This window comes from Nocardia crassostreae, from assembly GCF_001613405.1.
Lineage (GTDB): Bacteria > Actinomycetota > Actinomycetes > Mycobacteriales > Mycobacteriaceae > Nocardia > Nocardia crassostreae.
In genome coordinates this window covers 1-111,799 of the sequence record NZ_BDCH01000030.1, presented here as the reverse complement: position 1 = coordinate 111,799, position 111,799 = coordinate 1, and the positions used below count along the sequence as shown (strand labels likewise).

The window sequence follows — 111,799 nt, the reverse complement described above, 5'->3', positions numbered from 1 at the left end:
GCTGCTGTCCTTGCTGGCCAAGGACCGTCGTGTGCCGACCCTGTTCGCCATGCGCTCGGAACGCCCCGTCTTCCGCTACGGCGTGGCGGCCGTCGCGGTGGTGGCAGGACTGGTCCTGGTGGCGGTCGACGCCGACACCCACCGCATCCTGCCGGTCTTCGCCATCGGCGTCTTCATCGGCTTCACCATCAGCCAGGTCGACCTGGTCCGGCACTGGCAGCGCCAGCGCGGCCCGGGCTGGCGATACCGGCTGGCGCTCAATGGTTTCGGCGCCCTCCTGACCGCGGTCGCGGGTGTGGTGCTACTGGTCGAGAAGTTCACCGAGGGCGCCTGGCTGCTGCTGATCATCATCCCGCTGCTGGTGGTGCTGTTCGCCCGCACCGAGAACTACTACAAGGAGGTGGCCGCCGAACTCGGCTTCGGCCGCGTCCCCGCGCCGGGAGAGACGCTGCCCGATCCCGGCCGCCCTCTGATCGTGGTGCCGGTGGTCGCGGTCAGCAAGGTCACCGCCCGCGCCCTGTGCGCGGCCGCCGACATGGGCGGCGAAATCATCGCGGTAGCAGCGGAAATCGATCCGGCCTCCACCAAACACCTGAGCGCACAGTGGAAACGCTGGAATCCCGGCATCCCCCTCATCGTGCTCCCCGCTCCGCACCGCAGCCTGGTCGCCACCCTCGTCGGCTACGTCCGCAAGCAATCCCACGAGGGCAGGCGCGTCATCGTCGTCCTCTCCCAACTCGAACCCCGCCGCCCCTGGCATCGCCTGCTGCACAATCCGCGCGGTCCGGTGTTGGCCGCGACCCTGCGCGCCCGCACCGACGCCGTCGTCGCCACCGTGACCGTCCGAATCGACTAGACCGGATTCCCCGCGAACCGCGCGGCGAAAGCGGATCGGTTGGCCGACACAGGATTCCGGTCCCAGACCGCGAACACGATCCGGTCGAACGCCGCCCCGTGCCGCCGCAGGGCGAGATCGAACGCCTCGGCCACCTCGACCGGATCATTGCGGAACACCCCGCATCCCCACGCGCCGAGCACCAACTCGCGCACCCCGTGGCGCGCCGCGACCGCCAGCACCCGTTCCGCCCGCTCGGCCAGCACCGCCCGCACCGAGATCGGCCCATCCGAACGCAGCGCCAACTGCCCGGCATTGGGCGCGGGCGAGGTCAGGAACGACACCGGAATCGGCTGCGCGACAAGCTCACCGCGCTCATCCCGGATCACCGGCACGCCGGGCGAGAAGATCACCCGATGGCTGTAGCGCAGATCCGCCGACGCGCGATGCGCCGCATAATAATCCGGCGCTTCCAGCAGACAGCGATACAACAGCGCACTGCGACACAGATCTTCCTCCTGCGCCCGCGCGCCACGCAGATACCCGCCACCCGGATTACGGGCCGACGCGAAATTCAGTACGGCGACGGACGTCCCGCCGGAGTCGTGCAACCGCAGCGCCGCGGTCACGCTGCCCTCGGCGGTCACCTCCACGGTGCCGGTGAACGGTCCGAGCGGCCCGCCGGTGACATCGTCGGTGGGGGAGTAGGAGACGGTCCCGGCACACGCGGCATTCAAGGCCGTGCGGATATCGACGTGCACTCCGGCGCGGGTCCGATAGCTCCCATTGTCGGCGATCTTCTCGTTCTCGGCGGCGATCTGCCTTGGGCTGGTACTCATTCCCGTGACACTACGGTCCGGTGCACCGCTGGTCACGGGCGAAGCGTTGGGAGCATGGAGCGAAATAGCCGGTTGCACAACAACTATTGACGGTAGCGCCGTCGGCATGCCTTCCGTGCGGCCTGTGGCTGAACAATTTCCGCTGCGGATCTGCGTTCAGAGCCGGGAGTGCAGTGCGGCCTTGCTGGAGCGTTTGGCGGGGGCGGTGCTGTTGCCGGAGCGGCCGATCGGCGCGGCGATCGTTGCCGCGCTGCACCGGACGGGTGGATCGGTCGTCTGTATTACGGCGCCCGCGATGGTGGACATGGAGGACCAGGTCGAGTACTTCCTTTGACTGGGCATGGCCACCACCACCGAGAAGATCGCCGGACCTGTCCGGGAGCGGGTGACCATGCTGCCGATCGAGGATCGATCCTCGCGCTGGCTCAGCGAGAAGCTGGTCGACGCCGATAACCCCGATGCCGCTATTGCCCGAAAACAGCTGCGGGACATGGTGGAAGGTGAGCGTCGCGCCGGGCGCACAGCCATGCTCGCTTCCTTCGAGCCATCCCGGATCCTGGAGGAGTTCGCGGACCGGCTGGGCGTCGTCACCGATCAGGCCCCGTCACGGGCCATCCACTGGGGAACCAAGGCCGCGGGCCGGGAGCTGCTTCGATCGCTGGATATACCGGTCGCGGCGGCGAGCGCGCTCGCGTCGAGTATCGACGAATTGGCGGTTGCCCTTGCTCCCATGGTGCGGTCGGGGCATCGCCGGTTCGTCCTGAAACTCGACAGCACCGAGTTCGCGGGCGCGGGCTTGGGTAACGCGCTGTTCGAGGTCGACGAACACACCGCCGCGGCGACGGACCTGCCAGCGGCTATCGCGGCGAGCCTGCCGCGGGCCGAGTTGGTCGACCCCTTACTCGGCTGGCCGGGATTCACCGCCGCCCTGACGAAATCGGATGTGCTCGCCGAGGAACTCATCACCGGCGACGAATTCCGCAGCCCCAGTTTCCAAGGTCGGCTCACACCCGACGGACCGCAGGCCGTCTCCACCCACGAACAGCTACTCGCCGCCAATGGACAAACCTATCTCGGCTGCACCTTCCCCGCGGCCGAACCGTATCGGGCGCTACTGGTCGATTATGGACTTCGCGTCGGGGAGGCGCTGTGCGCCAAGGGAATCGAGCGTGGCGACTACGGCGTCGACTTCATCGCGGTTGCCCGCGGCGGCCGCTGGGTCGTCTACGGCTGCGAATTGAACATGCGCGCCACCGGCACCCGCCACGGCTTCGATCTCGCCACCACGTTGCTCGGCGCCATCCCCGACGCCGACGGCGAACTCCGTGTCGATGGTGAACGCCGCGTCTACCTGACCGCCGACAGCATCGTCTCCGAGCGCTACCGCATGCTGCGTCCGCGCGAGCTGATCGCCGCCGTCGAGCACTCCCCACTGCACTACGACCCGATCCGAAAACAGGGAGTCGTGCTGCACCTGCTCAGCGCGCTGCCCACGTTCGGGAAGTTCGGCGCAGTGTGTGTCGCCGATTCGACCGAGGCCGCGCAACGGCTGCTGGACGATCTGCGGACCCTCGCCGACAAGGCCTGTGGGGCAGCGGAATCGGAGGTTCCCGAGATCGGCACCGCCGACGGCGACCAGTTGCCATGATGGACGCGGCTCCGTTCCCGTCGAGGTGGAGTATATGCAGCTCAATGAGCATCAGATAAACCGTTACCGCACAGACGGTTTCCTTGTCTTGGAAAGTCTCTTCAGCATGACCGAGGTGGAGGACCTACGCGCAGGCTACGAATCCGACGCCGCGAACCCGGCGCCGCATCGCTTCCTCGAGCCGGATTCCGATCAGGTCGCCACCCTGTTCGCCTTACACGATCGACTGCCCGAGTTCGCCGCACTGGCCCGCTCACCGCGCCTGCTCGAACCCGCACGCCAACTGGTCGCCGAACAGCTCTACCTCTACCAGATGAAGGTCAACACCAAATCGGCGTTCGGCGGTAAAACACAAGGCTGGCACCAGGATTACATCGCCTGGCGGCTCGCCGACCAGCTCTCCGCACCCCGCATGGTCACCATGGGGCTGCTGCTCGACGACTCGACCGAATTCAACGCTCCACTGATCTTCATACCCGGCTCGCACACCACCGGACTGCTCCGCGACGACCGCGCCGCGGGCAGCGAACCCGACGACTTCGTCGACTCCAACGACGTCTCGCTCAGCCCGGAGATTCTCGCCGAACTGGTCGAGCGCCACGGCATGCGCAGCGTCCGAGCCCCCGCGGGCTCGGTCGTGATCTTCCACCCCGAGGTCGTGCACGGATCGGCGCCCAATATGTAACCCCGCCCACGCCGGCTATTGATCATGACCTACAACGACGCCCACAACCTGCCCCGGAACCCGACCCCGCGCCCGGAGTACCTGGTCAACCGAGACACCACACCGCTTACGGTGGCGGGATGACCAGCCAGCGCCTGCGCATCGTTCCCTCGCAGTTCGTGGTGGAGCACCTGCCGAACTCCACCTTCCCCGAGGACGACGAATGGATCGCGTTGGTGCGAGCGCCCGAGGGGCTCACCGTGGTTCGCGAGGCCCCGCCGTGGGCCGATGGCGAGCGGTGGAAGGGGTTCTACGGAGACGACTCGCACGGACTCGACCAGCCGGGCATGCTGGCGGCTCTGGTCGGGCCGCTGGCCGAGGCGAGGATTTCGGTGTTCGTGGCCTCCACCTACCATGCCGATCTGGTGCTGGTGCCCGAGCATCGGCTCGATGCGGCGGCGGACGCGCTGCGCGAGGCGGGCCACCGCATCGCCGAGTAGCCGCCGGTCAGCTCCGGTAGGAGACGACGGCCATCATGCCGGATTCGCCGTGATAGATATTGTGGCAGTGCATCAACCACTGCCCCGGATTGTCGGCGTCGAAATCCACCTCGACCGTCTGCATGGGCAGCACGATGGATGTGTCCTTGCGGGGGCCGTTTCCGGCGGCATTGACGACCTGGAAAGTGTGCCCGTGCAGGTGCATCGGGTGCGACATCATCGACTTGTTGACGAAGCGCAGCCGGACGCGCTGCCCCTCGTCGATATCGAGCGGCGCCTGCTCGGGAAATGCCTTCCCGTTGATGGTCCAGATGTACTTGGTCATATCGGATCCGAGTGAGACGTCGAGGGTCCGGTCCGGCGTGCGCTGCGCGAAACGCACGGATTCGGCTGCTACGAGCCGATCTCCGGTGATGGGCGCGACCGCCAGCTCGGCCGGTCGCACATCGGCCGCCGGTGCGGCGCCGCCGCCGGTGCGCAGCAGCGCGAAGCCCTGGCCGTTCTTGCCTTCGGCCGCGGCGACGAGTGGAAAGACGCCGTCGCCCAGTTCGACGACCACGTCGTACCGCTCGCCCATGCCGATGAGCAGGCTCGAGGCGGTCAGCGGCTGCACGGGAAAACCGTCGCTGTGCGTAATCCGCATGGTGTGCCCGCCGACCGCGACGCGGAAGGTGGTGTCGGAGGCGGCATTCACGATCCGCAAACGGATGCGCTGCCCGGGCCGGGCGGTGACGGTGACCGGATCGGCGCCGATGCGGCCGTTGATCAGATAGTGGGGATAGGTGACATCCCCGGCGTCCTCGCCGAGCGGATTGTTCGGGTCGACGGGCATGGCCATCCCGGAGCCGTTCATGCCGCCCATATCCATCCCGGCCATGCCCTGCTCCCGCAATTGCCGCAGCTGCTGGTCGGGATCGCGGCCGTCCACGCCGTCGAGCCAATCATCGAGCACCACAACCGCTTCCAAGTCGTAGTCGCGCCCGTCCTCGGGATCCTCCACGATGAGCGGCGCGTACAGCCCGCGATCGAGCTGCACCCCGACATGCGGGTGGAAGAAGTAGGTCCCCGCATCGGGCGCGGTGAACTCGTATCGGAAGGACCCGCCCGGATCGATCTCCGGCTGGGTGACATCCGGGACGCCGTCCATATCGTTGCGCAGGGCGATCCCGTGCCAGTGCACGGTCGTCGGCGCGGGCAGCCCATTGCTCAGCTCGGCCCGCAGCACCTCGCCCTTGCGAATGCGGATCTCCCGGCCCGGCAGCTGCCCGCCGTACGTCCAGGTCCGCACCTGCACCCCGCCCAGATCCACCGTCGACGGCTCGGCCCGCAAGGCCACCTCGCGCACCGGCGCGTTCGCCGCCCGCCGCGCGGCCTCGGCCCTGCGCACCGCCTCCGAATCCGGCTGGACGGGGCCGCCGCCGGTGTTCTTCGCGCACGCGCCGAGCGTCACGGCCGCCGCCGCACCGGCCCCGAGGGCGAGGAATCCGCGCCGGGTGAGTGCCGAGGGGAAATTCCGGGCCGACATGATGCTCCCTTCCGGTTGCGCGAATCGCGCCCCCGATGGACGATACTACTGTCTACGTACGTAGAACGTAGACGGTCGGTCGAGGTTCCCGGCTCGGGCGCGTCGGCTTGAGCCGACACGGGCGCCGTCCTACGATCGGGTACTACGCACCGGGGCAGTAGTCCGTACGCGGGTGCGGATCGGCCGTGTCGTGAGGTGAGGAGACGTCAACGTGGCTGCGCGAGGCTTCGGCGAGCTGGAAGCGGTCGTGATCGAACGGATCTGGGACCGCGCCGAGAAGACGGCGGTCCGTGAGGTCTTCACCGAACTCGCCGCCGAACGCGATATCGCCTACATCACCGTCATGTCCACCATGGACAACCTGCACCGCAAGGGCTGGCTGCAACGCGAGCGCGTGGGCAAGGCCTACCGGTATTGGCCGTCGCTGACCCGTGAGGAGTACAGCGCGCAGTTGATGCGTGAGGCGCTGGGCAGCGACGGTCGCTCGGAACTGGTGCTCGCGCATTTCGTGGAGCAGATGAGCCCCGAGGAATCCGACGGCCTGCGTGCCGCGCTGCGCAAACTGTCGCGGTCCAAGCCGAAGTAGTGGTGCTCCGGCTCACACCCTCGCGGCAAAGTACGTACTTGGATAGTAGATTGGTGCGAGGCCGCCGATCACGCGGCACCGAATAGGTTCGTTCGCCCGAAAACAATGCTCGGCCAAACGGATTCGAGGCAGGAGGTGGCGTCGGTGGGAGCAGCGCTCCGGAACCGCCGACGGCCCGCCGTCGCCGCCGGGGGCGTCGTGGCACTGCTGGTGGTCCTGCTGGCGGACTGCACCCTGTTCCGGGCGGAGGGGCACGAGCACGCCGCCGCGCCCGCCGCTCTCGTCGCGGTCGGCTACGCCGCCGACGGGACCACGGATGTGATCGGTGAGATCGAGGACTGCGCGCCGCATCTGGAACATTGCGTGAAAACCGCGGTTCCCGGTGAGAACGGGAGCGCGGCGTCGCTGCACCTGCTGCTGTCATTGCTCGCGCTCGCCTTGTTCGCCGTCGCGGCCCAGTCGCCCGGCCCGCCCGGTGTGCGTGGTCCGCCGGGCCGCGTTGTTCCCGTCGTCAGCGGCCGAATGCTGTTGACGCGCCTCTGTATCGCCCGACGCTGATCGGTCAGCGCCAGGTCGGCGTGGGCAAACCGCCGACCGGTGTCCGCTGCCCGCACACGTCCGGCCCGTCCCCGCGCGGACGGTCCGATACAGAAAGCGACACCCATGGACAAGGTCCTGCTCGACAAATTCGCCTCGCTCGCCGATGAATCGGTGGTGGTCGCGCCCGGCGCGGCCCGGCAACCGCGCGCCCTGGTCGGCAATACCCCGGTGCTGTGGGTCGGCGAGCCGCTCGCCGCGCCCGGCCGTGGCTTCTGGGCCAAGCTCGAGGGCTTCAACCCCGGCGGTATGAAGGATCGGCCCGCCCTGCACATGGTGCGCTGCGCCGAACTGCGCGGCGAGCTCGCGCCCGGCGCCCGCATCGTCGAATCCAGCAGCGGCACAATGGGATTGGGGCTTGCGCTGGCAGGTCTGGTCTATCGGCACCCGGTGACGGTGGTGACCGATCCCGGCCTGGAGCCGATCGTGGCGCGCATGCTCGCCGCCTACGGGGCGCGCGTGGATCTCGTCGCCGAACCGCATCCGGTGGGCGGCTGGCAGCAGGCGCGCCGCGATCGGGTCGCCGAACTGCTCGCCGCCGAGCCCGATGCGTGGTGCCCGGACCAGTACGGCAATCCCGACAATGTGGCCGGATACGAATCCCTGGCGCTCGAACTCGTCGATCAGCTGGGCCGCGTCGATGTGCTGGTGTGCGCCGTCGGCACCGGCGGCCACTCGGCCGGAGTCGCCCGGGTGCTGCGCCGCTTCAACCCGGATCTGAAACTCGTCGGCGTGGATACGGTGGCCTCCACCATCTTCGGCCAGGCCGCCGGGCCGCGGCTCATGCGCGGCCTGGGATCCAGCATTCACCCGCGCAATGTGGACTACGAGGCGTTCGCCGAAATCCATTGGGTCGCACCGGCAGAGGCGGTGTGGGCCTGCCGCACCCTGGCGTCGAACTACCATGCCAGCGGCGGCTGGAGCGTCGGCGCGGTCGCACTGGTGGCGGGCTGGGTGGCGAGTACCCACACCCCCGATACCCGGATCGCGGCGGTCTTCCCGGACGGCCCGCACCGGTACTTCGACACCGTCTACAACGACGCCTACTGCACCGAGCACGGACTGCTCACCGCCGCACCGCCCGTCGAGCCCGATGTCATCGACCATCCCACGCAGAAGCAGGTCAGCACCTGGACCCGCTGCACCACCGTCATAGCTCCCACCCCATTCGCGGCCGGTGCCCGCGCCCAGGAGCACGCATCGTGACGGTCCTCGCGCGATTCCGCGCCTTCGACACCGCCGCCCGCCTGCTCATGATCAACCAGTTCGGCATCAACCTGGGCTTCTACATGCTCATGCCGTATCTGGCCGGATACCTCGCGGGCCCACTCGGTTTGGCGGCGTGGGCCGTCGGCCTGGTGCTCGGCGTGCGCAACTTCTCCCAGCAGGGCATGTTCCTGCTCGGCGGCACCCTCGCCGACCGTCTCGGCTACAAGCCGCTCATCGTGGCCGGATGCTTCTTGCGCACCGCCGGTTTCGCCTTGCTGGTGTTCGCCGACTCCCTGCCCGGATTGCTGATCGCCTCGGCGGCAACGGGATTCGCGGGCGCACTGTTCAATCCGGCGGTGCGCGCCTACCTGGCGGCCGAGGCAGGGGACCGGCGCGTGGAGGCGTTCGCGATCTTCAATATGTTCTACCAGGCGGGCATCCTCGCGGGCCCGCTGGTGGGACTCGCCTTGATGGCCTTGGAGTTCCGTGTCACCGCCGCCGCGGCCGCCGTCGTCTTCGCGGCGCTGACGGTCGCGCAATTGTTCGCCCTGCCGACCCGCCGCGCGGCCGAGCCGGAGTCGCGGACCTCGGTCCTGGAGGACTGGCGCACCATTGTCGCCAACCGGCGTTTCGTGGCGTTCTCCGTGGCGATGATCGGTTCGTACGTATTGTCCTTCCAGGTCTACCTGGCCCTGCCACTGCAAGCCGAGCACCTCGCCCCGGACCACGCGCAAGCGGTCACCTCAGCCGTATTCGTCATCTCCGGTGTGGTGGCGGTCGCGGGCCAGCTCCGCATCACCGCCTGGCTGCGCTCCCGCTGGGGCAGTGGACGCAGCCTGGTAGCCGGTATGGCCGTGCTCGCGGCATCCTTCCTGCCGCTGGCAATAGTTTCCGGCCCAACACCTTTCGGCACTCCCGCCGCGATCGCCGCACTCATGCTCTCGGCGGCCCTCCTGGCCGTCGGCACCGCGGCGGTCTTCCCCTTCGAGATGGACACCGTTGTCGCCCTATCGGGAAACCGCCTGGTCGCCACCCACTACGGCTTCTACAACACCATCGTCGGCGTCGGCATCCTCATCGGAAACCTCGCCACCGGTGCGGTCGTCGGCGCGGCGCGTACCGTCCACGCCGACTGGGCGGTATGGACAGGTCTGATCATTATCGGCGCCCTCGCCACCTTGGCCCTCCACCTGCTCGACCGCATGACTTCCACCGCCGGGCAACGCACTCCGGCTTCGTCACCCGACGAATTCGTCACCGAACCCGTGCCCGTCCTCGCGGGCAGGGGCCGCCACCGCCGACCCACCCCGAGCGGCCGCCATCGCATGCCGGTCGGTCGCCTGCCCGACTATCGGACCGAGCCGATCAGAAGGCCCGGCCGTTGAGGTATCCAGGTTCTGCCGCGATTCCCGGCTGCGCGGTGCGCTCAGCCGGGAATCGGTGTGCAGAGGGCGATTCCGACGGCGACGAGCAAGGAGGCCAGCGGAGCCAGAGTGGCGGTGGCCGCCGCGGCCGTGAGGGTGAGGCGGGCTCGGGTGCGGGAGGCCGGGGCCGTCGGCGCGGACAGGCGCTGGACCCGGGTGGCCAGCGCGACTTCGGCCGCGCCGAGGGCGCCCGCGGGGCCCGCTTTCATACCGGAGAGGGTGAGCAGGGCGCGCAGCACGGTGCCGCGGCCGTGAATCCGGGCCGCGGCATCGTCGGCGAGCATCTCGAGCAGCCGCGCCACCTCCCTGGCGCCGATCGTGAAGAGGGTGAGGCCCGGCAGCACCGTGGCCAAGCCGCGCGTTGCGGCGAGCAGGAGATGGTGGCGCCCGCTGAGATGGGCGCGCTCGTGGCTGAGCACCGCGTCGAGATGGTCGTCGGGCAGCGCGGTGAGAACGGCGCGGCTGACCACGACCGTATGAGGTTTGCCCGCAACGCAATACGCGGCCGGTTCGTCCACCTCGAGAACTACCGCATCCAGATCCGGGTGATGACGACCCGCCATACGGGTCAACTGCGCGTGCTCGAAGGTGGTGCGCCGAGCGCGCAGCAGCGACGTCGCGAGACGCACGGCCAGCACTCCGGCGGCCAGGCTGACAGCACCTGCCAATAGCAACAGCGCGACCTGGACCGGCGTGCCGTACCGGCCGACGGTGGCATCGTGCAGATGTGTCAGACAGGTATCGAGGATCCGCTTGGGCGCACTGGAAACCCCATGGGACACAAGGTCGACGACCAGCATCACCAGCGCCGCCGACCACGCCAGCACCGTCGACGCCATCGAGGCCAGCCAGGCGATCAGCGCCACCCGCGGCGCCGCCCCCGCCTGGCCCACCCGTCGCAACAGTCGCGGCGCGAGCACGGCGACGGCGAATCCGTAGAACAGCAGACATGCGGCGACGCTCATCGAACCACCTGCCGTGTCATCGGGTGCATCAGTGCTCCTCGGGTCGACCGCGCACGAGTGTAGGGAGCAAAGCTGAGGGAATCCTTACCGTTGCGGTGTGGCGGCCGTGCGCAGGCGGTCGGCGAGTTCGAGGCTGCGGTCGCGGAAGTCGGCGGGCTCCTCGATATGGAAGTCGACACCGAGGAAGGCGATGGTGAGGACCATCCATTCGAAGGAATCCACCCGGACGGTGACCCGGCAGCGGGTGGGGGAGAGCGGCTCGATATCGCAGTCCTGGAATTTCAAGGCGTCGGCGACAGCGGAGGCACTGGTTTCGACGGTGACCACGGCCCGATGCCGACCGGCGGTGAGGCCCTCGCGCAGGTAGTCGGCGGCCGAGCGGGCCGGGAGCGGGCGCGGTGTGAAAGGTGCTGCGGTGCTGGTGATTCCGGTGACCCGATCAAGCCGGAAGGTGCGCCAGTCGCCGCGTTCGATATCCCATGCGAGCAGGTACCAGCGCAGGTGCATGTGGACTTGCCGGTACGGCTCGACGCGCCGGGGCGTGGTGCGGCCGCTGCGGCCCGTGTAATCGAAGGTCACCACTTCGTGGCGGGCGGCCGCCACGCCGAGAGCGGTCAGGGCTTCCGGATCGACGGCGGGTGCGGCCAGCGGGGCCGCTTCCACGGTCGCGCGGAGCGCGCCGACCTGCGGGCGCAGGCGTTTGGGCAGGAATTGGTCGATCTTGCCGAAGGCGCGGTCGGCGGCCGTGCCCATATCGGCGTGGCCCTCGGGCTCGGCCGGTGCGGTCGCACCCAGCAGGTCGAGACCGACGAGCGTGGCGACCGCCTCCTCGTCGTCGAGCACCAGCGGCGGCAGGGTGCGGCCCGCCGCGAGCCGGTAGAAACCGCTCGGGCCGGGCTGGGTCGTCACCGGATAGCTGTACTCGCGCAGCCGCTCCACATCCCGGCGCAGCGTGCGCGGGCTGATATCGAGGCGGCCCGCGAGCTCTCGACCGCTGAAGCGGCGGCCGGTCTGCAACTGGGCCAGCAGTTCGAGCATGCGGCGCGTGACATCGGGCATGACTCCATCATGGCTCGAATCGCGGTCGGAATCCGGCCGCAACTGTTCGTACGGTCGGGATATGACCACGACACAGGCCGTAGACCAGCACCTTCGCCGCGCCATCCGGATTCGGGCGGCACGCACCAACAACCTGCGCGGCATCGATATCGATGTGCCGCGCAACAGCCTGGTGGTATTCGTCGGCGTCTCCGGGTCGGGCGAATCCTCGCTCGTGTTCGACACCATTGCCGCCGAGGCGGGCTATCAGGTCAACGAGACCTATCCGCCGTTCGTGCGCAATCGCCTGCCGCGCTGGAGCCGCCCCGAGGTGGATGCCATCGACGGGCTCTCCCCGGTGGTGGTGATCGACCAGAAACGCCTGGGCGGCAATGCGAGATCGACCGTCGGCACCATCACCGACGCCTACAGCTATCTGCGACTGCTGTTTTCGCGGGTGAGTGAACCGTATGTCGGTGAGTCGAACCATTTCTCGTTCAACGACCCCGCCGGAATGTGCCCGACCTGTTCGGGCCTGGGGGAGACCGTCGTGACCGATGCGGATCGCGTACTGGACCTGGACAAGTCGCTGGGCGAGGGCGCGATCCTGTTGCCCGGCTTCGGGAACGGCCAGTTCTGGTATCGCCAGTACGCCGATATCGGCTCCTTCGACGCCTCGACCCCGCTGCGCGACTGGTCCGCCGACGAACGGCACGCGTTGCTCTACGGCGGCGAGGCCGCCGCCCGGCTCGGCACCCGGCCGCCGAAGGACTACGAAGGGGTGATCGAGCGGTTCGAACGCGTCTACCTGCACACCGCCGACAATCCCTCCGAACGCAAACAGGCTGTGGTGGAACGCTTCACGCATTCACGGACCTGCCCGGACTGCCGCGGTGAGCGACTCGACGAGGCGGCGCGCACAGCCCGCGTCCTCGGCCACACCATTGTCGAGATGAGCCGTATGGAGATCGGGGAACTGGCCGCTCTGATCACCGGTGTGACGGCCGTGCGGGTTGCCCCAGTGCTGACGGCCCTGCACGACCGGCTCACCGCGCTCGCCGATATCGGGCTCGGCTACCTGTCTCTCGCCCGGCCCACGACCACCCTGTCCGGCGGCGAATCCCAGCGCATCAAGACGGTCAAACACCTGGGCAGCAGCCTCACCGAAATGCTGTACGTCTTCGACGAACCCACCGTCGGCCTGCACCCGCACGATGTGCGCTCGATGTCCGATCTGCTGAAGCGGCTGCGGGACAAGGGGAATACCGTGCTGGTGGTCGAACACGATCCGGACGTCATGCGCATCGCCGATCGGATCGTCGAAGTAGGCCCCGGTGCGGGCGCGGCGGGCGGTGAGATCGTCTTCCAGGGCCGATACGACGAGCTGTGCACCGCCGACACCCTGACCGGTCGCGCCCTGCGTCAGCGCCGCGTCGTGGGTACGCCCCGGCCCGCGACCGGCAAGATCCGCATCGAGAACGCCACCCGCAACAACCTCGAGGGCCTCGGCGTCGACCTCGCCACCGGCGTGCTCACCGTCATCACCGGCGTCGCGGGCGCGGGCAAATCCAGTCTCGTCGCCGAACTGGTGGACCAGCACCCGGCCACCATCGTCGATCAGCGCGCGGTCTCCACCAATCGCCGCTCCACTCCCATCACCTACACCGGCATCGCCCCGGCCGTGCGGAAACTCTTCGCGGCCCGGAACAAGGTGAGCCCCACCCTGTTCAGCGCCAACTCCGCAGGCGCCTGCCCGGCCTGTGACGGCCTCGGCGTCGTCTACACCGACCTCGCCTTCATGGACGGTCAGGAGGTCGTCTGCGAAACCTGCGGCGGCCGCCGCTTCACCCCCGAGGTCCTCGCCTACACCCTCGACGGCCTCAGCATCGCCGATGTGGACGATCTCACCATCGCCGAAGCCGCCCAGCGCTTTCCGGACCCGGCCATCACCCGGGCGCTGCGCCACGTCGCGGAAGTAGGTCTCGGCTACCTGCGCCTCGGCCAGTCCCTCGCCACGCTCTCCGGCGGCGAATGCCAGCGCCTGAAGATCGCCAAGGAACTCGCGAAACGCGACGGCCACACCATCTATGTCCTCGACGAGCCCACCACCGGCCTGCACCTCTCCGATATCGACACCCTCCTGGACGTCCTCGGCGGCCTCGTCGACAAGGGCAACACCCTCGTCGTCATCGAGCACAATCTCGATGTCATCCGCCGCGCCGACCGGGTGATCGACCTCGGCCCCGGTCCGGGCCGCTACGGCGGCCGCATCCTCTACGAGGGCGAACCGGAGGGCCTGCTCGCACACGAAGAGTCGAAAACGGCGCTGGCCCTGCGCGCGTGACGGCTCCGATCAGCGCGGCTTGCCAAGTCGCCCCGCCATCCGGTAATATTATCTACGTACGTACTACGTAGATAAAGCCTGGCGCCGCCCCCTCATCGGCGCCGGGGCGTCGATCGGACCGGCGCCAGACGACGCACCGGGATACCGCACCCCATCATAGCGGCGATCCCGGTGCGTTGTCACCCATTCACGGTGCGGCTATGAGCTTTTCGGCCGCCGCCTCGATGCGATCTTCGTCCAGCAGTACGGTGTTCGCGGCCGGGCCCAACGGGACGAAACTGTCCTCGCTCGTCACCCGGGCAATGGGGCCGTCGAATCCCGCATCCAGCAGCGCCGCGCACACCGCCTCGGAAATGCCGCCGCTGCGGCGGGTTTCGTCGGCGATGAGCACCCGCCCGGTGGCACGGGCATTGTCGAGCAGTTCATCCACCGGCAGCGGCGCGAGCCACCGCAGATCGAGCACCCGGGCGTGGATGCCGCGGGCGGCCAGCCGCCGCGCCACCCGCAGGCTCATGGGCACGCCATTGGCGAAACTCACGATGGTGAGATGGGTTCCGGTGCCGTGCACCCGCGCCGAACCGATCTCGGCGTGTCGTACCCCGGAAATCGGCGCCGCCCAGCCGCCGTCACCCGGCCGATGCAGATCGCGGGTGTGATACAGCGCGATCGGCTCGAGGAAGACGCACACCCGCCCGTCCACCCGGGCCGCCGACACGCAGGTGCGCAGCATGGCCGCGGCATCATCGGCGCGCGATGGCGAGGCGATCACCACGCCGGGGATATCCCGCAGTGCCGCAATGGAATTGTCATTGTGGAAGTGCCCGCCGAACCCCTTCTGATAGGCATAGCCCGCGATCCGCACCACCAGCGGATTCCGGTACTGCCCACTGGAGAAGAACGCCAGCGTCGCGGCCTCGCCGCGCAGCTGATCCTCGGCATTGTGCACATAGGTGAGGTACTGGATCTCCGGAATCGGCACGAATCCCGCCAGCGCCGTCCCCAGCGCGGTCCCCAGCACGCTCTGCTCGTCGAGCAGGGTATCGAAGACCCGCCGCACCCCGTAGGTCTGCTGCAAACCCTTGGTGACGCCGTAAACCCCGCCCTTGCGGCCGACATCCTCGCCGAAGACCAGCACATCGGGATCGCGCGCCAGCAATTGCCCGAGCGTGTGATTGATGGCCTGCGCCAAGGTCATCGGATCGCCGGTGGCGACCGGCGCGGGCGCCGGGGGAGTGGTGACCCGCGCGGACTCCGCCGCGGCGGCCGAGCGAATGACATCGGTGCGCACGACCGTCGGGCGGGCGTGCGCCAGGCTCGCCACGACCGCACCCGCGGTCTCCAGTTTCGTTTCCCCCGAAACCTTTTCGGCCATCTCGCTGACTCGGGCCGCAATATCGTCATAGCGCCGCAGGACTTCACCGGGCGTCGCGACGCCCGCGGTGACCAGCAGCTCCCCGGTCCGGGTCACCGGATCCCGGCGCAGATCGGCCGCCAGTTCGGCGGGCCGCCGGTAGGCCGCCTCCACATCCGAGCCCGCATGGCCCAGCAGACGCACGGTCCGCAATCGCAGGAAGGCCGGTTTCCGGTGCGCGCGAACATAATCCGCGGCCTCCCGCGCCACGGTCAGCGCATCGACGATATCCGCGCCGTCGGCGTCGAAATAGCGCAGCCCGGGCCTGGCGCCGTAGGCGTGCTCGATCCAGGTCCGCGGCGTCGGCACGCTGATGCCGATACCGTTGTCCTCACACACGAACAGCACCGGCATGGGCACGCCCAGATGCGCGGTGTGCACGGCGGTATTGATGGCCCCGGCGGCCGTCGAATGATTGGCCGAGGCATCGCCGAAGCTGCACACCACCACGGCGTCGCCGGGCAATTCGCAGGCGACTCCCAGATTCGCGGCCCGGTCGATGGCGAAGGCCAGCCCAACCGCCCGCGGCAGATGCGAGGCGATGGTCGAGGTCTGCGGTATGACATGGGCGGGCTTACTGCCGAAAACCTTGTGCCGCCCACCGGAAATCGGGTCCGCCGCCGCCGCGACCACCCCGAGCAGCACATCGCGGATGGGGTCGAGTCCGGGCACCTGCCGGGTGCGCTGGACGAAGAATCCGGCCGAGCGATAGTGCAGCAGCGCCGGATCGGTCGGGCGCAGGGCCGCGGCCACCGCCGCATTCCCCTCGTGCCCGGAGGAACCGATGCTGTAGTACCCCCGCCCGTCCCGGGTGAGCTGCCGCGCCGCGAAGTCGAGATGGCGGGCGGTGGCCTGGGCGTCGAACAGCGCCAGGGCCTGGGCGCCGGTCAGCGGGGCGCCGGGAGACAGCGATTCCTGTTGTGGCCGAGCGGGTCCCGGTTTCGTGGCGGCGATTTCGGCACGAAACCATTGGTCCAGCTCCGCTTCGCGCTCGTTGATGCGATCACCTCTCCGATATGTCCCATATGTCGTGTGCGCCAGGGCTCAGCGTATTTGTGAAACGGGCTTTCCCGCCGCAACTCCACGCCGAAATCGCCGCTGTGGCACGCTCCCCCTCATCGTGGCCAAGGACGGCCGGTCATGTGCTCGATATCGGTATTGAATCGGCGCAAATATCCGGCAAATGCGGCGACGTCGTCCGCGGACCAATCGGCCATGCTGACTTCCAGGGCCTTCACGTTCTCGGTGCGCTCGTTGTCGAGCTGCCGTACGCCCTCGGGCGTGACCTGGAAGCGGCGGGCCATGCCGCCGTCCGGATCCGGAATGCGCTCGATGAGCCCGTCGCGCATCATGGCCGCGGTCTGTCGCCGCAGGGTGGACGCCTCCAGGCCGAGCGCCTCGCTGAGCTGGCCGATGGACATGGACTCCTGATCGCGCAACCGGCTGAGCAGGGTGTAGGCGCTGCGATCCAGGGACCGGCTGGTGCGGGTCACGAGGGTGTACCGCCCCAGCAGCATTGTCTCGAACTCCACCAGATCCAAGGGCTTGTCCATCGCCATCCTCGCTGCTCGGCTTTGGTTTTCAGGGCAGGTATAGCACGGTGTTCCGTGTATCGGCCATGTCTCGTGCATTAAACACGTTGCGTGTATTCAGCACGGTGTGTGTATCCTACCTGCTGCGTGTATCATACACGACGTTGTTGTTCGTCAGATAAGGAAGAAGCTCATGAACGCCCCCGCACCCGCGGTTCGACCCAACGGCGTGCTCGCCGTGCTGGCCGCGGCTGGCATTCTCGCCGCGTTGATGCAGACGCTGGTCGTCCCCTTGATCGGTGATCTGCCCCGGCTGCTGCACACCAGCGCCGCCGACGCCTCCTGGGCGATCACCGCGACGCTGCTCTCGGCCGCCGTGGCCACGCCGATTGCCGGACGGCTCGGCGATATGTACGGCAAGCGGCGCATGCTGCTGGCGTCGACCGTGCCGCTCATTGCCGGTTCGGTGCTGTGCGCGGTGGCCGGATCGGTGACGCCGATGATCATCGGACGCGGGTTGCAGGGCTTGGGCATGGGCATTGTGCCGCTGGGCATCAGCGCCATGCGGGATCTGCTGCCGCCGGAGCGGCTCGGCTCGGCCATCGCGGTCATGAGCGCGTCGATGGGCATCGGCGGGGCCCTGGGCCTGCCGCTGGCCGCGGCGGTCGCACAGCACACCAACTGGCATGTGCTCTTCTGGGGTGCGGCCGTGGTGTGTGCGCTCATTGCCGGACTGATCTGGGTATTCATTCCCACCACCGGGAATGCCTCGCCCACAGCGCGTTTCGATGTGCCGGGCGCGCTGGGGCTGGGCGCCGGACTGGTCTGCCTGCTGCTGGCCATGACCAAGGGCGCGGGCTGGGGCTGGACCGGCGCCATGACGCTGGGGCTGTTCGCGGCCGCGGTCGTGCTGTTGATCGCCTGGGTGCGGTGGGAGCTGTACACCACCGATCCGCTGGTGGATCTGCGCGTCACCGCGCGCCCGCAGGTGCTGCTGACCAATGTGGTCGGGCTGGTGCTCGGCTTCGCGGTCTACGCGCAGTCCCTGCTGGTGCCGCAGCTGCTGCAGTTGCCGGAGGCCACGGGATACGGTCTGGGGCAATCGATGCTGGGCATGGGTCTGTGGATGGCGCCGTCGGGTCTGGTCATGATGGCGGTGTCGCCGCTGGGCGCACGCCTGTCGGCCGCGCGCGGTCCGAGGACCACGCTGATCATCGGCTCGCTCGTCATTGCCGCCGGATACGCCTCCGGTCTGCTGCTGATGGGTTCGGCCTGGGGGCTGCTGGTGCTGACCTGCGTCTGCGCCGCGGGCATCGGCCTGGCCTACGGCACGCTACCGGCGCTCATCATGGGCGCGGTGCCGCTGTCGGAGACCGCCGCTGCCAATAGTTTCAACACGCTCATGCGGTCGATCGGTTCGTCGATCGCGGCAGCGGTTGTCGGCGTGGTGCTTTCGCAGCTGACCATCCAGTTCGGTTCCTACGCACTGCCGTCCGAGACCGGATTCCGCGTCGGCCTGCTGATCGGCTGTGCCGCGGCCGTACTGGCCGCGGCCGTCACGGTCGCCATCCCGGCCCGGGCCGCCACTACACGAGACAAGACCACGAAGGAGCTCCAACCATCATGAAGCCCATTACCGAACGCGATATCCGATCGTCGTTCGTCAACTGTTCCAAGGGCGATGCCAAACGCCTGCCCGTCCCGCGGGATCTGGACTCCCGTCCCTGGGAGGATCTGGATTTCCTGGGCTTGACCGACCCGTCCTATCCGGGCCGCGCCTATCTCGTTGTCCCGCAGGATGGTCGCCTGGTCGGCGTCACCATGCGCTACGAGACCGGGGGCTCCGGCAAGACCCAGATGTGCGTGATCTGCTCCACCACGCACACCGCCCACGGCGTCTCCCTGATGACCGCCCCGAAAGCCGGTGACTCCGGCCGCAAGGGCAATACCGTCGGCACCTACATGTGCACCGACCTGGCGTGCTCGCTCTACGCGCGCAACAAGCGCCAGCCCGCACTGGGCCGCCGGTATCGCGAGGACCTCATCTCCGCCGAGGAGAAGGTCGAGCGGGTCGTCGAGAATATGAACGCCTTCCTGTCCCGGCTCTACAGCTGATCGGCCGTGGCGCCGGGCCAGGCCCGCTGCTTCATCATCTCTATGACGAGGGCGGCGATATTCCACGCGTCATCGCCGCCCCGGTGATGGGTGCCCTCCAGCGGTAACTCCGAAATAGCCAGGGCGCCCGCCATCCCGTAACGGCGATGCGTGCCACGGGATTCGGAGAAGGCGAGCTTGGCGTTGGTGTGGCGCGACCCGAAGGGATAGGCGACTCCGGTTGCGCCACACTGGCGTTCGAACTGCTTGCGGTCGTAATCGCCCCAGCTGGCCCAGGGCCGCGAATCGGCCCGGAATTCGGTGCGCAGCAGCTCGCACGCTTCGGCGAAGGAAATACCGCCCGCGACCTGCTCGGGCGTGAGAGTGGTGAGCCGCGTACAGAATTCGCTCACCGTGGACCGCTCGGGCCGCACCAGAATGCTGTGCTTGCTCACCCGTTCCAGGCTGTGGGTATCGAGCACGCACAGCCGATCTCGATGATCTCGTTCGGCATGCCGGGCGGATTGGCCTTCTCCCAGCAGGTGGCCTCCACATCCACCACATTCAGATAGCGTTCGTTCATGTCGCCGGACGGTACCGGCCGGATACCGCCCGGCGACAACGGTTTTTTACTCCGCGTTCAGGTCCAGGCCGGTGTTGTTGGCGGGGTTGCGGATGGACAGCTTGTCGGAATCGATGGTGACGGTGGTCTTTCCGTCGAGTGCCGCCAGGACCTGCTGTTCCACCTCCATGACCTCGGGGGCGCACAGCATCTTGGTGGTGCCGATCTTGAAAGTGACGTCGGTGCCCGCGATCTCGGCGGTGCCGATCATCTGATTGAAGCCCGCGCTGCCCGAGACCGCGCCGTCCTGGGCGATGGTGAGGGTCGGGCGGACCTCGTCGAGCGTCACCGAGCGGGTCACGGCATCAGCGCTCACCAGGGCGGTCACGATCCAGGTCGTGCCGGTGAGGGGCTTGTCGGGGTGGGCGACCTTGCGGTCCAGCAGGGTGACGGTGCTGCCATTGCCGGAGATGGTGAGATTCGGGCCGTCCAGTTTCCAGGTGGGCTTGGATTCCAGCAGACCGGTCATCCAGCCGTCGGCGCCAGCGGTCTCGTCGGGGCAGCCCATCAAGGTCATGGCCAGTTGGTCGGTTTCGAGGACGTTCCCGGTCAGGGAGACGGGACCGGACGCGGAATTGCAGCCCGCGCTGGCATGCACCCGACTGTCCTCGAACCCCAGGTTCAAAGGCCCGCCACCGGGAATCGGCAGGCCCTCGACCTTGGTGGAGACGTAATCCTTACCCATGGGCGTCGCCTCGGGCTGCGGATCGGTGTCATCGCTGCCGGAGGAGCAGCCCGCCGCGGCCAGGGTCACGGCGAGCAGGACGCCACACACTCGAGTAGCTGACATAGGGCCGATCGTACGGACTACACCGGCATACCCAGCGCCGACGCTAGGGTCTGCCCGATCGTATCGGCGAAGGCGGCGAGGGCGCCCGGATCCAGCAGCGAGGTGATGACGTCGCGGTTGTTGCAGCCGGTCGGGACGGTCACGCCGGTGAGGCGGTCATTGAGCCAGAGGGCCGCGCTCGCGGTGCCGGAGACGGCCGCGATGCCGTGCTCGCTGAGCAGGTCTCGGGTGTAGAAGACGCGGGCTCCCGGGTCCTCGCAGTAAGTGTCGTAGAGGTTGTTGACCGCATTGATCGGCATCACCTCGTCGAAGGGCGATTCGTAGATGTAGAGCGGGGTCGGGGGCGTGCCGCGACGGCCCAGGGTGAGTTCGTCCAGGACCGGCTGCATTTCCGGCGCTCTCATGGGATCGCCCGGATAGTCGAACAGCCCCTTGATGTTCACGAACGGGAAGGCCGCGAATTGCAATGCCACGCACTGGCCTTCGTGCACCACCCGGATCGCCTTGCCGAGCGGGTTCATGTACCGCTCGATGAACTGGTTCACCTCGGGATATTCGCGCGCCACCCCGAACAGTCCGCCCATGACCGCGCCGCCGAAGGTGGAGGTGCCGTTGTTGTAGTCGATGGCCATGCGGATATCGGCCATGAGGCCGCCCGACGCCGTGCCGACGAGATTCAGCTCCGGCGCGTACTCGGGCTGGAGTTCGGCGGCGTGCGCGGTGGGGATCGCGCCGCCGGAGTAGCCCCACAGCCCGACGCGGGTATCCGCGCCCGGCAGCCCGGCGGGTTCGAAATTCTCCGCGGCGCGAATGCCGTCGAGGGTGATGCGCCCGCCCAGCGGGCCGACCGCGTACGCGGCATTCGGGCCCTGATGATCGGGGACCACCACCGCGTGCCCGAGCTGCAGCATGGCTTGCACCTCGATGAATTCCGCGCCGATGACCGGGTTGAGCGGGTTGGGCAGCGAACCCATCTGCAAGCTGTAGGACGGCGCGCAATTGATGGACAGCGAATCCTCGGCCATCTGGAACGACAGCAGTGAGCGCTCCCCGGTCGGCGCGGGGCGGTGCGGCACGGTGACGGTGGCGACCGCGGCGATCGGCTCCCCGCGAGTATTGCTCGACCGGTATGACAGTTGCCAGGCCTTCACATTCAGTGGGATCAGCCAGAAATTGGCCAGGTTCACCTGCCGCGCCGCCAGAATCTCGCCCGGCTGTGCCGCCGCCACCTTCGCCGGATCCGGTTGATAGAACGCGGTATCCAGATACGGCGGTGCGGGCGGCACCGGGAACGGCAGCGCCGGTTGCACCGGAACAGGTTGTGCCGCAGCCGTATTCGCAACCACCGGGCATGCGGCGAGAGCCAGCCCCGCCGCCACCCCCAGGCACGTCCTGGCAATCGCAGCCCGAGTCCCCACTGCCATATCGAACTCCTCCCCGCCGCCCCGCGGTCGAGCGTCCACCCTCGATAAGATAGAGAGTGTTTGTTTTCTATATTGCGGCGCAAAGACTACGGCCGCCGCGCGGAATGTGTCAACGGTCACGTCGGCCCGACTGTTCGCACCACCGCGCCGACACGGCAGGATGTGCGAGGTGAGCGAAGTTCCCCGCCCGCGCCGCACCCAGTCCGAACGCCGGGCGGCCACCGTCGCCAAGCTGGTCGACGCCACCATTGCCGCCATCGGCGAGGTCGGCTATCAGCGCGCCACCGTCCAGGAGATCTGCGGCCGGGCCGGTCTCTCGGCCGGGGCCATGTTCCGCCAGTTCGACACCCGCCTCGACCTCATCGTGCGCACCGCCGAAGAAGCCTTCACCCGCCAGCTCGAGGCCTACCGCGCCACCATGGATCACCTTGGCGCCCAAGACAATGCCATCGACACCGCACTCCGCTTCCTGCGCATGGCCCAGCAGTCCAACCTCATCCACGCCCTGCGCGAGATCTACCTCGCCGCCCGCTCCGACGCCGAACTCCGCGACCGCATCGCCCCCATAGCCGAAACCTACTACCGCGAAATCGTGGCAACCCTCGAACGCAGCGGCATCCTCGACACCTACCCCTCTGCCGTGCGCGAGCCCCTGTTCTTCATGCTCCTGCACCTGTTCTCGGGTGAAGCGGTCGTCCGCGGCGTCTACCAGCGCCCCGACCTCGACACCGCCGTCCTCGACCTGGTCGAGGACATGCTCTCCGCCTACGCCGCCCGCGTCGCAGACCCGAGCGGGCGGTAACCGCCGCACCTCGCGTGGGCTGGAGCGTGGGAGTTGGAGCTGCGCATATGCTTCGACTGGTGACCGATGTTCGTGTGCAACCCACTCCCGTCTCGGCCTGGGCGCCCCTGGCCTCGAAGGTCTACCGGGCGCTGTGGGTCGCACAGCTGGCATCGAATCTGGGCACCTGGATGCAGACCGTGGGTGCGCAGTGGCTGTTGGTCGACGAGCCGAATGCGGCGCTGCTGGTGTCGCTGGTGCAGACCGCTACCACGCTGCCGGTGGTGTTGCTGGTCATTCCGTCGGGGGTCCTCGCGGATCTCATCGATCGGCGGCGATTGCTGATCGGGGCGCAATCGGCCATGGCGGTGATCGCATTGACGTTGGCCGTGCTGACCGCCGCGGGGCATACGACACCGCCGGTGCTGTTGAGCCTGTTGTTCCTGATGGGGTGCGGGTCGGCGCTGACCATGCCCACCTGGCAGTCGATTCAGCCGGAACTGGTTCCGCGTGAACAGATTCCGGCGGCGTCGGCCTTGAACGGGTTGAGCGTCAACAGCGCTCGCGCGGTGGGGCCCGCGATTGCCGGTGTGCTGGTCGCGGTGGCGGGACCGGCGTTCGTATTCGGGTTGAACGCGGTGTCGTTCATCGGCATTGTGGCCGTGCTGATCTGGTGGCGGCGGCCGGTGCGGGAGACGACGCTGCCGCAGGAGCGGCCGTTCACGGCATTGCAGGCCGGTATGCGGTTCGTGCGATCCGGGCCCGCCATCCGGCGGGTGCTGTTGCGGGCGGTGCTGTTCATCGTGCCCGCGAGCGCGGTGTGGGCGCTGCTGCCGGTGGTGGCGCGGGATCGGCTGGGGCTCTCGTCCTCCGGCTACGGTCTCATGCTCGGGGCGCTCGGCGTCGGCGCGGTCCTGGGCGGCGTCTCCTTCGCTCGCCTGCGCGCTCGCCTGACGGCGACGCACATGCTGACCTTGTCGGCCGTATTGTTCGGCGGCGCAACGCTTGTCCTGGCCCTCGTGGATGTACTGCCGGTGGTTCTTCCGGCCCTGCTGATCGCGGGCATCGGCTGGCCGCTGGCCATGTCGACGCTGAATTCGACCATGCTGCTGATGCTTCCGTCGTGGGTGCGCGCCCGCGGCATGTCCGTCTACACCCTCGTCTTCATGGGCGGGCAAGCCGCGGGCTCCCTCCTGTGGGGTGCGGTCGGCAATGCCCTCGGCATCCAATCGGCCCTGCTGATCGCCGCCGCCCTGCTCGGAATCTGCGCGGTGAGCGTCCTGTGGTGGCCCGTCCGCCAAGACGCCACCGGTTTCTGCCTCACGCCCATGGCCTTCTGGCCGGAACCGGACATCGTGTGCGAGCCCGATCCGGCCGACGGGCCGGTCCTGGCACTGCGCCGCTACCACGTGCCCGCGGAGGTCACCGAGGAATTCGTCGCGGCGATGGCGCGGGTGGGCCGCTCCCGCCAGCGCACCGGGGCCATGGAGTGGCGTCTCTATCGCGATGTCGGGGTGGCCGACCAGTACGTCGAAGCCTTCGTGGTCCGGTCCTGGGCTGAGCACATGCATCAGCACGAGGTTCGCCTCACCGCCCAGGATCTGCGCGGTGAGCAGGAGGTCGCGAAGTACACCGTGGGCGAGGACGAGATCACTCATCTCATCGCCGTCGAGGATGCCCGCTAGCCGAGGTCCGGCCCCTATTGCGTATGTGCATACATGTACTTATAGTGCGTACGTATACATCTACTTATGCATGGCAATGAGGTGGGGGCCGTTCGATGGCGACTCAGCAAGCTCCAGCTATCCAGGTCCAAGGCCTGGAGAAGTCCTACAAAGACCTGCATGTGCTGCGCGGCGTGGATTTCGAGGTGGCGCGCGGCAGCATCTTCGCCCTGCTCGGCTCCAATGGTGCGGGTAAGACCGCGGTCGTGCGGATCCTGTGCACGCTGCTCGCGGCCGATGCGGGGGAGGCGAGCGTCAACGGTTTCGACGTCGCCGCGCAACCGGCGCGCGTGCGGGAATCCTTCAGTCTCACCGGGCAATTCGCCGCGGTCGACGAAATCCTCAGCGGGCGTGAGAATCTCGTGCTCATCGCGCATCTGCGGCGGATCCCGAACGCGGGCGCGGTCGCGGACGAGCTGCTCGAGCGCTTCTCCCTGACCGAGGCCGGTACGCGACGGGTGTCGACCTACTCCGGTGGCATGCGCCGCCGCCTCGACATCGCCATGAGCCTGCTCGGGGATCCGCCGGTCATCTTCCTGGACGAGCCGACCACCGGGCTCGACCCGCAGGCGCGCATCGAGGTGTGGAAGGCCGTCAAGAAACTCGCGGAGGGCGGCACCACCGTACTGCTCACCACCCAGTATCTGGAGGAGGACGAACAACTCGCCGACCGGATCGCGATCCTGCACCAGGGCCGGATCATCGTGAACGGCACCTTCGGCGAACTGAAGGCGCTCCTCCCGCCCGCCAAGATCGAATACGTCGAGAAGCAGCCCACGCTGGAGGACGTCTTCCTCGCCCTCGTCGGTGACGAGTAAGGATCAGCGATGACCACCCAATTCTTCGGTGACACCGGCTATCTGCTGGGCCGGTCCCTGCGCCATATCGCACGCAGCCCCGACACCATCATTACGACCACGATCATGCCGATCGCGTTTCTGCTGCTCTTCCGCTACGTGTTCGGCGGCGCGATTCAGACCGGCTCGGACGACTATGTGAACTACCTCCTGCCCGGCATCCTGCTGATCACCATCGCCTCGGGCATCGCCTACACCGCATTCCGCCTCTTCATGGACATGTCCAACGGCATCGTCGAGCGCTTCCAGTCCATGCCCATCGCACGCTCGTCCATCCTGTGGGCGCACGTGCTGACCTCGCTGGTCGCCAACCTGCTCTCCATCGTGCTTGTCGTGCTCGTCGCCCTGGTCATGGGTTTCCGCTCCAGCGCGGGCATTCTGCCCTGGCTGGGCGTCGCCGGGATCCTCCTCCTCGTCACCATCGCCCTGACCTGGCTGGCCGTCATCCCCGGCCTCACCGCGAAGACCGTCGACGGCGCGGGCGGCTTCTCCTACCCCCTGATCTTCCTGCCCTTCGTCAGCTCGGCCTTCGTCCCCACCGACTCCATGCCCGGCCCCGTCCGCGCCTTCGCCGAGAACCAGCCCACCACCTCCATCGTCAACGCCATCCGCAACCTCCTCGACCAGCAGCCGGTCGGCGCCGACATCTGGGTGTCCCTCGCCTGGTGCGTCGGCCTCCTCGTCATCTCCTATGCGGTGGCCATGTTCATCTACCGCCGCAAGATCGCCTGACCGCCCGCCTGAAAATGGCTTGCGGCCCTCCGCCCGCCCTGCGAATGTTGCTGTACCGCAAACTCCCCGGAGCAGCGGACATTCAGGAAGACAAACCGGCCAGGGAGCCGGAACCCGTTGCTAGCGGTGTTGAGCCTCCGGGCTTGGGATTCGAGTTCTCTGTCTTCCGCGCCACACCACGATCCGTAGCCCAATTGGTCAAAGCACCGCCCTGTCACGGCGGGAGATGCGGGTTCGAATCCCGTCGGGTCGACAATGCCCGACTCCGGTCGTGTTCCGATTCGTACAAGCGATCATCGCCTGTCGGCCGCAAAGATCATCAGATGATCGAACGCATCCACCCCTATATCGCCGTCGACGATCCGGAGGCTTCCGCGGAGTTCTACTCCAGCGTCTTCGGACTGGAGATCGCCATGCGAAACCCCGTCCTCGGGCTACGCGCCCCCGGCAACCCGGCAGCCCAAGTCATCGTGCTCCCACCCCGAACCGAAACCCCCACACCGCGATTCGGCATCGACCTCGGCGATCCGCCCCTCGTAGACGCGGCATACACCGAAGCAGTGCGCCGCGGCGCGAAGATCGTCTACCCCCTCACCGACGAACTCTGGGGAGTGCGGCGCTTCTTCGTCGAGGACCCCGACGGCACCGTGGTCAACGTGCTGGCCCACAAGCACTGACCCCACCTACCGTATGGTCGGTAGCGTCATGCTGACCTTACTAGTGGCACTCGCAGGATTCGCTTTCCTCGATTCCCTACACGTCCTGAACATAGGGATCACCGCCGCGGTGGTCGTCGACAGCCGCCTAGGCCGTCGCTCGCCAGTCCCCGGCGCATTGAGCTTCATCACAGGAATCTTCGCTGTCACAACCGCTTTCGGCATATGCACCGTACTCGGCCTGAGCTTCTTGACAGACCTGGTCCACTTCGACCTCACACCAACCGTTCGCTATTGGGCCGAACTCGCCGTCGGCGCAGTCCTGCTGATCCTCGGCAGCGTCCGGCTACCAGCAAAATCGGGAACAACACCACCCTGGGCAATCGAAGCCCGCCGACGACCATGGATGCTCGGACTAATCGGAGCAGGCATCGGCCTAGGCCAAGCACCAACCGCAGTCCCATACCTGGCCGCCCTCGCAATGCTCACAGTGCGAGAACCACGTCCAACCCTCTGGCCACTACTCATAGTCGTCTACTGCCTGATCGCCCTGCTACCGCCCATCCTGGTCCTATTCACCGCAACCCGCCGTTCAGCCCGCGCCCAACGTTTCTATCGCACCGTCGTCCGCACCCTGAACCGTTACGGCCCCCTATCGGTCCGCATCCTCTTCGTGGTTTTCGGAGCCGCACTCGTCGTCGATGCGCTCCGAAACTACTCGTCCCTGTAGCTGCAGGTCTCACGAGCTGCGGCATGATCGGCGAATGGAGTTCCGCGCCCGGCCTCACGATCCGTCTTGCTGACAGTGCGAGAGGCGTTCCTGAGCTTGGTCACAGCTGGTTACAGTCTTCGTCCGGTCGTATGCTCGGGAGTTCTCTACGATCACCGATGGTGAGTCCTGCTGCGCGGACGGCGAGCTCGGCCAAGCCACACCACGCCTCGGGCGAGACTGGATAATCTGCTCCGATCGTTTTCGGCGACTCGTCGATCAGGAGCCACCACGAGTCCGAATCGCTGCGGAGAAGGGTCAGTTTCGCTGTCGGAATCAACCGGCCACGACCGGAGCGAGTGCCCAAGATCGTACCGATCGGGTCGGTCGCCGCCCCGATTCCATCCAGACCCAGGGCATTACGCAATGTGTCCAGCTGTGGGTGGTCGAGTTGCCCGTTCAAGGTGAACAGGATCCGTCTCATTACATTCCTCGTGCTGGTATGCCCAAAAGGGGCAGATCGATAGTGCGCTCGTTCGCATCGAGATCCCAGGCATCGTAGGCCAATGTTGATGCACTCGAGATGCGGTGGAAGTCACGAAGCCCTGTGACGATCATTGTCGCCAATTGCCGACAGATCAGATCCGATACCGGCCATGGCAACTCGATCCACCAGAGAGTTCCGTGGTCGGGATTTCCTGACGGTTGCCAGCCCACAGCCGACATCAGCTCGGAGTCGGAATCGAGAGGGCCCGAAGCACCGACTCGTGGCAGATCTTTGACGGTCGCCCACAGGCTGTCGCTGAGCCGTACCAGTTGCGCCAAAACGGGGGGTGTCGGCCATCGGAAGCAATCGATGTCCACAACCACGTTCTCGGGGAGCGTGGCCACCTGGTCAGTGAGTCGGTCGGTGAACCTACACCAGTCGGTCATCACCACCCCCGCCCGCGAATCACGGTCAACTCCTGTATCTCATTCCTACCGTACGCATTTGGTTCGACACTCGCGCACCTCCGCAGTCGATCCGCCCTAGCGGAGCAGCTACTAACGCCGCGCCTTTCCGGACGGCCGGATCGCACGTTGGAGCGCAGCTTCATCCGGCTCGCAGAAGGGCCGTTTCCTGTCGGGTGATCGGCGCTTCCGCCCGTTGGTCAGTGGCGTGCGGCGACAGCAGATCAGTTTCCGTCCGGGCGGCAAGGAGATCAGCTGAAACAGCCATCGGTTGGCCGCGCAGACCGCGCGGGAAGCGGCATGAGTGCTTTCGGCACAGGCATGAACTCATCCAGCAGGTAAGGATGGTCGTATGCGTGACCCACTCAAACTGCTCGTTGGTGACCACTACGATTCGGGTATTCAGCGTTGGCCCGGATCGGAGCTTATCCTTACCACGGATGGGGGGCTGTTCCTCATGAGTGTCAACGCTCCGACATCTGCACAGATCGCGGAGTTCAGCGCCTCAGCAATGCAATTCGCTTGGTACGACGCACGCTACCACGGCATCTTGTGCTACCGGTTCGGGGAAAGCCCTTGGCAGCATTATGCTTTCAACCCGCACGATGACACCCCGCCTGGCACTGTGGCCGATCTGCCTGCAATCGAACCCGGGCAGACCCAGACATTCTCTTTTGGCCTGGCTGAGGCCGACCGCACAACAGTGCTGGCCGTGCGGAAGGTCCAGTGGCCAGAGCATTTCGTCACCGCTGTCCGAGCGACCGTGGCCCGACTGGTTGCAGAATCATCCGACAAGACCGTGCGGATCGATGAGAACAACGAATTCCACCTCTTCGTGGGCAGCGAGCGGATTGCCCGTCGTGCCGGAGTGCGGTGCCACAGCAGTTGAAGTCGACAACCCTTTGTGGCCGTCGTATGACCCTGGATGAGGCCGATGGAGCGCCGGAATAGCGACTGGGAAAGAATCATTCGGTGGTAGACACGAGCACTCTCCCTGATGGCTGGACTCTCGAAGAGATCCGTCAGCGCGCTGACGACAACGCTGTGGAATTGCTGGATCCCAGCACTCCGGTATTCCTGGATGCATCTCACCCAAACCAGGGTGCACCCCTGGCGGTCGACCTGATCATCGGTTTTTCCAGCCTGTGCCTTGCCCGCTCGGTAGACCATCGCAACCACTACGGAGACTGGTTCATGGGTCCTCGGCCTGGGACGGGAGAATCGATTCTGTGCTGGGCCAGCTACGGCGCGGACCTCGGCGCCGCGATCGACGGCCTCTAACGGTGGCCCTGCCACTTCCGGCACCCCAATAGCCATCGGTTGAGCGCAGCATAGTGCAGGACAGTGCGCCCGATGCGGAGCCTCGATCATGCGTCAGAATGTCGCCGTGCGTTTTCATGGCGAGCTTCCGTTCCGTGGCCAGATGGTCTGGCATCGTGGGTAATGCGGGTTGATGATCGCTCGGCATGGCAATCACCTGCCAGCGCCGGATGGCTGATCGTCGACAACACCGGTGCCTATACGGTCCAAGTTGGTTCCGTCGTCGTTGTTACCGAAGGCGCCCGGATTGTCGGCTACTTCCATGTCGACGAAGTCATCGATAGCTCGGTGACTCAGCGTTGATCGAGGGTGCATCACACCTGGTGCTGGACCGCCCACCTAGCGACATGTCGGTGTGAACGGTTCAGGGCAGTTTATGGCCGACCGCCCGCAGCACTTCCGACAACCAGATCAAGTGATGCCCGACAGCGCGATCCGGATCGGCCAGCAGATCTCGTACATGCTGCCATGACCAGGAAAGCTGGCCGATTGTCAGGTTGACCGGGGCGCGGTCGACGTCGTAGAGCTCATCCGGAGGAACCGACCAGAAGTAGTCCTGGTCCAGGTGAACGGTGTCTCCGGCGGTGGCGGCCTCGACATAGTCCATAAGCCATTCGAGAGACCTGCGTAGCTCGGCTAGGGGAACCTGAAGTTGCCATTCGGTCATGTGCTCGATCATCGCCGGAGCTGGGCACCGTATTGAAATCGGCATGATGGTGTGTTCTGCTGCTGCGACCTGGCGGGTTCGAACAGGCTTGTAAGCGGCAGTAGTGACGGCTCGCTCAGAGAGTGCGGCGGGCCCATGTGCGGACCGTTGGCGGGGCGAATAGCCAATGCTGTTCGTTTTCCAGCTCGGTCTGGGCTGCGGCGATCACTTCCGGGGCGACACCGAGGGTGACCAAGGTGTTGTGGGCCTGTTGCCAGGTCAGGTTCCACATGCGTGCCATGGGTGAGGCTCCGCGGAAGATCGGGATGTCCGCCTCGGCGTGGATATCGACGAGCCCGAGTGACTCCAAGTGGGTGGGCAGGGTTCGGGCCCATGATTGGTTTGCGCCTGCGATTTCGGTCGAGTGGGCGAAGGCGCGCCAGACTTCGCCGAATGCGCCTGGCATTTCATCGGGGACGCCGAGGCCGTCGCCTTCCTCGAGCATGAGAACGCCGCCGGGTGCCAGTGCGCGGGCCAATCGGTCGAGGACGATGTCTCTGTCGGCAATGTGCAGCAGGACGAATCGGGTGTGGACGAAATCGAATGCGCCTTCGGGGATGTCGTCGGAGACGAGGTCGAGGTGGGCGACTTCGCCGCCGAGGCTGGGCAAGTCGGTGAGGTGGCGGGGGTCGGCGTCGACTGCGAGCACTCGACCGGTGGGTAGTACCGCACTACACAGCCATCGTGCGAAGGAGCCGCCGCCTGCTCCGGCTTCCAGGCACCGCCATCCTGCACGCACACCCAGTCGTTGGGCGAGCGCGATACTCGGCGAGTCGTAGGCTGCGCCGAGTAGGGCAAGGCGTTCGTCGGCGAACTCCCATGCGTTCGGCAGCGTGTAGGACGGGTCATCCGGCGAGGAGATTGGTGAAGACCAGTTCATGCCCAGACGCTAGGCCCGGTGTCATGAGCCGAGGGGTGGTTTGCGGGTCTTCCCCGGTGCCGAGTGGTCGAATGCACACTGCTCCGCATGGCAGCCAACCTTCAGGCCGATGTCGCGCGGCACTGTTCGGGGAGGTCGGTGATGAGGAGCCGGTACCCGAGATCCAGCTGTGGGCAGTTGCGCAAGTGGTTGTAGCGGCGTTCCCATTTCCCGGTTTCGAGGTCGGCTTGCAGTCTCGACAGTCCTTGCTGCAGTTCGTGTTTCGGGGTCAGCGCGAGCATCGACATGCCCGCTCGGACGGTGGGGTCGAGGTAGGCGTGGGGGCGGCGCCAGAAGGCGCCGCCGAACCCGTCCGCGCAGTCGTGCGGGATGGGAACGGGACGGACTGTCACCTTGCCGAGCAGCGAGACCAGTCTGGTGATCGGGACGGCCAGGGCTGCGTCGGTGCGCGCGGCGGCGGGGAGGTAGTCGCGCAGCAGCCAGAACCGCTGGAAGACATCGTGATCCCAGGTGAGGATGACCACGCGGCGGCGGGCGATGCGGCGCATTTCGGCGATGCCGCGGTCGAGGTCGCTCCAGTGGTGGACGGTCAGCACCGCCAGCGCGGCGTCCACGGCGCCGGACCGTATCGGGAGGTGCTCGGCACGAGCTCGCACCGTCGGCGCTGCGCCGGGCGCTCGTTGGGCGATCATGATGTGGCTGGGTTCCACCGCGACGACGGTGTGTGCCGGTTCGTAGGACCCGGTGCCCGCACCGATGTTCGCCACGGTCGCCGCGCCCCGCAATGCCTCGTCGATGACCGCGGCGATGCGTGGATCGGGTCGGCGCGTGCGGGCATAGGTCTGCCCGGTCCGGTCGTATCGAACCCGCGTCGGCGTGGGCCGCGGTGGGATCATCGGGTGATGCCCATGAGACTCGCAGCGTTGTCCCACAGCCATTTCCGAGTGATGTCGGGTGGAATCGGCAGTGCGCGCATCTCTTCGAGGAGCTCGGCGGGTGGACGGTTGATCAGGAATGCGCCGGTGCCGTAGACGACCTTGTCGGCGATAGTGGTCGTGCCGTAACGCACCAGCGGTTCCCACCCCGCCCCCGGCGCGGTGAAGTACCGCGGCCGGTGTGCGCCCAGCTCGAGGTAGACGTGGGGATGTTTCCATGCGATCAGGCAGGCTTCGAGAACCCACGGGTAACCGGCATGGCTCATGATGATCGTCAGATCCGGGAAACGGCAGGCGATATCGTCGATGTGGCGGGGATGGCCGAGGTCGGATGGGCGAGTGCGGGTCCAGTTGTGCGATCTGTGGATGCTGACCGGAACGTCGAGCTCGACGCACGTGGCGTAGAACGGGTCGCTGGCGGGACGGCCGATCATGAACGGGCGCAACGACAATCCGCGGAATCCGCGTTGGGCGATCCAGTAGTCGAGGTCGGCGACGGCGCGATCGCCCGCGAGCACGTCGGCTCCGGCGAAGGCGATGAACCGGCCCGGATGCCGTTCGACCAGCGCGCCGACGATATCGTTGGCGACGAATGTCGTACCGCAACTGGTGCGTTCGTCGAAGCCGGTCACCATCGTCCAGGCGATTCCCGCGTGGTCGAGGTCGGCGAGGATCTGCTCGTCGGTGCGCGCCAGACTCGGCGCGGTGGCCGCGTATTGCTCGGCGGTGATGTCGAGGCCGGTGAATACACGCAGGTAGGCCAGCAGCTCCGCGGGCAGATTCGCCGCGACATGGTCCATGACCTCCCGAGTCGGCACAATCGGCGCCCACATATCGATCACCGGGGTCTTGGCGGCGGGGTTGGACAGTCCGCTCATGATTGCCGCTCCTTTCTGGACTACCCGGACAGGGATCGCCAGGCCGCGGCGGACAGTTCGGCGGCCGCGTCTACCGGTGAGAATCCGATCCGCCCGGCCAGCCAGTGCCGGGCCAGCTCCTGGCTCGGTCCGATCCACAATGCGGTCACCACCTCCGTCGGCAGATCGCGTAGCTCACCGGCAGCGACGCGCGGTCGCATCCACGCGCGCACCGCCGTGAAGAAGCGCCGATTGATCCGCCGTAGTTCTTGTCCGGCCGCATCCCCTCCACCCGGGTCGCGGCCGAGCAGGAAGATGAACCTGGCGAGGTCGGCGTGCTCTGTCACCCATGTCAGGTGGTGGGTGACCGCATCCTCGACACCGTGCCGAGTCGACGACGCGGATCCGAGCACGTTCACGAAGCCGTCCTGGTAGTCACGCAAACCCTCGGCGTACAACGCGGCTGCGATTGCCTCTTTGCCGCCGGGGAAGTGGTGGTAGATCGAGCCGACGCTCGCGCCGCTGCGGCGGCGGATCTCCTCGATCGACGCGCCTGCGACGCCGTGCTCGGCAAACGCGGCCAATGCCGCGGAAAGGATCTCGCCGGGGCGGGACCCGGTCATCAGGACGGTCTCGGTCCGAGCCACCCCGTTAGAATAGCATTCTAGAACGTGATTCTAGAAGGGCTCTGATCGCCGACATCATTCGAAGTCGCGGACGTAGTCGTCGATCTCGCGCAGGTAGTCGTGGAGTCTGGCGGTGGAGATCCAGGATGCGCGGAAGGAGTTCTTGGCCAGGGTGGTCAGCTGGTCGAGGGTGAGGTCGGCGTGGGCGGCGAGGGCGGTGTAGTTGTCGGCGGCGTACGCGTCGAAGTAGGCGGGATCGTCGCTGTTGACGGTGACGAGTAGGCCGCGGTCGAGCAGGGTGCGGATCTCGTCGGATTTCATCTGCTCGGTGACGAACGAGTTCGAGACCGGGCAGCAGGTGAAGGCCGTGCCGCGGGCCGCGGCCAGGTCGATCAGGCGCTCGTCCTCGATGATGTTGGTGCCGTGGTCGATTCGGTCCACGCCGATGTCCTCGAGGGCTTGGCGGATGTGCTCGATGGAATCGACCTGGTCGATATCGCAGTGCATCGTCAGCTGGAATCCTTCGCGGCGGGCGCGCGCGAAGACGGCCGCGAACTTGCTCGGCGGATTGCCGCGCTCGTCGGAATCGAGTCCGACCCCGATGATCCAGTCCTTGTACGGCAGGGCTTCCAGCAGCGTGGCCATGGCGTACTCGGCGGAGTGGTCGCGAAGGAAGCACAGGATCAGTTCGGCGGAAATCCCGAATTCGCTGCGCGCCTTGATGATCGCGGCCCGATACCCGGAGATCACCGAGTCGAACGGAACACCGCGGCCGGTGTGCGCCTGCGGGTCGAAGAACATCTCGACATGCCGGATGCCGTCCCGGTGGGCGCGCGTCAGATAGTCGAACGCCAGATCGGTGAAATCCTGAGGCTGCTGCAGCACCTGCATGGCCGGGTAGTAGACCTGCAAGAACGAGGTCAGATCATGAAACTTGTAGGTGGCACGCACCTCGTCGACGGACCGCTCGGCGAGGTCGATCCCATTACGTTGCGCCAGACGGAATTTCAGCTCCGGCTCCAGCGTCCCCTCCAGATGCAGATGCAGATGCAGTTCGGCCTTCGGCAAACCCGCGATGAACCTCGTACGGTCCACATCGATCATCTCCAACCCGCTTCCGGACGTAGTGACGATTCCATGCCACCTACGGTATGCCCGGACAGCGCCGGGCGATGGCCGGTTCGGTCAGCGGGGGAAGGCCGGTGGCGAGGTGACCGTGGTCAGGGAGGGGACATGCGGTTTGATGAGCACGGGAAAGGACGGACCGCCGGGGCTGACGGGGGTGGTCGGTTCAGTGGAGTCCCAGAGGTATGCGACGCACCAGAGAACTATGAGGATTGCGGTTGCCGCGCCGAGGATGGCGCGCACCGAGATATATGCCGTGATCACGAATCCGAGTACTGTTTTCGCCTGCTGGCGCACGTGATTCCAACGCTGCCTCGCCGGTACGGTCTCGTCGGCCATGGCTCCTCCAACACCGGTACGCGTGCTGGTCGTATCGTTGTGCGCTCGGTCACCATTACAAGGCGACCATCGGCCGGAGCGCGGCTACGAACAGGGTGGATGCGGCCGCGAGTGTGACCACCGCATAGAATCTCCGGAGTGCGCATGTTCCTGGATATCCTCCTGATCATCACCAGCGTGTTGCTGGTGCTGCTGGTGCTGTTGCACCGCGCGAAGGGCGGGGGTCTGTCCAGCCTTTTCGGTGGCGGAGTGCAGTCCAGCCTGTCGGGATCCACCGTCGTCGAGAAGAACCTCGACCGCATCACCATCTTCATCGGTGTGATCTGGCTGATCTCGATTCTCGGCATCGGGCTCGAGATCAAGTTCTCCTGACGCGCTGAATACAGACTTACGACCGGGCGCCGCATGACTGCGGCGCCCGGTCGATGTATGCCCGAAACCCCGTGGACGATTCGTGTGGGTTTCGTGTGGATCGGGGCCGGGAGCGGATAACCGGGGGCGGATCGGGCCGCGACGTGGGCATGATGATCGGCATGGACTTGGTGGATGCGGTGGCGCCGAGCCTCTCTGGGGTTCTGAGCCGCAATTTCTTCTGGTTGGCGTGGAATACGATTCTGGCGTGGATACCGGTGGCGTTGGCGCTGCTGGTGTTTCGGGCGGGCACCGTGAAGCCGGGGCGGCTGCCCGTATCACCGGTGTGGTGGGCCGGGGTCGGGCTGATCGTGCTGTTCCTGCCGAACGCGCCCTATGTGGTGACCGATCTCGTGCATCTGCGCTACGACGTGCACGCGGTCGGCGACGGGCCCGTGGTGAGCACGGTGCTGCCGGTGTACGGGGCGTTCATCGCCTCCGGATTCCTCGCCTACTACCTGGTCCTCGCCGAGATGGGGCGGTTCCTGGAGCGGTCGGGGCTGTCGGCCTGGCGGCTGCCGGTGACGATCGCGGTCCATTTCCTGTGCGCCATAGGCGTTTTCCTCGGCCGCTGGGTGCGGCCCAACAGCTGGGAGCCGGTCGTGGAGCCGCGCGGCACGGTCGAACGCGTCTTGCTGGCGCTGACATGGGAGTACGCGCCGATTCTCATTGCGGTGATGTTTATCGCGACGGCATTGGGGCACTTCGTGACTCGTGCGGTGGTGGAAACAGGAGTCGCCAGCGCCCGCCGGGGCGCGGCCTGGCTGCGCACCCTGCGGGCGGCTCCGCCCCGTGCCGAGCAGGCGTGATCGAGGTTGTTGGGGCCTCGATCACGCCTGCCAGCGGGTGATCAGGCCAGGCCCAGGCGTTCCTGAGCGATCACGCGGACGGCCTTCTTATCGGGCTTGCCCAGCCCGGTGAGCGGCAGCTCGTCGATGACGAGGACATGCTTGGGCACCTGTACCGAACCCTTGCGCTGCTTCACGGCCTGCTGGATCTCGGCGGTCACGGCGTCCACGGCGGCCGGATCGGCGGCGGTCTCCGGATCGAGCACCAGCACGGCGGTGACGGCCTCGCCCCAATGCGCGTCGGGCACGCCGACGACGGCCACATCGCGGACCTTGGGATGTTCGGAGACAACGTCTTCCACCTCGAGCGGGAAGACGTTGAACCCGCCGGTGACGACCATGTCCTTGCTGCGGCCGACAATGAACAGGAACCCGTCCTCGTCCTGCCGCGCCAGGTCACCGGTGCGCAGCCACCCGTTCTTGAAGGTGTCCGCGGTGACCTCGGGCAGATTCAGGTACCCGGCCGCGAGCAGCGGCCCGGACACACAGATTTCCCCGACCTCACCGGGGGCGACGACATCGTCCTTGTCGTCCAGCAATGCCACCCGGATCGCGGTCGACGGCCGCCCGCAGGAGGTGAGCCGCTCCTTGTCGTGCTCGTCCTTGGCGAGATAGCTGATGGCCATGGGCGCTTCGGACTGCCCGAAGTACTGCGCGAAGATCGGCCCGAACCGATCGATGGCCTCCTGCAAGCGATTCGGATCGATGGCCGAGGCGCCGTAGTACACCGTCTCCAGCGAGGAGAGATCCCGCGTCCGCGAATCCGGGTGATCCAGCAGCGCGTACAGCATGGACGGCACCAGCATGGTGGCCGAGATCTTGTGTTCCTCGATGGCGCGCAACACTTCTCCGGCATCGAAGCGCGGCAGCACCACGCACTGCCCGCCCAGCAGCACCACCGGCAGGAAGAACGCCGCGCCCGCATGCGACAGCGGCGTGCAGATCAGGAACTTCGGATGTTTGGGCCATTCCCATTCCGACAGCTGGATCTGCGTCATGGCCGACATGCACTGCGAGGTGCCGATGACACCCTTCGGCTTGCCGGTGGTGCCACCGGTGTAGCTGATGGAGATGACATCGTCGGGCAGCAGATCGGCGGCCTCGACCGGCTGCGGCGCGTACCCGTCGGCCGCGGCAAGCAGGTCGATGCCCACATCGGCGAGCGCCTCCGGCACCGGGCCCAGTACCAGCACCTTGGTCAGCCCCGGCACCCGGTCGACCAGATCCCGTGCGCGCTGCACGAACGCGGGCACCGGATCCAGGATGAGCGTCGAAATACCGGCGTCGGCAAGCACATACGCGTGATCGTCCAGCCCGCCGATGGGATGCAGCGCGGTGCGCCGTGAGCCCACGATCTGCCCCGCGCCAATGGTGAACAGCACCTCCGGGCGATTTAGCGCGAGCACGCCCACCGGCGTGCCGGTGCCCACGCCGTGCGCGGCGAAGGCGGCGATATAGCGGCTGATGGCGTCGAGCACCTCACCGCCGGTGAGGACGGCGTCGCCGAGGGTGAGCACCGGCCGATCGCGGTGCCGCCGCAGTCCGGCGACCAGCGCGTGGCCGTTGTGCACGGGCATCCGCAGCCGGGTCTCGGGATCGATTGTGGTCATTGCGTTTCCAACTCCCTGCGAATAGTGGCTGTCAGAGCGTGCCGACGGCGTACAGGGTGACCACCACCGCGCCGCCGAGACCGAGGTTGTGCGCCAGCGCGGTGCGCGCGCCCGCCACCTGCCGGTCGCCCGCGAGTCCGCGCAGCTGCCAGGACAATTCGGTGGCCTGCGCGAGTCCGGTGGCGCCGAGCGGGTGGCCCTTGGAGATGAGGCCGCCGGACGGATTCACCACCCAGGCGCCGCCGTAGGTGGTGGCGCCGGATTCGGCCAGCGCCCCGGATTCGCCCTCGCCGCACAGGCCCAGCGCCTCGTAGGTGATGAGCTCGTTGATGCTGAAGCAGTCGTGCAGCTCGATCACATCGACGTCGTTGATGCCGATTCCCGCGGTGGCGAACACCTTTCCGGCCGCCGCGCGGGTCATGGGCGCGCCGACCACATCGATCATGGATCCGGTCGAGAAGGAGGTCGCGTCGTCGGTGGCGAGCTCCTGCGCGAGAATCTCGATCGCCTGCCCCTCGAGCCCGTGCTCGCGCACGAACTCCTCGCTGACCACCACGGCCGCGGCCGCGCCGTCGGACATGGGGGAGCACTGCGAGCGGGTCAGCGGCCCGTACACCGGCTTGTCGGTGAGCACCTGTTCGAGGGTGTACGCATCCTGGAACTGCGCCAAGGGATTCCGCGTCGAATGCTCGTGGTTCTTCACCGCGACCGCCGCCAGCTGCTCGGGCGTGGTGCCGTAGCGCTTCATGTGCTCGATGGCGGCATTGCCGAAGAACTGCGTGGTGATCGGCGCCTGGCTGAAGTCGTACTGCTCGCGCATGACCTTCAGGTGCGGGTCCACGGTGGTGGCCTTGGGCTTGGTCGCCGGTCCGGCCATGGATTCCTTGGTCATCTGCTCGAAGCCCACCGCCAGGGCGACATCGGCGATCCCGCTGCCGACCCATTCGCGGGCCAGCATCAAGGCGGTGGATCCGGTGGCGCAGTTGTTGTTCACATTGACCACCGGAATACCGGTCAGGCCGATGTCGTAGAGCGCGCGCTGGCCCGCGGCCGAGGGCTGGAAGACGTAGCCGACGGCGGCGCGCTGCACCCGGTCGTAGCCGATGCCCGCCTCGCCGAGCGCACCGCGCACGGCCTCACCGACCATCTCCGGATAGGTCCACTCGCGGGAGGCGATCTTCACGAACGGCGTCATGTGCACGCCCACGACGAAAACGCGTCGCATCACTGTTCTGTACTCCTGTTCTCCGGGAACGTCTTCGGGTTTAGTCGGCGCGCGGGACGCGCCCGTCGATATCGGTGAAGCCATAGATTTCGGCGAGATCGGCCACCTTCCAGGCCGCGCCGCTGCGCGCCTTCCGGTCGGGATCGGCGGCCAGGGCCACCACCGCGCGGCCCGGGAAGCGGGGCGATTCGGCGGCGGCCAGGTCGAAGGTGCCCTCACCGGGCAGGGTGACCAGGCGGCGGCCCTGGTCGTCGGCCGGAACCAGTTGCAGCAGTTCGGTATCCACAATGCCGGGCCACAGCGAGACCGCCGTCACGCCGGTCTCGGCGAGGTCGTGCGCGAAATCGGCGGTGAGCCGGTCCACCGCGGTCTTGCCCACGCCGTAGACGGCATTGTGCATATACCGTTGCGCCCCGGGCGAAGACACGTTCACGATCAGCCCGCCCGCGTCGATCAGCAGCGGCGCCGCGAAAACGCTTGCCACATAATGTGATCGCACCCCGATGTCGAATGTCTCGTCCCACGCCTTGGGCGGCACCTCCCAGAACTTGCGGCCGAGCCAGCGCGCCGCGGCGGGGGAGTTGTACACATTGTTCACCAGCACATCGAGCTGCCCGCACTCGTATTTCACCCGCTCGAACAGCTTCTCCACCGCCGCGTCGTCGCGGTGATCGCACACCACGGCGACGCCGGTCCCGCCGAGTTCGTCGATCTCGGCGGCGGTGGCGTGCACCGTCCCCGGCAGGTGTCCGGGCGTGGTGGTGCGCCCGGTGACGAAGACGGTCGCACCCGCCGCGCCCAGCTCCAGGGCAATGCCCTTGCCGATACCGCGGCTGGCTCCGGTCACCACCGCGACGCGTCCGGCGAGAATCTTGGGTATTTCGCTCACGACCTCTGGACACTACCTTGAAATAGGAACGTGTTCTAGAAAACGGAGGCAGCAGTGGAGCTGACGCACAGGATCGTGGACACCGGGGCGGTCCGCATGCACGTAGCGGACCAGGGCGAGGGCCACCCGGTGATTTTCTGCCACGGGTTCCCGCACACCTGGTTCATGTGGCATCGCCAATTGCCCGCCGTGGCCGCGGCCGGTTTCCGCGCCCTCGCCCCCGACCTGCGCGGCTACGGCCGCACCGACGCCCCCGCCGATCCCGAGGCGTACACCAATGAGGCCGTCATCGGCGACCTGCTGGCGCTCCTCGACGATATCGGCGCCGACCGCGCCGTCTTCGTCGGCTTGGATTTCGGCGCCCAGCTGGTCTGGGAGCTGTCCCTGCGCCACCCCGACCGCGTGGCGGGCGTCGTGGTCCTGAACAACCCGTTCGCCCCCCGCCCGCCCCGCGCCCCCTCGGCCTTCTGGACCAAGGCCGCCGAACGCCATTTCCTCCACCTCTCCTACTTCCAAACCCCCGGCATCGCCGACGCCGAACTGTCCGCCGACCCGCGCGGCTTCCTGGCCCGCGTCTACTACTCCCTCAGCGCCGACTACCACTACCTCGACACCTGGAAGAACCCGCCCGGCCTCGGCTACCTAGACGTCCTCCCCCAAGCCCCCGCCCTCCCCTGGCCCTGGCTCTCACAACCCGAATTCGACACCCTGGTAGCGGATTTCGAACGCACCGGCTTCACCGGCGGCCTCAACTGGTACTGCAACCTCGACCGCAACTGGGCCCTCACGGCCGCCTACGCCGACGCCAAGATCGAAGTCCCCACCTACTTCCTCTACGGCGAAAACGACCCGGACATGGAAGGTTTCAGCGGCCGCGACCCCCTCGCCACCCTCCGCGCCAACGTCACCGACCTCCGCCAGGTCCGCGAAGTCCCCGCCGCAGGCCACCTCGTCCAACTCGAACGCACCGACGCCGTCAACGACTTCCTCCTAGCCGCCCTCACCGACCTCGACCTGAAGCCCTCCTGAACCGAATCACGGCCGGGTCAGCAGGCGCCAGCAGATCCGGGCGACGATGACGGTGGCGGTGAGCAAGACCAGGAAAAGCACGACCCGCCACTGGTCGGCGCTGTTGCTCGTGCCGGTGAATGCGGCCTCGCCGTAGAGGAATGCGGCATCACGCAGTGACATTCAAGCATCGGGGTGATGCGGGGCATTGATACACGCCGAGATTCGCCTGGTTTCGGATTTGTTCGGCAAGGTCTTGCGTCAGAAGATCCATTGCGGGGGTGGGGCCAGGGGTTGGTCGTCGGCTCGGACCAAGTCGGCGTAGCCGTTTCGGCGGCACCAGCTCACGAGGTAGCGGGAGTGCATTCCACACCAGCGGTAGACGGAGGCGAGGGTTAGGGGGAGGGAGGGGTCGTGTTCGCCTCGTTCGATGATTAGTGGGCCTAGGTAGCTACTGGTCACTTTGTTTGCGGTGTTCAGGCCGACGGCGGCGGCGCGGGCGAGGGCGGCGGCGTCGCCGACGCGGCCGGCGGCGATGACGCCTGCCATTTTTGCGGCGGTGATGCCGCGGCGGCCTTGGAAGTATTCGTAGAGGGGGCGGACGGGCTGGGGGTCGACCGGGGGAATTCTTCGTTTGCCGGAGGCGGTGGCGTGCAATATCGGGAGCAGTTCATGGGCATTCATGGATTTGCTGACGACCCCGGCCACGGCGGGGGAGAGCAGGGCTTCGTCCAAGTGGTCTTGTTCTATTCGATAGCCGTGTGCGGCAACCAATATCGGGACGCGGGGATCCATGGTGGCGAGGAGTTCGACGACGTCCAATCCGTCGAAGCTGTATTCGAGGTAGGGGTTCGACCAGATGAGGTCGGCGATGACGACATCGAAGCGGACACCGGCGGAGACGGCCGCGAGGACCTGGCGGCGGTCGGCGGCGGTCACGACTTTCGATGTTTTACCGCTCTGGTGCAGTGTTGCCGCGAATGCCTGCCCGGCAGCCGCGGCGATCAGAATCCTCATCCCTGCCCCGCATGCCGTCCTCGCGCGAAGGCCCACCACGAGTCGCCGCGACATCAGATGATTCTCGTTCGGCACCGCGCCCGCCAGGCGTCGCGCGGTTTTGGCACTGCACGTCAGAGCGCGGGCACCACGCGGTAGCGCCGCACCGATGAGTTTCGGGCGGATCCGTCGTCGGTACCTCCGGAGAGATCGAACGACAGGAGTTCGCATATGACGAGACCGTTCCGGTTCGGGGTCGTCGCCCCGCTCAGGACCGATGTGCCGACGTGGCGTGATCGCGCGCGCCGCATTGCCGATAGCGGCTATTCGACGCTGCTGGTGCCCGATTTCCCGCAGCTGCAACCGGCGCCGGGTCCCATGCTGGCCACCGTCGCGGCCCTGACCGATCTGCGGGTGGGCACGTGGGTGTACGCCTCGCCGCTGCGCCCGTCCTGGCTGACGGCGTGGGAGGCGCACTCGCTGTCGCTGGTGACCGACGGTCGCTTCGAGATGGGCATCGGTACCGGCAGACCGGGAATCGAGGACGAGCTGCGCGACAAGGGACAGCCCGGCGTGCCGCCGCCGAACGAGCGGCTGGCGCAGGTCCGGGAGGTCGTCAAGACGCTGCGCGATCTCGACGGCCCCGACCTGCACACGCCCGTGGCCATGGCGGTACTCGGCCCGAAGGCCCGGGCACTGGCGGCCGAGGTCGCGGATACGGTCACGTTCCCGCTGGGCGATATGCCCCGGCGCGAAGTCGCGCGGCTGGTCGGCGACTTCCGCACCGACAGGGATATCGAACTCGCGCTCGCCGTGCCGGTGATCGGTGACGCGGTCGCACCGCACATGGCGCGCCCCGACACCGATACCGCCGCGTTGTGGGCGGCGGACTCACTGTCCGCCCTTCCGGATGATCCGGCCGCTGCCGCCGAGGAAATTCAGCGGCGGCGGGAGGAGATCGGCTTCTCCTACTTCATCTTCGGCGCCGACCACGCCGAAAGGTTCGCTCCGATCGTCGCCGAGCTGAGCGGCCGGTGAGCGCCGATACCGCCCGGCGACCCGAGCCGGGCGGTGTCCTCAATCGAGGAAGCGCAGGAGTTCCGCGGTGACGAACTCCGGATTCTCTTCCACGAGCCAGTGGCCCGCGCGCGGAACATCCACGGCCTGACCGATATTGGTAATGCGCGGGGAAACGGTCGCTCGGACCGCGTCGAGCTGGCCCTGAGCGGTCATGAGCAAAGTCGGGATACCGGTCGGCGCCGCGGCGGTGGTGTCGCGAACGTCCTGGTCGAGGGCGCGGTAGAGCTCGAAACCGCCGGACAGCGCCTCGGGTTTGCTGTAAGTGCGTGCGAATTCGGTGATTTCGGCGTCGGTGAACGGAGATCGATCCGACCTGCCGCCGAAAGCTGTTCCGCCGAAAGCGACCTGGGGGTAGAACAGCGCCAGGTAATCCCGGACATCGTCACCGACCACGGTTTCGGGAACGCGCGGCTGGGCGTGGAAGGCGATGTGCCAGCTCAGCGAGCGATAGGTGGCGGCATCGATCGCGGGACCGGGAAGCGGCAGGTCGAGGTAGCCCAGACGGGCGGTGTCGGCCGGGAACTGGGTGGCGTACTGGTAGGCGACCGCGGCCCCGAAATCGTGGCCAATGACGCGCGCGTCGCGCACTCCGAGCCGGTCGGCGACCAGCGTGTGGATGTATCGCGCCAGCGTGGCCTTGTCGTAGCCGGTCGGTACGCCGGTGCTGTCGCCCAGTCCGGGGAGATCGATCGCGTACACGGTGTGGCGCTCGGCGAGCGCGGGCATGATCGGCCACCAGCCGTACCAGGTCTGCGGCCAGCCGTGAATCAGAACGACCGGCGAGCCGCTGCCGCCGGTCACATAGTGCATACGCACGCCGTCGACATCGGCGAACTCGTGCCGGAACGTGCCCTCGAACGCGGGGTCGTCCTGGGTGACGGCGGCGTACGGGGCGATATCGGGGGTGCCGGGGGAGCAGGCTGCGGCGCCCATCGTGATCAGGAGGGTGAGCACGACGGTCGCCACCGCACGTGCGTGCCGGGTTGCGGTGATCATGTATTCCTTTGCTGGAGACGGGATCGGCGGCCAGTCTCGCCCGCCGCGCCACCGCTTGGCACGCGATCTTGCGGTTCCGGCAAGATCGGCTCATGGACCGCGAAACCGACGATGTGCTCGACGCGGTGGTCCCGCGGCTGCGCGCCCTGCGGCGCGCCCGCGGCATCACCCTGGCCGACCTCGCGACACTGACCGGCGTCTCGGAGAGCACCCTGTCCCGTTTGGAGAGCGGACAGCGCCGGGCGACCCTCGAACTACTGCTGCCGCTGTCGCGTATCTACGACGTCCCGCTCGACGACCTCGTCGGCGCCCCGCGCACCGGCGACCCCCGCATACATCTGAAGCCGATCAACCGCTTCGGCATGATCTTCGTGCCGCTGTCCCGCCGCCCCGGTGGCGTCCACGCCTTCAAGACGATCATCCCCGCGCGCCCGGAGCCCCTGGAACCGACGCCGTAGACCCACGAAGGCGTCGAATGGCTCTACGTCCTCAACGGCCGCCTACGGCTCGTCCTCGGCGACCGCGACCTGACATTGCCGCCCGGCGAGGCAGCCGAATTCGACACCTCCATCCCGCACTGGCTGGGCAGCGCCGACGGCGGCGCGGTCGAACTCCTCATCCTGTTCGGCCTGCAAGGCGTGCGATCACACATCCACGCCGATCCACACGGCTGAACGCCTACACCGCCTCGACTCGCGCCCGGAGCAAACAGAATTCGTTCCCCTCGGGATCGGCGAGCACATGCCAGCTCTCCTCCCCGGTCTGCCCGATATCCACCTTCCGCGCCCCCGCCGCCAGCAGCCGCGCCAACTCCGCATCCTGATCCCGATCGGTGGCATTCACATCGATATGCAGCGGCAACTTCCCTCGCCGAGGCTCATCGCTCCGGCTGAACACCAGCGTGGGCTGCGGACCTCCGAACCCGACCCCGGGCGGCCCGATCTCCAGATCATCCCCATCCCACCCGATCTCGACATAGCCGAGCACCTCACACCAGAATTCCCCCAGCCGTTGCGGTTCGACACAGTCGATGACCAGTTCGGTAATCCTGCAAGCCATTCCGCGACCCTAGCGGCACGAGCAACGAGATGTTCCCGGAATCAGGGCTGTGCCGGGTAGTGGCGTGTAATGCTGGGCGCGATATCCGATCAGGGGGTCGCCGTGCAGAATCGACCGTCGGCAGCCGAGTTGCTGGAGGCACTGGCCGAACTGCTGGAGGGCACGTTGCTGCCCGCCTTGCCGCCCGCGCTGCAGCATCGAGCCCGGGCGGGGGCGAATCTGGCCAGGATCGTCGGGCGCGAGGTGGAACTCGGAGCAGAGGCGAGGCTGCGGGAGAGCGAGCTGCTGGCGACGGTGCCCGAGGGGGACGAGCGGGCGCTGTGGGAGGCGCTGACCGAAGTCGTGCGTGCCGATCTGGCGATCGCCAAGCCCGGGTACGACAGGTGGGAAGGGGAGTGAACGCCGATCCCGCCGGGGGCTTGGGCGAGTTTCTGACGGAGACGTTCGGCAGCCCGGTGCGGGTCGGCGGCGTGGAGTTTCTGTCCGCGGGTGCGCGCAGGCGGAATGTCGCCTTCACCGCGGCGGTCGAGGGGGCGGGGGAGCGCAGGCTGGTTGCGACGATCGTTCCGGCCGCGGTGCAGATCATGCCGGTCGAGACCGAGGCGGGCGTGCGGGAACTGGTTCGCGCACACGGTGTTCCGGTGCCCGAAGTGGTGGCGGTGTGCGGTGACTCCGGGCGTCTCGGTGAACCGTTCGTTATTTCGGAGTTCGTGGCCGGAGAGACCGTGCCGCGCAAGGTGTTACGGCTCATTGCGAGCTCCGGGAATGCCGAGGCGGTGGCGCGGCAGTGGGGTGCGGCGATGGGCAGGCTGCATACCGTCGATCCGGCCGCGCCGCCGCAGGCCGTGCCCGCTGCGGGCGCCGATCCGGTCGCGGGTACGTTCGCGGAAGCCGAGGCGGGCGTGCGCGCGCTGCTCGCCGATTGGCCGGTGTTCGCTATGGCCCTGCGGTGGCTCGAACGCAGGCTTCCGGATCCGCCGTCCCGTACCGCATTGCTGCACACCGATTTCCGCAACGGCAATCTCATCGTCGGCGCGGACGGACTGCGCGCCGTCCTGGATTGGGAAGGCGCCCAGAGCTTCGGCGACCCGATGCGCGATATGGCCTGGCCCGCCCTGAGCATGTGGCGCTTTCACGAGGACGCCGAGGAGTTCGGCGGTTTCGCCGACCGTACGACCTTCGTTCGCGGTTACGAATCCACGGGCGGCGTCTTCGACCTGGACCGGTTCCGCTGGTGGAAGGTCATGGGCACGCTGGCCTGGGGTGTCGGGCTGGCTTCCCAGGCCGCCGCGCATCTGGACGGCACCGTGCGCGACATCGTCATGGCGGCCAGCGGCCGCCGCGTGTCGGAGATCGAATGGGATCTGCTCATGCAGATCCGGCCTGACGCGAAAGCCTAGGAGGCGGCATGGATTTCGACCTACCCGCGGAACTGACCGCCTACCTGCGCGAGCTGGACGACTTCATCGACGCCGAGATCGTCCCACTCGAACAGCAGCACGACAATATCCGCTTCTTCGACCACCGCCGCGAGGACGCCCGCACCGACTGGGACCGCGGCGGCCTGCCCAGCGCCGAATGGGAAGCCCTACTGGCCGAATCGCGTCGCCGCGCCTATGCCGCGGGCCACTACCGCTACGCCTTCCCCAAGGAGTTCGGCGGCCGCGACGGCACCAATCTGGGCATGGCCGTCATCCGCGAACATCTGGCCGGACGCGGCCTGGGCCTGCACTGCGATCTGCAGAACGAGCACGCCGTCGTCGCCAATAATGTCGGCCTGCTGCTGATGCTCGAATACGGATCCGAGGCCCAGCGGGCGCACTGGGTGGACGGCTTGGCCGCGGGCACGAAGTTCTTCGCGTTCGGCATCACCGAACCCGAGCACGGCTCCGACGCCACCCATATGGAGACCACCGCCGTCCGTGACGGCGACGACTGGATCATCAACGGCGCCAAGACCTGGAACACCGGCGTGCACATCGCCGAGGCCGACCTGATCTTCGCTCGCACCTCGGGGCAGCCCGGGGACGGACGCGGCATCACCGCATTCCTCGTCGCCACCAACGCACCCGGCTTCCGGGTCGAGGAGTACCTGTGGACCTTCAATATGCCCACCGATCACGCCCGCATCTCGCTGACCGATGTGCGCGTGCCGAATTCCGCGATCTTCGGTGCGGAGGGGCGCGGCCTCGGCGTGGTCCAGCACTTCTTCAACGAGAATCGAATCCGCCAAGCCGCCTCCAGTCTCGGTGCGGCGCAATACTGCATCGATCAGTCCGTCGCATACGCCAAGTCCCGCAAGCCCTTCGGTAAACCACTGGCCGCCAACCAGGCCATCCAATTCCCCCTGGTGGAACTCCACACCCAGTGCGAGATGCTCCGCGCACTCATCCACAAAACCGCCTGGTCGATGGATAACCACGGCACTTTCGCAGTCTCCGAACAGGTCTCGATGTGCAACTACTGGGCCAACCGCCTGTGCTGCGAGGCCGCCGACCGCGCCATGCAGATCCACGGCGGCCTGGGCTACTCCCGCCACAGACCCTTCGAACACATCTACCGCCATCACCGCCGCTACCGCATCACCGAGGGCACGGAGGAAATCCAGATGCGCCGCGTGGCCGGATACCTCTTCGGCTTCATGGATCGAGACGCGGTCAAGGGCGTGTGAGGGGAACGGGCACAGGCTGCGACGACCCGCTCAGCCCGGTAACCCCTTTGCCGAGACCGTCTCGCCGAGAACGAATTCCGAGTCGGCGATGAGCTCCCCGAACACCGGCCCCGCCGCGGCCATCACCTCACTGTCCCGGTGCGCGGTGAACGCCGCCTGATCGTCGTACACCTCGTACACCCAGAACCGGTCCGGATCCCCCTGCACCCGGTTCAACGCGTAAACGAGGTCTCCGGCTCTTTCTCGACCTGCACGAACAGCGGCTCGAACGCGGCGGCCAACTCGTCTCCCCGCCCGGCTTTGGCCACCACCCGAGACAACAACGCGATCCGGGCCATCCCGATCACCTCCGCGGCCAGGCTACCTCCGCAGCCGCATCCGACTATTGCGAACCGGTGGTAGGGACCGATAGGTCTCACGTATAGTGCGGCGCGGCGGGAGGAGAGATCGCAGTGGTTTTCGTTTGGGTCGTGCTGCTTTTGGTGGCGGTGGCCGGGTTCGTCGTCGCCTTGGCCGTGGGGGTGCGGCGGAAGCGCCGGGCGCGGGCGGGGTGTGGGGTTTTGTCGCCGGGGGATTGGTGGCGCTGCTGGTGGGAGGCATTGCCCTTGCGGGGATGGTGTCGACACTCGGGGATCGAGATGATCCTCGGCCCTATATCGAGAAGACGTACAAGCGGGCCGCGGACCTCGACGACAAGCTCGGGGGGAAGGTTTACACCACGGGGCTCGCCCCGGCGCGGGTGCAGAAGGACATCTCGAAGAAGGCGAATCCCGCTGCGGTGTACCAGGACAAGGATCTGACCTTCCTGCGGTATCCGGCGTGGCTGGTGGTGCTGAGCGCGCACGCGGGGGGAACGAAGATCGACGTGGACAGTTACGACAACGGATACAAGCGGTATCGCGATCGGCTGGCGGGGTCGGGGTGGCCGTCGACGTCCAGCGCGGCCAGCGGTAACGGCGGAAACAATTCGGGCAAGTAGCCCAACACTTTCTAGGAGATGGACATGCTTGCCGATCTGGCTCGCGACGGGGGTGCGGCGCTGGCGTACAGCGCTGTCGGGATCGTCTTGATGGCCTTGGGATTCATGCTGGTCGATGTGATCACGCCCGGAAATCTGCGGCATCAGATCTGGATCGACCGGAAACCGAATGCCGCGCTGCTCACCGCGTCCAACATGCTGGGCGTGGGAATCATTGTGGCGACCGCCATCTGGACCTCGGAGGGCAGCATCGGGCGGGCGCCCGCCGCCAGTGCCGTGTACGCGATCATCGGATTGATCGCCATGGGCGTCGCCTTCGTGCTGCTGGATCTGCTGACGCCGGGCGAACTGGGGGAGATGCTGGTCGATCCCAATGGCCGCAACCCCGCGGTGTGGGTGTCGGCGGCGGTGCACATCGCGGTGGCGCTGGTCGTCTCCGCGGGCCTGTCGTAGTGCCGGAGGCCATTCCGCTACGTCAGCGGGCGGCGCGTCTCGGGCTGCTGCTGACCGTATTCGTCTGTGCCGCCTGCGGTCTGGTGTACGAGCTGGCGCTGGTCACCCTCGGCAGCTTCCTCATCGGCGATACCGCCGTGCAGGCGTCGATCGTGCTCAGCGTCATGATCTTCGCCATGGGCGTCGGCGCGCTGGCCGCCAAACCGCTACAGCGCTGGGCGGCAGCGGCTTTTGCGGCCGTGGAACTGCTGCTGGCCTGCCTCGGCGGGTTCTCGGTGATTCTGCTGTACGCGGCCTTCGCCTGGCTCAAGGTCTACACCGGCGCGCTGATCGTCGTCGCTCTCATTATCGGCGGCCTGGCGGGCGCGGAGATTCCGCTGCTCATGGTGCTGCTGCAACGGATTCGGCAGCAGGCCGCCAGCTCGGCGGTGGCCGACCTGTTCGCCGCCGACTACATCGGGGCCCTGCTCGGCGGGTTGGCCTTCCCGTTCCTGCTGCTGCCCGCCTTCGGGCAGATTCGCGGTGCACTGGTGGTCGGCGCGGTGAACGCCATGGCGGGACTTGTCCTGGTATTCACCGTATTCCGGCACGATCTGCGTCCCCTGGCGCGCGGCCTGCTGGGGGCCGCGGCCCTCACCGTGGCCGCCGCATTGGGGGCGAGCTACCTCTACGCCGACAAGTTCGAGGCCACCGCCGAACAGGCGCTGTTCGCGAATCCCATTGTGCACAGCGAGCAATCGTCGTATCAGCGCATTGTGATCACCGAGGCGGCCTCCCCGTTCCGCACCAAGGACACTCGCCTCTATCTCAATGGCGACCTGCAGTTCTCCTCGGTCGACGAGTACCGCTACCACGAGGCGCTCGTGCACCCGGCGTTGGCGCAGAAGCGCCGAAACGTCCTGGTACTGGGCGGCGGTGACGGCCTGGCCGTGCGCGAGATCCTCACCTACCCGGATGTCGAATCCGTGACCCTGGTCGAACTGGACCCGGCCATGACCCGCCTGGCCCGCACCTTCGACACCCTCACCGAACTCAACCGCAATGCCTTCGCCGACCCTCGCGTCACCATCGTGAATGCCGACGCCTTCAGCTGGCTGCGTGACTGTGCCTGCCGCTTCGACGCCGCCATCGTGGACTTCCCCGACCCGGATCAGACCTCCATTGCCAAGCTGTACTCGAAGGAGTTCTACGGCCTGCTCGCGCGCGCCCTCGAACCCGGCGGCGCGGCCGTCATCCAGTCCGGCTCACCGTTCTACGCGCCCAAATCCTTCTGGTGCATCGAGGCGACCATCCGCGCCGCGGGCCTCGCCACCGCGCCCTATCACCTGAATGTCCCCAGCTTCGGCGACTGGGGTTTCATCCTCGCGACCGGAGACGCTTCCGCTCGCCTGGAGATCGCCCCGGCGGCCCGGCCGCGCCCGCTCGACAATGCCGTGCTGACCGCCGCCACCGTCTTCCCGCCCGACCGCCGCGCCGACAGCGCGGATATCTCCACCCTCCTGCACCCGGTCATCCTCGATCATCTGCGCCAGGAGTGGTCCACCCGCTGACCGGCCCGCCCGATTGATCTGAAAATCCCATGAGAACCGCCCCGGCGTGGCACTTTCGAGAGGGTCACGCACGTTGGTATGGGTAAGACCGACGGCGCAGCCACTGTGAAGGAGTCGCCATGAGTCTCATCGGAGACCTGCTCGGATTAGTTCTCGGTATCTTCCTTCTGCTGTTGATCGCGCGGTTGATCCTGGATTGGATCGTGACGCTGTCCACCGGCAGCCCCGCTCCCTGGGCGCTCAAGGCCCGCGATTTCACGCATCGATTCACCGAACCCGTGATCGCCCCGGTGCGCGGCGTCCTCAAGCCCATCCGCCTCGGCGATATCCAGATCGATCTGGCCTTCACGGTGGTGTTCGTCATGGTCCTGGTGCTGCGCGCCTTCGTCTCGAGCTGGTAGCCAACGACTTCGGCCCGGAGCCGGGCCGTCGCACACCGGAGTGGGCCGGGCCGACGGGTGGCCCGGCCCACTCGATCAGGAGATGTTCTTCAGGAACGACACCGCATTGGCGGCCCCCGCGACCACGATGTCGAGTTTGCCGTCGCGGTCGAAGTCCGCGATGACCGGTGTCTGCGGTTGTGACGTCACCGCGTGATCGCCGGTCTTGGCGACGGTGCCGTCGCCCTTTCCGGTGAAGATGACCATCTTGGAGTCCAGCACCGCCGACATGGCGGCGTCCAGTGTGCCGTCACGGTCGAAATCGGCGACCGCGATACTGGTGGGCCCGAGGCCCGAGAAGGTGATGCGGTGGCTGTCGCGGAAGTCGCCCTGACCGTCGGAGATCAGCACGGTGGTGCTGAAGGAGAACGAGTCGGCGGTAATGACATCGTCGATGCCGTCACCGTCGAAATCCCCGGCGCGGACATCCTCGGTGATCAATCCGCTGGTGCTGCCGCCCTTGCGGGTGAAGCTGCCGTCGCCATTGCCGGTGAACACCTCCACCTGCTGCAGCAGATCATTGTTGATGGCGATGTCGATGGCGTTGTCGGCATTGAACTTCCCGACCGTGAACGCCGCCGCCGGTCCCGCGATGATCGCGGTCGCGCCGCCGTCCAGCTTCCCGTCACCCTTCCCGAGCCAGGTCTTGACGCCGGTGGGCACCAGGCTCAGCACATCGGCCTTACCGTCGCCATTGGCATCGGCCACGATCACCTCCTGTTGCGCCCCTTCGAGAGTCGTGTACTTCTCACCGGCCTGAAAAGTCCCGTTCCCGTTGTTGAGGAACACCGCGATCGACGTCCACGCCTGCGCCACCACATCGGTGCGCCCGTCACCGTTGAGATCCCCCGCCCCTACCGCCCCGTACCCATTGCCCGGCGTGCCGACCCGGCTCCCCGGCGCGAACGTCCCATCCCCCTTGCCCGCCATCATGATCGGCCCGTTCCCGCCGAAATCGGCGGCCACCACATCGGTGATCCCATCCCCGGTGAAGTCCGCCCCGACCGTCCCGATCGGGGACGGCCCCGGCCCCCACGACGGAAACGACCCGCCCGACGGCGAATCCACCTTGGGCGCGAAATCGATGCTGCCCGCCGCCGAGGCCGTCCCCGGCAAGGCGAGCACAAGCGCCGAAGCGGTCGCGGTGAGTGTGAAAAACGTGCGGAAAATGCGACTTTGCATAGGTGTTCCTGAGTCCGAGTAACCCCACCATCCGGTGGTGGCCACGGACTCTATGGCAGCCATGATCGGAAAACAGTCGCGTTCAACGCAATTCGGCCGATTGCCGGACACCCCGCCCTTTCCCTAGTGCACTCTGCACCGAGACCGCCTCAGAAGTTGGCGTTGAGGTACTCCGCCGCATGCGTCGTCCACAGCACGCCGGTGCCCGGCATGTGGTGCCCGGAGTATCGGACGTGCTGTCCGTCGGGCCACGGGGTGAGGTAGCCGAGGAGGCCGCGCAGGGCGGCGGCGTAGCGGTCGATATTGGCGATGGGGTCCTTCAACAGGAATTCCAGGAGTTCGGCGTAGAGCACCTGGGTGAGGTCTCCGATGCGGGCGCCTTCCACCAGGGAGAACGGTGAAATGCCCGCGTCGAGGACGCGCAGGGGGGAATTGGCGGGGGAGGAGGTGATGATGTCGTCCGGGTTCGCGTACTCGCTGACCTCGACCTCGAGCGGCCACATGCCGCGAATGCCGTGCAGCCCGAACGTATCGGTGGGGCAGAGGTCTCCGACCGATTCACCGGGTCTGCGCATGGGATTGGCGATATTCACCGCGAAGGCGATTTCCAGTGGCGAACCATTGGTATTGGTGAATTCCCCCGACTGCACCCCCTCGAGAATCTTGCTGACGACGATCCCGCCCAGCGAATAACTCAGCAGCCCGCAAACATTGGGTGAATCCTGAATCGCCTTGACCCCCGCCGCGACGCCCAAGCGCACCGAGGTCTCCAGCGACGGCCCCCACACATCCGGCGTGGGCCCGATCGAAGCGGGCCAATCCGGTTCGAAACAACTGAACTTCTCGATATCCAGCAGTTTTGCGACATCGTGCAGCATTCCCGCCGGTGTCCCATTGGCATTGCGCGCCTCTCCGGTCCCGCGCAAAGTGATCACATCGATCATGATCGTTTCCCCTCCCGTGCCGACTCATTCGGCATCAGGGGGTCAGCGTAGAACTCGCCGGGCCGCTCTGCGCGAGTACCGCACTACTCAGCCCGCCGACCACCAGGTGGAAGGCGTCCGCCGGGTCGCCGCCGTGCGCGCGAGGGTCGGTCAGCGGCCCGATGACCAGTACTCGATCAGATCCCGGATCCACCAGGTCGGTGCACCGGTGTCCCAGCTGTCCCCGGGTAGTGGGGCGGGCAGTCGCGCGATCAGACTAGAAACGAGCTAGGCCGACCTCGGTCCTAGCTCGTTCCAGTGTGGACGTGTCGGGCATCGCCCGGGGGCGCTACCGGGGCAGGTCGGTGGCGGCGGCCTCGTCGAGCAGCCAGGTGGTGGACTCGCTGCCGATCGCGCCCGCGGCCGGAATGTCCAAGGGGGAGGCGCCATTGAGGGCGGCGGCGACCGCCGCGGCCTTGGCCTCGCCGGAGACGATGAGCACCACGTGGCGGGTGCGGCGGATGGCGGGCAGGGTCAGGGTAATGCGCACGGCCGGGGGCTTGGGCGAATGGGTTTCCGCGACAACGAGTTCGTGTTCCTCGCGGGTGGCGTCGGTGTGCGGGAACAGCGAATTGATGTGGCCCTCACCGCCCATGCCGAGCAGGTGCAGGTCGAAGGAGCCGTGCTCGTCGAGGTGGGCGTGCACGGCGGCCGAGTACTCGCCCGCGGCCTCGATGGGGTCCGGGTAGTCGCCGCTGGAGGTTTCGGTGGGGTGCACGCGGGACGGGTCGACCGGGACGTGGTCGAGCAGGGCGGCGCGGGCCTGGACCTCATTGCGTTCCGGGTCGCCGACGGGCAGGAAACGCTCGTCGCCCCAGAAGATGTCGAGCTTGGACCAGTCGATATCGCCGGGGGCCTCGCGGACCCATTCGAGGAGTTTGATACCGGTGCCGCCGCCGGTCAGCACGACCGAGGCCGAGCCGCGCAGGCGCTGCGCCTCCACCACCTCGGCGACGAGGCGCGCCGCCGCGGCGCGCACGAGTTCGTCTGTGCCGGTGAAGGTTTCAACGGCAGGCTTACTCATAGGTGACCCTTTCGATTCCGGTGAAGGCCTCGGCGTAGATATCGTCCGCGTCGAGGTGCCGCAGCTCCTCGGCCAGGCAGTCCTTGGTCTCGCGGCGGGCCAGCGCGAAACGCTGGTCGGGTTCGCCGGTGCGGGTCAAGGTCGCCGTGCGGCCGTGCTGCGGGCGGGCGATGGAGATGTTCACCGACGGGCGGCGCAACTCCACCTTCAGCTCACCGGTACGACGGACCACGGGGCACGACAGTCGGGCGGCGAGCCACCCGGCCAGCATATCCAAGGCCGGTTCCTCGCGCAGACCCGAAACCGTCACGGAATCAACAGCTTCGAAGGGCGCCTCGTCCAAGGCGGAGGCCAGCAGCGCCCGCCAGTAGGTGACCCGGCTCCACGCCAGATCGGTATCGCCGGGCGCGTAGGAGCCGCGGCGCTTCTTGATGGTCTCCTGCGGATCCGGCGCGAAGGTCGCGTCGGTAATGCGGCGCGTCGCCAAGCGCCCCACCGAATCCTTGGACGGGAACTCCGGGGCCCCACGCGGCCACCACGCCACCACGGGCGTATCGGGCAGCAGGAACGGAATGACCACGCTGCTCTCGTGGCTCACCAGATCACCTTGCAGCCGAAGCACTATCACCTCGGCCGCGCCCGCATCCCCGCCCACGCGGATCTGGGCGTCGAGGCGGGTGTCGGCCTTGCGATCACCGCGCGCCAGCACTATCACCCGGCAGGGATGCTCCCGGCTGGCGTCATTGGCGGCATCGATGGCGTCCTCGGCCTCGGAACTGTCCAGGGTGCACACCACCAGGGTGAGCACGCGCCCCATGGTGATCACGCCATTGGCCTCGCGCAGCTGGATGAGCCGCTTGGACACCTCGCGGGTATCGGTATCGGGCATATCGATGATCACGGCCGCCGCCATTCCCGCCCGCTGCGCGCGAGCATCTTGTCGGCCGATTCCGGACCCCAGGTGCCCGCCTCGTACGCCTCCGGGCGGCCATTGGAGGCCCAGTGCTCGAGCACGGGATCGAGGATGCGCCAGGACAATTCGACCTCCTCGTTGACCGGGAACAGCGACGGCACGCCCAGCAGCACATCCAGGATGAGCCGCTCGTACGCCTCGGGGGAGTCCTCGGTGAAGGCCTCGCCGTAGCTGAAATCCATATTGACGTCGCGCACTTCCATGCCGGACCCGGGCACCTTGGACCCGAATCGCATGGTGATGCCCTCATCCGGCTGCACCTGGATGACGAGGGCGTTCTGCCCGAGCTCCTCGGTCATGGTCTGATCGAAGGGCAGATGCGGCGCGCGCTTGAACACCACCGCGATCTCGGTGACCCTGCGGCCCAACCGTTTTCCGGTGCGCAGATAGAACGGCACCCCAGCCCAGCGCCGCGTCTCCACCGCGAGGGTGATGGCGGCGTAGGTCTCGGTCTTGGAGTTGGGGTCGAACCCCTCCTCCTGCAACAGCCCCACCACGGGCTCGCTGCCCTGCCAGCCCGCGGCGTACTGGCCGCGCGCGGTCGTCTCATCAAGGGGCGCAACCAGTTTGGTGGCCGAGAGCACCTTGATCTTCTCGATCTGCAATTGCTTGGGCTGGAAGCTGACCGGCTCCTCCATGGCCGTCAGCGCCAGCAGCTGCAGCAGATGGTTCTGGATCACATCGCGGGCCGCGCCGATGCCGTCGTAATAGCCTGCGCGCCCGCCTAATCCGATGTCCTCGGCCATGGTGATCTGCACATGGTCGACATAGTTGGCATTCCAGATCGGATCGAACAACTGGTTCGCGAAGCGCAGCGCCAGAATGTTCTGCACCGTCTCCTTGCCCAGATAGTGGTCGATGCGGAACACCGACTGCTCCGGGAACACCCCGTTGACAAGGGCATTGAGCTCGACGGCGCTCTCCAGATCGTGCCCGAACGGCTTCTCGATCACCACCCGCCGCCACGGCAGCGGATGCCCGGGCGCGGACGCCGCCGCCGACGCCAGCCCGTTCTTCGAGAGCTGTTCCAGCACCACCGGGAACTCGTCCGGCGGAATCGACAGGTAGAAGGCGTAATTCCCGCCCGTCCCGCGATCGCGATCCAGATCCTTGAGGGTGGTGGCCAGCTTGTGGAAGGCCGCGTCGTTCTCGAATGTGCCTTGAACGAACCGCAATCCCTCCTTCAGCTGCTGCCACACCTCCTCGCGGAAGGGCGTGCGCGCCGAGGCGCTGATCGATTCGTGGACGAGTTGCGGGAACTCGTCCTCGCTCATATCGCGGCGCGCGAACCCGACCAGGGCGAAACCGGGGGGCAGCAGCCCCCGGTTCGCCAAGTCGTAGATGGCCGGGAGCAACTTGCGCCGCGACAGGTCACCGGTCACCCCGAATATCACCATGCTGCACGGTCCAGCAATATGGGGAACCCGGCTGTCGCGCCCATCGCGGAGCGGATTCCCCATCGTGACCGTCGTCGCCGCGGCGGAAGCCACTGTCAGTTGCTCCCCGCCGCCTGCAGCTGCTCGGTAGTGGCGACCAGCAGCTCCTCCCAGGACTTCACGAACTTGTCCACGCCTTCGGTCTCCAGCACGCCGAACACATTGTCCAGATCGATGCCGACCGCGGTCAGCGCGTCGAAGACCTGCTGCGCCTCGGCCGGGGTACCGGAGATGGTGTCCCCGGTGATCTCGGCATGGTCGGCGACGGCCTCGAGGGTCTTCTCCGGCAGCGTGTTCACCGTATTCGGCGCCACCAGCTCGGTGACGTACATGACGTCGGAGTACTCCGGGTTCTTCACACCGGTGGAAGCCCACAGCGCCCGCTGTTTGTTCCCGCCTGCGGAGGAAAGGCGCGCATACACATTGGTGTGCTTACCGCCGTCGAAAACATCCTGGTAGGCGGCATAGGCCAAGCGCGCGTTGGCGATTCCGGCCTTGCCGCGCAGCGCCAGCGCCTCCGGGGTGCCGATGGCCTCCAGCCGCTTGTCGATCTCGGTGTCCACGCGGGAGACGAAGAACGAAGCGACGGAATGGATCTTGGCCAGATCGTGCCCGGCGGTCTTGGCGTTGGTGAGCCCGTCCAGGTAGGCGCCCATGACCGAGATGTAGCGCTGCACTGAGAAGATGAGCGTCACGTTCACGCTGATGCCCTCGGAGATGACCCGGGTGATGGCCGGGAGTCCGGCCTCGGTGGCGGGAATCTTGATGAACAGGTTGGGCCGGTCCACGATCTTCCACAGTTCGACGGCCTGGGCCACGGTGGCCTCTTCGTCGAACGCGAAGCGCGGATCCACCTCGATAGACACGCGGCCGTCCACGCCGCCGGTCTCGCGGAAGATCTCCGCGAACACGTCGCACGCGGCGCGCACATCATCGGTGGTGATGGTGCGCACGGCCGAATCCACATCGGCGCCACGGGCGGCGAGCTCACGCACCTGCTCGTCGTAGTCGTGGCCATTGGCGAGCGCGCCCTGGAAGATGGTCGGGTTAGTGGTGACGCCGACGACATTGCGGGTGTCGATCAGGCCCTGCAGATTGCCGGACTTGATGCGGCCGCGCGACAGGTCGTCGAGCCACACCGAGACACCGGCGGCCGACAGCGCCGCGGTATTGGTGTTCTGAGTCATGGGTTTGCTTATCCCTTCACCTTGGCAAGAGAGCGGGTAGCAGCGTCGACGACGGCGTCGGCGGTGATGCCGAACTCGCGGAACAGGGTCTTGTAGTCCGCCGAGGCGCCGAAGTGCTCGATGGACACGTTCTCGCCGTTGTCACCGGTGAACCGGTGCCACGGCATGGCGATTCCGGCCTCGACGGTGACGCGCGCCTTGACCGACGGCGGCAGCACCTGGTCCTTGTAGGCCTGATCCTGCGCGTCGAACCACTCCACGCACGGCATGGACACCACGCGGGCGCCGATGCCCTGTGCCTCGAGGGTAGCGCGGGCCTCGACCGCGAGGTGCAGCTCGGAACCGGTGCCGATGAGGATCACCTGCGGTGTGGCGGTGGAGGATTCGGCCAGGATGTAGCCGCCCTTGCGCACGCCCTCGTAGGAGGTGCCCTCCAGGACCGGAATGTCCTGACGGGTCAGGGCCAGCGCGGACGGGCCGTCCTGATGCGCGGGCTCGGAGACCAGGAAGTGCGAATGCCGTTCGGCGGAATCGCGTTCCAGGATGGTGCGCCAGGCGTGGGTGACCTCGTTGGCGTCGCCCGGGCGGACCACGTTCAGGCCCGGAATCGCGCGCAGCGCGGCGAGGTGCTCGATGGGCTGGTGGGTCGGGCCGTCCTCGCCGAGGCCGATGGAGTCGTGGGTCCACACGTAGACGACCGGGGTGCGCATGAGCGTGCCGAGACGAACCGCGGGCCGCATGTAATCGGAGAACACCAGGAAGGTGCCGCCGTACGGACGGGTCGGTCCGTGCAGCGCGATGCCATTGAGGATCGAGCCCATGGCGTGCTCACGCACACCGAAGTGCAGGGTGCGACCGTACGGGTTGGCCTTCCACATACCGGTCGAAATCGACTCCGGGCCGAAGGACGGCACGTTCGGCATGGTGGTGTTGTTGGATTCCGCGAGGTCGGCCGAACCGCCCCACAGCTCCGGCAGCACCGGGGCGAGGGAGGCCAGCACCTTGCCGGAGGCCTTGCGGGTGGAGGTGCCCTTGGCGTCGACCGCGTGGGTCGGCAGGGTCTCGGCCCAGCCCTCGGGCAGGCGGCGCTCCTGGAGACGATCGAACAGCGTCTTGTTCTCCGGGTTGGCCCCGGCCCACGCGTCGAACTGGTCCTGCCAGGCGGCGCGGGCGGCCTTGCCGCGATCGGCGGCGAGATTGCGCGAGTGCGCGATGACCGCGTCGTCGACGGCGAAGCTCTTCTCGGGATCGAAGCCCAGGATCTTCTTGGTGGCGGCGACCTCGTCCGCACCGAGGGCCGCGCCGTGCGCCGCGCCGGTGTTCATCTTGTTGGGGGCCGGGTAGCCGATGATGGTGCGCAGCACGATGATCGACGGCTTGTCGGTGACGGCCTGGGCGGCGGCAATGGCCTGCTCGATGCCGACGATGTTCTCGCCGCCCTCGACGACCTGCACATGCCAGCCGTAGGCGCGGTAGCGCTCGGCGGTGTCCTCGGTGAGGGCGATGGTGGTGTCGTCCTCGATGGAGATCTTGTTGTCGTCGTAGAAGACGATCAGATTGCCCAGCTGCTGGGTGCCCGCGAGGGCGGACGCCTCGGAGGTGACGCCCTCTTCGATATCGCCGTCGGAGGCGACGACGTAGATGAAGTGGTCGAACGCGCTCTGCCCCTGCGCCGCTTCCGGATCGAAGAGTCCGCGCTCGCGCCGCGACGCCATCGACATGCCGACCGCCGAGGCCAGGCCCTGGCCCAGCGGGCCGGTGGTGATCTCGACGCCCGCGGTGTGCCGGTACTCCGGGTGACCCGGGGTCAGCGAACCCCACTTGCGCAGGTTGACGAGATCGTCGAGTTCGAGGCCCATGCCCGACAGGTACAGCTGCACGTACAGGGTCAGGCTGGAGTGACCGCAGGACAGGACGAAACGGTCGCGGCCCACCCATTCCGGATCGGTCGGATCGAAGCGCATGACGCGGTGAAAGAGCGTGTACGCCAACGGCGCCAGGCTCATCGCGGTGCCAGGATGGCCGTTGCCCGCGTTCTGCACCGCGTCGGCGGCGAGGACACGGGCCGTATCGACGGCTCTGGTGTCCAATTCGGTCCAGTCGGTGGGATGGTTCGGCTGAGTGAGCGCGCGGATGTCGTCTGTGACTGACACGACCGAGGTTCTCCTGACCTTCTCGTCAACGATGCGGTTGTGGGCGGCGGGTGTTCGCTGCGGGGTGATCGCCGGTGCGACGCGCACGAACTGAAACGCGGACGACGCACCGATGTACCCACCACCCTAGAGGTGGGCGATTCGCGGCCGTACAAGAACCCGCTTTCACCGGCCGCCGTGTCGTATGTTCGTGTCCGCGCGCGGATCTGTCCGTGACCCGGATCGAACGTGATTCGGCACACGGCCGAAGGCGATTCACCGCTCTCCTACTACAGACGCGCAGGCACACGCGGGGTGGACCTGGACGAGAGCACGGTCAGCGGGGGTCTACCATCTCCTGTAGTAGTACCCGCGCCGCACCGGGCTGTGTCTAGCGGGCTGCTGGTTCAGACCGGATCAACAATGCACGGCGTGCGAGGAGAAACAGTGCGGATTGGGCAACAGCCGGGTGGCGCTCACGGCTCCTCCGGGACGGTGCTGGCCGACCGCGTCACGGGCAGCGGACCGCTGTCGGTGGCGACCCGCCGGGTTCTCGCCTACATCGCACTCACCAAGCCGCGCGTGATCGAGCTGCTGCTCGTGGCAACGATTCCCACCATGCTGCTGGCCGACCGCGGCAATGTGGACATTCGCCTCATTCTGGTCACGCTCTTCGGCGGCTGGATGGGCGCGGCGAGCGCCAACACCCTGAACTGTGTGGCCGACGCCGATATCGACAAGGTCATGAAGCGCACCTCCAAGCGCCCGCTGGCCCGCGAAGCCGTCCCCACCCGCAATGCCGCCGTTTTCGGCATCACCCTCGGCGTGGCCTCCTTCGCCTGGCTGTGGTGGCAGGCCAACCTGCTCAGCGGCGTCCTGGTCGTGGCGACCATCCTCTTCTACGTCTTCGTCTACACCCTCGGCCTCAAGCGCCGCACCTCCCAGAACGTCGTCTGGGGCGGCGCCGCGGGCTGCATGCCCGCCCTCGTCGGCTGGTCCGCCGCCACCGGCACCATCGGCTGGCCCGCCCTGGTCCTGTTCCTGGTCATCTTCTTCTGGACCCCGCCGCACACCTGGGCCCTGGCCATGCGCTACAAGGAGGACTACAAGGCCGCGGGCGTCCCGATGCTCCCGGTCGTAGCCACCGAGCAGACGGTCACCAAACAAATCGTCATCTACACCTGGCTGACCGTCCTGGCCACCTTCGCCCTGGTCCCCGCCTCCGGCGTCATCTACGCCGCAACCGCTCTGGTCGCAGGCGCCTGGTTCCTCCTGATGGCCCACCAACTGTATTCCGGTGTCCGCCGCGGCGAATCGGTCAAGCCCCTCCGACTGTTCCTGCAGTCCAACAACTATCTCGCCGTCGTCTTCTGCGGCCTCGCCGTCGACTCGGTCCTCGGCTGGAACACCCTCGGCAACACCCTCTTCGGCTGGGCCTGACCACTCCCGAATCGGTTAGAGCGAGAGTGCGGGGCCGGGCCGCCGGACACCGCGGGGGTCAGCAGCGCGCCGTGGTATCCGTCCGGCTCGAACCAGGCCAATTCGTCATCAACAACCATGTCATCACCTCTCGAGCAACTGGTCGATCAGTGTATTGGCCAGCCATTGGTCGTATTGCTCACCCGGCCAGCCCAATGGGACCACCAGCATGCTGTAGACCGTCGGGTGGTTGAGGGTGTACAGAGCAGATCGGTTGCCGAGTCTTCGGTAAGGCCTTGGCGCAGACGGCCTTTGCGTTGCAGTGCCTGGATCGTCTGTCGCTGGTTCTCGCGGAATTCGTTCTGCATCCCGGTCCAGAGCGCTTCGATTTCGGAGTCTGCGGCGGCTGCTGCCCGGATGACCTCGATCAGCGGGGCGATTCTGGTTTTGACCCTGCGTGAATGGGTGGCTTGCAGGCGTAGGTGCTCGTGAGCGGTGGGTGCGGCGAGGATTTCCCGGAACCAGTCCTGTTCGGTCACCGGCCGGGGGTCGGGGCCGCTTTTGACGGCGTGATCCCAGGCGGCCATCAGGACGGAACGTTTGGTGCCGAACGCCAGTTTGACGGTGGGGACCGCGACGCCCGCGGCGGCGGCGATATCGGCGAGGGTCGTCCGGACGTAGCCCTCGGAGACGAAGAGACGGTGTGCGGCCGCGACGGTTTCCGCGCGCGTGGCCGCGGCTTGGACCTCGCGTTTCGGGGATCGGTAGGTGCGTGATCCCTTGACAGGCTCTTCCACGGTCGTCATCCTACATAGATATTGACTATCTTAGGGGGATAGCGAAATGGCGATCATGACATCACCACAGGTGGAGGATTCGACGCTGGCCGCGGCCACCGACATCGCCGCGCTCACCAGAGCTCTGGCCGAAGAGCCGGTCGATCGGGACGAACTACCGGGTGAGGTGTGCGGGCGGCGCGCGCGGCGGGTCTGTACCGGCTCTGTCTGCCGTCCGAGGTGGGCGGACTCGCGACTCCGCTGCCCGTGATCGTGTCCATCATCGAGCGGCTCTCGATCGCCGACGGATCCACGGGATGGTGCACCGCGGTTGCGAACGCGGGGGTTTCGCTGCTGTCCGGTGTGGACGAAGCGGAGGCCCGCACGATCGCCGCCAACCCCGAAAACCTGCTCATCGCAGGCGGTTTCCCGCCATTGGGGCGGGCCCGGCAGGTCGGTGAGTTCTACGAGCTGTCCGGTCGGTGGCCGTTTGCCAGCGGATGCGTTGCGGCGGATTGGTTCTTGGGCGGTGTGCTGGTCGCACCGGCAGACGGCGGAATGCCCAGCGCGCAGGTCGTGTTCTTCCCGGCGAAACAGGCCCGGATTATCCGGAACTGGGATGTCATCGGGCTGCGGGCCACCGGAAGTCACGACGTCGCGGTCGAGACCATCACCGTGCCCGCCCGTAGGTCGACCACCCTGTTCGGTGCGCAACGCTGGTCCGCCGATCCGATTGCCGCGATCCCGTTCTTCTCCCTGGGCTCGATGCTCGCCGCGGTTCCGCTCGGCATAGCGCAGCGGGCACTCGACGAACTCGCCCGGCTGGCCGCAACCAGAGTTCCGTTCGGCCAGCAACAGCCGCTCGCACACGACCCGCTCTTCCAGGACCGCATGGGCGCCATGCTGGCCCGCCTGGCGTCCGCCCGTGCCTACTTGCTCGAATGCACCGACAAGCTATGGCAATTCGCGCTCACCGGCGCTGTACCTCCTGCTGTACAGGCGGAGACCTCGATGGCCGTCGGTGTGACAGTCGACGCCGCACTCGAGGTCGTGACCTTCGCGCACCACTCGGCCGGGACCGCCGCCATCCGAAATCCGCACATCCTGACCTGCTGCCTCAATGACGCCCTGGCCGCCAGCAGACACGCCGCCTTCCGTCCGGCAGCCAGCCGCACCGCAGCCCGCGCATTCCTGAATCTCCCACCCGAGTAGACCCCGATGTCAGCAGCCGGGCTGGAGGGGGAAGCAGACGGGGCCGGGTGTGGTGCTGGGGATGGTGGGGTCGGTGGAGGTTGTGGTTTGGCGGGTTGTGGTGGTGGGGCTGGGGTCTCGGGTGTCTTCGGTATCGCCGCCGCCGACGCACATGGCTGCTATCAGGAGGATGAGGAAGATCAGGATGAGGCCGCCGACTATGGGGAGGTCGCGGCGGCGGCGGGTGTGGGGGACCTGGGCGCTGTGGAGGCGGTCCGCGAGGGAGCGGCGTTGGGGGCGGGAGGGGCGGGGGAAGGAGGGTGGGGTGCCGGGGTAGGTGGGGGATTGCTGGGTGGCGGGGCCCGAGGGGAGGGGGGCCGGGCGGGATTGCTGGGGTTCGGAGGTGCCGGAGACGGCGCGGTAGGCGGCTGCTGCCGCGGCGGCGGCGCCCGCGCCTGCTGCCGCCGCTGCGGCCGGGTGGGGGCGGCTGGATTGCGGTGTGGGCGGGACCTGTTGGGCGGCGGCGGGTTCCGGCCGGGATGCCGGTGGCCCGGCCGGGCCACCGGTCGCTCGGGAGGCGGGTTCGGGGGCGCTCGGTCGTCCTGGCTCGGGCGACTGGGCGGGTGGGATCGGGGCGGCGGGCGCCGGTGGGGCGCTCAGGGATTCGACCGGGACCGAGGGGACCACGACGGTGGGGGCCGCCGACATCGGCAGGGGAGCGCCTGCGGCGGAGGCGGGTTGGGGGAAGCCTTCGGAAATGAGGTCGGAGTAGTTCGCGGCGGCGGCGAAACCGAGCGCGCCGAGGGCTTGGCCTACTTGGGCGGCGTCCCAGGCGGGTTCGGCGCCTTCGGCGAGTTTAGTGAAGTAGGCGCGCAGGGAGGAGGGGCCGTCGCCGATGAGGACGTCGATACCGGGTGGGAGGGCGCCCTTGTCGAGTTTCACGCGGCTGCCGAGTTGGGGGACGAGCAGGACCAGGCCGCTGACGGGGACATGTTCGCGGCCGGGGGCGGAGCGGAGCTGCCCCGCGAGAGAGACGGTCTGGCGGCGGACGCGCTCGAGCGGGTCGGCGTCGCCGTCGATCGGGGCGGGTTTGCCGTCCACTGTCCAGGGCTGGTCCTGCGCGCAGGACAGAGTCCCGGTCACGCGCTCGGTGAAGCCGTGCACCCCCACGACCACGCAGGTCTGCGGGGTCCAGACGACCACATCGGCGTCCTGGCACTGCACTATCGCGATACCGGGCACCGCATGCGGCCCGCTCCAGGACTTCAGCCAGTTCACGACGGTGCGTTCGGTGCTCGACAGCCGCGACGGGTCGTCGTTACGGACCTTCACCAACATCCAGACCACCCTCTGACCGATGCCATCACCTGCGGCCGCCCGACCTCCTCGCCGCGACCACCTTACGGCGTCGCCCTGCATGGTTGCAGCGAATCGTCCTGCGCAGCAGCAAGATCATTCTGCACCTTCCGGCCCGAACGCGCCCCCGCGTCCCCTCACCCGTGGGTTGCTGACTGAAACAGCGGCGATCATGTACCGGTGCAGGTGAATTCGGACAAACTCCTGCACCGGTACATTGTCGAGGTCAGGGGCGGGTGAGTTGGGCTAGGTGGGCGTCGGGGCGGATGAGGATGCGGGTGCCCGGGGTGGCGGAATACGCGTGATGGGCGTGGCCCGCGGTGTCGATGAGCGCGCCCGCGACCTGCCCGGCTCGCGAGCTCGCGATCGATACGACATCGACCGGTGTTGCGGGCAGCTCGGCGAACTCGGTCATTTCAGGCGAATCCGCGCTATCCGAGTCTTCGCCGAAGACGAGCAGCGTCGCGTGCGGGCCACGGAAGAGCTCGAACAGACTGACCGCTTTTCCGTCGGCGGTGGCTAGCGGCGCATCCGGCGCGCGATCTCCGGCCCGCAGCGGGCCGGTGTCGGTGGCGCTGTGTGACACCAGATTCCGGTAGCTGATATCGAGCTGATGCGTGCCTTCGCGCGACATCGCATCGGCATCCCCATTGACCGTCTTGTTCAGAATCTCCGAGCTCGACCCGAGCACTTTCATGGCCACCGCGCGCCGCTCGGTCTCATAGGTATCGAGTAGGGCATCGGTCTCCGGGCCCGGATTGCGCAGCGCCGCCGCGAGTTTCCAGCCCAGGTTGTAGGCGTCCTGGACGCCTGTGTTCAGCCCCTGCCCGCCGGTCGGCGGATGCGCGTGCGCGGCATCCCCGGCCAGGAACACCCGCCCCGCCCGGAAGCGCTCGGCGAGGCGGATATTCGGCCGCCACACCGTCGACCAGCTGAGATCGCTCAGCACGATATCGCCGCGCCGCGTCAACCGGTCCACATGACTCTGCAATACCGCCAAGCTGGCCTCGGAATCCCCGGCCAGCGGGGCCGCGAACTGGAACTTGCGCCCGCCGGGCAGGGGGGACATGGCGTATCCGTCCATGGGCGTATCCGGTTCGGCGAACCAGTATCCGTGGGAGTGGTCGAGCGCATCGGCGCGCACATCGCCCAGCAGCATGCGAATCGACTCGTCGGTGGTGCCCTCGAATGCGATGCCGAGTGTCTTGCGCACGGTGCTGCGCCCGCCGTCCGCGCCGATCAGATAGTCGGCGCGCATCGTCTCGGTGATGCCGTCGCGCTCCAGCGTCGCGGTCACTCCGTCGTCCGTGGCGGTGAATCCGCGCAGCGCCGTGCCTGATTCGACCGTCACCCCGAATTCGCCGAGCCGCTCCCGCAGCAGCCGCTCGGTATCGGACTGCCCCAGCACCCACCCGTTCGGAAAGGGGATATCCGGCGTCGGCTCCCGCCATTCGGCCATCCGCCGCTCGCCCGCGAACTCCCCGCCCAGATACACCCGCATGGGCGCCTGCGGCGAGCCCGCGGCCAGCACCGCGTCCAGCACCCCGAGATCGTGGAACACCTCGAGGGTGCGCGGCTGAATCCCGTCACCCCGCGAGCCGTCGAAGAACGTCTCGGCCGCGTCCACGATGCGCACCGCGATTCCGCGACGCGCCAGATCGATGCCGAGGGTGAGGCCGGTGGGACCGGCGCCCGCAATGAGAACCTGCGTTGACATGCCAACTCCATTTACTGAATCTTAATTCACTTAAGATAGATTCAGTATTATGGGTGGTAGTTTCCGCTGTCAAGGAGGTGATGCCGGAATGGCGGGACGACGCCAGGAGAAGGCGGCCGAGACGGAGCAGGCGCTCAAGGCCGCCGCGCGCCGCCTGTTCGCCGAGCGCGGCTATCTGAATACGAAGATCACCGACATCACCGCGGCCGCCGGACGCGCGGCCGGATCGTTCTACAACCATTTCGCGAGCAAGGAGGAGCTACTCCAGTCCTTGCTGAAAGACCTTGCCGACGAAGGGGATTCACGCGCCGAGGACCCGGCCCACAATCCGGACTTCACCGACCCGGACGCGGTGCGCTACCACGTCAACGGCTACTGGACCGCGGCCCGCGAGAACTGGCCGGTCTTCCGCGCCATGGAACAGGCCGCCCTCGTCAACGACGACTTCGCCCGCATCATGGCCGCTTTCACCACCGAACAGCGTGCCGACGTCGCCGACCATCTCGACGGCTTCCACGCCGCGGGCATGACCCTGCCCAGCACCCCCGACGCCAGCCTCGCCATGATGTTCCTGCTGACCACCGGCCTGTTGCAGGCCGTCGACGACGGCACGGTCGAACTCACCGACCAGCAGGCCGTCGACGGCCTCACGAGATTCATCTACCGCGGCCTCACCGGCCGCGACTACTGAGCCCGATCAGGGCAGCAGGACGACCGAACCGGTGGTCTTGCGGCCTTCCAGATCGCGGTGCGCCTGCTCGGCCTGGGCCAGGGGATAGGTCGCGCCGATGCGGATATCGAGCGTCCCGTCGGCCAGGGCATTGAGGATATCGCCTGCGCGCCACAGCAATTCGGCGCGATCGCGGGTGTAGTGCGCCAATGTCGGGCGGGTGACGAACACGGACCCGGCCCCGGCCAGGCGCTGCAGATCGAACGGCGGGACCGGACCGCTGGCCCCACCGAAGAGCGCGAGGGTGCCGCGCACCCGCAGCGACGCGAGGCTGGCCTCGAAGGTATCCGCGCCGACGCCGTCGTACACGGCCGCGACACCCACCCCATCGGTGAGTTCCCGTACCCGCGTGGCGATCTCGTCGCCGTAGCGCAGCACCTCGGCCGCGCCCGCCGCGCGCGAGAGCTTCTCCTTCTCATCGGTCGACACGGTCGTGATCACGCGAATCCCACGCGCCGCCAGCAACTGGGTGAGGATGAGACCGACACCACCGGCCCCGGCGTGCACGAGCACCGTCTCGCCCGGCTCCGGCTTGTAGATCGACTCGATCAGGTAGTGCGCCGTCATGCCTTGCAGCAGGATGGAAGCCGCCACCGGCGCCTCCACCCCGGCGGGCACCGGAATCGCGACGGCCGCGTTCACGGCGACCTTCTCGGCATAGCTCCCCGGAGCCGCCGCCCAGCAGATGCGATCGCCGACCTTGAATTCGGTGACATTGGGCGCGATGGCCACCACGACACCGGTCCCCTCACCGCCCGCAATGTAGGGCACGGCCTGCGGATACCGTCCGGTGCGAATGTAGGTGTCGATGAAGTTGATCCCGATGGCCTCGGTCTCCACGAGCAGCTGCCCGGGCCCGATCTCGGGATCCGGAACCTCGACCGGCCGCAGGACTTCGGGACCACCGTGCTCGGAAACCTGAATGGCGCGCATGGTCTGTTTCTACACCCGCCACGGTGTGAGGTGTGCGGTGGCTCATGGACTCTGCTTTACCGATGGGTAAACTCCCTCACATGAGCGCTACCGTTGCACCGGCACCAGTGAAGTTGTCGCCGTCCATCGTCGATTCCATCAAGGGGTTCATCGCCGAGCACGGCGGCTCCGCGACCGCGGTGCTGCCGCCCATCGGCCGCATCGGCGTGCGGGTCACCCTGGTCGGCAAGGACGGCATTCTCGGTGATCGCGTGGTCGCCGATCTGCCGACCGCCAAGGCGCTGGTCGAGGCCATCGACGGGCTCACCGAGGCCGACGAGTGGGATCGCGAGCTGACCTCCATCGTCACCCCGGTCCAGAGCCACTGGGCCAGAATGGCGGGATGGGTCGCTCGCCAGAAGCGATTCCCCAAGGCGCGCAACGAGAAGTAGCCTCGTAGAGCCCGCGGTCAGCGGGGGAACGGACAATCTGAGGATGACGTGGCGGGACGCGTAACCAAGCAGGCGCAGCTGCGTTCGGCGCTGACGACCCTGTGCGCGAAGCTCCGTCCGGGTGAGATGCTGCCCAGCGAGCGGCAACTCTGCGACGACTACCGGGTCAGTCGCATGACGGTGCGCGAGGTGCTGGGGCAGCTGGAATCCGAGGGCGTCATCACCCGGATCCCGGGCAAGGGCACCTTCGTGGCCGAGCGGGTGGCGCGCTCACGGCTGCACATGGCCTCCTTCAGCGAGGATATGCGACGACTCGGGCGCGTGCCGAGCACCGTTGTGCTGCATACAGATTACGCCGTGCCGCCGCCTGCGTCGATCACAGCGCTGAGCCTGAACGCCACTGAGAAGGCGTTCCATCTGGTGCGGCTGCGGCTGGCCGACGGGCTGCCGATCTCCATCGATGACGGCTGGTACCGGGCCGATCTGCTGCCCGGGCTGCTCGATCGCGATCTCACCCAATCGCTGTACTCGCTCATGGCCGACGTCTACGACTGCCCCGTCGACCGCGCCGATCAGACGGTGCGCGCGGTCGCCGCCGATGAGCGGCACGCGGGCTGGCTCGGCACCGACGCCGGTTCGCCGCTGCTGGCGTTCGACCGCATGTCGTATTCGCGGGACCGCTGTGTGGAGCACGCGCACTCCTGGTACCGCGCCGACCGCTACCAGGTCTACATGACGGTATCGGCGGGCGACAATGCCCAGCCCCAGCACGACCTGAGCTCGAAACCCATTGAGCTGCACAACGGTCGAGCCGCACACGACTGAGTCCGGCCCGACCGAGTCCCGGCACGACAGAGCCGCAGCCCGAAATGGACTGCGGCTGAAGTCGTTTACTGGATGGAGAACAGCACCGCGCCGGTGGTGACGGGTCCGCTGACCGCGTCCTGCGCCGAACCGGGTGCGCTGTCCATGACCACCACCGGCACCGCGGCGCTGAGGCCGAGTCGGCGAATGGCATTGGGGGAGAAGGTGACCAGCGGGTCGCCGACATTCACGCGATCGCCCTCGGCGGCCTTCACCTCGAAGATGTCGGCCTTGCCGACGGTGTCGATGCCGACGTGCAGCAGCACGCCCTGTCCGGCATCGTCGACGATGACCGCGGCGTGCGGGTGCAGTTTCACGATGGCGCCCGCGATGGGGGCGACGACCGTGATCCGCTCATCGGTGTCCGGCGGCTCGATGGCCACGCCGGAGCCGACCATCTCCGCCGAGAAGACCGGATCGGGAACCTCGGACAACGGCATGGCGCGCCCGTCGAGGGGCGCGAGAATCTGAGTGCTCACGACGGGTCAGAGGAGATCGTTGATGTCGTCGGCGAGGGCGTCGGCGGTCGGTCCGACCACGACCTGCACGGCATTACCGGCCTTGACGACGCCGTGCGCACCGGCGGCCTTGAGGTCAGCGTCCTTGACGAGTCCGGAATCCTTCACCTCGACGCGAAGGCGCGTGATGCAGCCTTCGACCTCGACGATGTTACCTACGCACCAAGGCCGGCGACGATCTGATCGACTTTGGACATCATTCCTCTGAGCGTGTCGAGTGGACAAAACTGGTTATAACCAGTGTATGTCTGATTATAACCAGTCACTATACATGTGCGTGACCCTATTCACAGATCCTGAGGACCCGCCATGGCCGATACCGCCGCTGCTCCAAGCACGCGCAAGAAGATCGACCTGTCCGGACTGCAGAAGCTCGGCCGCAGCCTCATGCTGCATTGCCACGCTACCTGCTGCCGGTTTGCTGCTACGACTAGGACAGGACGACATGCTCGGCCGCTGGTCGGCCACCAATACGGTGGCCGACGTGCTGGCGGGTGCGGGTGGCGCTCTGCTCGACAATCTGCCACTGCTGTTCGCGGTCGGCGTCGCCATCGGCTGGGCCAAGAAGGCCGACGGCTCCACCGCCCTGGCCGCGGTCGTGGGCTACCTCGCCTTCAATGGCGTCACCAAGGCCATGGCTCCGGTCGTGCTGGAGGGCAAGACCGATTCCAAAGGCGCTCAGCTGCTGGTGAACTTTGGTGTTCTCGGCGGCATCGTGATGGGCCTGACCGCCGCCATCCTCTGGCAGCGCTATCACCGCACGCAGTTGCCCGACTATCTGGGCTTCTTCTCCGGCCGCCGTCTGGTGCCGATCCTGACCGCCTGCGCGGCGGTCGTCATCGGTGTCGCGTCGTCGTTCATCTATCCCGCCTTCTATTCCGGCCTGACCTCACTCGGCGAAGCGGTCGCGAACAACTCCGTCGTAGGCGGCGGCATCTTCGGATTTGCCAACCGGATGCTGATTCCGCTGGGGCTGCACCACATCATCAACTCCGTGGTCTGGTTCACCCTCGGCGACTACAACGGCGTGCACGGTGACATCCCGCGCTTCCTCAGCGGCGACCCGACCGCGGGCACCTTCATGACCGGCTTCTTCCCCATCATGATGTTCGGCCTGCCCGCTGCGGCCCTGGCCATCTACCGCACCGCCAAGCCGGAGAACCGCAAGCTGATCGGCGGCATTATGCTGTCCACCGGTCTGACCGCCTTCGTCACCGGCATTACCGAGCCGCTGGAATTCGCCTTCATCTTCGTGGCGTGGCCGCTGCTGTTCATCCACGCCATCTTCGCCGGTTCGGCGCTGGTGCTGACCAATGCGCTGGGCATTCACGACGGCTTCACCTTCTCGGCGGGCGGCATCGACTACCTTCTGAACTTCGGCATCGCCACCAAACCGCTGTGGCTGATCCCGATCGGCCTCGGCTACGCGGCGCTGTACTACTTCACCTTCAGCTTCATTATTCGACGCTGGAACCTGCAGACCCCCGGCCGCGAAGCGGACGAGGTGGAAATCGAGAAGGAGAACGTCAAAGAATGATCACTCGCACCGCTGTTGTTGCGTCGAAGACCGGTCTGCACGCCCGTCCGGCAGCGCTTTTCGCCAAGGCCTCCGCCGCTTCCCCTGTCCCCGTGACGATTTCGATCGACGGTAAGGATCCGGTCGCCGCCGGAAGCCTGCTGCAGGTGATGACCCTCGGCGTGAAGCAGGGCGACAAGGTCACCCTGCACGCCGAGGACGGGGCCGATGCGGCCCTCGACGAGCTCGTGAAGCTGCTGGAGACCGATCTTGACGCATGAGGTGCGCGGTGTCGCGGCCGCTCCCGGAGTTGCCGTCGGACCGGTGAAGTGGTTGGCGTCCGCGCCCGTCACATCACCCGACGACGCTCCCGGGAGCGACGTGGACGCCGAAATCTCCCTTGCCGAAACCGCTTTCGAGACCGTCGCCGCCCGCTACAGCGCGCTGGCCCTCGATGCCACGGGTCCGGCCGCGGACATTCTGTTCATGACCTCGGCCCTGGCGGCCGATCCCGCGCTGCTCGATCAGGTGCGCGCGGGCATCCGGGCCGGTGGGCTCACCGCGCACGCGGTCACCGAGGCGGTGGCGCACTTCGCCGAACAGCTCAACGCGCTCGGCGGCATGATGGCCGAGCGGGCCTCGGACCTGCGTGATGTGGGTCAGCGCGTGGTGGCCGAACTGCTCGGCGTGGATCCACCTGGAATCCCGGACAGCGCAGTGCCTTTCGTGCTCGCCGCCCAGGATCTCGCACCCGCCGATACCGCGACGCTGAATCCGGAGATCGTGGTCGGGCTGCTCACCGTCGCCGGTGGGCCGACCTCGCACACCGCGATTCTGGCCAAGGCCCTGGGCATTCCGGCGGTCGTGGCGTGCCCGGGCGCCGTTGCTATCGCCGAGGACACCGAGGTCGTGCTCGACGGCACCGGCGGCGCCGTGGAAATCGCTCCGACCGCCGAGCGGCGCGCCGAGGTCGAGGCATTGCGGGCCCGGCAGGCGGATGCGCCGACCGGTCCCGGCCGGACCGCCGACGGTCATGCGGTGCCGCTGCTCGCGAATGTGGGCAGCGCCGCCGACGCGCAGCTGGCTGTCGAGCTCGGCGCCGAGGGCGTGGGCCTGTTCCGCACGGAATTCCTTTTCCTGGACCGCAAGTCGTCGCCGACGGTGGACGAGCAGACGGCCCAGTACACCGAGATCTTCCGGATCATGGGGGAGCGCCCCGTCACGGTGCGCACCCTCGATGCCGGATCCGACAAGCCGCTGCCGTTCCTGAATCTGCCGGAGGAGGAGAATCCGGCGCTGGGTGTGCGCGGCCTGCGGTTGAGCAGCGTCGATGAGGGGGCGCTGCTCGACCAGCTCTCCGCGATCGAGGCGGCAGCCAAGGCCACCGGAACGCCGGTCAAGGTCATGGCGCCGATGGTCGCCACCGTCGAGGAGGCGAACTACTTCGCCACTCGCGCACGAGAAGCCGGGCTGGAGACCCGCGGGGTCATGGTCGAGATTCCGGCGGCCGCCATTCGCGCCGGGCAGCTCGGCGCGGAGGTGGATTTCTTCTCCATCGGCACCAATGACCTGTCGCAGCATCTGTTCGGCGCGGACCGCATGTCGTCGTCGCTGGCGGCGCTGCACAATCCGTGGCAGCCCGCGCTGGCCGCCACCATCGCGTTCGTGGTGGACGGTGCGAGCACGCACGACGTCAAGGTCGGCGTCTGCGGCGAGTCCGCGTCCAATCCCGACTTCGCTTGTGTGCTGGTCGGTCTCGGTGTCGAGACGCTGTCCATGGCCCCGCGGTCGATCGCGGGCGTGCGGGCGGCGCTGGCCGAGGTCACCCTCGAACAGTGCCGGGCGGCGGCCGCGGCCGTGCTCGCGGCGCGCACCGCCGAAGACGCCGTCGTGGCGGCTCGACGAGCACTGGGGCGAGCCAGCTGATGCCGATCCTGCGCGGGCGGGTCGTCACCCTCACCGAGGTGGGCGAACTCGCCGACGGAGTCGTGTCCTTCGACGGCCCGTTGCTCGACTATGTCGGCCCGGCAACGGGATTCGACGGTGAACTACCGGCGCTGTCGGAGGAACCGCCGATCATTCTGCCGGGCCTCATCGATGTGCACTGCTACGGCGGCGGCGGATACGGCTTCCCCGAAACCGATTCCGCCGGTGTCACCGCGGCCGCGAACTTCCATCGCGACCGCGGCACCACCACCCTGGTGGCCTCGCTGGTCTCGGCCACCGAGGACGAACTGCGCCAACGCATCGACGTCCTCGGCGCGGCCGTGGATGCCGGGCTGCTGGCGGGCATTCACCTCGAAGGCCCGTTCATCAGCGAACATCACCGGGCACGATCCCGAGCGGATCGTGCCCGGTGATCCCGATATGCTGGCGCGGCTGGTGGACCACGCGGGCGGACGGATCGTCTCGGTGACCATCGCCCCGGAGACCGAGAACTTCGACAAGCTCGCCGATATCCTCGCCGAGGCGAATATCGTGCTGTCACTGGGGCATACGGTCGCCGACTACGAGCATTCGGTGCACGCCATCACGCGTGGCCGACGGGTGTCCATCACGCATCTGTTCAATGCCATGCCCGAACTGGCGCACCGCGACGCCAATTTCCTCACCGCCGCCATGGCCGCCGCCGGGCGCGGCGATGTGGTGGCCGAGGTCATTGCCGACGGCGTGCACCTGGCCGACGGCACCGTGCGCATGGTGTTCGACACCATCGGGCCGGACAATCTGGCGCTCATTACCGATGCCATGGCGGCGGCGGGCATGCCCGACGGCCGCTATCATCTCGGCGTGCTCGATGTCGTCGTCGCGGACGGAGTGTCGCGGCTGTACGACCCGCACGGCGAGGGCGCGATCGCGGGCGGCACGGCCATGGCGGCGGATGTGCTGCGGCGCACCGTCTTCCACGCCGGAGTCGAGCTGACCACGGCCGCGACCGCGGCCGCCGCCACCCCTGCGCGGCTGCTCGGGATCGCCGGGCGCGTAGGTTCGCTGCGCGCGGGCATGAACGCCGATGTGCTCGTCACCGACCACCACCTGACCCCAATGACCGTGTACAAGGACGGACTCGCATGGAACTCGTGATCACCGACAACGCGGCCGAAGCCGGTGTGCTGGCCGGGCGCATCATGGCCGACCATGTGCGGCGCGGCGCTCGCGCCATCGGCCTGGCCACCGGCTCCTCGCCACTGGGCGCCTAGCAGGAGATGATCCGCCAGTATCAGGCGGGCGAGCTGAGTTTCCAAGGCGTGCAGGCATTCCTGCTCGACGAGTACATCGGCCTGCCCGCCGGGCATCCGCAGTCCTACGCCCAGTTCATTCGCGACGAGTTCACCTCGCACGTGGACTTCGCCGACGCCGATGTGCACAGCCCGGACGGCCGGGCCGCCGACATTCCGGGCGCTGCCGCCGATTACGAGCGTTCGATCGCCGAGACCGGGCGCATCTCCGTGCAGATTCTCGGCATCGGCGCGAATGGTCATATCGGCTTCAATGAACCCGGTTCGTTGCTGCGCTCGCGGACTCGCGTGAAGACGCTGACCCCGAAGACGCGGGAGGACAATGCCCGCTTCTTCGACGACGATCTGAAGCAGGTTCCGACCCACGTCCTCACCCAGGGACTCGGAACCATCAGTGACGCCGATCATCTCGTCATGATCGCCACGGGAGCGGGTAAGGCCGAGGCCGTGGCGGCCGCCGTCGAAGGACCGGTGTCGGCGTTCTGCCCGGCGTCCATCCTGCAGATGCACCCGCATGTGACCGTGATCGTGGATCCGGAGGCGGCGGCGAATCTGAAGGCCATCGACTACTACCGCTTCGCGGTCGCGAACAAGCCCGAGTGGCAGAGCTTCTGAGAACGAAGCGGTTCGTCCCCTTCGGTACTCTCGAATGAGAATCGAAGGGGGACGAGTCATTTTGCGCAGCCGGTCTGTCACTGTCGCTCGTATCGGTGTGATCGGTGTGTTGCTCGCCGCCCTGCTGGTGGGCTGTGGGAACAGGACCGAAAACCCGGTCTTACCAGCCGATTCGGCGGCGACCATCGACCGGATCATGGAATCGGGGATGACCGCCGCGCTTTTTCCGGGGGCGATGGTGGCGGTGGTCGATCCGGATCTCGGCACTTACGTCAAGGCGTACGGCACCTCCGATATCGTGACCGGCCGGGTGGCGGGCATTCACGATTCATTCCGAATCGCCAGCGTCACCAAGACTTTCACCGCGACGGCCGTACTGCGGCTCGCGGATAAGGGGAAGCTGTCTCTCGATGACCGGCTGGACCGCTATGTCGCCGACATCCCCTATGGCGACTCGATCACGCTGCGGGATCTGCTCGGCATGTGCGGCGGTGTCTACGATCTCGACCACGAAGCCGCGTATCAGGAACAGGTGGACGCCAAGTCGCCGAATCTCGGCTGGCAGGAGGGTGATCGCCTGCGCGCGATCATCGGCAATCCGCAGTACGCGACACCGCCGAACACCCGGACCCGGTACTCCAATTCCGAGTACTACCTGCTGGGGCTTGTGCTCGAAAAGGTCACGGGCAAGCCGATACACGACGTCATCGCCGACCTGATCGGCGAATACGGTCTGGGGGAGACCGCCTACGCGGTCGATGCGACGACGCCGACCCCGGGGGCCCGCGGCTACACCTATTTCGACGAGGCGCCGACCGATGTCACCGACCGCGCCGCCGCCCCCGGACTGTACGGTGCGGCCGCCTCGATGGTGTCCACCATCTCCGATCTGGCCACCTACACGGGCCTGCTCGGAAGGGGTGATCTGCTGCGGCCCGAAACCTTCCGCGCGCGAAGGCAATCCACCGAGGCCGGTGGCGGCCTGTCCTACGGCCCCGGCCTCATGATCGACGGTCAGTGGCTGGGCCACAGTGGCACCGTGTCCGGCTACACCACCTATATCGCCTACCTCCCGGACCGGGACGTGTCCATCGCGGTCGCCGTGAACCAGTTCAGCCGCCTGCTGTGGCTGCGCGCGGACGATCTCTGGAAGGAGATCGTCACCGCGCTCTACCCGGGGACACTGGGCAAGGGTTCACCCTCGAACGGTTCGCCACCCCCGGTACCGGCCGTGGACGTACTCAACGCTCAACTCCGGCAAGCCTTCGATCCGGCGATTCCGGCCACCGCGAAAGCCCTGCGCGTCGCCGACGACGACAAGGATCCGGAGTTGATCACCCGTGTGGCGGCCACGCTCGCCCAGTTCGACCCCGGCTTCGAGGTCTATCGCGCGACCGCCGTGAATCAATCCCTGATGGCCCTCGGTCTCGCGGCGTCACCGCCGGGGAAGACGCAGATGGTCGTGCCCCTTACCGCCGTCGACGGATCCTGGCGGATCAGCTCGGCGTGGGCCTGCAACGTCCTGACCGGGAGCGGCGGGTCCTCACCCGCCTGCACCTGAGCTCGCGATTCACGATTCCCTATCGCGCGCGGCCATGAACTACTACAATAAGTAGTAACAGGGTTGCCGCAGTATTCGCCCACAGGGGGTCGCCATGACTCGTCCACCCATCACCTCATCCGAGCCCGCCACCAAACCGGCCTACACCGAACTGCGCTGGGTCACCGCGGTTTTCGCCATCGCCCTGGTGGTCCACGGCGCCGACCATCAACGCCGCGGCAGCGGCACCGTCTCCACCGTCGTCAATACCCTCGGCTCGATCCAGATAGCCTTCGCCCTGGCCACCATCGTCCTGGTTCTGCTCCGCCACCGCTGGGCTCCGATGTTTGCCGTCCTGGTCGGCTTCGTCAGCGCCGTCGGCTTCACCCTCGTTCACGTCCTCCCCGACTGGTTCGGCCCCGTCAGCGACAGCTTCATCAACCCGCCCCACACCGCCCACATCACCGGATTCTCCTGGTTCGCCGCCATTTTCGAGATCCTCGCCGACGCCGCCCTGGGCGTCGCGGGCCTGCGCGCCCTCCGCGAACGCCCCTGATCCGCTACTCCTGCGTCCGCACCCGCACGCCGCTGGCGATGAGCCGCGAAGCGGACAATCCGAATGTGGTCCGGAACCGATCCGCGAGATGTGACGGGCTCGCGAACCCGGCCTCCACCGCCACGGTCGTGAGATTGTGCCCCGCCGCGGACAACTTCGCCGCGTGCATGAGCCGAACCCACAGCCGATACCGCCGCAGACTGGTCCCCACCTCCTGCCGGAACAGATGCAAGAACCGAGATTCCGACAACCCCGCCCGAACCGCCAACTCCCGCGCGGGAACCGCCTTCGCCGGATCCTCCCGCACCGCCCGCACCGCCTCGGCAATACGCTCATCGATAATGTGCGCCCTGGTCGGCGCCACCAATGCGAGCAACTCCGCCGCCCGCTCATCGGCCAGCTCCCGCGCCCCGTCCCCGAATCCGCCCCCCAACGCGGCCAACTCGCCCTCCGCGGCATGCCCCACCCCCACCACCCCGTGCCAACACCCCATCCGCTCACGACAGGACAGCGCCCGATCCGAAGCCGGATCCAAATAACAGAAAACCATCCGCCCACCCTCGGCAATCAACTGATGCGTAGTCCGCGGCGGAATCAACGCACTCCGAACCACCAGCTCGGCCCCCTCCCCAACCCGCAACCGGAACGGCTCATCAACCCCAACAGCAAGACACCACACCGACCCCGAATGCGGCGAAAGATCCAGCGCCGCCCCCACATACAACGCCTGCCCAGGCCACAACCACACCAGCGCCCGCACACCCGATCCAGCCACCACACCCTCCTGCTCCCTCGAACTTGAAGGCTATCTTCCGCACCCCCCACTACCCACAGTCTTCCGCGCACCCGCCCATCACCGGCCCCGGACCACGACGTACACCCGAACCCGATCCGTCGGCTGCCGCGGCGATCTCTCCGGTCCGCGCTGGGTGTGTCCGCCGTTCGACCCATCGGCCGCCGCGATCTTTCCTGATCGCGCTGCGTGCGGCTGTAGTCCGACCCGTTGGCCGTCGCGGTCTTTCCGGAACGCCCTGGGTGCGGCCGCAGTTCGATCCGTTGGCCGCCATGAACTTCCGGATTCGCAGTGGGTACACCTGCAGTGCGTCCCGTCGGCCGCTGCGGCCCTTCCAGACCGAGTTGGGCGCAGCCGCAGCCGCAGCCTGATTCGTCGGCCTCGGGACTTCGTGCTCGCGTCCAGGCGCGGACCACCGGCTATGGCCGTAGCACTTCCCCGCCGCCGGGCGTGAGTTCGCTCGTCGTGAGCAGTGCTTGGCAGTGGTCAGTCGCAACCCGGGTCGCGGGCGGCTGGTGCGCCGAAGCCGTGACCGGGATGTCGTCGGCGGTGCGGTAGTGGCGTGCAGCCGGATAGCACGTTGACGGAAGCGCGCCGTCGAGGCGAAGCGGCATGCTGGCGCTGGAATTCGACGTGGAGTGGAGGTTGTCGTGACCGTAGTCATCTCGGTGGTCGTGGCGGTGCTGTTCGCGGGCATTGGGGCGTATGCGCTGGTGAGTCCGGGCGCGATCGTGCGGCCGTTCGGGATAGCCGTCGACGATGTGCGGGCGCGGTACGAGGTGCGGGCCGTGTGCGGCGGGTTCGGGCTGGCCATGGCGGTGGTGTTGGTAGCGGCCGCCGCCGACGTGGGATCGCTGCGTGCCGGGATCATGGTCGCGGTCGGAGCCGCCTTGGCGGGGATGGCGTTCGGCCGGGTGGTGGCGGCGGTCATCGATGAACGGACCGCCTTCTACCCGGTGTGGTTCTTCGCGATCGTCGAGGCTGTCGCGGCCGGTGCGCTGCTGGCGGGAGCGGCGATCCGATGACGCCCCGGGCCAGTCGCATCGCGGTCACGGTGTGCCAGGCGCGTGCGGTCGCGGACGGCCGGATGGCGTGGCGTTGTTATGCGGACCCGATTTCCGTTCGTCTGTTGTGCCTGCGCGAGCGAGTGGTGGTGGAGCGGGCCAGGAATGACACCGAGCCCGACCGGGCACGGGCGTGGCTGCGGTATCAGCTGCTCCGGGATCTCGCGGAAATCCTGGCGGTGCGCACGGTCGCCGTCGATGCCGCCATCCGCCAGGCCGCCAATCCGCAACTGGTCCTTCTCGAGCCGGGCTTGGACGCGCGCGCCTGGCGCCTGCCCGAACTGTGTCGTCGCACGGTTTTCGAGGTCAATCACCCTGCCGAGCAGGCGGCCAAGCGCGCCCGGATCGGTACACGCCCGACCCTCGCGCACACCCTCCGGTTCGTTGCGGTGGATCTCGGCACCAGTGCACTGGAATCCGCGCTCGACGCGGCCGGTCACAGTCGGGCGCAGCCGACTACGTGGGTCTGGGAAGGCCGGATGCGCTACCGCACGCGGCCGCAGGTCGAGCGCACCGTGGCGGCGATCGCACGACGTTCGGCGCCGGGCAGCCGCGTCATAGCCAACTATTCGGCGCCCACGCTGCGGACCGTCCTCCTGCGCAGATGGGGTCTGCGACTCTGGCTTGCGCTGGTCGGCGCCACCGGCGCGAAACGCCAGGAACGTGTCCGCGCCTTCTGGACACCGGAAGCGGTTGCCGCCCTGCTCGCGTCCCACAACCTGGTGATCCTCACCGACAAGAAACTGCTGACCGTCACACACGAGTTGCAGATCCCCATCTCGTCGCCATTAGGCTTCTCGGGCAATCGGATCGTGATCGCCGACCGCCGCTGGCGTGTGACACGTCCACGGTCGCGCATGCGTGTATTTCGCTTGCCGGGCAGCATAATTGCGGGTTATGGCAGGAAACGAGGCGAGCCGGACCGCGGTCCTGGTGTGTCAGGCGCGGGCGATCGCGGACGGCAGAATCGCGGTGGGACGATTCGCCGATCCGGTGGCCGCGCGGTTGTTGCGGGAACCGGAACTCGCGGAGGTCGAGCGGGCCCGCAGCGATATCGCACCGCAGCGGCTCGGGGAGCGCATCAGGTACGAAACGCTCAGGGCCACAACGGAGATTCTGGTGCCGCGGACGGTGGCGATCGACGATGCGGTGGTGCAGGCGAACAATCCGCAGCTGGTGCTGCTCGGCGCCGGGTTGGACGCCCGGGCCTGGCGAATGAGCGAATTGGATGCGACCGCGGTGTTCGAAGTCGATCACCCGGCCTCGCAGGCGGAGAAGACGACGCGCATCGGGGGAGCGGACCCGGTCGCCAAGTCGGTCGCCTTCGTCCCGGTCGATTTCGGACGTGACGCACTGGAGGACGCACTCGCGCTTTCCGGGCATCAGCCGGACCTGCCGACCACCTGGATCTGGGAGGGCGTCATGCCCTACCTCACACAGTCCGAGGTCGAACGCACCCTCGATGCGATCGGTCACCGCTCGGCTCCGAGCAGCCGCCTCATCGCCACCTACCCGACCCCGACCTCGGCGGCAGCCCTTCTGAAACGGTGGGGGTTGCGATTGTTCCTGGCGGCAGGCAGCCGATCCGCGTCATCAGGCCAGGAGCGCCTCCGATCAGCGTGGACGCCAGAGCAGATTCACGCCCTCTTCGCCGTCTACGGACTGGACATCGCCACCGACACAGACCTGTTGAACCTGGCCCGCGCCCTCGACGTTCCGGTACGCCGATCGCGCGTGCTGGCCACCGGCCGCGTAGCCGTCGCCGACCGCGCCGGAAGCTGAACAGGCACGGGCACGGGCTCGGGCAGCGAAGCGCTCGCGCTCGTGCGGGACGTGCTCGCGCTCGGGCAGGACATGCTTGCGCCCGGGCGCGACGTGCTTCCGCTCGTGCGGGAACGCGCTCGCGCTCAGGCGGAGACGGGTTCGCGCTGTTTGGTGGGGACCGATTCGCGGGTGCGCATGGACGCCCAGAGGGCGGCGGTGGCCGCCGTGCAGGCCGCTGCGCCGCCGACGTGAATGGCTACGAGCGCGCCCGGGACATCGGTGAGGTACTGCACCAGGCCGACCAGCGCTTGGCTGCACACCAGCGCGAGGAGCGCGAACAGCCGCACACGGATTGCGCGCGTCATGCCGACGGCGGCGAGGCCGCAGGCGAGACCGACCAGTAGGGCGAGGTAGGCGACGAGCAGTTCGGAGTGCAGGTGGACCAGGGTGACGATCTCGATCTGGAGGCGCTCCACTTGGCGTTCGATGCTCTTGTCGCCCGCGTGCGGGCCTGCCGCGGTGACGAGGGTTCCGGCGATGAGGGTGGCGGCCAGCAGGACGCCGCTCAGCACGGTCAGCAGGCGCAACGGCTTCGGGACCTGGACGGTCTGGACGCCGTCGTCGGGCTCGCAGATCTTGGCGTAGAGCAGGACGGCCAGCCACACCATGACCATCGAGGCCAGCAGGTGCACCGCAACCGTCCACCACAGCAATCCGGTGCGCACGGTGATGCCGCCGATGATCGCCTGCACGACCGTGCCGCCCGGCATGAGCCACGCGTAGATCTGCACCTCGCGCCGCCGCTTGGCCCGCGTCACCGCGATCACCACCGCGGCCGCGAACAGCGACACCACGAAAGTCAGCATGCGATTGCCGAATTCGACGGCCTGATGCAGCACCGGCACCTCGGCCACCGCCATCGGCGTGAAGCTGCCAGGGAAGCACTGCGGCCAAGTCGGGCAGCCGAGGCCCGAAGCGGTGACACGGACAATGGCTCCGGTCACCGAGATTCCGGCCTGGGTGAGGATCACCGCGAAGGCGATCAAGCGCTGCGACCGAAGCGAGGGCATCGGGAACAGATCGGCGAATCGCTGGAATGCGCGAGCAAGCACGCACCGATGGTAGCCGGACCGATTTCACCCCCCCGCACCCGGCCTACTACAACGCGTAAGACTCACACCGTCTCTCGCGCGCCGCAGTGAAAATCCGATGACCGGGAACTGGTGGCGGCATCGGCCGAGTAGCCCCCGCCACCAGTTCCCGGTGATCAAAGGTCCAGGTCGTGAGCCTCAGTCGAAACGGAAGAACTTCGTGGCGAGCCAGCCGGACAGGCCGCCCCACGCCGCCAGGACGGCGATGCCGTACCAGTCGATGCTGTTGCGCAAGGCTTGTTCCAGGCAGTTCGAGAGTGCGCCCGAGGGGACGGCGCGGGCCAGCGGGCTCACGGCCTGCGGGAGGTCGTCGGACATGAGCACCAGGCTGGCGATGCCGAGCATGACGAACCAGAGGATATTGGCCAGGGCGAGAACGATTTCGGCCTTCAGGGTGCCGCCGAGCAGCAGACCGAGGGCGGCGAAGGTGGCGGTGCCGAGGGCGATGACGACCGCGCCGAGCAACAGGCCGGTGATGGAGGGCCCCCAGCCGAGCGCGAAACTTATGGCGCCCAACAGGATCGATTGCAGCACCACCACGATGAGCACGGCGGCGCACTTGCCCGCGACAATGCCCCAGCGGGGGAGGGGAGTCGCACCGAGGCGTTTCAAAGCGCCGTAGCGGCGATCGAAACCGACGGCGATGGCCTGCCCGGTGAAGGCGGTGGACATGACGGCCACCATCATCACGGCCGGGACCACGCGTTCGACGCGGTGATCGCCGAGGCCGTTGAGCGGCAGCAGTGTCAAGCCGATCAGCAGGGTGATCGGGATGAACATGGTCAGCAGCAGCTGTTCGCCGTTGCGCAGCAACAGGATCAGCTCGAGACGGGTCTGGGCGGCCAGCATCTTCGCCCGCGTGGTGGGCCGCGGGTCGGGTGCGAAGGTGCCGGGTGCGAACCGGTTGGCGGTGTCGATCACCCGCGTAGCTCCCGTCCGGTGAGTTCGAGGAACACATCTTCCAGGCGGTGCTGGTCGATGCGAATATCGGTGGGCAGCACATTGATTCGCGCGCACCACGCGGTGAGCGTGGACAGCACCTGCGGGGTGATATCGCCCTGCAGCAGGTAGTAGCCCGCGCTGATCTCCTTGGGCGTGAACCCTTCCGGCAGTGCGGCTTCCAGCAGACTCAGGTCGAGTTTCGGCGGCGCGTGGAACGCCAGCCGCCCCTCGGCCCCCTGCGAGGTCACCTCACTGGGGGTGCCCTGCGCGACGATCTGCCCGTGATCGATGATCGCCAGCTGATCGGCGAGCTGTTCGGCCTCGTCCATCATGTGCGTCGTCATGAGCACGCTCACCCCGTCGCGCCGCAACGCGTCGATGAGCTCCCACACCAGATGCCGTGCCTGCGCGTCCAATCCGGCGGTGGGCTCGTCGAGGAATACGATCTCCGGCCGCCCGACCAGCGCGCACGCCAAGGCGAGTCGCTGCTGCTGCCCACCCGAGAGCCGCCGATACGGCGTCCGCCGCGCATCCTTCAACCCGAGCGTGTCCAGCAGCCAGTTCGGATCCAGCGGCTCGGCCGAGTACGAGGCCACCAGATCGAGCATCTCCCCGGCCCGCGATCCCGGATACGCCCCGCCGCCTTGCAACATCACCCCGATCCGCGGCCGTAGCGCATCGGAATCGGCGATCGGATCCAGCCCCAGCACCCGCACGGATCCGGCATCCGGGGTCACGAACCCCTCGCACATTTCCGTGGTGGTCGTCTTCCCCGCCCCATTGGGCCCGAGCAGCGCAAGCACCTGCGCCCGCTCCAGTTCGAAACTGATCCCGTCCACCGCGGTGGTCTCGCCGTAGCGTTTCACGACGCCGTCGATGCGCACGGCGGGTCTCGAGGCTGCGGTCACGAGGAGACACCGTAGGCCGTCGGCTCTTGTGACGGAGCCGACACCCCCGGCTGATTGCGCCATGGCAGCGCATTTCGCGTGATGAAGATGAACAGCAGCCCCACGATCACGGTCGCGATGGCCGACTGCACGATCTGGAAAACATAGAAGTCCGCGCCGCGCGGCATGACGAGCACACTCACCACCACCGACAGCGTCACCGCCGGAACCCGGAAGGCGGGCCGGTTCGCCCACGCCGCCAATGGCACGATCGCCCACAGCAGATACCACGGCTGCACCACCGGGAACAGCAGCACGAGCACCCCCAGCGACACCCCCAGCGCTCCCACCGGATGCAACCGCCCGGTCCAGGTCGCGAACAGCATGCGCACAATGACGAAGGCCGCCACCGTCGCCGCGATCGGCCTGGTGATACTGAGCAGCGCCGTGGTGTGATCACCCAATCCCAGCAGCACTCCACCGAATCCGGTCGCGATCCCGATGGCGGTCGGCAGCGACAGATAACTGCGCACAGCGCTGGCCGTGTTCAGCGTGAATATCCATCCGAACCCGAGACCGCTCGCAGTGACGACGAACAAGGTGACCGCGACGGCAACCACGCCGAGCAGGGCCCCGATCGTGATCACCCGCTTGAATCCGCCGCCGAGCCGCCGCGCGAGGGCCATTGCCACGAATCCCAGGGCGATCAGCGAAGTGATCTTGATTGTGGAGGACAGCGTGATAACCACCGTCCCGAACATCAGCAACGCCCAGGCCCGCCGATCGAACGGATGCGTATCGTCGATCGCCCGCAGACAGAACTCCAGTCCGGCCAGCATGAGCCCGAGCATCAGCGCGTCATTGTGCACGCCTCCGACCAGATGGAAAAGCACCAGCGGATTCGCCGCCCCGAGCCACAGCGCACTCACCGGCGCCACCCCGCACCGCCGCGACAACCGCGGCAGCGCCCACACGATCAACGCCACCGCCGCCAGCACCAGCAGCCGATGCAACCAGACCCCGGCAATAATGTTGTCGCCGGTCACCAGCGCAATACCCTTGCCCATCCACAAGAACAGCGGCCCATACGGCGCAGGCGTCTCCCGCCAGATGTTCGGCACGTTGTTGGTGAGCACGTTGTACAACCCGAGCCCATCGGCAGGCCCGATCTTGTAAGGATCCAGCCCCCGCGCCGCGATCTCGCTCTGCGCCAGATACGAGTACACGTCATTGCTGAACATCGGCGGCGCGACGCTCAGCGGAATGATCCACAGCAGCAGCGTCCGATTCATCTGCGACCGGCTCAGCCGATGCCTCGGATTCCCGCCCCAGACGCCGACGGCGAACCGCCCGAGCAGCAGCCACGCCATGATCACCGCGACGGTGCCGATCATGCACATGGCCAGGGTCGAGGTGTGGGCTCGCGCGAAGAACCCCAGGACTCGGAGTCCGGATGTCGGATTCTGGTGTACCGGCTGAGCGCCCACGCCGAGCGCGGAGATCGCCATGATGACCGCGCCGGTGGCGCCCAGCAGGCGGATCCGCATCAGCTGGAGGGTTTCCCGGCGGTCGAGGCCCGGGACTTCTGATTCGACGCTGTGCAGGACGGCGATGGTGTGGTCGTAGGCGGGGACGTCCAGGCCGAGGACCCGCCGTCCTACTTCGATGAATTTGCGCCGCGCGCCCTCCACTACCGCCACGTTCGCAAAGCCTAGTAGGCGGTTTTCGATCCGCGGACTGTCGGTGCCCCGGTCTTCGTCGGTGTCGGCCCGCTCGTCACTCTCCCGCGTGCGCAAAGCTAACGAGAAGAGGGGGCACCTCGCCTGCCGTACCCGACCTTGGCTCCCCCTTTGGGAGCCGCACCTCGCCTCTCGTACGTGGGGCCTGGCCCTGGTCACGTTCAAAGACAAAACCCTCAAAAGCCCCAGCCCCAAAAGCCAAAACCCCCAGCACCCCCACCCTCAACCCGGTTCACACCCAAAAGTGGTGGTTCACACCCGAAAATGTGCACCTATATCGAGTGTGAACCAACGAGAAGGGGTGTGAACTCGAGCTTTTGATCTTGGGGGTTGGTCTTTGAACGTAACCACAGCCATCCAGCCAGGCTGGTACGTGAGGGTGCGGCTCCCAACGGGGGAGCCAACGCCGGGTACGGCAGGCGAGGCGACCCATCTATATGTTCTGCTTTGCGTACGCGCAAAGACCGAACACCACCCGAGCCGCAGTCTCACCGGAGCACCGACCCACGCGGATCGAATCCCGAGACGATGCAATCAGATTGAGCCTCGCACCTGGACCAAGTGGTCGATTCCCCCGATCCATGTCGGTCCACCCTCCTACCCTGGATAAATGGTTTCCGAGTCGAAACGCCGAATCGAGGTAGCCGCCGCGGGTCTGCTTGCCCGCCACGGCTATCACGGCTTCGGCCTCAAGAAGCTGAGCGAAGCGGCCGCCCTCCCATACGGCTCGATCTACCACCACTTCCCAGGCGGCAAGGAAGAAATCGCCGTCTCCGCCATCACCGGCACCGGAGTCCTGGTCGGCCGCATGATCAGCCAAGCCCCCTCGGACGTGTTCGGCACCGCCGCAACACTGTTCGACTTCATGGCCGCCCGGCTCGGAGCCTCGGACTGGACCGTCGGCTGCCCGGTGGGCACGCCCGCCCTGGACGGCGGCAGCGATGTCGAATCCGTCCGCACCGCATGCGTTTCGGCATTCGATGCAATGGCGCACGGCTTTGCGGAAATACTTACCGATATGGGTCTGCCCGCGGGGGAGGCGCACGAGCTGGCCACCACGGTGGTCGCCGCATACGAGGGGGCCACGATTCTCGCGCGGGTGCGGCGTTCGGATGAACCGCTGCACACTGTCGCGGCGGCCATGGCGCGGCTGATCCGCCTGAGTCTTGCCGAAGTCGTGGTCAACGATGCGGAATTCACCGCGGCCGGCCCGGAAGTCGCTGCCGCCGAGTGATTCCCACCCCTAGGGTGGGTTGATTGGAAAGAGCTTTCTAGCGAGGATCTATCGATGAAGCGATTGATGCTGGACGGCCCCGGCGCACTGCGCTGGGAGGACTGCCCCGAACCCGTTCTCGAGGCGCCCGAACAGGCGCTGGTCCGCCCCATTGCCGTGGCGACCTGCGATATCGATCCCGCTGTGCTGAGTGGGCGGTTCCCCCTCGAAGGCCCCTATCCGTTCGGCCACGAGGGCGTCGCCGAAGTCGTCGCGGTGGGCGCGGACGTGCGGACGGTCGCGCCTGGGGACAGGGTGGTGGTCCCATTTCAAATCTCGTGCGGCGCTTGCCCGTCCTGTCTGCGCGGCAATACCGGAAACTGCACCGCGCACCCGTTCATGTCCACCTTCGGACTGGGCCCGCTGGGCGGTGTGAACTGGGGAGGGCTCTGGGCCGACCGCACGCTCATCCCGCACGCCGACAGCATGCTGGTCCCGCTCCCGGCGGGCGTCGATCCGGTCGCCGTGGCCAGCGCCAGCGACAATATTCCCGACGCATATCGCGCTGTCGCACCGCAATTGGCGGCCGACCCGCAAGCCGAGGTCCTGGTCCTGGGTGGCCGCGCGGCCCCCTCGATCGGTCTCTATGCCGCCGGTCTGGCCGTGGCCTTGGGCGCGGCGTGCACCGTCTACCTCGACACCGATCCGGAAAGACTGTCCATCGCAGCCAAACTAGGCGCCGAACCCATCGAGGGCCGTCCGGACGAGCGGGTCGGCCGTTTCGGCATCACGGTCGAAGCCGCCGGGGGAGCCACCGCACTGCGCGCCGCCGTCAATGCCACCGCCCGTGACGGCTGGTGCACGAGCGTCAGCGTGCAACTGAAGGACGTTGCCCTCCCGGTCTTCGAAATGTATTCCCGCTGCTGCACTTTCCACACCGGCCGCGCCCACTCCCGCCCCGCCATCCCGCCCATCCTCGACCTCGTCGCCGCAGGCCGCTTCGATCCGGCGGTCGTCACCACCCGCACCGTGGCCTGGGAAGAATCCCGCGAGGCCCTGCTGGAAGCTCCCCTGAAGCTGATTGCCGTGCGCTAGATCCCCACGTCATTGCCCGGAAACATCTGGACTTCCACGCGCTCGCACGTTTATTATGACTGAACAGTCAGTCATAAAGAGGTGTGAATGTCACCGAAGAAAGTCGACAAGACGGCGAGGCGGCAGGAAATCCTGGCCGCGGCGGTACGGGTGTTCGCGCGAAAAGGCTTCGCGGCCTCGCGAATCGACGATGTGGCCGCCGAAGCGGGAATCGCCAAGGGCAGTGTGTACCTGTACTTCGACAGCCGTGACGCGCTGCTGGATGCGGCCTTCGATCAGTACAGCGGGGATTCGCGGGAGATGGTGCGGCGCATTCTCGAAGGCGACGCACCGCCGCTGGAGCGGTTCGCGGAGCTCGTGCGCGGGATTCTTGAGCTGATCTCCAGCCAGCCCGATCACGCCCGGATTCTGCTTGATCTGTGGGCGACCGACTACATGAAGGCCGTCTACCGCGAGCATCGGCAGGCGATCGCCCTGCTGCTGAAGGAGATTCGCCCCGAGCTAGGGGAGGCGCACGCCACCGTGATCGTCGGTGTCATCGAAGGTGTTCTCCTGCAATGGCTCGTCGACCCCGAGGTGCCCATCGGCCAACTGGCTCAACCGATTCTGGATATCTGCATCGACGGACTGCGGGAGCGCGCATGAACATCTCGACCCTCGGCGACCATCTCATCGCGCCCGACGCCACCCGTGGGGAACAACTGCTCTGCTATGGCGCGGCAGCACTGGGGTCGGCCGGTGCGGTCGCTCTGGCGGTGCACGCGAATCTGTCCCTGTTGGCCGTCGCGGTGATCGCCTTCGTCGCGTTCGATCTGTGCGGCGGTGCGGTCGTCAATGTCACTGCCTCGGCCAAGCGGCATTTCCATCGTCCCGGCCGCACCGAACGCCATCATCTGACCTTCGTTGCCATCCATGTGCAGCCGTTCCTGCTCGCGCTCGTCGTCCCCGATTTCGGCTGGCTCAGCGCGGCCGCACTCTACGCACTCGCCCTGCTCGGCGCGGTATTCGTTCTTGCTGTTCCGGCGGCGCTGCGTCTTCCGGCGGGGTTCGCCTTCGTGACGCTGGCGCTCTTGATTCCGCTCGGGCTCCCCGCCGTGCTGGCGTGGGTGGCTCCCGTCCTGCTCGTCAAGCTCCTGCTGGCCCATGTGCAACTGGCCGGATCGCCCGCCTGACCGGCGCGAACCCGGTGTGCAATGTCTCACACCGGGAATAGGCGTCAAGTAAGGTGACCCTTCCTGGAACCGGGGAAGGAATTCCGTCACACTGATGTTGTGAAAACCGTGGGTTTGCGGAACGCGGAGACAGGCACCGGGCGCCGAAAGGGCGCCCGGACTGTTGTCGTGCCCGCGCCCGCGGGCGAGGGCCATACCCGCGAGGCCGTCATCAAGCTACTGCTGGAGGAAGGTCCGATCACCGCGACCGCCATCGGCGAGCGGCTCGAGCTGACTCCGGCCGGGGTGCGCAGGCACCTGGACGCCCTCATCGAATCGGGGGAGGCCCGGGCCACGCGCTCGGCGTCGTGGCAGCAGAAGGGCCGCGGCCGCCCCGCCAAGCAGTACCAGTTGACGGCCACCGGCAGGGGCCGGTTGGGCCACGCCTACGATGACCTCGCCGGTGCCGCCATGCGTCAGCTCCGCGAGATCGGCGGCGACAAGGCCATCGTCGAATTCGCGCGCAAGCGCGTCGGCGTCATCGTCGCCGGTATCGACCGCCTCACCCGGCACACGCCGGAGGAGACGGCAGCCAAGGCCGACGAGATCGCGGAGGCCTTCACCGGCGCCGGTTTCGTCGCGTCCACCCGGAAGGTCGGTGCGGGAGTACAGATCTGCCAGCACCACTGCCCGGTATCGCACGTCGCCGAGGAATTCCCGGAGCTGTGCGCCGCCGAGCTGGAAGCCTTCCGGGAGCTGCTCGGCACGCACGTGCAGCGCCTGGCCACCATCGCCAACGGTGACTGCGCCTGCACGACGCATGTGCCGCTGACGCTCATACCGACCCATACCTCCAATACCGCAGAAACCCCCGTTGCACAGCCCGCAACGACTTCTACACACGACTCCGGAAGGAGTGCCGAATGACGACGACCACCGACCAGGTGCAGCCGCTTACCCAGGAAGAGACCATCGCTTCCCTGGGTAATTACGGGTACGGCTGGGCCGACTCAGATGTCGCCGGTGCCAGTGCCAAGCGCGGCCTGTCCGAGGAGGTCGTGCGCGACATCTCGGCGAAGAAGAGCGAGCCGGAATGGATGCTCGACTTCCGTCTGAAGGCCCTGCGCATCTTCGACAAGAAGCCCATGCCGAACTGGGGCTCCAACCTCGAGGGCATCGACTTCGACAACATCAAGTACTTCGTGCGCTCCAGCGAGAAGCAGGCCGCGAGCTGGGAAGAGCTGCCCGAGGACATCAAGAACACCTACGACAAGCTGGGCATCCCGGAGGCGGAGAAGCAGCGCCTGGTCGCCGGCGTCGCCGCGCAGTACGAGTCCGAGGTCGTCTACCACTCCATCCGTGAGGATCTGGAGAAGCAGGGCGTCATCTTCCTCGACACCGACACCGGTCTCAAGGAGCACCCGGAGCTGTTCCAGAAGTACTTCGGCTCGGTCATCCCGTCCGGTGACAACAAGTTCTCCGCGCTGAATTCCGCTGTGTGGTCGGGTGGTTCGTTCATCTACGTGCCGCCGGGCGTGCACGTCGACATTCCGCTGCAGGCCTACTTCCGGATCAATACCGAGAACATGGGCCAGTTCGAGCGCACGCTGATCATCGTCGACGAGGATGCCTACGTGCACTACGTCGAGGGCTGCACCGCGCCGATCTACAGCTCGGACTCGCTGCACTCCGCGGTCGTGGAGATCATCGTGAAGAAGGGTGGCCGCTGCCGGTACACCACCATTCAGAACTGGTCGAACAACGTCTACAACCTGGTCACCAAGCGGGCCAAGGCCGAGGCGGGCGCGACCATGGAATGGGTCGACGGCAATATCGGCTCCAAGGTCACCATGAAGTACCCGGCCGTGTGGATGACCGGTGAGCACGCCAAGGGCGAGGTGCTGTCCATCGCGTTCGCGGGTGCGGGCCAGCACCAGGACACCGGCGCGAAGATGCTGCACCTGGCGCCGCACACCTCCTCGAACATCATCTCCAAGTCGGTGGCGCGCGGCGGCGGTCGCGCCTCGTACCGCGGTCTGGTGCAAGTGAACAAGGGCGCGCACGGGTCCAAGTCGACCGTGAAGTGTGATGCGCTGCTGGTGGACACCATCTCGCGCTCCGACACCTACCCCTACGTCGACATCCGCGAGGACGACGTGACCATGGGCCACGAGGCCACCGTCTCGAAGGTGTCCGAGGATCAGCTGTTCTACCTGATGAGCCGCGGTCTCACCGAGGACGAGGCCATGGCCATGGTGGTGCGCGGCTTCGTGGAGCCCATTGCCAAGGAGCTCCCGATGGAATACGCGCTGGAGCTGAACCGCCTGATCGAACTGCAGATGGAAGGAGCCGTCGGCTGATGGCCGTCGAGAACGTTGCCGAGGCCGCTGAGGCTCGTACCCCCGCCGTGAACAAGGGCGAGGTCTTCTCCTCGTTCGATGTGAACGCCTTCGAGGTGCCGTCGGGTCGGGACGAAGCCTGGCGCTTCACCCCGATGCGCCGCCTCAACGGCCTGCACGACGGCACCGCCGTCCGTGACGGCCGGGCCACCGTCGAGGTGACCGAGGTCGCCGGTGTTTCGGTGGAGACCGTGGAGCGCAACGACTCTCGCCTCGGCGAGGGCGGCGTGCCCACCGACCGCGTTGCCGCCCAGGCGTACTCGGGCTTCGAGCAGGCCACCATCGTGTCGGTCGGCGCGGAAACCGAAGTGTCCGAGCCGGTCACCGTGACCATCACCGGTCCGGGTGAAGGCAAGGTCGCGTACGGGCACCTGCAGATCCGGCTCGCCAATTTCGCCCGCGCCACCGTGGTCCTCGACCAGCGCAGCAGCGGAACCTACGCGGAGAACGTGGAATTCGTGCTCGGCGACTCCGCCGCGCTGAATGTCGTCATCGTCCAGGACTGGGCCGACGACGCCGTGCACGTCACCGCGCATCACGCCAAGCTGGGCCGCGACGCCACGCTGCGCCACACCAATGTCACCCTCGGTGGCGATGTGGTGCGCCTGACCGGCAATGTCCGCTACGCCGGTCCGGGCGGCGACGCCGAACTGCTCGGCCTGTACTTCGCCGATGACGGCCAGTTCTTCGAGCAGCGCCTGCTGGTCGATCACTCGCAGCCCAACTGCAAGTCGAATGTGCAGTACAAGGGTGCGCTGCAGGGCGATCCGACCTCCTCGAAGCCGGACGCGCACACCGTGTGGGTGGGCGATGTGCTCATTCGCGCCGCCGCCGAGGGCACCGACACCTACGAGGTGAACCGCAACCTGGTGCTCACCGATGGCGCCCGCGCCGACTCGGTGCCGAACCTGGAGATCGAGACCGGCGAGATCGTCGGCGCCGGACATGCCGCGGCCACCGGTCGTTTCGATGACGAGCAGCTGTTCTACCTGCGCTCGCGCGGTATTCCGGAGGAGGCGGCGCGACGGCTGGTCGTGCGCGGCTTCTTCCACGAGATCATCTTGAAGATCGCCGTCCCCGAGGTCCGGGAGCGGCTCGAGGCGGCCATCGAGGCCGAACTCGCCGCTGTCGGAGTATGACGGCTCGCCGTCGTCGGCGTCTGACACCAACTTCCCCTCCCCGCAAAGGAATTCGAATTCGATGACCACCCTGGAAATCAAGGACCTGCACGTCGAGGTCGCCAACCCCGATGAGACCGGCGAGCCCATCAAGATCCTCAAGGGCGTCAACCTGACCGTGCGGTCGGGCGAGACCCACGCGATCATGGGCCCCAATGGCTCCGGCAAGTCGACCCTGTCCTACGCCATCGCCGGGCACCCGAAGTACACCGTGACCTCGGGCTCCATCACCCTCGACGGTGAAGACGTCCTCGAGATGTCGGTCGACGAGCGCGCGCGTGCGGGCCTGTTCCTGGCCATGCAGTACCCGGTCGAGGTGCCGGGCGTCTCGGTCTCGAACTTCCTGCGCACCGCCGCCACCGCCATTCGCGGTGAGGCGCCCAAGCTGCGCACCTGGGTGAAGGAAGTCAAGGAGAACATGGCCGAGCTGGAGATCGATCCGGCCTTCGGCGAGCGTTCGGTGAACGAGGGCTTCTCCGGTGGTGAGAAGAAGCGTCAGGAGATCCTGCAGCTGGGTCTGCTGAAGCCGAAGATCGCCATTCTGGACGAGACCGACTCGGGCCTGGACGTGGACGCGCTGCGCATCGTGTCGCAGGGCGTGAACAACTACAAGGAGCGGGGCTGGATCGATGGCTCCGGCAAGCCTTCGGCGGGCGGCGTCCTGCTGATCACCCACTACACCCGCATCCTGCGCTACATCCAGCCGGACTTCGTGCACGTGTTCGTCAACGGCCGCATCGTGGCCGAGGGCGGGCCGGAGCTGGCCGAAGAACTCGATGCGAATGGCTACGTGCGTTTCACCTCTGCTGCTGTAGGAGCGTAGATATGACCACGACGGTGCCCGCCTTGGATGTCGCCCGGATCCGGGCCGACTTCCCGATCCTGAGCCGCACTGTGCGCGACGGCAAACCCCTGGTCTATCTGGACTCGGGCGCCACCGCGCAGCGGCCGATGGAGGTGCTGGATGCCGAACGCAATTTCCTGATCCAGCGCAATGCGGCGGTGCACCGTGGTGCTCATCAGCTGGCCGAAGAGGCCACCGATGCCTATGAGGGCGTACGCGCCGATATCGCCCGTTTCGTGGGCGTGAACGCGAACGAGATCGTGTTCACCAAGAACGCGACCGAATCGCTGAACCTGGTGACCTACGCCTTCGCCGACGACCGGTTCCCGTATCACGTGGGGCCGGGCGACGAAATCGTCATCACCGAGCTCGAGCATCACGCGAATCTCGTTCCGTGGCAGGAGCTGGCGCGCCGCACGGGTGCGACGCTGAAGTGGTACGGCATCACCGAGGACGGGCGCATCGATCTGGATTCGCTCGAACTATCGCCCGCCACCAAGGTCGTCGCGTTCACCCACCAGTCGAATGTGACCGGTGCGATCGCGCCGGTGGCCGAATTGGTGCGGCGCGCGAAGGAAGTCGGCGCGCTCGTGGTGCTCGACGCCTGCCAGTCGGTGCCGCACATGCCGGTGGACTTCCGGGAGCTGGGCGTCGACTTCGCCGCCTTCTCCGGTCACAAGATGCTGGGCCCCTCCGGTGTCGGCGTGCTCTTCGGCCGCTACTCGCTGCTGGAAGAGACCCCGCCGTTCATCACCGGCGGCTCCATGATCGAGACCGTCTTCATGGACCACAGCACCTACGCCGCCCCGCCGCAGCGTTTCGAGGCGGGCGTGCCGATGACCTCGCAGGTGGTCGGGCTGGGCGCGGCCGTGCGGTATCTGGAAGAGATCGGCATGGAAGCCGTTGCGGCGCATGAGCATTCGCTGGTGAGCGCGGCGCTCGACGGGCTGAGCAAGATCGACGGTGTGCGCATCGTCGGCCCGCTGGACAATGTGAACCGCGGCGGCGCTGTCGCTTTCGTGGTCGACGGCATCCATGCCCACGATGTGGGTCAGATCCTCGATGACGAGGGCGTCGCCATTCGCGTGGGCCACCACTGCGCGTGGCCGCTGCATCGCAAGTTCGGCGTGGCCGCCACCGCCCGCGCCTCCTTCGCCGTGTACAACACCCTCGACGAGGTGGACGCGCTGATCGCCGCGGTGCGGAAGGCTCAGAGCTTCTTCGGAGTTGCATAGATCATGCGTATGGAGCAGATGTACCAGGAAGTGATCCTGGACCACTACAAGCACCCGCACCACCGCGGCTTGCGAGAGCCGTTCGGTGCGGAGGTGCACCACGTCAACCCGACGTGCGGCGACGAGGTGACCCTGCGCGTCCAGCTCGACGACAATGGTGACGTCGCCGATGTCTCCTACGACGGGCAGGGCTGTTCGATCAGCCAGGCCTCGACCTCGATCCTCACCGATGAGGTCATCGGCCTGCCGTTGCAGCAGGCGCTGAAGGTGGTCGAAGCCTTCGACGAGATGGTCACCAGCCGCGGCACCATCGAAGGCGACGAGGACGTGATCGGCGACGGCATCGCCCTCGCCGGTGTCGCCAAGTACCCGGCGCGCGTGAAGTGCGCACTGCTGGGGTGGATGGCGTTCAAGGATGCCGTCGTGCGGATATCCTCCGCACAGGAGACCAAGTTGCCGATGGCCAATGGGGAGAAGAAGTCCGATGAGTGACGAGCAGACCACCGAAACCACCCAGGAGGTCGAGCTGTCCGCCGAGGAGATCCAGTTCCTCGAGGACCTCGAGGAGGCGATGCGCGATGTCGTCGACCCCGAACTCGGCATCAATGTCGTCGACCTCGGGCTCGTCTACGGGCTCAAGGTCGAGGACGGCATCGCCAAACTGGATATGACCCTGACGTCCCCGGCCTGTCCGCTCACCGATGTCATCGAAGACCAGTCCCGCAATGCGCTCGTGCGCAGCGGCCTGGTCGAAGACCTTCAGATCAACTGGGTCTGGATGCCGCCGTGGGGCCCGGACAAGATCACCGATGATGGCCGCGAACAGCTGCGTGCCCTCGGGTTCACCGTCTAGCTCGACTGCGCTCGAACCTGAACTGCCCTCGCCGATCCGGCGGGGGCAGTTCTCGTTGTCGCATGCGCTCGCGGCCGACGCGTCGCGCCCGGAAGCTGTCGGTGCCCGGTGCTACGGTGCCGCTGTCATGTTCGGCATGTGATCAGCGCGGACGATGGAGGATCCATGAGTCTGAGCGTTCTGGGCGACCTGAACTGGTTCGCCGTCATTGTCGCCACGCTTGCGTATTTCATGCTCGGCGCCGTCTGGTACGCCGAGTTCGCCTTCGGCAAGGCATGGCAGAAAGCCATGGGCTGGGACGGCAATTCGCCCGAGGGCGGCGGCGCGACCATGTACCTGGCCCCCCTGGTGACCTGCTTCGTGGCCACCCTGGCGACGGCCATGATCGCCGAGTGCACGGGGACCGACACCTTCGGTGAAGCCATCGTCCTCGCCGTCGTGGTCGGTCTCGGCCTGTGCGCGGCGGTCCTGATCGTCACCGGATACTTCGACGCCACCAAGCCGTCCGCCGTGACAGCCGTCGGCGTCAGCGCCGGTTACCACTTCGTCGGCCTGCTCATCGCGAGCATCATCCTGGCGCTATGGCAATGACCGGTCAGTAGTCCTCGCCGAAGAGCTGCGCTGCCATTCGGAGCGAGGCGTCGACGGTCGCGAAACCCCGCGGCAGCATGACGCGCTGGTATGCGGCGACCGCGTCGATGAGCGCCTGCTCGCCGCGCGCGGCCGAAAGCAGTTCGCCCGCCAGGGTTTCGGCATCCTGCAAGGCGGTGTTCGCACCCGAGCCCCCCGTGGGCGGCATGGTGTGCACGGCATCGCCGAGCAGGGTTACCGGACCGGGCCGCCACGGCGGCACGCGGTCGGCGGCGCGCAGCGGGATGGGGAAGAAGGTCTCCGGATCGGCGTGGGCGAACAGGTCCCGCAGCGCCGGATGCCAGGCGGCGGTTGCCGATATGGTCAGCTTCCACAACTGCTCGGGAGTGAGTGCGAACAGCTGCTCGTCGGTGAGTCCGAGCCGGGTCGGCCGCACGAGCAGGGTGGCCATCAGGAAATCCGTCGCGCCCGGCACGGGCGTGCGGAACCTGACCGGCCCGAACGCGGCGCTCAGGCCGGATTCGTCGGCGACCCAGTTGAATCCGTGCGCGAGGACTTCCGGGATGAGCGGCGCGGTGGCCTCGGTGATGGGCATCCGGCCGTATACGCACCGGACGCCGAGGTCTCGCACTGTCGCGTGGGGGAGTAGCTGCCCGCGGATCGCCGATCCCACGCCGTCCGCACCGATCAGCACATCACCGTTCTCGCCGCCATCGGCGAACCGCGCACGCACGCCTCCGGATTCGCCGACCTCGTAACCGGTCACCGTCCGCCCGAACTCGACGATGCCCTCGAGGCCGGTGAGCAGCCCCTGCCGAAAGGTGTTCCGGTCGACATTGGTGATCTCGCCCTCCGGAATGCCTGGAAAATGTTGCAGCATAAGCTGTTCCAGCTGGTGCGTGTACCCGCCGAGCACATCGTCGTTGGTTCCGCTCGTCCGGCGCACCAGCTCGAGCGCTGCCGTCGGCAGGCATGCCCGCAACGCGGCATTGCCGTTCGCGTCCACGTGAATGCGATAGCCCTGATTGCGGATAGTCGGCGTGGGGTCCCGCTCGAACACGGAGACGTCCACACCTCCGTGGTGCAGCGCTTGTGCGAGGGCCAGTCCGCCGACTCCGGCACCGGCAATGAGAATTTTCGTCATGGCCCGATGGTCAAACGCTCGTGTCAGCGCCGAAACCTCGCAGGTCGCCCAAGTCGTCAGACCGTCAGCGCGATCCGGAACGCACCCGCGCACTGATCCTGCAAGCCGCGCTGGCGGAGTTCGGCGCCCACGGCTACGCGGGCGCCCGGGTCGGCGCCATCGCCGAGCGAGCGGGCGTCAACGTCCAACTCATCTCGTACTACTTCGACGGCAAAGAGGGTCTGTACCAGTCTGTTTCGGAACAGTGGCAACAGCGCCGCCGCGAAGTCGCGTCCCCCGGCACACCCCTGCCCGAACAGCTACGCCGCTACGTCCTCGAAGCCGCCCACGATCCCGCCGGAGCCCGCCTGCTCGCCTGGAGCGGCCTGCAATACACCGGCCCCGCCGATGACCCGGACCAGGCCGCCCGCGCCACCATGCTCGCCGAAAGCGTCGAGGAAATCCGCGCCCTGCGCGATGCGGGCCACCTCCCCACCGACCTGGACCCGCCCACCCTGCTCGTCATGCTGATGGCCGCAGCCATGGCCCCTATCACCCTGCCCCACGTCATCGCCGGAGTCACCGGCCAAGACCCGCATTCCCCCGAATACCTCACCCGTTTCGCCGACCAGATCGCCCTGCTCGCCCGCCACCTCGGCCTCGAACCGTCCTGACGGAGGCCGGTGCCGCGGTCCGCTAGCGGGTCGCGGCGGTGTCCAAGGGATAGCGCTCGTCCAGGCCGGAGCGGTCGTTGTAGAAGAAGTTCAGGACGAGATTGTCTGCGACGCGGAACAATTCGTCGCGGCCTTCCAGCGTGGCCACCCACTCCATCGGGAGCGCGGAGACGCCGTGGATCGCGCCGATGAGGTTGCCCGCTACCGCGCCGGTGGAATCGGAATCGCCGGAGTGGTTGACCGACAACAGGAGTCCGCCGCGGACGTCACCGGTGCGGTGGGTGTACAGCGCGGCGTAGACGGCGATGGCCAGGCATTCCTCGGCCACCCAACCCGCGCCGATCCGTTCTACGAGCTCCGGGGTCGGCGCGCTCAATTGGGTGACGGTGAGGGCCGCGGTCAGCGCGGTGATCGTTTCGGCGGCGGAGGGCATGGTGGTGAGTCGGCCGATGGTGTCCTGGAGGGCGGTCGGCAGATCCACGCCATCGACAATGCGGTCGATCAGGATCGCGAACGCGCCTGCCGCGAGGTAGGCGGTGGGGTGGCCGTGGGTGAGCTGGGCGCAGCGCATGGCCGCGTGAAAGGCGCGGTCGGGGCCCAGGTTGGCCAGACCGAAGGGCGCCGAGCGCATAACCGTGCCGCAGCCCTTGGAGCTCGGGTTCACCGGTCCGGGCTCGCCGAACTCCAGCGGCGGCACGAACCCCTCGGCCTGCAGGGCAAGCCCGTTCATGCAGGCGCGACCGGGCGCCCGCATGGCGTAGAGGAATCTCTGCTGCGCGAGCCAGCCATCGGCGTCGGATCCGGGCTTGTCCTGCTGCTGCGTCGCCCGCCACCGTAAATAGGCCTTACGCAAAACCGGTGCGGTATCCGCACCCTCGGGGCAGCGCAGCAGACCCTTGGCGGTGAACAGCGTCATCTGCGTGTCATCGGTGATCGCCTGCGGCGCGCCCGGCACCGGACCGGGCAGATAGCCGGTGATTCCCGCATCCCCGTACCGTTGCCGCAGCTGCGCCAGCGATAAGAACTCGATAGGCCACCCGAGCGCGTCCCCGATCGCCCCGCCCAGCATCGCCCCGCGCACCCGGTCGAACAGCTTCTCGTGATCTTGCACGGCACAACCCTATTCGGGGTGGTGCTCCCGCCGTATTCGAGCGCGCGCCCGTACGATGCCCCTGTGACCGGATACGACGACTTCGACGGGTTCGACCATCTAGATACGACGACCCTGCCGCCGCGGCAACAGCGGATTCTGTGCACCATTCGGGATTAGGTTCAGCGCCACGGGTATTCGCCGAGTACCCGGGAGATCGGGGACGCCGTCGGGTTGAAGTCGACGTCGTCGGTGTCGAAGCATTTGAAGGAGCTGGAGGAACGGGGATTCCTCAAGCGCAGCGAATCGGTGACGCGGCCGATGGATGTGCGGTTGTTCCTGAAGGCCGCGCCGCAGCAGGCGCAGGCGGGGGACTCGGTGCCGGTGCCGGTGGTCGGCGATATCGCCGCGGGCACGCCGATCCTGGCCGAGGAGCACACCGATGACGTGCTGTCGCTGCCGCGCGAATTGGTGGGGCGCGGGACGGTGTTCGGGTTGCGGGTGCGGGGGGATTCCATGATCGATGCGGCCATTTGCGACGGCGACATCGTGGTGGTGCGGCAGGAGCGGGAAGCGCATTCGGGGGAGATCGTGGCGGCCATGATCGACGGGGAGGCCACGGTGAAGGTGTACCGTCGCCGGAACGGGCACGTGTATCTGGAACCGCGCAACCCGGCTTACGCTGTCATCGACGGTGATGAGGCGGTTGTGCTGGGAAAAGTCGTATCCGTTATGCGCCGGGTCTAAACCTCCGAGTTGGATTGGACAATCAGGGTGGGCTCGGACATGATTCGTCCCGTTATTACAAACCAGCACGGGGAGTATCGAATGTCGTTGCTGCGCAAGGCCGGTATGGGCCTCGCTGTCACGTCGATGGCCGCCATGGGTGCGGTGGCCGCCGGACCCGCCCATGCGGCGGCCGAAGGCGAGCCGGGCTTCACCGCTACCTCCGGTGATCTGTACGGCGCTCTTGCGCTCTCGCGGAGCACCGGAAATGTCGCTTATGCGGTGAATTACACGAGTTGGGGCGGTGCGGACAGCGCTGCCGTCAGCAAGTGCGGCGGCGGCGACTGTGAGGTCGTCGTGCACTTCGCCAATGCCTGCGGTGCGGTCTCTCAGGGCGCCGACACCCGCTTCGGCTGGGCGTGGGCGCCGAGCAAGTCCGAGGCCGAGACCAAGGCCATCGAGGTGCTCGGTAACAGCGCCCCGGCCTTCCCGGACACGGGTTCCGCGTCGCCGCGGAAGGGCAAGGTCATCCTGTCGGCGTGCACCGAGGGCGCCGAATAACCGCGTGAACACCGCACGAACCAGTGCGCCGCGCCGGAATTCTTCGGCGCGGCGCACTTTTGTTCGTCCCGGACGCCATTTCGCGACAACACGCCCATGGTCCCGGAGATGATTTTGATGTGGACGACATCACCTACGAAGACACCCGGTTCGCGTTGCACGCGGCGGCGGAACTGCTGATCGCGGGCCCGCAGTACCGGCGGTTCGGCAGCATCAGAATGCGAATCGTCCTGGGTGGCTTTACCGGCATCAAATGGCCGGTGGCGGTGGCCGGCACCGATCTGGTGTGGCCCGAGGGCCGCATCCGGCTGCACGGCACCTACCGCGATCTGGCGACGGCCGCCGGATTCGAGGCCGACGGGCCACCCAACGGGCTCTATTCCGACGGCACCAATATGGACCCGAACGAGCCCTTCACCATCGATACCGATGCGGCGGCGTCGGTGCACGACTGGTTCGCGGTGGGGGACACCGCTTTGCGAAGATTCGCGGCCGAGGCGCCGGTGCTGTGGCCCGAGCATTTCGATCTATCGGTCGCGGTCGACGAGGTGAACTACGGTGTCTCCCCGGGGGATTGGGAGAACCCGCAGCCCTACGCCTATGTCGGGCCGTGGACGCGCCGCAAGGGCGAGTTCTGGAACGCCCCCTTCGGCGCCATGCGCCCGCGCTCGGAAACCGGCACGGTGCAGGGCCTGCTGGACTTCTTCCGGGAGGGCAGGGAGCGCGCCCGCGCCGACGCCTAGCGCCGTCCACTACCGGGACCGGTCGGCCGGTTTGGTGGCCGCCAGTCCGTACAGCAGCGGCAGGATGGGGTCCGCGGGCGGCAACCGGAACCAGCCGTCGTCCGTGCGGACCATGCGGGACCAGCGCGGCCAGGGCAGGATATCGGTCTCGGTGAGGTCGGTGATGCGCAGCCCCGCGCGGACCAGCGCATTGATCACCTCGCCGAGACCGTGGCGCCATTCGTAGGCCGTGGTGTCGGTGGTCAGCGGCGGGCCGTCGGTGTAGGTGCGGGAGCTGTCGCGGCGTTGCGCGCCCCGCCCCTCGAGGTAGTCGTCGTGCAGGACGAGCGCCTCCGGATCGACCCCGGCGGGCGGGGTCGGGGCCAGCGTGTGCAGCAGCGGGTGGAATTCGACAATGTAGACCAGGCCGCCGGGGCGCAGCAGTTCGGCGAGCAGCTCCGCCCACCGGGACAGGTCGGGCAGGTAGCACAGTGCGCCATTGCCGGTGTAGACGATGTCGAACTGCCGGTGCCCCACCGCCTCCGGTGCGTCGTAGACGTCCGCGCACACGTACTCGACGGCGTCCCCGGCGAGCTCACGGGCGTAGCGGACCGTTTCGGGGGAGAAGTCGAGACCGACCGCTCTGGCCCCCCGCTTGGCGAATTCGATTGTCTCGGTACCGAGATGGCATTGCAGGTGCAGGACGTCGCGGTCGCGCACCTCCCCGAGCACATCCCATTCGAAGGGCGCGAACCAGTGCGACGAGTCGTGATCGCGATAGAACCGGCTGGCCGCATGGATCGGCGCGCGGGCGTCCCAGTTGTCCCGGTTCGTCCGGAGCGGATCGAGCTCGTCGTCGATGTCCACCGCCCCATCGTATTTGGTAGGCGGCCACCGGCACGGTCAGGGATTCGTGATGCAGGAGGAGGAGGGCGGCAGTTCGGGACGAGGAAAATGGTCTGGGCCATCATCTTGAAGCCGGACATCCGTTCGCGGAAGACCTCGATGGACTCCTCGGGGTGCACCGAGTCGATCACCGCGTGCGGGCCGATGGCATTGAACTGATGGCTCACACCGCGCGGGATCTGCATATCGACCATCGCGCAGGGCGGCACGATCAGGTTGTGGCGGGTCCGATGCAGCTCCGGCGGCGTATCCGGCAGGCGGTCGGTGAACTCGGCGGGCGCGAACGGCGTCACCCCGGGTACGTCGGTCACCGTGAACGGCGACAGGCTGCCCACGCGGATGCGGGTGTCCGGGCCGGTCATCATGCGCACGAAGCGCAGGCCGGTGTGCAGGTGCATGCGCGAGCACATATCGCGCTGGGCGGCGTCGTAGAAGTCCATGAGGTAGCGGTCGGCATGGAAGCCGTCGAAGGGCTTCTCGATCATGTAGACATCGCCCTCCTCGAAGGTCTGGGATCGGACGATGCCGTCGGCGTCCGGGGTGGTGGCGGCATGACTGGCCTTTGCATTCCGGACGATTCGCGCGAATACCTCGACCACCACCAGTGCCACGTCCTCCGGCAGCAGCGCCACCGGCGTCACGACATTGCGGCCCGCGTCCCGGAAGCCCGCCAGATCGTGAATCTCGTTCTCGTCGTCGGCATCGATCTTGAGACGTGGTTCGGTCATCGGTGACTCCCCTCGAACGAACGCAGCCACAACTCCAGTGACAGCACCAGCCACAGTTTGCCGCCCTGGCGCGGCAACAGCGCACCGTCACCGCGCAACCAGGCACGCACGGTGTCCTCGCGGAACAGCCCGCGCGCCCGCGCCGACGGCCCGAGCAGCAGATCGTGGGTCAGCTCGCGCAGCGGTCCGGACAGCCACTGCTGCACCGGAACTCGCATACCGCTCTTCGGCCGATCGGCGATGGTCGATGGCAGCAGATCGCGCACAGCCTGTTTGAGAATCCATTTCTCGCTGGTACCCGCCAGCTTGTACCGCGGCGGCACCCGGAAGGCATGGTCGATCACCGCACGGTCGAACAGCGGCGAGCGGCCTTCCAATCCGGTTGCCGCGGTCAGCCGTTCGACCTTGGTGAGAATGTGGTGCGCGCCCTTGGTGCGCAGATTCGCATGCAGGAGCTGATTGAGCAGACTCGTCATGCGCCCCTGCCGCAGATAGGGCGCCACCAGACCGGTGAGCGGCGGCGCGTCGGCCAGCTCGGCCAGCACCTCCGGACTCAGCAGCATCGGCAGATCGCTGTAGCACTTGCGATAACTGTCCAAGTACGCCGCCGCCCGCGCCTCCGGATCCGGGGTGTCGCGGGACAGTTCGAAGATCAGCATCGGGAGGTTCTTGGGCCCCCGAACACCGGATCGCCGCCCTCACCGTTGAGCACCACCCGGATGCCGTCCGCGGCAACGGCTTCGGCGAGCATCAGATTCGGCACCGTCAGCGGATCCCCGACCGGACAGTCGAGCAGCGCCACCGTCTCCGGCAGCCGAGCCGCGACCGTCGTCCCGGGGACGGTGAGAACCCGATGCCGGGTATGACAGTGCGCCGCCACCAAACCCGAATAGGCGAGCTCATTGGGAGTCGTTCCGCCGAAGCTGATGGAATAGGAGTGCACCGCCTGGTCGTGCCGCTTGGCGGTGAGGGCCGTGACCAGGCTGCTGTCGATACCGCCGGACAGCAGCACCCCGACCGGCGCGCCGGTGGGCAGCCGCCGCGCGACGGCATCCTCGAGCAGGGCACGCAGTTCGAGAGCGTGCTCCTTCTCGGTCCGGGGGTCATCGACTTCCAGTGGCTCCCAATAGATTTCCTCTCTCATGGTCCCATCGGCCCGCAGCCGCACGCACCGGCCCGGCAACACCTCCTCAATGCCCCGCAGCAGCGTTTCCCGCCCCGGCAGGTAGGCGAAGGTGAGGAACGACCGCACCGCGGGCAGATGCACTCCCGTACGCAACTCGGGCCAGCACTGGATCGCCCGCAGCGAACTCGACGCAGCCCACGCCCGACCCGCACGGGCATGAAACAGCGTGCGAGCCCCGACGTGGTCGCGCACCAGCACCAGATCCGAACCATAGCAGATGGCAAGCGCGAACATCCCATCCGCCGCCGCGATCCCGGCCGCGCCATGCCGCGCGAAGCTGTGCAGCAACAGTTCGCCATCCGTGCAGCCCGGCGGCGGCGCATCCGCCCCGAGCCGGGCGCGAAGCCGATCGGCATTGAACAGCGTGACCTCCCCGACGGCGGTGAGCTCACCCGCCACGAAGGGCCCGGACGCCGTCCCCGGACCGTCGACCAACCCCAGTCCGACCCCGTCACCCGCAGCCACCGGCCGCCCACCGACCACCCGGATCGCCGCGCCCGGATCATCCGAGCTCAGAAACGCACACCACCGTGACATCGATTCCCTCTCAGTCGAACCCGCCGCCCACCGCCTGGATCGCTGCGGCAGGATCGTTCGCGGTCAGGGACGCGCAGCAGCGCGACATCGCACCGAGTCGGGAACGTGAACCGGCGGCATCGCTTGCCGTTCATCCGAAATCGCCTCCGTCGAAATCGCCTCCGTCGTCGCCGGAGTCGGCGCCCCACGCGCCGTAGTCGCCGCCGGAACCGCCGTCCGAACTGCTCTGTTGCGCCAGCGCTTGCTGCCGCAGTTCTTCTTCCTGCTCGGGTGTCATGAATTGTGGCGGTAGGGCGATTCCGGCGAGCAGTGCGCCGCCGAGGGCGGCGGCCAGGATCGTGCCCATGCGGCCGGTGAACGAGGAGCGATTGGTGGTGAGGATGCCGTCGCTCCACAGGGTGCGGCCGAACCCGCCTTCGCGGCCGTAGATTACGTGGCCGGTCGCGAATCTGCGCTTGACGAGTGCGCGGCCCAGGGGTTCGTCGGTGCCGGTATTGCCGGTGCTGTCGCGCCAGAAGACGACGCTGTTCGGGCCGCGCGAACGCCACTCCTCACGGCCGTCGGAATAGCGGCGGTGCACGGTGTCGTCGGCCAGCAGTTCGTCGGTATAGGTGATGTGTCGCGGCACGGGTTCTCCTAGGCGGCGGGCCAGGTCAGGAAGCCCGCGGTCCGGGCGCGGCGCAGTTCCGTGAGGGCGGAGGGGGCTGGGCGGACCTCGCGGACCAGGCGGTGCACGGAGCGCAGCAAGATCGCCGGGGGGACAGCCTCGACTTCGGCGCATTGGGCGCGGCGTAGCCACGCTCGCTCCCACGGGTCCGGTTGCGTCGCACGCACGGAGGGGCCGGTGTCAACTGGATCCCGTTGGGCGGCAGGGGGATCCTGGCGGACCGCGGTCGGATCGGCGTCCGCTCGACGTGGACTCGGCTGGAGCGACCGGTCGGCGAGGCATGCCGCCGGGACGTGGGCGAGATGCAGTGCGGCTGCTTGTCGGGGGCGCAGGCCCAGCGGTACCACGCGGACGCCCGCGGGTATTGCGGTGAGTTCGGCGCAGCGGGACGGGAAGGTGAGGCCGTGGGCGCTCGCGTCGTGGAGGAGGTAGATGGTGGCTTGTCCGGCGAGGGTGAGCATGTGGGCGACGCGCGGGTCGAGGGGAAGTTCCGCGGCGCTGAGCACGGGACAGGCCGATTCCATGGGTAATCCGTTGGCGCGCAGCATCTGTGCGATCGCGTCGGATTCGCAGACCAGCAGCCGTGGTAGTCCGTAGTCGAACAGGTCGGGTTCGGGTGTGTGCCGTCCAGGGAGTCGGGGGTGCGGTGCGGCGGGCTCGAGCAGGCCGGGAAGCGGGCCGTGGCGGCCCAGCGCGGACTGGAAGTCGGGGTAGCGCATAAGCGCGGGCACGGTGAATGCGGGCCGCCGGGGTATCCGGTGCAGCGGCAGCAGCATCCGGCACAGCTCGAAGTAGAGCTGACGCTCGGTGTAGCGAATTCCGCCTGGCGCGCCCGCGCGTACTGCGGCGCGGCGCAGCAGCCGGTCGATGGCGTTCATGCGGGCCACGAGAGGAATCCCACCGCGCGAGCGCGCCGCCATTCCGGGTCGGCCGTCTGCTCGGCGCGTTCGATGACCCGGCCGAGGCCCGCGAGCAGTTTCGCGGGCGGCACCGCCGCGATCGGCGACCACCATCCGGCGGCCAGCCATTCGATCTCCTCCTGGGACAACGGTTCTCGGTGGAGCGCCGCCTCGTCGACCATAGTCCGGGGCATGTGCAGCTTCAGTGCCGAAGCACTCGCCATGACCACGCGGGGGACCAGTCCGACATCGAGGGCTCGCGGACCGAGCGCTTCCCGGGCCTGCCGGAGGAAGGCGACACCGGCCAGGCTGGCATCGTGCAGGACGAACACCGGACCACTCGGGGGCAGCGCGTCGACGCGTTCGCACAAGTTCATGGCCCAGGTGCGCGGTGCGTCATTGGCGGCCAGGCAGGTGAGCACACTGCGGCCCGGGCACAGCACGGCGCAGCGTGGCTGTGCCACGCAGTCCGGTATCGGCCAGCCCTCGCCTACCAAACCCGGTGGCGCACCGTGGAATTCCACCCACCGGTTCAGCAGATCCCGCCGGAAGCGGTCGTAGGGCAGCGGAATCTGGATCGTGGCGTGCGCCACGAACCACGGGCGGGACCGTGCGACGCAGATATTGAGCACGACCAACAGCAGCAGCGCTCCCGCGATGGCGAACCCCGCCTCGCTTCCGGTCACCGTGCCGGTCGCCAAGAGGGCGATGGTGAGCGCGATGAGCGCGACCGACCCGCCGATGTGCGTGGCGATATAGCCGCCCAAGCCGCTCGGGATCTTCTTGCGCCCCACCGCGTACCAGACCTGAACGGGCGTGAACCGCAGCCCCCGCCCGTCCTGTAGTCGTTCGAGCACCGTCCGCATCCGGATATCGTGCAATCGCAGCGGATCGTCCTTGGGTTCGAGCGCGAATTCCCGGCGGCATTGCGAGCACTTCCGGCCGCTGCGTTGCTTGTACCGCAGATTTGCGTTGCAATACGGGCAGATCACGGTGCACGCCCTCGCTTCGCCAGCCCCGGTCCGAATCCGGACCCCTCACCTATGGCTTACCGGATGAACGCGCTCCGCGCGACCATTGCGCTTGAACTCTGCGCGAACGGATGCTAATTCGTCGGTAGCCGGTCGGTGGATTCGCGCGCGAGCGCCGCTTCGACATTCTCGATACCGGCCAGCACGCCCCGGCCGTAACCATCGTCCTCGAGCGCGTCCGCGCGGCGGCGGGCGGCCGCGAGATGCGTGTGCGCGGTGTCGAACGCGCCCAGGCGGCGATAGCAGTCGGCCAGGTTGAGGTGCAGGGACGGGTAGAAGCCCTGCACGTGCAGCGATTCGTGATGCTGCCGGGCGCGTTCGTCGGTGAGCGAGTCCACCGCGTCGAGGGCGCGGAGGTCCCAGGTGAGGGTGTCGGCGGCGTGATCCTGCAGATCGGCCATGAAGTGCGCGAGCGTGACGCGGTGCAGGGGATCGCCATCGGCGCCCATGGTCTCCCACAGCTCGGTGAGCTGCTCCCGGGCCTGTGCGGTATTGCCTTGGTGGCCAAGGGTTACCGCATCGTTGATGGCGATCATCACGTCGTCGACGACAGTCATGCGCCCCACCGTAGCCGCGGGGTCCGACACGTTCGGCCGCCCGCGCGTGCGGTCAGTTCTTGGGCCGCCCGTGTCGTCCGTCGCCGGTAATGCGGCCCCGGCGAATGAGATCGCGCTTGGTGCCAGGTCCGAGGGTGATCTGCTCGTCGCCCTCCGCGACCGCCTCGTCGGGATTGTTGCGCACGAACAGCGTGACGGTGGTGCCCTCGGTGAACTCGTTCTTGCGCATCATGCCCGCGGAGGCGGCATTGTGCAGCTCCACATCGGTGACGATCCGCCGCGCGCCGTGCTTGAACAGGGTGTCGCAGCAGGCGGTCATGAGCTTGCCCGCGACGCCGCGACCCTGCATATCCGGGGACACCGCAATCCACTCCAGATACGCCCAGTCGTCGCGCAGTTCGAACTCCATGGACGCCAGCACGAACCCGACCACCCGATCCGAGTCCACCGCCACCCAGCAGGACTTGCCCGCGCTGTCCAAGTGTTCGGCCACCGAGGTGAGCGACCAGGAGGTGTAGGGCTTGGCGGAGGTGTCGAACACCTGATATCCGAGGTCGATGACCTGACGCAGATGCCCGAGACCCATCGGAACGATGGCTATGTCGGATTCCATGCCCGGCATTTTGCCAGCTGTATGCCGGAACGTCGCGAGCCGCTCCGGCCCGCGACCGGCCTCGAGCGTGTGGTATCAGGCGCCCTTGCGAGTCTGCTTGGCCGGGGCCTTCTTCGCCGCCGCCTTCTTGGCGGGCTTCTTCTCGGCGGTGGCCTTGGTCGCCTTCTTGGCCGGGGGTCGCCGCGGGCTTGGCGGCACCGCGCTTTCCGGAGGCTTCCAAGCTGCGCTGCAAGGCGGCCACCAGGTCCACTACCTCGGCATCCATTTCCGGTGCGGCGGCCTCGGGCGCCCGCGTCACCTTGCTGCTGCCGCTGGCAATGGCCTCGTCGAGCAGCTTCTTCAATTCGATCTGATATTCGTCCACGTACAGCCCGGGATCGAAGTCGTCGGAGAGCGTATCGACCAGCGTCTCCGCCATCTGCAATTCCTGCTTACGCGGCTCCGGGACGTCGTCCAATTTGTCGAACGCCACCGACCGCACCTCGTCGGGCCACAGCAGCGTCTGCAAAACCAGCACCCCGTCGCGCACCCGCAACGCGCCCAACCTGGTCTTCTGCCGCAGTGTGAAGTGCACCAGCGCGACCCGATCCACCGCCTCCAGGGTCTTCGCGAGCAGCACATACGCTTTCGGCGTACTGGAATCCGGCTCCAGGTAATAGCTCTTCTCGTACAACATCGGATCGATCTGATCCGACGGCACGAACTGCAATACCGGAATCTCGTGCTTCTCCGCCGCGGGCAGCTTCGAAAAATCCTCGTCGGTCAAAATCACCCGATCCCCATCGGGTGATTCATACGCCTTGTCGATATCCGAATACTGCACCGGCTGCCCGTCCACCGTGCAGAACCGCTCATACCGAATCCGGCCACCATCGGCAGCATGCACCTGATGGAACTTGATGTCATGCTCCTCCGTGGCGGTATAAACCTTCACGGGAACATTCACCAGCCCGAACGCGATGGAGCCCTTCCAGATGGACCTCATGGCCCCACTCTACGAGAGCCGACCCAGACATTCAGCCCGAATCACCGCCGACCTGCGTATCCGCGATGTGCCGCGTGGCGGTCAGGAATACTTGCCGGTGTCGTGAACCATCAGCCAGTCGTCGCCGGAGAGGCCCAGGTAGCCCGCCGTGTAGAGACGCCTGCCGTCGGTAGACAGCACGATCGATCGCAGACTTCCGGGCAACCCGATGCTTTCCACGACCGCACCGGTGGTCGTATCGATGACCACTGCCATGTCGGATGCCCAGGACGGCGCGTTCCTGCTGACCACCGCGAAGACGTAGCTTCCATCCCGTGAACTGGTCAGATCGACGCCGGACGGGTCGGTCGAGGCGTCGAACGCCACCTGCCGGGTCAGCTTGCCGAATCGGGTTTCGACGATGTGCTCATTGCGGACCCCGATCACGTGGAGATATCGACCGTCCAGGGTCAGCGCGAGTGCCCGCACCGGCTCGCCGCACGGGATGGAACCTCGCACGGCGCCGGTGACGGTATCGAGCATCGTAATGTCCTGTCCTGTACCGACATACGCTGTACGGCCATCGGAAGAAACGGCAATAGCCAGATTGAAACCATAGGTATGCGCCACGGGAATCGTGATGATCAGGGCGTAGGTCTCGGCGTCACGTATCGATACCGTGCCGCGGCGGCCATCGGGACTCACCGCGATTGCGTGCAGCTCTGCTCCATCATCGGCGGTCACTCGCGCGACCTCGGTGTTTGTTCCGGTCGCGATCGCGATCAACGCTCCGTTCGTGATCGCATGGAGTATGGAGCCGTCGGGGGAAACAGCCAGCCCTACCGGCATTACCGGGGCATCGATGGTTGCGACAACGGCGTTGGTGGCGGTATCGAGCACCGAAATGCTTGATAGTTGCGCGATATACAACCGCTGCCCGTCGGGCGAAACCGCAAGGTCGTTCGGAAGAGAACCCAGGACGATTTTGGCCGGAGGCTTCGGTTCGAGCGTCGTCATATCGGTGGTCGCCGAGGTATGTGGTGCGCCATGGCGAGAAACGGCAATGCCGGTGCCCACCAACAGCATCGACACGGCCAGCACGCCGAGCGAAACGAGTAATGGGCGGTGATTCCGCTGCCGCGGATCGGTGCTGTCGAGCACGTAGTGAGGCGGTGATGGTTTTCGGAACTGGGGTTCGATCCGTGCGGCATCGGTCTGCCATCGGGAGACGCGGATGACTATCACGATCAAGCAGATCGCCGCCGCCGAGAAGAGCAGGCTGTCGGCGGCCCTCCAGGTCAAGCTGACCCATGCTTGTCCCGGGTCGGACCATTCGTCCGCATTGGCCTGATATCGTCCGCCTGCCCACAACACTACGACCGCGGCGATGAGCGTCGACCACCACGTGATCACGAGTGGTGTGGTCGGACTGGCGGGTAGTCGCTGGGAACCCGCCTGTGTTCGTGGATCGCTGGCTCGTACGACATCGTCGATGATCAGCATCGGGAACCAGAGGCATACGACCGGAGTGAACCAGCTGCCGATCACCCAGGTTCGGGTGAGTCGATGTCTTGCGGCACAGTGGGATTCGGCGTTCACGCGGGCTCGCCACAGCCACGCGATGAGTGCTGCGGCGGTAATGAGGAGGACGAACAGGCTGGACGCTGTCATCAGGATCTGGCGTATGCCGAGACTGTCGTAGTGGCGTGCGTACTCGGGCAGACCGACCATTCCGTCGTGGTAGCGCTGGATGAATCGGCACTCCTGCCAATTCACCAGCCAGAAGCCGACTCTCACGAGAATGTTCGCGAGCAGGGTCGCCACCGCGACGGCGCACAGCAGCCGGATCGGCCGAACGACTCGCGCGGGGCTCGTTCCTGTGAGTCCGGCAGGTCTGTGGACAGACTGGATTTCCTCGTTGATCACACGCCTCAGCAATCGAGAGAACCTCGATTTTATGGAGTGCTTCCGGCCTCCTCGGGACGATTCGGGCCTGGCCGAAAGCCTCGAACGCGACGAACGAGCTGGTGTCGTGGACGGTTGTGATCGCGGTCAGTCGGTGGGTACGCCGAGGGCGGGGGCGAGGGTTTGCCAGGCCGGGCCCAGTTGGGCGGCGAAGTCCGGCCAGGCGTGGTTGT

General features: G+C 67.2%; 116 protein-coding genes, 1 tRNA gene and 8 pseudogenes (1 of these 125 cut by a window edge). 67 read left to right on the top strand and 58 right to left on the bottom strand.

All coding sequences use genetic code 11. From position 1 onward, the window contains the following. Positions 1-856, top strand: partial view of an APC family permease gene (locus tag NC4_RS30435; RefSeq protein ID WP_245722036.1) — the end only. 983 nt of this gene lie to the left of the window's left edge; 856 of the gene's 1,839 nt are visible here — the last part of the coding sequence; its start codon lies beyond the left edge, outside the window; it ends in the stop codon at positions 854-856. On the opposite strand, the gene NC4_RS30430 is transcribed toward NC4_RS30435, so the two are convergent. Then, the gene (locus NC4_RS30430) at positions 853-1,674 is read right to left on the bottom strand and encodes a TIGR02452 family protein (RefSeq protein ID WP_067545097.1); all 822 of its coding nucleotides are present in this window, start codon (positions 1,672-1,674) and stop codon (positions 853-855) included. The genes NC4_RS30435 and NC4_RS30430 overlap by 4 nt on opposite strands. A gap of 124 nt (positions 1,675-1,798) precedes the next feature. Between NC4_RS30430 and NC4_RS30425 the strand changes: the two genes are divergently transcribed. The 4 genes from NC4_RS30425 (at position 1,799) to NC4_RS30410 (ending at position 4,486) form a co-directional block, all read left to right on the top strand. Then, entirely contained in the window at positions 1,799-2,008 is a 210-nt protein-coding gene (locus NC4_RS30425; RefSeq protein WP_067545094.1) for a hypothetical protein, read from the top strand. Between the two features lie 6 nt (positions 2,009-2,014). Further along, complete coding sequence (locus tag NC4_RS30420) at positions 2,015-3,322, top strand: peptide ligase PGM1-related protein (RefSeq protein WP_067545090.1); 1,308 nt, start codon at positions 2,015-2,017, stop codon at positions 3,320-3,322. A gap of 34 nt (positions 3,323-3,356) precedes the next feature. Then, positions 3,357-4,007 (top strand): phytanoyl-CoA dioxygenase family protein, encoded by a 651-nt coding sequence (locus NC4_RS30415; RefSeq protein ID WP_157555323.1) that lies wholly within the window; start codon positions 3,357-3,359, stop codon positions 4,005-4,007. A gap of 119 nt (positions 4,008-4,126) precedes the next feature. Next, on the top strand, positions 4,127-4,486 hold the full coding sequence (locus tag NC4_RS30410; protein ID WP_067545084.1) for an ACT domain-containing protein: 360 nt from the start codon (positions 4,127-4,129) through the stop codon (positions 4,484-4,486). A gap of 7 nt (positions 4,487-4,493) precedes the next feature. On the opposite strand, the gene NC4_RS30405 is transcribed toward NC4_RS30410, so the two are convergent. Beyond that, positions 4,494-6,011 (bottom strand): multicopper oxidase family protein, encoded by a 1,518-nt coding sequence (locus NC4_RS30405; RefSeq protein ID WP_067545081.1) that lies wholly within the window; start codon positions 6,009-6,011, stop codon positions 4,494-4,496. Positions 6,012-6,222: 211 nt separating this feature from the next. Here NC4_RS30405 and NC4_RS30400 point away from each other — a divergent pair, with 211 nt between their 5' ends. The 4 genes from NC4_RS30400 (at position 6,223) to NC4_RS30385 (ending at position 9,788) form a co-directional block, all read left to right on the top strand. Beyond that, complete coding sequence (locus tag NC4_RS30400; protein ID WP_067545078.1) at positions 6,223-6,597, top strand: BlaI/MecI/CopY family transcriptional regulator; 375 nt, start codon at positions 6,223-6,225, stop codon at positions 6,595-6,597. A 144-nt stretch (positions 6,598-6,741) separates the two neighbouring features. Next, entirely contained in the window at positions 6,742-7,155 is a 414-nt protein-coding gene (lpqS, locus tag NC4_RS30395; RefSeq protein WP_157555322.1) for a putative copper homeostasis (lipo)protein LpqS, read from the top strand. Between the two features lie 105 nt (positions 7,156-7,260). Beyond that, entirely contained in the window at positions 7,261-8,400 is a 1,140-nt protein-coding gene (locus NC4_RS30390; RefSeq protein ID WP_084529921.1) for a PLP-dependent cysteine synthase family protein, read from the top strand. Positions 8,401-8,447: 47 nt separating this feature from the next. Next, on the top strand, positions 8,448-9,788 hold the full coding sequence (locus tag NC4_RS30385) for an MDR family MFS transporter (RefSeq protein ID WP_084529931.1): 1,341 nt from the start codon (positions 8,448-8,450) through the stop codon (positions 9,786-9,788). A 41-nt stretch (positions 9,789-9,829) separates the two neighbouring features. Here NC4_RS30385 and NC4_RS30380 read toward each other — a convergent pair whose 3' ends face one another. Beyond that, positions 9,830-10,792: a M56 family metallopeptidase gene (locus NC4_RS30380; protein ID WP_067545072.1), complete on the bottom strand. Its 963-nt coding sequence runs from the start codon at positions 10,790-10,792 to the stop codon at positions 9,830-9,832. Positions 10,793-10,876: 84 nt separating this feature from the next. Further along, positions 10,877-11,851, bottom strand: a complete 975-nt coding sequence (locus tag NC4_RS30375; protein WP_245722033.1) for a helix-turn-helix transcriptional regulator — start codon at positions 11,849-11,851, stop codon at positions 10,877-10,879. A 61-nt stretch (positions 11,852-11,912) separates the two neighbouring features. Between NC4_RS30375 and NC4_RS30370 the strand changes: the two genes are divergently transcribed. Then, complete coding sequence (locus NC4_RS30370) at positions 11,913-14,174, top strand: ATP-binding cassette domain-containing protein (RefSeq protein ID WP_067545222.1); 2,262 nt, start codon at positions 11,913-11,915, stop codon at positions 14,172-14,174. 187 nt (positions 14,175-14,361) lie between these two features. Here NC4_RS30370 and NC4_RS30365 read toward each other — a convergent pair whose 3' ends face one another. Beyond that, on the bottom strand, positions 14,362-16,584 hold the full coding sequence (locus NC4_RS30365) for a dehydrogenase E1 component subunit alpha/beta (RefSeq protein WP_084529920.1): 2,223 nt from the start codon (positions 16,582-16,584) through the stop codon (positions 14,362-14,364). Positions 16,585-16,700: 116 nt separating this feature from the next. Beyond that, positions 16,701-17,138, bottom strand: coding sequence for a MarR family winged helix-turn-helix transcriptional regulator (locus NC4_RS30360; RefSeq protein ID WP_067545066.1), 438 nt, complete (start codon positions 17,136-17,138; stop codon positions 16,701-16,703). A gap of 172 nt (positions 17,139-17,310) precedes the next feature. Here NC4_RS30360 and NC4_RS30355 point away from each other — a divergent pair, with 172 nt between their 5' ends. Continuing rightward, a complete protein-coding gene (locus tag NC4_RS30355) occupies positions 17,311-18,744 on the top strand; it encodes an MFS transporter (protein ID WP_067545063.1) in 1,434 nt (477 codons plus the stop codon). After that, complete coding sequence (locus NC4_RS30350) at positions 18,741-19,232, top strand: FBP domain-containing protein (protein WP_067545060.1); 492 nt, start codon at positions 18,741-18,743, stop codon at positions 19,230-19,232. The genes NC4_RS30355 and NC4_RS30350 overlap by 4 nt, the downstream gene beginning before the upstream one ends. Here the strand turns inward: NC4_RS30350 and NC4_RS30345 are convergent. From NC4_RS30345 to NC4_RS30335, 4 genes are read right to left on the bottom strand one after another with little or no spacing between them, the layout of a single operon-like run. After that, complete coding sequence (locus NC4_RS30345) at positions 19,223-19,666, bottom strand: 3'-5' exonuclease (RefSeq protein ID WP_245722032.1); 444 nt, start codon at positions 19,664-19,666, stop codon at positions 19,223-19,225. The genes NC4_RS30350 and NC4_RS30345 overlap by 10 nt on opposite strands. Then, complete coding sequence (locus NC4_RS44185; protein ID WP_281186505.1) at positions 19,663-19,794, bottom strand: hypothetical protein; 132 nt, start codon at positions 19,792-19,794, stop codon at positions 19,663-19,665. Before NC4_RS44185 ends, NC4_RS30345 begins: the two co-directional genes overlap by 4 nt. 46 nt (positions 19,795-19,840) lie before the next feature. Further along, positions 19,841-20,623, bottom strand: a complete 783-nt coding sequence (locus tag NC4_RS30340; protein ID WP_067545057.1) for an META domain-containing protein — start codon at positions 20,621-20,623, stop codon at positions 19,841-19,843. A gap of 17 nt (positions 20,624-20,640) precedes the next feature. Then, positions 20,641-22,047 carry a lipase family protein gene (locus NC4_RS30335; protein WP_067545054.1) on the bottom strand — a complete coding sequence of 469 codons (1,407 nt, stop codon included), beginning with the start codon at positions 22,045-22,047 and terminating at the stop codon, positions 20,641-20,643. Between the two features lie 160 nt (positions 22,048-22,207). On the opposite strand from NC4_RS30335, the gene NC4_RS30330 reads away from it, so the two are divergent. From NC4_RS30330 to NC4_RS39525, 7 genes are all read left to right on the top strand, one after another. Further along, positions 22,208-22,849, top strand: coding sequence for a TetR/AcrR family transcriptional regulator (locus NC4_RS30330; RefSeq protein WP_067545051.1), 642 nt, complete (start codon positions 22,208-22,210; stop codon positions 22,847-22,849). Positions 22,850-22,896: 47 nt separating this feature from the next. Continuing rightward, on the top strand, positions 22,897-24,513 hold the full coding sequence (locus tag NC4_RS30325) for an MFS transporter (RefSeq protein WP_067545048.1): 1,617 nt from the start codon (positions 22,897-22,899) through the stop codon (positions 24,511-24,513). Between the two features lie 95 nt (positions 24,514-24,608). After that, on the top strand, positions 24,609-25,370 hold the full coding sequence (locus NC4_RS30320) for an ABC transporter ATP-binding protein (RefSeq protein ID WP_067545045.1): 762 nt from the start codon (positions 24,609-24,611) through the stop codon (positions 25,368-25,370). A 9-nt stretch (positions 25,371-25,379) separates the two neighbouring features. Beyond that, entirely contained in the window at positions 25,380-26,141 is a 762-nt protein-coding gene (locus NC4_RS30315; RefSeq protein ID WP_067545043.1) for an ABC transporter permease, read from the top strand. A gap of 179 nt (positions 26,142-26,320) precedes the next feature. After that, a tRNA-Asp gene (locus NC4_RS30310) sits at positions 26,321-26,394 on the top strand. Positions 26,395-26,464: 70 nt separating this feature from the next. Beyond that, a complete protein-coding gene (locus NC4_RS30305; protein ID WP_067545039.1) occupies positions 26,465-26,818 on the top strand; it encodes a VOC family protein in 354 nt (117 codons plus the stop codon). 28 nt (positions 26,819-26,846) lie between these two features. Further along, positions 26,847-27,527: a GAP family protein gene (locus NC4_RS39525; RefSeq protein WP_084529930.1), complete on the top strand. Its 681-nt coding sequence runs from the start codon at positions 26,847-26,849 to the stop codon at positions 27,525-27,527. Between the two features lie 462 nt (positions 27,528-27,989). Here the strand turns inward: NC4_RS39525 and NC4_RS40670 are convergent, their stop codons facing one another. Next, positions 27,990-28,439: a TY-Chap domain-containing protein gene (locus NC4_RS40670; RefSeq protein WP_439957570.1), complete on the bottom strand. Its 450-nt coding sequence runs from the start codon at positions 28,437-28,439 to the stop codon at positions 27,990-27,992. Between the two features lie 370 nt (positions 28,440-28,809). Between NC4_RS40670 and NC4_RS30300 the strand changes: the two genes are divergently transcribed. From NC4_RS30300 to NC4_RS40665, 3 genes are all read left to right on the top strand, one after another. Further along, on the top strand, positions 28,810-29,346 hold the full coding sequence (locus NC4_RS30300; RefSeq protein WP_067545036.1) for a hypothetical protein: 537 nt from the start codon (positions 28,810-28,812) through the stop codon (positions 29,344-29,346). Between the two features lie 83 nt (positions 29,347-29,429). Continuing rightward, entirely contained in the window at positions 29,430-29,738 is a 309-nt protein-coding gene (locus NC4_RS30295) for a hypothetical protein (RefSeq protein WP_067545033.1), read from the top strand. 162 nt (positions 29,739-29,900) lie between these two features. Next, the gene (locus NC4_RS40665) at positions 29,901-30,080 is read left to right on the top strand and encodes a hypothetical protein (RefSeq protein WP_157555320.1); all 180 of its coding nucleotides are present in this window, start codon (positions 29,901-29,903) and stop codon (positions 30,078-30,080) included. A 61-nt stretch (positions 30,081-30,141) separates the two neighbouring features. On the opposite strand, the gene NC4_RS30290 is transcribed toward NC4_RS40665, so the two are convergent. From NC4_RS30290 to NC4_RS30260, 7 genes are all read right to left on the bottom strand, one after another. Continuing rightward, the gene (locus NC4_RS30290; protein ID WP_157555319.1) at positions 30,142-30,456 is read right to left on the bottom strand and encodes a hypothetical protein; all 315 of its coding nucleotides are present in this window, start codon (positions 30,454-30,456) and stop codon (positions 30,142-30,144) included. A gap of 103 nt (positions 30,457-30,559) precedes the next feature. Further along, on the bottom strand, positions 30,560-31,363 hold the full coding sequence (locus tag NC4_RS30285; RefSeq protein WP_084529918.1) for a class I SAM-dependent methyltransferase: 804 nt from the start codon (positions 31,361-31,363) through the stop codon (positions 30,560-30,562). A gap of 101 nt (positions 31,364-31,464) precedes the next feature. Further along, positions 31,465-32,259, bottom strand: a complete 795-nt coding sequence (locus NC4_RS30280; RefSeq protein ID WP_067545025.1) for a class I SAM-dependent methyltransferase — start codon at positions 32,257-32,259, stop codon at positions 31,465-31,467. Continuing rightward, positions 32,256-33,167, bottom strand: a complete 912-nt coding sequence (locus tag NC4_RS30275) for an amidohydrolase family protein (protein WP_067545216.1) — start codon at positions 33,165-33,167, stop codon at positions 32,256-32,258. The genes NC4_RS30280 and NC4_RS30275 overlap by 4 nt, the downstream gene beginning before the upstream one ends. A gap of 29 nt (positions 33,168-33,196) precedes the next feature. Beyond that, a complete protein-coding gene (locus tag NC4_RS30270) occupies positions 33,197-33,802 on the bottom strand; it encodes a TetR/AcrR family transcriptional regulator (RefSeq protein WP_157555318.1) in 606 nt (201 codons plus the stop codon). Between the two features lie 54 nt (positions 33,803-33,856). Then, positions 33,857-34,876: an adenosine deaminase gene (gene add / locus NC4_RS30265; protein ID WP_245722029.1), complete on the bottom strand. Its 1,020-nt coding sequence runs from the start codon at positions 34,874-34,876 to the stop codon at positions 33,857-33,859. A 90-nt stretch (positions 34,877-34,966) separates the two neighbouring features. Next, a complete protein-coding gene (locus NC4_RS30260) occupies positions 34,967-35,245 on the bottom strand; it encodes a hypothetical protein (RefSeq protein WP_067545016.1) in 279 nt (92 codons plus the stop codon). 138 nt (positions 35,246-35,383) lie between these two features. On the opposite strand from NC4_RS30260, the gene secG reads away from it, so the two are divergent. Both secG and NC4_RS30250 read left to right on the top strand, forming a co-directional pair. Then, the gene (gene secG, locus NC4_RS30255; RefSeq protein ID WP_067545013.1) at positions 35,384-35,617 is read left to right on the top strand and encodes a preprotein translocase subunit SecG; all 234 of its coding nucleotides are present in this window, start codon (positions 35,384-35,386) and stop codon (positions 35,615-35,617) included. A 161-nt stretch (positions 35,618-35,778) separates the two neighbouring features. Continuing rightward, on the top strand, positions 35,779-36,465 hold the full coding sequence (locus tag NC4_RS30250; RefSeq protein WP_067545213.1) for a DUF1361 domain-containing protein: 687 nt from the start codon (positions 35,779-35,781) through the stop codon (positions 36,463-36,465). A 41-nt stretch (positions 36,466-36,506) separates the two neighbouring features. Here the strand turns inward: NC4_RS30250 and fadD8 are convergent, their stop codons facing one another. From fadD8 to NC4_RS30235, 3 genes are read right to left on the bottom strand one after another with little or no spacing between them, the layout of a single operon-like run. Then, positions 36,507-38,114, bottom strand: a complete 1,608-nt coding sequence (fadD8, locus tag NC4_RS30245) for a fatty-acid--CoA ligase FadD8 (protein WP_067545010.1) — start codon at positions 38,112-38,114, stop codon at positions 36,507-36,509. Positions 38,115-38,145: 31 nt separating this feature from the next. Beyond that, positions 38,146-39,342, bottom strand: coding sequence for a thiolase C-terminal domain-containing protein (locus NC4_RS30240; protein WP_157555317.1), 1,197 nt, complete (start codon positions 39,340-39,342; stop codon positions 38,146-38,148). Between the two features lie 37 nt (positions 39,343-39,379). Beyond that, complete coding sequence (locus NC4_RS30235) at positions 39,380-40,228, bottom strand: SDR family NAD(P)-dependent oxidoreductase (RefSeq protein WP_067545006.1); 849 nt, start codon at positions 40,226-40,228, stop codon at positions 39,380-39,382. A 54-nt stretch (positions 40,229-40,282) separates the two neighbouring features. Here NC4_RS30235 and NC4_RS30230 point away from each other — a divergent pair, with 54 nt between their 5' ends. Further along, entirely contained in the window at positions 40,283-41,257 is a 975-nt protein-coding gene (locus NC4_RS30230; RefSeq protein WP_245722028.1) for an alpha/beta hydrolase, read from the top strand. A gap of 6 nt (positions 41,258-41,263) precedes the next feature. Here NC4_RS30230 and NC4_RS40660 read toward each other — a convergent pair whose 3' ends face one another. Further along, the gene (locus NC4_RS40660; RefSeq protein ID WP_157555316.1) at positions 41,264-41,419 is read right to left on the bottom strand and encodes a hypothetical protein; all 156 of its coding nucleotides are present in this window, start codon (positions 41,417-41,419) and stop codon (positions 41,264-41,266) included. Positions 41,420-41,497: 78 nt separating this feature from the next. Next, the gene (locus NC4_RS30225; protein ID WP_245722027.1) at positions 41,498-42,253 is read right to left on the bottom strand and encodes an MSMEG_1198 family transcriptional regulator; all 756 of its coding nucleotides are present in this window, start codon (positions 42,251-42,253) and stop codon (positions 41,498-41,500) included. Between the two features lie 210 nt (positions 42,254-42,463). Between NC4_RS30225 and NC4_RS30220 the strand changes: the two genes are divergently transcribed. Continuing rightward, complete coding sequence (locus NC4_RS30220; RefSeq protein ID WP_067545003.1) at positions 42,464-43,270, top strand: LLM class flavin-dependent oxidoreductase; 807 nt, start codon at positions 42,464-42,466, stop codon at positions 43,268-43,270. Positions 43,271-43,309: 39 nt separating this feature from the next. On the opposite strand, the gene NC4_RS30215 is transcribed toward NC4_RS30220, so the two are convergent. Further along, positions 43,310-44,308 (bottom strand): alpha/beta fold hydrolase, encoded by a 999-nt coding sequence (locus NC4_RS30215; protein ID WP_067545001.1) that lies wholly within the window; start codon positions 44,306-44,308, stop codon positions 43,310-43,312. Between the two features lie 92 nt (positions 44,309-44,400). On the opposite strand from NC4_RS30215, the pseudogene NC4_RS30210 reads away from it, so the two are divergent. After that, positions 44,401-44,982, top strand: a pseudogene (locus tag NC4_RS30210) (helix-turn-helix domain-containing protein). Between the two features lie 4 nt (positions 44,983-44,986). Here the strand turns inward: NC4_RS30210 and NC4_RS30205 are convergent. Further along, on the bottom strand, positions 44,987-45,367 hold the full coding sequence (locus NC4_RS30205) for a VOC family protein (RefSeq protein WP_067544998.1): 381 nt from the start codon (positions 45,365-45,367) through the stop codon (positions 44,987-44,989). A 102-nt stretch (positions 45,368-45,469) separates the two neighbouring features. Between NC4_RS30205 and NC4_RS30200 the strand changes: the two genes are divergently transcribed. The 3 genes from NC4_RS30200 to NC4_RS30190 are packed head-to-tail and all read left to right on the top strand — an operon-like array spanning position 45,470 to position 48,038. Then, positions 45,470-45,766, top strand: coding sequence for a hypothetical protein (locus tag NC4_RS30200; protein WP_157555315.1), 297 nt, complete (start codon positions 45,470-45,472; stop codon positions 45,764-45,766). Then, positions 45,763-46,767 (top strand): phosphotransferase family protein, encoded by a 1,005-nt coding sequence (locus NC4_RS30195; protein ID WP_067544992.1) that lies wholly within the window; start codon positions 45,763-45,765, stop codon positions 46,765-46,767. Before NC4_RS30200 ends, NC4_RS30195 begins: the two co-directional genes overlap by 4 nt. Positions 46,768-46,775: 8 nt before the next feature. Continuing rightward, complete coding sequence (locus tag NC4_RS30190; protein WP_067544989.1) at positions 46,776-48,038, top strand: acyl-CoA dehydrogenase family protein; 1,263 nt, start codon at positions 46,776-46,778, stop codon at positions 48,036-48,038. A gap of 30 nt (positions 48,039-48,068) precedes the next feature. Here the strand turns inward: NC4_RS30190 and NC4_RS30185 are convergent. Then, positions 48,069-48,263 (bottom strand): annotated as a pseudogene (locus NC4_RS30185) (putative quinol monooxygenase); the annotation flags it as partial. After that, entirely contained in the window at positions 48,251-48,376 is a 126-nt protein-coding gene (locus NC4_RS44180; protein ID WP_281186491.1) for a hypothetical protein, read from the bottom strand. The gene NC4_RS44180 and the pseudogene NC4_RS30185, both read right to left, overlap by 13 nt. Before the next feature lie 275 nt (positions 48,377-48,651). Between NC4_RS44180 and NC4_RS30180 the strand changes: the two genes are divergently transcribed. The 4 genes from NC4_RS30180 to NC4_RS30165 all read left to right on the top strand — a co-directional run bounded on the left by NC4_RS30180 (position 48,652) and on the right by NC4_RS30165 (position 51,421). After that, on the top strand, positions 48,652-49,017 hold the full coding sequence (locus tag NC4_RS30180) for a DUF4247 domain-containing protein (RefSeq protein ID WP_067544983.1): 366 nt from the start codon (positions 48,652-48,654) through the stop codon (positions 49,015-49,017). Between the two features lie 18 nt (positions 49,018-49,035). Continuing rightward, positions 49,036-49,470: a DUF350 domain-containing protein gene (locus NC4_RS30175; protein ID WP_245722026.1), complete on the top strand. Its 435-nt coding sequence runs from the start codon at positions 49,036-49,038 to the stop codon at positions 49,468-49,470. Next, positions 49,470-51,020 (top strand): polyamine aminopropyltransferase, encoded by a 1,551-nt coding sequence (locus NC4_RS30170; RefSeq protein WP_067544980.1) that lies wholly within the window; start codon positions 49,470-49,472, stop codon positions 51,018-51,020. The genes NC4_RS30175 and NC4_RS30170 overlap by 1 nt, the downstream gene beginning before the upstream one ends. Before the next feature lie 119 nt (positions 51,021-51,139). Beyond that, positions 51,140-51,421, top strand: a complete 282-nt coding sequence (locus NC4_RS30165; RefSeq protein WP_067544977.1) for a YggT family protein — start codon at positions 51,140-51,142, stop codon at positions 51,419-51,421. Positions 51,422-51,496: 75 nt separating this feature from the next. Here the strand turns inward: NC4_RS30165 and NC4_RS30160 are convergent, their stop codons facing one another. From NC4_RS30160 to tkt, 8 genes are all read right to left on the bottom strand, one after another. Next, entirely contained in the window at positions 51,497-52,642 is a 1,146-nt protein-coding gene (locus NC4_RS30160; protein WP_067544974.1) for an FG-GAP repeat domain-containing protein, read from the bottom strand. Between the two features lie 149 nt (positions 52,643-52,791). Then, on the bottom strand, positions 52,792-53,586 hold the full coding sequence (locus NC4_RS30155) for a hypothetical protein (RefSeq protein WP_067544971.1): 795 nt from the start codon (positions 53,584-53,586) through the stop codon (positions 52,792-52,794). A 34-nt stretch (positions 53,587-53,620) separates the two neighbouring features. Continuing rightward, the gene (locus NC4_RS41210) at positions 53,621-53,779 is read right to left on the bottom strand and encodes a hypothetical protein (RefSeq protein WP_169814894.1); all 159 of its coding nucleotides are present in this window, start codon (positions 53,777-53,779) and stop codon (positions 53,621-53,623) included. Positions 53,780-53,914: 135 nt separating this feature from the next. Next, positions 53,915-54,649 carry a 6-phosphogluconolactonase gene (gene pgl / locus NC4_RS30150; protein ID WP_067544968.1) on the bottom strand — a complete coding sequence of 245 codons (735 nt, stop codon included), beginning with the start codon at positions 54,647-54,649 and terminating at the stop codon, positions 53,915-53,917. Beyond that, positions 54,642-55,550: a glucose-6-phosphate dehydrogenase assembly protein OpcA gene (opcA, locus tag NC4_RS30145; protein WP_174566906.1), complete on the bottom strand. Its 909-nt coding sequence runs from the start codon at positions 55,548-55,550 to the stop codon at positions 54,642-54,644. The genes pgl and opcA overlap by 8 nt, the downstream gene beginning before the upstream one ends. Continuing rightward, positions 55,547-57,082 carry a glucose-6-phosphate dehydrogenase gene (gene zwf / locus NC4_RS30140; protein ID WP_067545199.1) on the bottom strand — a complete coding sequence of 512 codons (1,536 nt, stop codon included), beginning with the start codon at positions 57,080-57,082 and terminating at the stop codon, positions 55,547-55,549. Before zwf ends, opcA begins: the two co-directional genes overlap by 4 nt. A 32-nt stretch (positions 57,083-57,114) precedes the next feature. Next, complete coding sequence (tal, locus tag NC4_RS30135; protein WP_067544963.1) at positions 57,115-58,245, bottom strand: transaldolase; 1,131 nt, start codon at positions 58,243-58,245, stop codon at positions 57,115-57,117. A gap of 8 nt (positions 58,246-58,253) precedes the next feature. Beyond that, positions 58,254-60,398: a transketolase gene (gene tkt, locus NC4_RS30130; RefSeq protein ID WP_067545196.1), complete on the bottom strand. Its 2,145-nt coding sequence runs from the start codon at positions 60,396-60,398 to the stop codon at positions 58,254-58,256. Positions 60,399-60,824: 426 nt separating this feature from the next. Here tkt and NC4_RS30125 point away from each other — a divergent pair, with 426 nt between their 5' ends. Further along, entirely contained in the window at positions 60,825-61,817 is a 993-nt protein-coding gene (locus NC4_RS30125) for a heme o synthase (RefSeq protein ID WP_067544960.1), read from the top strand. Between the two features lie 146 nt (positions 61,818-61,963). On the opposite strand, the gene NC4_RS30120 is transcribed toward NC4_RS30125, so the two are convergent. Beyond that, on the bottom strand, positions 61,964-62,593 hold the full coding sequence (locus tag NC4_RS30120) for a TetR/AcrR family transcriptional regulator (protein WP_218021330.1): 630 nt from the start codon (positions 62,591-62,593) through the stop codon (positions 61,964-61,966). Between the two features lie 168 nt (positions 62,594-62,761). On the opposite strand from NC4_RS30120, the gene NC4_RS30115 reads away from it, so the two are divergent. Further along, entirely contained in the window at positions 62,762-63,784 is a 1,023-nt protein-coding gene (locus NC4_RS30115) for an acyl-CoA dehydrogenase family protein (protein WP_067544958.1), read from the top strand. 9 nt (positions 63,785-63,793) lie between these two features. Here NC4_RS30115 and NC4_RS30110 read toward each other — a convergent pair whose 3' ends face one another. Together NC4_RS30110 and NC4_RS30105 are read right to left on the bottom strand one after the other, a co-directional pair. Further along, the gene (locus NC4_RS30110; RefSeq protein WP_067544955.1) at positions 63,794-65,101 is read right to left on the bottom strand and encodes an NERD domain-containing protein; all 1,308 of its coding nucleotides are present in this window, start codon (positions 65,099-65,101) and stop codon (positions 63,794-63,796) included. Positions 65,102-65,345: 244 nt separating this feature from the next. Further along, positions 65,346-66,836 (bottom strand): FAD-dependent monooxygenase, encoded by a 1,491-nt coding sequence (locus tag NC4_RS30105; protein ID WP_067544952.1) that lies wholly within the window; start codon positions 66,834-66,836, stop codon positions 65,346-65,348. A gap of 88 nt (positions 66,837-66,924) precedes the next feature. Between NC4_RS30105 and NC4_RS30100 the strand changes: the two genes are divergently transcribed. After that, a complete protein-coding gene (locus NC4_RS30100; protein WP_067544949.1) occupies positions 66,925-67,527 on the top strand; it encodes a TetR/AcrR family transcriptional regulator in 603 nt (200 codons plus the stop codon). A 6-nt stretch (positions 67,528-67,533) separates the two neighbouring features. On the opposite strand, the gene NC4_RS30095 is transcribed toward NC4_RS30100, so the two are convergent. Next, positions 67,534-68,499, bottom strand: a complete 966-nt coding sequence (locus NC4_RS30095) for a quinone oxidoreductase family protein (protein ID WP_067544946.1) — start codon at positions 68,497-68,499, stop codon at positions 67,534-67,536. Between the two features lie 80 nt (positions 68,500-68,579). On the opposite strand from NC4_RS30095, the gene NC4_RS30090 reads away from it, so the two are divergent. Next, entirely contained in the window at positions 68,580-68,930 is a 351-nt protein-coding gene (locus NC4_RS30090; RefSeq protein WP_067544941.1) for a hypothetical protein, read from the top strand. A 48-nt stretch (positions 68,931-68,978) separates the two neighbouring features. Then, positions 68,979-69,755 carry a GntR family transcriptional regulator gene (locus tag NC4_RS30085; protein ID WP_067544938.1) on the top strand — a complete coding sequence of 259 codons (777 nt, stop codon included), beginning with the start codon at positions 68,979-68,981 and terminating at the stop codon, positions 69,753-69,755. Positions 69,756-69,820: 65 nt separating this feature from the next. Here the strand turns inward: NC4_RS30085 and NC4_RS30080 are convergent, their stop codons facing one another. Beyond that, positions 69,821-70,273, bottom strand: coding sequence for a PTS sugar transporter subunit IIA (locus NC4_RS30080; RefSeq protein ID WP_067544935.1), 453 nt, complete (start codon positions 70,271-70,273; stop codon positions 69,821-69,823). A gap of 6 nt (positions 70,274-70,279) precedes the next feature. Continuing rightward, positions 70,280-70,509 (bottom strand): annotated as a pseudogene (locus NC4_RS30075) (PTS sugar transporter subunit IIB). A 112-nt stretch (positions 70,510-70,621) separates the two neighbouring features. On the opposite strand from NC4_RS30075, the pseudogene NC4_RS30070 reads away from it, so the two are divergent. The 8 genes and pseudogenes from NC4_RS30070 to NC4_RS30040 all read left to right on the top strand — a co-directional run bounded on the left by NC4_RS30070 (position 70,622) and on the right by NC4_RS30040 (position 77,778). After that, positions 70,622-71,849, top strand: a pseudogene (locus tag NC4_RS30070) (PTS transporter subunit EIIC). Then, positions 71,846-72,109, top strand: coding sequence for an HPr family phosphocarrier protein (locus tag NC4_RS30065; protein WP_067544932.1), 264 nt, complete (start codon positions 71,846-71,848; stop codon positions 72,107-72,109). The pseudogene NC4_RS30070 and the gene NC4_RS30065 overlap by 4 nt, the downstream one beginning before the upstream one ends. 1 nt (position 72,110) lies before the next feature. Further along, on the top strand, positions 72,111-73,754 hold the full coding sequence (gene ptsP, locus NC4_RS30060; protein WP_084529913.1) for a phosphoenolpyruvate--protein phosphotransferase: 1,644 nt from the start codon (positions 72,111-72,113) through the stop codon (positions 73,752-73,754). Then, entirely contained in the window at positions 73,754-74,188 is a 435-nt protein-coding gene (locus NC4_RS43425) for a hypothetical protein (protein ID WP_245722024.1), read from the top strand. Before ptsP ends, NC4_RS43425 begins: the two co-directional genes overlap by 1 nt. Then, on the top strand, positions 74,178-74,912 hold the full coding sequence (locus NC4_RS43420; RefSeq protein WP_245722023.1) for an amidohydrolase family protein: 735 nt from the start codon (positions 74,178-74,180) through the stop codon (positions 74,910-74,912). Before NC4_RS43425 ends, NC4_RS43420 begins: the two co-directional genes overlap by 11 nt. Then, positions 74,900-75,682 (top strand): annotated as a pseudogene (gene nagB, locus NC4_RS30050) (glucosamine-6-phosphate deaminase). The gene NC4_RS43420 and the pseudogene nagB overlap by 13 nt, the downstream one beginning before the upstream one ends. A 34-nt stretch (positions 75,683-75,716) precedes the next feature. Then, positions 75,717-77,243 carry a serine hydrolase domain-containing protein gene (locus NC4_RS30045; protein ID WP_084529912.1) on the top strand — a complete coding sequence of 509 codons (1,527 nt, stop codon included), beginning with the start codon at positions 75,717-75,719 and terminating at the stop codon, positions 77,241-77,243. 94 nt (positions 77,244-77,337) lie between these two features. After that, positions 77,338-77,778: a hypothetical protein gene (locus tag NC4_RS30040; RefSeq protein WP_245722022.1), complete on the top strand. Its 441-nt coding sequence runs from the start codon at positions 77,338-77,340 to the stop codon at positions 77,776-77,778. Positions 77,779-77,782: 4 nt separating this feature from the next. On the opposite strand, the gene NC4_RS30035 is transcribed toward NC4_RS30040, so the two are convergent. Then, positions 77,783-78,328: a helix-turn-helix transcriptional regulator gene (locus NC4_RS30035; protein ID WP_369690801.1), complete on the bottom strand. Its 546-nt coding sequence runs from the start codon at positions 78,326-78,328 to the stop codon at positions 77,783-77,785. Between the two features lie 893 nt (positions 78,329-79,221). Between NC4_RS30035 and NC4_RS30030 the strand changes: the two genes are divergently transcribed. From NC4_RS30030 to NC4_RS30025, 3 genes and pseudogenes are all read left to right on the top strand, one after another. After that, positions 79,222-79,596, top strand: coding sequence for a DUF4345 family protein (locus NC4_RS30030; RefSeq protein WP_084529926.1), 375 nt, complete (start codon positions 79,222-79,224; stop codon positions 79,594-79,596). Next, a pseudogene (locus NC4_RS43415) lies at positions 79,593-80,288 on the top strand (class I SAM-dependent methyltransferase); the annotation flags it as partial. The gene NC4_RS30030 and the pseudogene NC4_RS43415, both read left to right, overlap by 4 nt. A 244-nt stretch (positions 80,289-80,532) precedes the next feature. Beyond that, entirely contained in the window at positions 80,533-81,417 is an 885-nt protein-coding gene (locus NC4_RS30025; protein WP_067544920.1) for a class I SAM-dependent methyltransferase, read from the top strand. Positions 81,418-81,542: 125 nt separating this feature from the next. Here NC4_RS30025 and NC4_RS30020 read toward each other — a convergent pair whose 3' ends face one another. The 4 genes from NC4_RS30020 to mptB form a co-directional block, all read right to left on the bottom strand. Next, complete coding sequence (locus tag NC4_RS30020) at positions 81,543-82,469, bottom strand: COX15/CtaA family protein (protein ID WP_067545186.1); 927 nt, start codon at positions 82,467-82,469, stop codon at positions 81,543-81,545. Positions 82,470-82,688: 219 nt separating this feature from the next. Then, positions 82,689-83,471 carry an ABC transporter permease gene (locus NC4_RS30015; RefSeq protein ID WP_067544917.1) on the bottom strand — a complete coding sequence of 261 codons (783 nt, stop codon included), beginning with the start codon at positions 83,469-83,471 and terminating at the stop codon, positions 82,689-82,691. Next, on the bottom strand, positions 83,468-84,400 hold the full coding sequence (locus tag NC4_RS30010; protein ID WP_067544914.1) for an ABC transporter ATP-binding protein: 933 nt from the start codon (positions 84,398-84,400) through the stop codon (positions 83,468-83,470). The genes NC4_RS30015 and NC4_RS30010 overlap by 4 nt, the downstream gene beginning before the upstream one ends. After that, positions 84,397-86,079, bottom strand: a complete 1,683-nt coding sequence (mptB, locus tag NC4_RS30005; protein ID WP_067544912.1) for a polyprenol phosphomannose-dependent alpha 1,6 mannosyltransferase MptB — start codon at positions 86,077-86,079, stop codon at positions 84,397-84,399. The genes NC4_RS30010 and mptB overlap by 4 nt, the downstream gene beginning before the upstream one ends. Positions 86,080-86,728: 649 nt before the next feature. On the opposite strand from mptB, the gene NC4_RS30000 reads away from it, so the two are divergent. The 12 genes from NC4_RS30000 (at position 86,729) to NC4_RS29945 (ending at position 96,677) form a co-directional block, all read left to right on the top strand. Continuing rightward, positions 86,729-87,352, top strand: coding sequence for a TetR/AcrR family transcriptional regulator (locus NC4_RS30000; RefSeq protein ID WP_084529911.1), 624 nt, complete (start codon positions 86,729-86,731; stop codon positions 87,350-87,352). 54 nt (positions 87,353-87,406) lie between these two features. Beyond that, positions 87,407-88,426 carry a zinc-dependent alcohol dehydrogenase gene (locus NC4_RS29995; RefSeq protein ID WP_067544910.1) on the top strand — a complete coding sequence of 340 codons (1,020 nt, stop codon included), beginning with the start codon at positions 87,407-87,409 and terminating at the stop codon, positions 88,424-88,426. Between the two features lie 87 nt (positions 88,427-88,513). After that, positions 88,514-89,071: a TetR/AcrR family transcriptional regulator gene (locus NC4_RS29990; RefSeq protein WP_067544908.1), complete on the top strand. Its 558-nt coding sequence runs from the start codon at positions 88,514-88,516 to the stop codon at positions 89,069-89,071. Further along, complete coding sequence (locus NC4_RS29985; protein ID WP_067544905.1) at positions 89,068-89,598, top strand: hypothetical protein; 531 nt, start codon at positions 89,068-89,070, stop codon at positions 89,596-89,598. The genes NC4_RS29990 and NC4_RS29985 overlap by 4 nt, the downstream gene beginning before the upstream one ends. A 168-nt stretch (positions 89,599-89,766) precedes the next feature. Continuing rightward, positions 89,767-90,504 (top strand): helix-turn-helix transcriptional regulator, encoded by a 738-nt coding sequence (locus NC4_RS29980; protein ID WP_067544903.1) that lies wholly within the window; start codon positions 89,767-89,769, stop codon positions 90,502-90,504. After that, positions 90,501-91,937 (top strand): Fe-S cluster assembly protein SufB, encoded by a 1,437-nt coding sequence (gene sufB, locus NC4_RS29975; RefSeq protein ID WP_067544901.1) that lies wholly within the window; start codon positions 90,501-90,503, stop codon positions 91,935-91,937. Before NC4_RS29980 ends, sufB begins: the two co-directional genes overlap by 4 nt. Then, positions 91,937-93,115, top strand: coding sequence for a Fe-S cluster assembly protein SufD (sufD, locus tag NC4_RS29970; RefSeq protein WP_067544899.1), 1,179 nt, complete (start codon positions 91,937-91,939; stop codon positions 93,113-93,115). Before sufB ends, sufD begins: the two co-directional genes overlap by 1 nt. A 61-nt stretch (positions 93,116-93,176) precedes the next feature. Continuing rightward, positions 93,177-93,977 (top strand): Fe-S cluster assembly ATPase SufC, encoded by an 801-nt coding sequence (sufC, locus tag NC4_RS29965; RefSeq protein WP_067544897.1) that lies wholly within the window; start codon positions 93,177-93,179, stop codon positions 93,975-93,977. A 2-nt stretch (positions 93,978-93,979) separates the two neighbouring features. Then, a complete protein-coding gene (locus NC4_RS29960; protein WP_067544895.1) occupies positions 93,980-95,233 on the top strand; it encodes a cysteine desulfurase in 1,254 nt (417 codons plus the stop codon). A 3-nt stretch (positions 95,234-95,236) separates the two neighbouring features. Continuing rightward, positions 95,237-95,725 carry a Fe-S cluster assembly sulfur transfer protein SufU gene (gene sufU, locus NC4_RS29955; protein ID WP_067544893.1) on the top strand — a complete coding sequence of 163 codons (489 nt, stop codon included), beginning with the start codon at positions 95,237-95,239 and terminating at the stop codon, positions 95,723-95,725. Beyond that, positions 95,718-96,086, top strand: a complete 369-nt coding sequence (locus NC4_RS29950) for a metal-sulfur cluster assembly factor (protein WP_067544891.1) — start codon at positions 95,718-95,720, stop codon at positions 96,084-96,086. Before sufU ends, NC4_RS29950 begins: the two co-directional genes overlap by 8 nt. A 165-nt stretch (positions 96,087-96,251) precedes the next feature. Continuing rightward, on the top strand, positions 96,252-96,677 hold the full coding sequence (locus NC4_RS29945; protein ID WP_157555311.1) for a DUF1761 domain-containing protein: 426 nt from the start codon (positions 96,252-96,254) through the stop codon (positions 96,675-96,677). Positions 96,678-96,681: 4 nt separating this feature from the next. On the opposite strand, the gene NC4_RS29940 is transcribed toward NC4_RS29945, so the two are convergent. After that, entirely contained in the window at positions 96,682-97,821 is a 1,140-nt protein-coding gene (locus NC4_RS29940) for an FAD-dependent oxidoreductase (RefSeq protein WP_067544887.1), read from the bottom strand. Between the two features lie 20 nt (positions 97,822-97,841). Between NC4_RS29940 and NC4_RS29935 the strand changes: the two genes are divergently transcribed. After that, the gene (locus NC4_RS29935; RefSeq protein ID WP_067544885.1) at positions 97,842-98,474 is read left to right on the top strand and encodes a TetR/AcrR family transcriptional regulator; all 633 of its coding nucleotides are present in this window, start codon (positions 97,842-97,844) and stop codon (positions 98,472-98,474) included. A 22-nt stretch (positions 98,475-98,496) separates the two neighbouring features. Here NC4_RS29935 and NC4_RS29930 read toward each other — a convergent pair whose 3' ends face one another. Next, positions 98,497-99,585 carry an ADP-ribosylglycohydrolase family protein gene (locus NC4_RS29930; RefSeq protein WP_245722021.1) on the bottom strand — a complete coding sequence of 363 codons (1,089 nt, stop codon included), beginning with the start codon at positions 99,583-99,585 and terminating at the stop codon, positions 98,497-98,499. Positions 99,586-99,648: 63 nt separating this feature from the next. Here NC4_RS29930 and lexA point away from each other — a divergent pair. The 3 genes and pseudogenes from lexA (at position 99,649) to NC4_RS29915 (ending at position 101,594) form a co-directional block, all read left to right on the top strand. Continuing rightward, positions 99,649-100,311 (top strand): annotated as a pseudogene (gene lexA / locus NC4_RS29925) (transcriptional repressor LexA). A gap of 81 nt (positions 100,312-100,392) precedes the next feature. Then, positions 100,393-100,851 (top strand): DUF4189 domain-containing protein, encoded by a 459-nt coding sequence (locus NC4_RS29920; protein ID WP_067544883.1) that lies wholly within the window; start codon positions 100,393-100,395, stop codon positions 100,849-100,851. Between the two features lie 119 nt (positions 100,852-100,970). Continuing rightward, on the top strand, positions 100,971-101,594 hold the full coding sequence (locus NC4_RS29915) for a hypothetical protein (protein WP_157555309.1): 624 nt from the start codon (positions 100,971-100,973) through the stop codon (positions 101,592-101,594). A gap of 9 nt (positions 101,595-101,603) precedes the next feature. Here the strand turns inward: NC4_RS29915 and NC4_RS29910 are convergent, their stop codons facing one another. Continuing rightward, positions 101,604-102,440 carry a class I SAM-dependent methyltransferase gene (locus NC4_RS29910; protein ID WP_067544881.1) on the bottom strand — a complete coding sequence of 279 codons (837 nt, stop codon included), beginning with the start codon at positions 102,438-102,440 and terminating at the stop codon, positions 101,604-101,606. 152 nt (positions 102,441-102,592) lie between these two features. Here NC4_RS29910 and NC4_RS40650 point away from each other — a divergent pair, with 152 nt between their 5' ends. Beyond that, the gene (locus NC4_RS40650) at positions 102,593-103,213 is read left to right on the top strand and encodes a hypothetical protein (protein ID WP_157555308.1); all 621 of its coding nucleotides are present in this window, start codon (positions 102,593-102,595) and stop codon (positions 103,211-103,213) included. Here NC4_RS40650 and NC4_RS43410 read toward each other — a convergent pair. From NC4_RS43410 to NC4_RS29865, 9 genes and pseudogenes are all read right to left on the bottom strand, one after another. Next, positions 103,204-103,866, bottom strand: a complete 663-nt coding sequence (locus tag NC4_RS43410; RefSeq protein ID WP_245722020.1) for an asparagine synthase-related protein — start codon at positions 103,864-103,866, stop codon at positions 103,204-103,206. The two genes, NC4_RS40650 and NC4_RS43410, sit on opposite strands and share 10 nt — an antisense overlap. Beyond that, a complete protein-coding gene (locus tag NC4_RS43405) occupies positions 103,860-104,930 on the bottom strand; it encodes an asparagine synthetase B family protein (RefSeq protein WP_245722019.1) in 1,071 nt (356 codons plus the stop codon). Before NC4_RS43405 ends, NC4_RS43410 begins: the two co-directional genes overlap by 7 nt. A 130-nt stretch (positions 104,931-105,060) precedes the next feature. Continuing rightward, on the bottom strand, positions 105,061-105,558 hold the full coding sequence (locus tag NC4_RS29895) for a hypothetical protein (RefSeq protein WP_067544876.1): 498 nt from the start codon (positions 105,556-105,558) through the stop codon (positions 105,061-105,063). Between the two features lie 8 nt (positions 105,559-105,566). Beyond that, positions 105,567-106,475, bottom strand: a complete 909-nt coding sequence (locus NC4_RS29890) for a hypothetical protein (RefSeq protein WP_067545177.1) — start codon at positions 106,473-106,475, stop codon at positions 105,567-105,569. After that, positions 106,472-107,362 (bottom strand): hypothetical protein, encoded by an 891-nt coding sequence (locus NC4_RS29885; RefSeq protein ID WP_157555307.1) that lies wholly within the window; start codon positions 107,360-107,362, stop codon positions 106,472-106,474. Before NC4_RS29885 ends, NC4_RS29890 begins: the two co-directional genes overlap by 4 nt. A 239-nt stretch (positions 107,363-107,601) precedes the next feature. Continuing rightward, entirely contained in the window at positions 107,602-108,084 is a 483-nt protein-coding gene (locus tag NC4_RS29880) for a hypothetical protein (protein WP_067544872.1), read from the bottom strand. A 52-nt stretch (positions 108,085-108,136) separates the two neighbouring features. Next, entirely contained in the window at positions 108,137-108,697 is a 561-nt protein-coding gene (locus NC4_RS29875; protein WP_067545175.1) for a GNAT family N-acetyltransferase, read from the bottom strand. 75 nt (positions 108,698-108,772) lie between these two features. Next, positions 108,773-109,682 (bottom strand): annotated as a pseudogene (gene ku, locus NC4_RS39510) (non-homologous end joining protein Ku). An 81-nt stretch (positions 109,683-109,763) separates the two neighbouring features. Further along, a complete protein-coding gene (locus tag NC4_RS29865; protein ID WP_067544868.1) occupies positions 109,764-111,485 on the bottom strand; it encodes a DUF4328 domain-containing protein in 1,722 nt (573 codons plus the stop codon). Between the last annotated feature and the right edge of the window lie 314 nt (positions 111,486-111,799).

Excerpts from the sequence above, each read along its gene's own strand:
- NC4_RS30430 (WP_067545097.1), bottom strand. The coding sequence starts at position 1,674 with ATGAGTACCAGCCCAAGGCAGATCGCCGCCGAGAACGAGAAGATCGCC.
- NC4_RS30420 (WP_067545090.1), top strand. The coding sequence starts at position 2,015 with ATGGCCACCACCACCGAGAAGATCGCCGGACCTGTCCGGGAGCGGGTG.
- NC4_RS30415 (WP_157555323.1), top strand. The coding sequence starts at position 3,357 with ATGCAGCTCAATGAGCATCAGATAAACCGTTACCGCACAGACGGTTTC.
- NC4_RS30410 (WP_067545084.1), top strand. The coding sequence starts at position 4,127 with ATGACCAGCCAGCGCCTGCGCATCGTTCCCTCGCAGTTCGTGGTGGAG.
- NC4_RS30405 (WP_067545081.1), bottom strand. The coding sequence starts at position 6,011 with ATGTCGGCCCGGAATTTCCCCTCGGCACTCACCCGGCGCGGATTCCTC.
- NC4_RS30390 (WP_084529921.1), top strand. The coding sequence starts at position 7,261 with ATGGACAAGGTCCTGCTCGACAAATTCGCCTCGCTCGCCGATGAATCG.
- NC4_RS30385 (WP_084529931.1), top strand. The coding sequence starts at position 8,448 with ATGATCAACCAGTTCGGCATCAACCTGGGCTTCTACATGCTCATGCCG.
- NC4_RS30380 (WP_067545072.1), bottom strand. The coding sequence starts at position 10,792 with ATGAGCGTCGCCGCATGTCTGCTGTTCTACGGATTCGCCGTCGCCGTG.
- NC4_RS30375 (WP_245722033.1), bottom strand. The coding sequence starts at position 11,851 with ATGCCCGATGTCACGCGCCGCATGCTCGAACTGCTGGCCCAGTTGCAG.
- NC4_RS30370 (WP_067545222.1), top strand. The coding sequence starts at position 11,913 with ATGACCACGACACAGGCCGTAGACCAGCACCTTCGCCGCGCCATCCGG.
- NC4_RS30360 (WP_067545066.1), bottom strand. The coding sequence starts at position 17,138 with ATGGACAAGCCCTTGGATCTGGTGGAGTTCGAGACAATGCTGCTGGGG.
- NC4_RS30355 (WP_067545063.1), top strand. The coding sequence starts at position 17,311 with ATGAACGCCCCCGCACCCGCGGTTCGACCCAACGGCGTGCTCGCCGTG.
- NC4_RS30350 (WP_067545060.1), top strand. The coding sequence starts at position 18,741 with ATGAAGCCCATTACCGAACGCGATATCCGATCGTCGTTCGTCAACTGT.
- NC4_RS44185 (WP_281186505.1), bottom strand. The coding sequence starts at position 19,794 with ATGAACGAACGCTATCTGAATGTGGTGGATGTGGAGGCCACCTGCTGG.
- NC4_RS30340 (WP_067545057.1), bottom strand. The coding sequence starts at position 20,623 with ATGTCAGCTACTCGAGTGTGTGGCGTCCTGCTCGCCGTGACCCTGGCC.
- NC4_RS30335 (WP_067545054.1), bottom strand. The coding sequence starts at position 22,047 with ATGGCAGTGGGGACTCGGGCTGCGATTGCCAGGACGTGCCTGGGGGTG.
- NC4_RS30330 (WP_067545051.1), top strand. The coding sequence starts at position 22,208 with ATGTGCGAGGTGAGCGAAGTTCCCCGCCCGCGCCGCACCCAGTCCGAA.
- NC4_RS30325 (WP_067545048.1), top strand. The coding sequence starts at position 22,897 with ATGCTTCGACTGGTGACCGATGTTCGTGTGCAACCCACTCCCGTCTCG.
- NC4_RS30320 (WP_067545045.1), top strand. The coding sequence starts at position 24,609 with ATGGCGACTCAGCAAGCTCCAGCTATCCAGGTCCAAGGCCTGGAGAAG.
- NC4_RS30315 (WP_067545043.1), top strand. The coding sequence starts at position 25,380 with ATGACCACCCAATTCTTCGGTGACACCGGCTATCTGCTGGGCCGGTCC.
- NC4_RS30305 (WP_067545039.1), top strand. The coding sequence starts at position 26,465 with ATGATCGAACGCATCCACCCCTATATCGCCGTCGACGATCCGGAGGCT.
- NC4_RS39525 (WP_084529930.1), top strand. The coding sequence starts at position 26,847 with ATGCTGACCTTACTAGTGGCACTCGCAGGATTCGCTTTCCTCGATTCC.
- NC4_RS40670 (WP_439957570.1), bottom strand. The coding sequence starts at position 28,439 with ATGACCGACTGGTGTAGGTTCACCGACCGACTCACTGACCAGGTGGCC.
- NC4_RS30300 (WP_067545036.1), top strand. The coding sequence starts at position 28,810 with ATGCGTGACCCACTCAAACTGCTCGTTGGTGACCACTACGATTCGGGT.
- NC4_RS40665 (WP_157555320.1), top strand. The coding sequence starts at position 29,901 with ATGCGGGTTGATGATCGCTCGGCATGGCAATCACCTGCCAGCGCCGGA.
- NC4_RS30290 (WP_157555319.1), bottom strand. The coding sequence starts at position 30,456 with ATGATCGAGCACATGACCGAATGGCAACTTCAGGTTCCCCTAGCCGAG.
- NC4_RS30285 (WP_084529918.1), bottom strand. The coding sequence starts at position 31,363 with ATGAACTGGTCTTCACCAATCTCCTCGCCGGATGACCCGTCCTACACG.
- NC4_RS30280 (WP_067545025.1), bottom strand. The coding sequence starts at position 32,259 with ATGATCCCACCGCGGCCCACGCCGACGCGGGTTCGATACGACCGGACC.
- NC4_RS30260 (WP_067545016.1), bottom strand. The coding sequence starts at position 35,245 with ATGGCCGACGAGACCGTACCGGCGAGGCAGCGTTGGAATCACGTGCGC.
- NC4_RS30250 (WP_067545213.1), top strand. The coding sequence starts at position 35,779 with ATGGACTTGGTGGATGCGGTGGCGCCGAGCCTCTCTGGGGTTCTGAGC.
- fadD8 (WP_067545010.1), bottom strand. The coding sequence starts at position 38,114 with ATGACCACAATCGATCCCGAGACCCGGCTGCGGATGCCCGTGCACAAC.
- NC4_RS40660 (WP_157555316.1), bottom strand. The coding sequence starts at position 41,419 with ATGTCACTGCGTGATGCCGCATTCCTCTACGGCGAGGCCGCATTCACC.
- NC4_RS30225 (WP_245722027.1), bottom strand. The coding sequence starts at position 42,253 with ATGAGGATTCTGATCGCCGCGGCTGCCGGGCAGGCATTCGCGGCAACA.
- NC4_RS30220 (WP_067545003.1), top strand. The coding sequence starts at position 42,464 with ATGACGAGACCGTTCCGGTTCGGGGTCGTCGCCCCGCTCAGGACCGAT.
- NC4_RS30215 (WP_067545001.1), bottom strand. The coding sequence starts at position 44,308 with ATGATCACCGCAACCCGGCACGCACGTGCGGTGGCGACCGTCGTGCTC.
- NC4_RS30205 (WP_067544998.1), bottom strand. The coding sequence starts at position 45,367 with ATGGCTTGCAGGATTACCGAACTGGTCATCGACTGTGTCGAACCGCAA.
- NC4_RS30190 (WP_067544989.1), top strand. The coding sequence starts at position 46,776 with ATGGATTTCGACCTACCCGCGGAACTGACCGCCTACCTGCGCGAGCTG.
- NC4_RS44180 (WP_281186491.1), bottom strand. The coding sequence starts at position 48,376 with ATGGCCCGGATCGCGTTGTTGTCTCGGGTGGTGGCCAAAGCCGGGCGG.
- NC4_RS30180 (WP_067544983.1), top strand. The coding sequence starts at position 48,652 with ATGGTGTCGACACTCGGGGATCGAGATGATCCTCGGCCCTATATCGAG.
- NC4_RS30175 (WP_245722026.1), top strand. The coding sequence starts at position 49,036 with ATGGACATGCTTGCCGATCTGGCTCGCGACGGGGGTGCGGCGCTGGCG.
- NC4_RS30165 (WP_067544977.1), top strand. The coding sequence starts at position 51,140 with ATGAGTCTCATCGGAGACCTGCTCGGATTAGTTCTCGGTATCTTCCTT.
- NC4_RS30160 (WP_067544974.1), bottom strand. The coding sequence starts at position 52,642 with ATGCAAAGTCGCATTTTCCGCACGTTTTTCACACTCACCGCGACCGCT.
- NC4_RS30155 (WP_067544971.1), bottom strand. The coding sequence starts at position 53,586 with ATGATCGATGTGATCACTTTGCGCGGGACCGGAGAGGCGCGCAATGCC.
- pgl (WP_067544968.1), bottom strand. The coding sequence starts at position 54,649 with ATGAGTAAGCCTGCCGTTGAAACCTTCACCGGCACAGACGAACTCGTG.
- zwf (WP_067545199.1), bottom strand. The coding sequence starts at position 57,082 with ATGGGGAATCCGCTCCGCGATGGGCGCGACAGCCGGGTTCCCCATATT.
- tal (WP_067544963.1), bottom strand. The coding sequence starts at position 58,245 with ATGACTCAGAACACCAATACCGCGGCGCTGTCGGCCGCCGGTGTCTCG.
- NC4_RS30110 (WP_067544955.1), bottom strand. The coding sequence starts at position 65,101 with ATGTTGGTGAAGGTCCGTAACGACGACCCGTCGCGGCTGTCGAGCACC.
- NC4_RS30105 (WP_067544952.1), bottom strand. The coding sequence starts at position 66,836 with ATGTCAACGCAGGTTCTCATTGCGGGCGCCGGTCCCACCGGCCTCACC.
- NC4_RS30100 (WP_067544949.1), top strand. The coding sequence starts at position 66,925 with ATGGCGGGACGACGCCAGGAGAAGGCGGCCGAGACGGAGCAGGCGCTC.
- NC4_RS30095 (WP_067544946.1), bottom strand. The coding sequence starts at position 68,499 with ATGCGCGCCATTCAGGTTTCCGAGCACGGTGGTCCCGAAGTCCTGCGG.
- NC4_RS30090 (WP_067544941.1), top strand. The coding sequence starts at position 68,580 with ATGAGCGCTACCGTTGCACCGGCACCAGTGAAGTTGTCGCCGTCCATC.
- NC4_RS30065 (WP_067544932.1), top strand. The coding sequence starts at position 71,846 with ATGATCACTCGCACCGCTGTTGTTGCGTCGAAGACCGGTCTGCACGCC.
- NC4_RS43425 (WP_245722024.1), top strand. The coding sequence starts at position 73,754 with ATGCCGATCCTGCGCGGGCGGGTCGTCACCCTCACCGAGGTGGGCGAA.
- NC4_RS30045 (WP_084529912.1), top strand. The coding sequence starts at position 75,717 with ATGAGAATCGAAGGGGGACGAGTCATTTTGCGCAGCCGGTCTGTCACT.
- NC4_RS30040 (WP_245722022.1), top strand. The coding sequence starts at position 77,338 with ATGACTCGTCCACCCATCACCTCATCCGAGCCCGCCACCAAACCGGCC.
- NC4_RS30035 (WP_369690801.1), bottom strand. The coding sequence starts at position 78,328 with ATGGTTTTCTGTTATTTGGATCCGGCTTCGGATCGGGCGCTGTCCTGT.
- NC4_RS30025 (WP_067544920.1), top strand. The coding sequence starts at position 80,533 with ATGGCAGGAAACGAGGCGAGCCGGACCGCGGTCCTGGTGTGTCAGGCG.
- NC4_RS30020 (WP_067545186.1), bottom strand. The coding sequence starts at position 82,469 with ATGCCCTCGCTTCGGTCGCAGCGCTTGATCGCCTTCGCGGTGATCCTC.
- NC4_RS30000 (WP_084529911.1), top strand. The coding sequence starts at position 86,729 with ATGGTTTCCGAGTCGAAACGCCGAATCGAGGTAGCCGCCGCGGGTCTG.
- NC4_RS29995 (WP_067544910.1), top strand. The coding sequence starts at position 87,407 with ATGAAGCGATTGATGCTGGACGGCCCCGGCGCACTGCGCTGGGAGGAC.
- NC4_RS29990 (WP_067544908.1), top strand. The coding sequence starts at position 88,514 with ATGTCACCGAAGAAAGTCGACAAGACGGCGAGGCGGCAGGAAATCCTG.
- NC4_RS29985 (WP_067544905.1), top strand. The coding sequence starts at position 89,068 with ATGAACATCTCGACCCTCGGCGACCATCTCATCGCGCCCGACGCCACC.
- sufB (WP_067544901.1), top strand. The coding sequence starts at position 90,501 with ATGACGACGACCACCGACCAGGTGCAGCCGCTTACCCAGGAAGAGACC.
- sufD (WP_067544899.1), top strand. The coding sequence starts at position 91,937 with ATGGCCGTCGAGAACGTTGCCGAGGCCGCTGAGGCTCGTACCCCCGCC.
- sufC (WP_067544897.1), top strand. The coding sequence starts at position 93,177 with ATGACCACCCTGGAAATCAAGGACCTGCACGTCGAGGTCGCCAACCCC.
- NC4_RS29960 (WP_067544895.1), top strand. The coding sequence starts at position 93,980 with ATGACCACGACGGTGCCCGCCTTGGATGTCGCCCGGATCCGGGCCGAC.
- sufU (WP_067544893.1), top strand. The coding sequence starts at position 95,237 with ATGCGTATGGAGCAGATGTACCAGGAAGTGATCCTGGACCACTACAAG.
- NC4_RS29950 (WP_067544891.1), top strand. The coding sequence starts at position 95,718 with ATGAGTGACGAGCAGACCACCGAAACCACCCAGGAGGTCGAGCTGTCC.
- NC4_RS29945 (WP_157555311.1), top strand. The coding sequence starts at position 96,252 with ATGAGTCTGAGCGTTCTGGGCGACCTGAACTGGTTCGCCGTCATTGTC.
- NC4_RS29940 (WP_067544887.1), bottom strand. The coding sequence starts at position 97,821 with ATGACGAAAATTCTCATTGCCGGTGCCGGAGTCGGCGGACTGGCCCTC.
- NC4_RS29920 (WP_067544883.1), top strand. The coding sequence starts at position 100,393 with ATGTCGTTGCTGCGCAAGGCCGGTATGGGCCTCGCTGTCACGTCGATG.
- NC4_RS43410 (WP_245722020.1), bottom strand. The coding sequence starts at position 103,866 with ATGCTGATCTTCGAACTGTCCCGCGACACCCCGGATCCGGAGGCGCGG.
- NC4_RS43405 (WP_245722019.1), bottom strand. The coding sequence starts at position 104,930 with ATGTCACGGTGGTGTGCGTTTCTGAGCTCGGATGATCCGGGCGCGGCG.
- NC4_RS29890 (WP_067545177.1), bottom strand. The coding sequence starts at position 106,475 with ATGAACGCCATCGACCGGCTGCTGCGCCGCGCCGCAGTACGCGCGGGC.
- NC4_RS29885 (WP_157555307.1), bottom strand. The coding sequence starts at position 107,362 with ATGCGGACGGTGCTCGAACGACTACAGGACGGGCGGGGGCTGCGGTTC.
- NC4_RS29880 (WP_067544872.1), bottom strand. The coding sequence starts at position 108,084 with ATGACTGTCGTCGACGACGTGATGATCGCCATCAACGATGCGGTAACC.
- NC4_RS29875 (WP_067545175.1), bottom strand. The coding sequence starts at position 108,697 with ATGGAATCCGACATAGCCATCGTTCCGATGGGTCTCGGGCATCTGCGT.